The 115343-nt window shown below is 55.5% G+C and carries 98 protein-coding genes and 2 riboswitches (2 of these 100 only partly in view); of the genes, 56 read left to right on the forward strand and 42 right to left on the reverse strand.

Annotated features, from left to right (window positions below; translation table 11 throughout):
- On the forward strand, positions 1-1548 hold the 3' portion of the coding sequence (gene dnaK, locus GP473_RS00860) for a molecular chaperone DnaK (protein WP_186276972.1). 303 nt of this gene lie to the left of the window's left edge; the window shows 1548 of its 1851 coding nt (coding positions 304-1851); the start codon falls outside the window, past its left edge; the stop codon is at positions 1546-1548.
- Complete coding sequence (gene grpE / locus GP473_RS00865) at positions 1548-2243, forward strand: nucleotide exchange factor GrpE (RefSeq protein WP_185769596.1); 696 nt, start codon at positions 1548-1550, stop codon at positions 2241-2243. Before dnaK ends, grpE begins: the two co-directional genes overlap by 1 nt.
- Before the next feature lie 239 nt (positions 2244-2482).
- Here grpE and GP473_RS00870 read toward each other — a convergent pair whose 3' ends face one another.
- Complete coding sequence (locus GP473_RS00870) at positions 2483-3718, reverse strand: hypothetical protein (RefSeq protein WP_186276973.1); 1236 nt, start codon at positions 3716-3718, stop codon at positions 2483-2485.
- A 251-nt stretch (positions 3719-3969) separates the two neighbouring features.
- On the opposite strand from GP473_RS00870, the gene dnaJ reads away from it, so the two are divergent.
- Positions 3970-5202: a molecular chaperone DnaJ gene (dnaJ, locus tag GP473_RS00875; protein ID WP_185769594.1), complete on the forward strand. Its 1233-nt coding sequence runs from the start codon at positions 3970-3972 to the stop codon at positions 5200-5202.
- A gap of 15 nt (positions 5203-5217) precedes the next feature.
- Positions 5218-5661, forward strand: coding sequence for a heat shock protein transcriptional repressor HspR (locus tag GP473_RS00880; RefSeq protein ID WP_186276974.1), 444 nt, complete (start codon positions 5218-5220; stop codon positions 5659-5661).
- A 231-nt stretch (positions 5662-5892) separates the two neighbouring features.
- Here the strand turns inward: GP473_RS00880 and GP473_RS00885 are convergent, their stop codons facing one another.
- From GP473_RS00885 to GP473_RS00895, 3 genes are all read right to left on the reverse strand, one after another.
- Complete coding sequence (locus GP473_RS00885) at positions 5893-7362, reverse strand: amino acid permease (protein ID WP_390625300.1); 1470 nt, start codon at positions 7360-7362, stop codon at positions 5893-5895.
- 246 nt (positions 7363-7608) lie between these two features.
- Positions 7609-8976 carry an alpha/beta hydrolase gene (locus tag GP473_RS00890; RefSeq protein WP_186276975.1) on the reverse strand — a complete coding sequence of 456 codons (1368 nt, stop codon included), beginning with the start codon at positions 8974-8976 and terminating at the stop codon, positions 7609-7611.
- Positions 8977-9048: 72 nt separating this feature from the next.
- Positions 9049-9483 carry a hypothetical protein gene (locus GP473_RS00895; protein WP_185769591.1) on the reverse strand — a complete coding sequence of 145 codons (435 nt, stop codon included), beginning with the start codon at positions 9481-9483 and terminating at the stop codon, positions 9049-9051.
- Between the two features lie 186 nt (positions 9484-9669).
- Between GP473_RS00895 and GP473_RS00900 the strand changes: the two genes are divergently transcribed.
- Positions 9670-10578 carry a carbon-nitrogen hydrolase family protein gene (locus GP473_RS00900; protein WP_185769590.1) on the forward strand — a complete coding sequence of 303 codons (909 nt, stop codon included), beginning with the start codon at positions 9670-9672 and terminating at the stop codon, positions 10576-10578.
- A gap of 126 nt (positions 10579-10704) precedes the next feature.
- Here GP473_RS00900 and GP473_RS00905 read toward each other — a convergent pair whose 3' ends face one another.
- The 3 genes from GP473_RS00905 to GP473_RS00915 all read right to left on the reverse strand — a co-directional run bounded on the left by GP473_RS00905 (position 10705) and on the right by GP473_RS00915 (position 14716).
- Entirely contained in the window at positions 10705-12159 is a 1455-nt protein-coding gene (locus tag GP473_RS00905) for a ferredoxin reductase domain-containing protein (protein ID WP_185769589.1), read from the reverse strand.
- Between the two features lie 179 nt (positions 12160-12338).
- Positions 12339-13442: a CaiB/BaiF CoA transferase family protein gene (locus GP473_RS00910; protein WP_186276976.1), complete on the reverse strand. Its 1104-nt coding sequence runs from the start codon at positions 13440-13442 to the stop codon at positions 12339-12341.
- A 107-nt stretch (positions 13443-13549) separates the two neighbouring features.
- Positions 13550-14716 (reverse strand): acyl-CoA dehydrogenase family protein, encoded by a 1167-nt coding sequence (locus GP473_RS00915; RefSeq protein ID WP_185769587.1) that lies wholly within the window; start codon positions 14714-14716, stop codon positions 13550-13552.
- Positions 14717-14890: 174 nt separating this feature from the next.
- On the opposite strand from GP473_RS00915, the gene GP473_RS00920 reads away from it, so the two are divergent.
- Positions 14891-15673, forward strand: a complete 783-nt coding sequence (locus GP473_RS00920) for an IclR family transcriptional regulator (protein WP_185769586.1) — start codon at positions 14891-14893, stop codon at positions 15671-15673.
- A gap of 157 nt (positions 15674-15830) precedes the next feature.
- On the opposite strand, the gene GP473_RS00925 is transcribed toward GP473_RS00920, so the two are convergent.
- From GP473_RS00925 to GP473_RS00935, 3 genes are read right to left on the reverse strand one after another with little or no spacing between them, the layout of a single operon-like run.
- Positions 15831-17120 (reverse strand): TRAP transporter large permease, encoded by a 1290-nt coding sequence (locus GP473_RS00925; RefSeq protein WP_185769585.1) that lies wholly within the window; start codon positions 17118-17120, stop codon positions 15831-15833.
- A gap of 3 nt (positions 17121-17123) precedes the next feature.
- Positions 17124-17741 (reverse strand): TRAP transporter small permease, encoded by a 618-nt coding sequence (locus GP473_RS00930; RefSeq protein WP_185769584.1) that lies wholly within the window; start codon positions 17739-17741, stop codon positions 17124-17126.
- The gene (locus tag GP473_RS00935) at positions 17741-18790 is read right to left on the reverse strand and encodes a TRAP transporter substrate-binding protein (protein WP_246394815.1); all 1050 of its coding nucleotides are present in this window, start codon (positions 18788-18790) and stop codon (positions 17741-17743) included. Before GP473_RS00935 ends, GP473_RS00930 begins: the two co-directional genes overlap by 1 nt.
- A 498-nt stretch (positions 18791-19288) precedes the next feature.
- Here GP473_RS00935 and clpB point away from each other — a divergent pair, with 498 nt between their 5' ends.
- Positions 19289-21928, forward strand: coding sequence for an ATP-dependent chaperone ClpB (gene clpB, locus GP473_RS00940; protein WP_186276977.1), 2640 nt, complete (start codon positions 19289-19291; stop codon positions 21926-21928).
- On the opposite strand, the gene ybaK is transcribed toward clpB, so the two are convergent.
- Positions 21925-22413, reverse strand: coding sequence for a Cys-tRNA(Pro) deacylase (gene ybaK / locus GP473_RS00945; protein ID WP_185769582.1), 489 nt, complete (start codon positions 22411-22413; stop codon positions 21925-21927). The two genes, clpB and ybaK, sit on opposite strands and share 4 nt — an antisense overlap.
- Positions 22414-22722: 309 nt before the next feature.
- Here ybaK and exaC point away from each other — a divergent pair, with 309 nt between their 5' ends.
- From exaC to GP473_RS00970, 5 genes are all read left to right on the forward strand, one after another.
- Positions 22723-24243, forward strand: a complete 1521-nt coding sequence (gene exaC / locus GP473_RS00950) for an acetaldehyde dehydrogenase ExaC (protein ID WP_186276978.1) — start codon at positions 22723-22725, stop codon at positions 24241-24243.
- A 221-nt stretch (positions 24244-24464) separates the two neighbouring features.
- Positions 24465-25853 (forward strand): sodium/glutamate symporter, encoded by a 1389-nt coding sequence (locus GP473_RS00955; protein WP_425488586.1) that lies wholly within the window; start codon positions 24465-24467, stop codon positions 25851-25853.
- A gap of 302 nt (positions 25854-26155) precedes the next feature.
- Positions 26156-27013 carry a sulfurtransferase gene (locus GP473_RS00960; protein WP_185769579.1) on the forward strand — a complete coding sequence of 286 codons (858 nt, stop codon included), beginning with the start codon at positions 26156-26158 and terminating at the stop codon, positions 27011-27013.
- A gap of 24 nt (positions 27014-27037) precedes the next feature.
- Positions 27038-27502, forward strand: coding sequence for a PTS sugar transporter subunit IIA (locus tag GP473_RS00965; RefSeq protein ID WP_185769578.1), 465 nt, complete (start codon positions 27038-27040; stop codon positions 27500-27502).
- Entirely contained in the window at positions 27496-28035 is a 540-nt protein-coding gene (locus tag GP473_RS00970) for a hypothetical protein (protein ID WP_186276980.1), read from the forward strand. Before GP473_RS00965 ends, GP473_RS00970 begins: the two co-directional genes overlap by 7 nt.
- Before the next feature lie 104 nt (positions 28036-28139).
- Here the strand turns inward: GP473_RS00970 and GP473_RS00975 are convergent, their stop codons facing one another.
- Entirely contained in the window at positions 28140-28997 is an 858-nt protein-coding gene (locus GP473_RS00975; protein WP_185769576.1) for an SDR family oxidoreductase, read from the reverse strand.
- Between the two features lie 700 nt (positions 28998-29697).
- A riboswitch (glycine riboswitch) is annotated at positions 29698-29791 on the forward strand.
- Between the two features lie 319 nt (positions 29792-30110).
- On the opposite strand from GP473_RS00975, the gene gcvP reads away from it, so the two are divergent.
- The 14 genes from gcvP to GP473_RS01035 all read left to right on the forward strand — a co-directional run bounded on the left by gcvP (position 30111) and on the right by GP473_RS01035 (position 45857).
- A complete protein-coding gene (gene gcvP / locus GP473_RS00980; RefSeq protein ID WP_186276981.1) occupies positions 30111-33023 on the forward strand; it encodes an aminomethyl-transferring glycine dehydrogenase in 2913 nt (970 codons plus the stop codon).
- 84 nt (positions 33024-33107) lie between these two features.
- Entirely contained in the window at positions 33108-34277 is a 1170-nt protein-coding gene (gene gcvT / locus GP473_RS00985; RefSeq protein ID WP_185769574.1) for a glycine cleavage system aminomethyltransferase GcvT, read from the forward strand.
- Positions 34278-34527: 250 nt separating this feature from the next.
- Positions 34528-34911: a glycine cleavage system protein GcvH gene (gcvH, locus tag GP473_RS00990; protein ID WP_185769573.1), complete on the forward strand. Its 384-nt coding sequence runs from the start codon at positions 34528-34530 to the stop codon at positions 34909-34911.
- An 11-nt stretch (positions 34912-34922) separates the two neighbouring features.
- Positions 34923-36638, forward strand: coding sequence for a type III secretion system chaperone family protein (locus GP473_RS00995; RefSeq protein ID WP_185769683.1), 1716 nt, complete (start codon positions 34923-34925; stop codon positions 36636-36638).
- 1120 nt (positions 36639-37758) lie between these two features.
- Positions 37759-38307: an orotate phosphoribosyltransferase gene (gene pyrE / locus GP473_RS01000; RefSeq protein WP_185769572.1), complete on the forward strand. Its 549-nt coding sequence runs from the start codon at positions 37759-37761 to the stop codon at positions 38305-38307.
- A 52-nt stretch (positions 38308-38359) separates the two neighbouring features.
- Positions 38360-39259 carry a lysoplasmalogenase gene (locus GP473_RS01005; RefSeq protein WP_246394816.1) on the forward strand — a complete coding sequence of 300 codons (900 nt, stop codon included), beginning with the start codon at positions 38360-38362 and terminating at the stop codon, positions 39257-39259.
- On the forward strand, positions 39256-39921 hold the full coding sequence (locus GP473_RS01010) for a TrmH family RNA methyltransferase (RefSeq protein ID WP_185769571.1): 666 nt from the start codon (positions 39256-39258) through the stop codon (positions 39919-39921). The genes GP473_RS01005 and GP473_RS01010 overlap by 4 nt, the downstream gene beginning before the upstream one ends.
- Before the next feature lie 64 nt (positions 39922-39985).
- The gene (locus tag GP473_RS01015; protein WP_246394817.1) at positions 39986-41161 is read left to right on the forward strand and encodes a glycoside hydrolase family 76 protein; all 1176 of its coding nucleotides are present in this window, start codon (positions 39986-39988) and stop codon (positions 41159-41161) included.
- 59 nt (positions 41162-41220) lie between these two features.
- On the forward strand, positions 41221-42426 hold the full coding sequence (locus GP473_RS01020; protein WP_186276983.1) for an MFS transporter: 1206 nt from the start codon (positions 41221-41223) through the stop codon (positions 42424-42426).
- A 247-nt stretch (positions 42427-42673) separates the two neighbouring features.
- The gene (gene fbaA / locus GP473_RS01025) at positions 42674-43708 is read left to right on the forward strand and encodes a class II fructose-bisphosphate aldolase (protein ID WP_186276984.1); all 1035 of its coding nucleotides are present in this window, start codon (positions 42674-42676) and stop codon (positions 43706-43708) included.
- A gap of 91 nt (positions 43709-43799) precedes the next feature.
- Entirely contained in the window at positions 43800-44066 is a 267-nt protein-coding gene (locus GP473_RS09405) for a replication initiation protein (RefSeq protein WP_246394818.1), read from the forward strand.
- A gap of 59 nt (positions 44067-44125) precedes the next feature.
- Complete coding sequence (locus tag GP473_RS09410; RefSeq protein ID WP_246394819.1) at positions 44126-44296, forward strand: hypothetical protein; 171 nt, start codon at positions 44126-44128, stop codon at positions 44294-44296.
- On the forward strand, positions 44293-44658 hold the full coding sequence (locus GP473_RS09415; protein WP_246394820.1) for a hypothetical protein: 366 nt from the start codon (positions 44293-44295) through the stop codon (positions 44656-44658). The genes GP473_RS09410 and GP473_RS09415 overlap by 4 nt, the downstream gene beginning before the upstream one ends.
- Before the next feature lie 599 nt (positions 44659-45257).
- Complete coding sequence (locus GP473_RS01035; protein ID WP_246394821.1) at positions 45258-45857, forward strand: hypothetical protein; 600 nt, start codon at positions 45258-45260, stop codon at positions 45855-45857.
- Positions 45858-46477: 620 nt separating this feature from the next.
- Here GP473_RS01035 and GP473_RS01040 read toward each other — a convergent pair.
- The 9 genes from GP473_RS01040 to GP473_RS01080 form a co-directional block, all read right to left on the reverse strand.
- Positions 46478-46990: a hypothetical protein gene (locus GP473_RS01040; RefSeq protein ID WP_186276985.1), complete on the reverse strand. Its 513-nt coding sequence runs from the start codon at positions 46988-46990 to the stop codon at positions 46478-46480.
- Between the two features lie 191 nt (positions 46991-47181).
- The gene (locus tag GP473_RS01045; protein WP_186276986.1) at positions 47182-47424 is read right to left on the reverse strand and encodes a LuxR C-terminal-related transcriptional regulator; all 243 of its coding nucleotides are present in this window, start codon (positions 47422-47424) and stop codon (positions 47182-47184) included.
- Positions 47425-47602: 178 nt separating this feature from the next.
- Positions 47603-47932 carry a hypothetical protein gene (locus GP473_RS01050; RefSeq protein WP_186276987.1) on the reverse strand — a complete coding sequence of 110 codons (330 nt, stop codon included), beginning with the start codon at positions 47930-47932 and terminating at the stop codon, positions 47603-47605.
- A gap of 1109 nt (positions 47933-49041) precedes the next feature.
- Positions 49042-49680 carry an MFS transporter gene (locus GP473_RS01055; protein ID WP_186276988.1) on the reverse strand — a complete coding sequence of 213 codons (639 nt, stop codon included), beginning with the start codon at positions 49678-49680 and terminating at the stop codon, positions 49042-49044.
- A gap of 23 nt (positions 49681-49703) precedes the next feature.
- Positions 49704-50246 (reverse strand): hypothetical protein, encoded by a 543-nt coding sequence (locus GP473_RS01060; RefSeq protein ID WP_186276989.1) that lies wholly within the window; start codon positions 50244-50246, stop codon positions 49704-49706.
- A 91-nt stretch (positions 50247-50337) separates the two neighbouring features.
- Positions 50338-50907, reverse strand: coding sequence for a 2OG-Fe(II) oxygenase (locus GP473_RS09620; protein WP_186276990.1), 570 nt, complete (start codon positions 50905-50907; stop codon positions 50338-50340).
- 2 nt (positions 50908-50909) lie between these two features.
- A complete protein-coding gene (locus GP473_RS01070) occupies positions 50910-51887 on the reverse strand; it encodes a DUF2087 domain-containing protein (RefSeq protein ID WP_186276991.1) in 978 nt (325 codons plus the stop codon).
- Positions 51888-52103: 216 nt separating this feature from the next.
- A complete protein-coding gene (locus tag GP473_RS01075; RefSeq protein ID WP_186276992.1) occupies positions 52104-52727 on the reverse strand; it encodes a hypothetical protein in 624 nt (207 codons plus the stop codon).
- Complete coding sequence (locus tag GP473_RS01080) at positions 52720-53811, reverse strand: hypothetical protein (protein ID WP_186276993.1); 1092 nt, start codon at positions 53809-53811, stop codon at positions 52720-52722. Before GP473_RS01080 ends, GP473_RS01075 begins: the two co-directional genes overlap by 8 nt.
- Before the next feature lie 639 nt (positions 53812-54450).
- Here GP473_RS01080 and GP473_RS01085 point away from each other — a divergent pair.
- The 3 genes from GP473_RS01085 to GP473_RS01095 all read left to right on the forward strand — a co-directional run bounded on the left by GP473_RS01085 (position 54451) and on the right by GP473_RS01095 (position 57265).
- Complete coding sequence (locus GP473_RS01085) at positions 54451-54903, forward strand: DUF3151 domain-containing protein (RefSeq protein WP_186276994.1); 453 nt, start codon at positions 54451-54453, stop codon at positions 54901-54903.
- A gap of 118 nt (positions 54904-55021) precedes the next feature.
- Entirely contained in the window at positions 55022-55990 is a 969-nt protein-coding gene (locus tag GP473_RS01090; RefSeq protein WP_246394822.1) for an endonuclease/exonuclease/phosphatase family protein, read from the forward strand.
- A 21-nt stretch (positions 55991-56011) separates the two neighbouring features.
- On the forward strand, positions 56012-57265 hold the full coding sequence (locus tag GP473_RS01095) for an FUSC family protein (protein WP_186276995.1): 1254 nt from the start codon (positions 56012-56014) through the stop codon (positions 57263-57265).
- 104 nt (positions 57266-57369) lie between these two features.
- Here the strand turns inward: GP473_RS01095 and GP473_RS01100 are convergent, their stop codons facing one another.
- Positions 57370-58233, reverse strand: a complete 864-nt coding sequence (locus GP473_RS01100; protein ID WP_186276996.1) for a hypothetical protein — start codon at positions 58231-58233, stop codon at positions 57370-57372.
- A gap of 250 nt (positions 58234-58483) precedes the next feature.
- Here GP473_RS01100 and GP473_RS01105 point away from each other — a divergent pair, with 250 nt between their 5' ends.
- The 3 genes from GP473_RS01105 (at position 58484) to GP473_RS01115 (ending at position 61723) form a co-directional block, all read left to right on the forward strand.
- Positions 58484-59773 carry an adenylosuccinate synthase gene (locus GP473_RS01105; RefSeq protein WP_186276997.1) on the forward strand — a complete coding sequence of 430 codons (1290 nt, stop codon included), beginning with the start codon at positions 58484-58486 and terminating at the stop codon, positions 59771-59773.
- Positions 59774-59904: 131 nt separating this feature from the next.
- Positions 59905-60849 (forward strand): SDR family NAD(P)-dependent oxidoreductase, encoded by a 945-nt coding sequence (locus GP473_RS01110; RefSeq protein ID WP_246394823.1) that lies wholly within the window; start codon positions 59905-59907, stop codon positions 60847-60849.
- Positions 60850-60961: 112 nt separating this feature from the next.
- Positions 60962-61723: a hypothetical protein gene (locus GP473_RS01115; RefSeq protein WP_186276998.1), complete on the forward strand. Its 762-nt coding sequence runs from the start codon at positions 60962-60964 to the stop codon at positions 61721-61723.
- Between the two features lie 35 nt (positions 61724-61758).
- On the opposite strand, the gene GP473_RS01120 is transcribed toward GP473_RS01115, so the two are convergent.
- Both GP473_RS01120 and GP473_RS01125 read right to left on the reverse strand, forming a co-directional pair.
- On the reverse strand, positions 61759-62370 hold the full coding sequence (locus GP473_RS01120; RefSeq protein WP_186276999.1) for a hypothetical protein: 612 nt from the start codon (positions 62368-62370) through the stop codon (positions 61759-61761).
- Positions 62342-62833, reverse strand: coding sequence for a hypothetical protein (locus tag GP473_RS01125; RefSeq protein WP_186277000.1), 492 nt, complete (start codon positions 62831-62833; stop codon positions 62342-62344). The genes GP473_RS01120 and GP473_RS01125 overlap by 29 nt, the downstream gene beginning before the upstream one ends.
- A gap of 413 nt (positions 62834-63246) precedes the next feature.
- On the opposite strand from GP473_RS01125, the gene GP473_RS01130 reads away from it, so the two are divergent.
- On the forward strand, positions 63247-64209 hold the full coding sequence (locus GP473_RS01130) for a nucleoside hydrolase (protein WP_186277001.1): 963 nt from the start codon (positions 63247-63249) through the stop codon (positions 64207-64209).
- Positions 64210-64611: 402 nt separating this feature from the next.
- Here the strand turns inward: GP473_RS01130 and GP473_RS01135 are convergent, their stop codons facing one another.
- Both GP473_RS01135 and GP473_RS01140 read right to left on the reverse strand, forming a co-directional pair.
- Positions 64612-66813 (reverse strand): YhgE/Pip domain-containing protein, encoded by a 2202-nt coding sequence (locus GP473_RS01135; protein ID WP_186277002.1) that lies wholly within the window; start codon positions 66811-66813, stop codon positions 64612-64614.
- Between the two features lie 449 nt (positions 66814-67262).
- Positions 67263-68354 (reverse strand): YibE/F family protein, encoded by a 1092-nt coding sequence (locus tag GP473_RS01140; protein WP_186277003.1) that lies wholly within the window; start codon positions 68352-68354, stop codon positions 67263-67265.
- Between the two features lie 605 nt (positions 68355-68959).
- Between GP473_RS01140 and GP473_RS01145 the strand changes: the two genes are divergently transcribed.
- Complete coding sequence (locus GP473_RS01145) at positions 68960-69679, forward strand: alpha/beta fold hydrolase (protein ID WP_186277004.1); 720 nt, start codon at positions 68960-68962, stop codon at positions 69677-69679.
- A gap of 26 nt (positions 69680-69705) precedes the next feature.
- Entirely contained in the window at positions 69706-70440 is a 735-nt protein-coding gene (locus tag GP473_RS01150) for an alpha/beta hydrolase (RefSeq protein ID WP_186277005.1), read from the forward strand.
- 249 nt (positions 70441-70689) lie between these two features.
- Here GP473_RS01150 and metE read toward each other — a convergent pair whose 3' ends face one another.
- From metE to GP473_RS01165, 3 genes are all read right to left on the reverse strand, one after another.
- Entirely contained in the window at positions 70690-72942 is a 2253-nt protein-coding gene (gene metE / locus GP473_RS01155) for a 5-methyltetrahydropteroyltriglutamate--homocysteine S-methyltransferase (RefSeq protein ID WP_186277006.1), read from the reverse strand.
- Between the two features lie 30 nt (positions 72943-72972).
- A riboswitch (cobalamin riboswitch) is annotated at positions 72973-73175 on the reverse strand.
- 506 nt (positions 73176-73681) lie between these two features.
- Entirely contained in the window at positions 73682-74167 is a 486-nt protein-coding gene (locus GP473_RS01160) for a Rieske (2Fe-2S) protein (RefSeq protein WP_343061456.1), read from the reverse strand.
- A 93-nt stretch (positions 74168-74260) separates the two neighbouring features.
- A complete protein-coding gene (locus GP473_RS01165; RefSeq protein WP_186277007.1) occupies positions 74261-75817 on the reverse strand; it encodes an MFS transporter in 1557 nt (518 codons plus the stop codon).
- A gap of 88 nt (positions 75818-75905) precedes the next feature.
- Here GP473_RS01165 and GP473_RS01170 point away from each other — a divergent pair, with 88 nt between their 5' ends.
- Together GP473_RS01170 and purT are read left to right on the forward strand one after the other, a co-directional pair.
- A complete protein-coding gene (locus GP473_RS01170; protein ID WP_185769525.1) occupies positions 75906-76478 on the forward strand; it encodes a TetR/AcrR family transcriptional regulator in 573 nt (190 codons plus the stop codon).
- 90 nt (positions 76479-76568) lie between these two features.
- Positions 76569-77780 carry a formate-dependent phosphoribosylglycinamide formyltransferase gene (gene purT / locus GP473_RS01175; protein WP_185769524.1) on the forward strand — a complete coding sequence of 404 codons (1212 nt, stop codon included), beginning with the start codon at positions 76569-76571 and terminating at the stop codon, positions 77778-77780.
- On the opposite strand, the gene trhO is transcribed toward purT, so the two are convergent.
- Genes trhO through GP473_RS01190 form a run of 3 tightly spaced genes read right to left on the reverse strand, consistent with a single transcriptional unit; the run spans position 77767 to position 80708 of the window.
- The gene (gene trhO / locus GP473_RS01180; RefSeq protein WP_186277008.1) at positions 77767-78696 is read right to left on the reverse strand and encodes an oxygen-dependent tRNA uridine(34) hydroxylase TrhO; all 930 of its coding nucleotides are present in this window, start codon (positions 78694-78696) and stop codon (positions 77767-77769) included. The genes purT and trhO overlap by 14 nt on opposite strands.
- 43 nt (positions 78697-78739) lie before the next feature.
- The gene (locus GP473_RS01185; protein WP_186277009.1) at positions 78740-79270 is read right to left on the reverse strand and encodes a GNAT family N-acetyltransferase; all 531 of its coding nucleotides are present in this window, start codon (positions 79268-79270) and stop codon (positions 78740-78742) included.
- Positions 79271-79292: 22 nt separating this feature from the next.
- Entirely contained in the window at positions 79293-80708 is a 1416-nt protein-coding gene (locus GP473_RS01190; RefSeq protein WP_185769521.1) for an FAD-dependent oxidoreductase, read from the reverse strand.
- Positions 80709-80932: 224 nt separating this feature from the next.
- Between GP473_RS01190 and GP473_RS01195 the strand changes: the two genes are divergently transcribed.
- The 10 genes from GP473_RS01195 (at position 80933) to GP473_RS01240 (ending at position 93179) form a co-directional block, all read left to right on the forward strand.
- The gene (locus GP473_RS01195; RefSeq protein ID WP_185769520.1) at positions 80933-82609 is read left to right on the forward strand and encodes a nitrite/sulfite reductase; all 1677 of its coding nucleotides are present in this window, start codon (positions 80933-80935) and stop codon (positions 82607-82609) included.
- Between the two features lie 16 nt (positions 82610-82625).
- The gene (locus GP473_RS01200) at positions 82626-82844 is read left to right on the forward strand and encodes a hypothetical protein (protein WP_185769519.1); all 219 of its coding nucleotides are present in this window, start codon (positions 82626-82628) and stop codon (positions 82842-82844) included.
- Positions 82845-83002: 158 nt separating this feature from the next.
- Positions 83003-84481, forward strand: coding sequence for an ABC transporter transmembrane domain-containing protein (locus GP473_RS01205; protein WP_185769518.1), 1479 nt, complete (start codon positions 83003-83005; stop codon positions 84479-84481).
- The gene (locus GP473_RS01210; protein ID WP_186277010.1) at positions 84474-86219 is read left to right on the forward strand and encodes an ABC transporter ATP-binding protein; all 1746 of its coding nucleotides are present in this window, start codon (positions 84474-84476) and stop codon (positions 86217-86219) included. The genes GP473_RS01205 and GP473_RS01210 overlap by 8 nt, the downstream gene beginning before the upstream one ends.
- 119 nt (positions 86220-86338) lie before the next feature.
- Positions 86339-87133 carry a phosphoadenylyl-sulfate reductase gene (locus GP473_RS01215; protein WP_185769516.1) on the forward strand — a complete coding sequence of 265 codons (795 nt, stop codon included), beginning with the start codon at positions 86339-86341 and terminating at the stop codon, positions 87131-87133.
- Entirely contained in the window at positions 87130-88035 is a 906-nt protein-coding gene (cysD, locus tag GP473_RS01220) for a sulfate adenylyltransferase subunit CysD (RefSeq protein ID WP_246394824.1), read from the forward strand. Before GP473_RS01215 ends, cysD begins: the two co-directional genes overlap by 4 nt.
- Complete coding sequence (locus GP473_RS01225; RefSeq protein ID WP_186277011.1) at positions 88035-89306, forward strand: sulfate adenylyltransferase subunit 1; 1272 nt, start codon at positions 88035-88037, stop codon at positions 89304-89306. Before cysD ends, GP473_RS01225 begins: the two co-directional genes overlap by 1 nt.
- 73 nt (positions 89307-89379) lie before the next feature.
- Positions 89380-90084 carry a sirohydrochlorin chelatase gene (locus GP473_RS01230; RefSeq protein WP_185769513.1) on the forward strand — a complete coding sequence of 235 codons (705 nt, stop codon included), beginning with the start codon at positions 89380-89382 and terminating at the stop codon, positions 90082-90084.
- A gap of 293 nt (positions 90085-90377) precedes the next feature.
- On the forward strand, positions 90378-91796 hold the full coding sequence (gene pta / locus GP473_RS01235; RefSeq protein ID WP_246394826.1) for a phosphate acetyltransferase: 1419 nt from the start codon (positions 90378-90380) through the stop codon (positions 91794-91796).
- 168 nt (positions 91797-91964) lie between these two features.
- A complete protein-coding gene (locus GP473_RS01240; protein ID WP_185769512.1) occupies positions 91965-93179 on the forward strand; it encodes an acetate kinase in 1215 nt (404 codons plus the stop codon).
- Between the two features lie 90 nt (positions 93180-93269).
- Here GP473_RS01240 and GP473_RS01245 read toward each other — a convergent pair whose 3' ends face one another.
- From GP473_RS01245 to GP473_RS01255, 3 genes are read right to left on the reverse strand one after another with little or no spacing between them, the layout of a single operon-like run.
- The gene (locus GP473_RS01245; protein WP_186277012.1) at positions 93270-95744 is read right to left on the reverse strand and encodes a serine/threonine protein kinase; all 2475 of its coding nucleotides are present in this window, start codon (positions 95742-95744) and stop codon (positions 93270-93272) included.
- Entirely contained in the window at positions 95734-96891 is a 1158-nt protein-coding gene (locus GP473_RS01250) for a transporter substrate-binding domain-containing protein (protein ID WP_186277013.1), read from the reverse strand. Before GP473_RS01250 ends, GP473_RS01245 begins: the two co-directional genes overlap by 11 nt.
- Positions 96891-98264 (reverse strand): hypothetical protein, encoded by a 1374-nt coding sequence (locus GP473_RS01255; RefSeq protein WP_185769509.1) that lies wholly within the window; start codon positions 98262-98264, stop codon positions 96891-96893. Before GP473_RS01255 ends, GP473_RS01250 begins: the two co-directional genes overlap by 1 nt.
- A gap of 40 nt (positions 98265-98304) precedes the next feature.
- On the opposite strand from GP473_RS01255, the gene GP473_RS01260 reads away from it, so the two are divergent.
- Genes GP473_RS01260 through GP473_RS01270 form a run of 3 tightly spaced genes read left to right on the forward strand, consistent with a single transcriptional unit; the run spans position 98305 to position 101359 of the window.
- Entirely contained in the window at positions 98305-99321 is a 1017-nt protein-coding gene (locus tag GP473_RS01260) for an ABC transporter ATP-binding protein (protein ID WP_185769508.1), read from the forward strand.
- Positions 99322-100131, forward strand: coding sequence for an ABC transporter permease (locus tag GP473_RS01265; RefSeq protein ID WP_186277014.1), 810 nt, complete (start codon positions 99322-99324; stop codon positions 100129-100131).
- Complete coding sequence (locus GP473_RS01270; RefSeq protein ID WP_246394829.1) at positions 100121-101359, forward strand: multidrug effflux MFS transporter; 1239 nt, start codon at positions 100121-100123, stop codon at positions 101357-101359. The genes GP473_RS01265 and GP473_RS01270 overlap by 11 nt, the downstream gene beginning before the upstream one ends.
- 165 nt (positions 101360-101524) lie before the next feature.
- Here the strand turns inward: GP473_RS01270 and GP473_RS01275 are convergent, their stop codons facing one another.
- From GP473_RS01275 to GP473_RS01295, 5 genes are all read right to left on the reverse strand, one after another.
- Positions 101525-102055, reverse strand: coding sequence for a MarR family winged helix-turn-helix transcriptional regulator (locus tag GP473_RS01275; RefSeq protein ID WP_185769505.1), 531 nt, complete (start codon positions 102053-102055; stop codon positions 101525-101527).
- A 255-nt stretch (positions 102056-102310) separates the two neighbouring features.
- Complete coding sequence (cls, locus tag GP473_RS01280) at positions 102311-103837, reverse strand: cardiolipin synthase (RefSeq protein WP_185769504.1); 1527 nt, start codon at positions 103835-103837, stop codon at positions 102311-102313.
- A 111-nt stretch (positions 103838-103948) separates the two neighbouring features.
- Positions 103949-104728 carry an exodeoxyribonuclease III gene (locus GP473_RS01285; protein ID WP_185769558.1) on the reverse strand — a complete coding sequence of 260 codons (780 nt, stop codon included), beginning with the start codon at positions 104726-104728 and terminating at the stop codon, positions 103949-103951.
- A 164-nt stretch (positions 104729-104892) separates the two neighbouring features.
- Positions 104893-106005 carry an N-acetylglutamate synthase, CG3035 family gene (locus GP473_RS01290; RefSeq protein WP_186277015.1) on the reverse strand — a complete coding sequence of 371 codons (1113 nt, stop codon included), beginning with the start codon at positions 106003-106005 and terminating at the stop codon, positions 104893-104895.
- A gap of 28 nt (positions 106006-106033) precedes the next feature.
- Positions 106034-106684, reverse strand: a complete 651-nt coding sequence (locus tag GP473_RS01295) for a peptide deformylase (RefSeq protein ID WP_246394831.1) — start codon at positions 106682-106684, stop codon at positions 106034-106036.
- 109 nt (positions 106685-106793) lie between these two features.
- Here GP473_RS01295 and GP473_RS01300 point away from each other — a divergent pair, with 109 nt between their 5' ends.
- The 3 genes from GP473_RS01300 (at position 106794) to GP473_RS01310 (ending at position 109405) form a co-directional block, all read left to right on the forward strand.
- Positions 106794-107045: a DUF3263 domain-containing protein gene (locus GP473_RS01300; RefSeq protein ID WP_186277235.1), complete on the forward strand. Its 252-nt coding sequence runs from the start codon at positions 106794-106796 to the stop codon at positions 107043-107045.
- Positions 107046-107192: 147 nt separating this feature from the next.
- Positions 107193-108098: a LytR C-terminal domain-containing protein gene (locus tag GP473_RS01305; RefSeq protein WP_185769501.1), complete on the forward strand. Its 906-nt coding sequence runs from the start codon at positions 107193-107195 to the stop codon at positions 108096-108098.
- A 125-nt stretch (positions 108099-108223) separates the two neighbouring features.
- Positions 108224-109405, forward strand: a complete 1182-nt coding sequence (locus GP473_RS01310) for a glutamate--cysteine ligase (protein ID WP_186277016.1) — start codon at positions 108224-108226, stop codon at positions 109403-109405.
- A gap of 111 nt (positions 109406-109516) precedes the next feature.
- Here GP473_RS01310 and GP473_RS01315 read toward each other — a convergent pair whose 3' ends face one another.
- Complete coding sequence (locus GP473_RS01315; RefSeq protein WP_343061461.1) at positions 109517-110122, reverse strand: hypothetical protein; 606 nt, start codon at positions 110120-110122, stop codon at positions 109517-109519.
- 234 nt (positions 110123-110356) lie between these two features.
- Positions 110357-111778 (reverse strand): dipeptidase, encoded by a 1422-nt coding sequence (locus GP473_RS01320; protein WP_186277017.1) that lies wholly within the window; start codon positions 111776-111778, stop codon positions 110357-110359.
- Positions 111779-112042: 264 nt separating this feature from the next.
- On the opposite strand from GP473_RS01320, the gene groL reads away from it, so the two are divergent.
- The 3 genes from groL to ppk2 form a co-directional block, all read left to right on the forward strand.
- Positions 112043-113686, forward strand: a complete 1644-nt coding sequence (groL, locus tag GP473_RS01325; RefSeq protein WP_185769498.1) for a chaperonin GroEL — start codon at positions 112043-112045, stop codon at positions 113684-113686.
- Positions 113687-114104: 418 nt separating this feature from the next.
- The gene (locus GP473_RS01330; RefSeq protein WP_185769497.1) at positions 114105-114500 is read left to right on the forward strand and encodes a hypothetical protein; all 396 of its coding nucleotides are present in this window, start codon (positions 114105-114107) and stop codon (positions 114498-114500) included.
- A gap of 372 nt (positions 114501-114872) precedes the next feature.
- Positions 114873-115343: the 5' portion of a polyphosphate kinase 2 gene (gene ppk2, locus GP473_RS01335; RefSeq protein WP_185769496.1), read on the forward strand. Its footprint extends 429 nt past the window's final position; only the first 471 of its 900 coding nucleotides appear in the window; the start codon lies at positions 114873-114875; its stop codon lies beyond the right edge, outside the window.

Genomic DNA, 115343 nt, shown 5'->3' on the forward strand with positions numbered 1-115343 from the left:
GATGCTGAAGCATACCTGGGTGAGGATGTTACAGACGCAGTAATCACTGTCCCTGCATACTTCAATGACGCCGAGCGTCAGGCCACTAAGGAAGCTGGCCAGATCGCAGGTCTCAATGTCCTGCGTATCGTCAATGAGCCAACCGCAGCGGCGCTTGCATATGGTCTGGAAAAGGGCGACAAGGAACAGACAATCCTCGTATTCGACCTAGGCGGCGGTACTTTCGACGTCTCCCTGCTGGAAATCGGCGATGGCGTGGTGGAAGTTCGCGCAACCGCTGGTGATAACAAGCTGGGTGGCGATGACTGGGATCAGCGCATCGTTGATTGGTTGGTTGAAAAGTTCAAGACCGCCCACGGTGTGGACCTGACGAAGGACAAGATGGCTCTGCAGCGTCTGCGCGAGGCTGCAGAAAAGGCAAAGATTGAGCTGTCTTCCTCTCAGCAGGCATCTATCAACCTGCCGTACATCACCGTTGATGCAGAGAAGAACCCTCTGTTCTTGGATGAGACTCTGACTCGCAATGAGTTCCAGCGCATCACTGAAGATCTGCTGGATCGCACCAAGGTGCCATTCCAGAATGTTCTGAAGGACGCTGAGGTGTCTGTTTCCGACATTGACCACGTGGTTCTTGTCGGTGGCTCCACCCGTATGACCGCCGTGACCGAGATGGTGAAGGAGTTGACCGGTGGTAAGGAACCAAACAAGGGTGTGAACCCTGATGAGGTCGTTGCGGTCGGTGCGGCGTTGCAGGCCGGCGTGCTGCGTGGCGAAGTGAAGGACGTTCTGCTTCTCGACGTCACTCCACTATCCCTCGGTATTGAGACCAAGGGTGGTGTGATGACCAAGCTGATTGAGCGCAACACCACCATCCCAACTAAGCGTTCCGAGACCTTTACGACGGCCGAGGATAACCAGCCTTCCGTTCAGATTCAGGTCTTCCAGGGCGAGCGTGAGATGGCAGCTCACAACAAACTGCTTGGTTCCTTCGAGTTGGGTGGAATTGCGCCAGCACCGCGTGGCATCCCACAGATTGAGGTCACCTTTGACATCGACGCCAACGGTATCGTCTCTGTGTCCGCCAAGGACAAGGGCACGGGTAAGGAGAACACTATCCGCATCCAGGATGGCTCTGGCCTGTCCCAGGAGGAAATTGATCGCATGATCAAGGATGCAGAGCAGCACGCTGAAGAGGACAAGAAGCGCCGCGAGGAGCAGGAAGTCCGCAACTCCGCCGAGACGATGGCTTACCAGACCCGCAAGTTCGTTGAGGAGAACAAGGAAAAGATCTCCGAGGAGCAGCAGAACAAGGTCGAGGACGCAGCGAAGGCAGTCGATGAAGCTCTGAAGGGCGATGACATCGAAGCGATCAAGGACGCTGTAGAGAAATTGTCCGCAGAGTCCCAGGAAGTCGGCAAGTCCCTGTACGAGGCTGAGGCTGCTGCGGCCGGTGCCGCTGGTGCTGAAGGTGCTGAGGGTGCTGCTACGAACGATGATCCAAATGTTGTCGACGCCGAGGTCGTCGACGAGGAGGATGACAAGAAGTAATGGCTGACACGGATTGGAGCGACAATCCCGGCGATCCAGCCCGCACAGATGAGGAAACCCTGGACGCCCGGGAAGCCAACGAAGTGAACCCGGAACAAATCACTGACGATGCTGTAGATCAGCAGATCAGCGATATCCTCTCCGGCGACGCAAACGATGGAGTTGAGGCTGCCGCCCAGGCCGTCGTTGACGAGCAGGAAGTTGCGGCTCAGGAGGAGGCAGCGGAAGCTGGTTCCATCGACGCCGAGGTTGCTGCCGACGGTGAATTGGACGAGCTCGGGCAGCTCCGCAAGGAACTGGATGAGCGCACCGATGACCTCAAGCGCGTCACCGCTGAATACGCCAATTACCGGCGTCGCGTTGAGCGCGACCGCCTGGCGGTCATTGAAATGGCCAAGGCTGATGTTGCCGACAAGCTTCTTCCGATTCTGGATGACATGGATTTGGCGGAGCAGCACGGTGACCTCAACGGCCCGCTCAAAGCCGCTAACGACAAACTGCTAGCAACTTTGTCGGCGATCAAGGTGGAAAGCTTTGGTGTCGAGGGAGAATCTTTTGATCCTGATGTCCATGAGGCTGTTCAGGACACATCCTCCGGCGATGAGAAGGTTCTCGGAGCAGTGCTACGCAAGGGCTACCGCCTCGGCGACCGAGTTCTGCGTACAGCGATGGTGATTATCGCTGACCCCCAGTAGTTCACTCCGTAACTACTAGCCCCTGAACTGAGGTACTCGAATGGGTGCTTCGGCGAAGGGGCTTTATTTATTGGGGATAGGGGCAGTACGTGCGCAGAATGAGTCGGGTTTACCGCGTTCGGGTTCCAATTCGACTCAAGAGGGTCAGTACGTGCGCAGAATGACCACCACATTTGCTCGAGGTCAGAGCTGGTGTTTGCCCGAGGGAGGGCTGCACGTGCGTTGGATTAGGTGAGAGCCTACTCGAGGGAAGGACCATCGTTGCCGAAGCCCTTCATCCAATCATCCGGAGCATCTGGCCCCTGATTCATCTGCGCAATCAGGTAGGCGGTCGGCTTAATCTGTATCTCGGTTTGTAATTCGCCTTTTTTCGGCAACTTGATATCCGAGATCGTTTCGATCTGACCGTCATGCCACAGGTGTAAGCGGGGGTTCAACTTGTCGGCAGATTTGAAGTATTCATCCGCCGACGCAGTGGCTAGCAGCCCGATCGTATGGAACAGTTCCATGCCCGTGGTCACATTCCGCACAAGCATCTGTGCGCTAGACGGCATGGTGAAGAGCAAACCCGTGGACATATCCATTTCGGGGATGTAGCGCTGCACCAATTCCTCGAGAAAAATAGGCGAGCTTCCTACATAAGGTGAGCTGCCCTCAAACACCCACACCTTTTCCTGTGGGCTCGGTGACAACTCGGTCACGTGGAGGTCGGAGTCAATCAAGTCCTGCCACAGGTTGCGATAACCCATGCGATAAAGATCTTCGACGGGGCCACGGTCATCGAAATGCTCCTTACTCAGCGGAAAGGAGGCATGCCCTGCCTCGCGTTGTGAACGTAAAGAAGCTCCCCGCAAAGCCTCTCGCAGTCGCCGCGGTTGCTGGTCAAGAGGAGATTGCCCGCCGTTGCGCTGCGGGCGGGTCGCAGCCTGTGCAGAAGGCATGTCTAGCGATAGGCGGATAACGGAATCTTCGCTAAAAGGCCGTACAGGAGAGTCTGGGCTGAAGTCGTCATCCTTACCCGTCAAGCCAGCCTGCTCGATCGGTTGCAGTTTCACGCGCATGCTGCGGTAGAACTCTACGTCGCTGAGTTCTGCTGGATCGAAGATGGACTGCTGAGCAGTGTTTCCGTTTCGTGTATTGTTCGCCGCTGTTCGCGCGCGATTCTCCTCTGCGTGATGACCATGCTGGACATGATCTCCCTGGGAGGTTGCGGGAGACTTCGATGCACGCGACTGTGTGGCGTCGGCCGGAGAGGAGCTGGGGACGGAGGAGTTGGGGGTCGAGTGTGCGTCGGCAGACTCATGCGAGGACGCAGAAGGCTCATGTGAGGACGCAGAAGGCTCGGAAGGGTCAGCGGAACCAGAAGGAACGTCCGGGCGAGAACCGGAAGGGGCGTCCGGGCGGTCACCCGATGAGGAGAAAGGACCCACTTCACCCAGGAGACGTCTCAACCAGTTTTTCTTGTGGGTACTCATGAATTCCACCCTAGCGACTTGCGCCGGGCGCATGGGATGAAGCCCCTGTAGATTTGCTGGAATTTATCAAAACTCGGTGCAAAAAATGGGAATGAGTGGGTGGAGCTGCGCGTTGGGAGAATTAGAACCCTAAAGTTAAGCGCGGTAGACTCAAGAATATTGAGCGTCTTCCTATAAGGCGTGAGTGATACAACGCGTAGACCGCGTGATGCATCATAGCTGAGACCAAGCAGAAGCAAAGGAGATACCCCATGGCACATCAGGAGTGGGCCGACAAGGACTACTACCGAGACCTGGGTGTGTCCGATTCCGCTAGCGCGGACGAGATTAAAAAGGCGTATCGCAAGATCGCCCGTGAGGACCACCCGGATAAGAAACCCGGAGACACGGCTGCCGAGGAGCGCTTCAAGAAAGCATCCGAGGCGTACTCGGTGATCGGTGATAAAGACAAGCGTAAGGAATACGACGAGCTGAAGCGCCTCATCGCTTCTGGTGGTTTTGGCATGCCAGGAGGTATGAACGGCGGATTTAGCCCAGGTGGTGGAGGCTTCGGTGGTTTCGGCACCGGCCGCGGCGCTGGCAGCTCAGGTTTCAGCGCGAGCTTCGGCGACGGTGGATTTACCATGTCTGACTTGTTTGGAGATGTCTTCGGAGCTGCAGGGACGGGCTTCGGCGGCAACTTCGGTGGAGCCACAGCGGCCGGGTCGCGTCCTGGTGGTGCGAAGAGGCGAAACCGGGGCGCTGACGTGGAAACGGAGATCACCCTCGAATTCCGCGAAGCAACCAAAGGCGTGACCGTACCTATCCGCTTGACCAGCCCATCCCCGTGCTCTAGCTGCCACGGGTCAGGGGCAAAGTCAGGATCAAGCCCTCAGGACTGTGGAAAGTGCCACGGCGAGGGCATCGTCAATGAAAACCGTGGAGCGTTCGGATTTTCGCGCCCATGCAGCGATTGCGCCGGTAAGGGCAGCATCATCAACGATCCATGCAGCGACTGCAGTGGTGACGGCCGCGTGAACCGGGCGCGCACGATATCTGTGCGTGTGCCCGCCGGCGTGGTGGATGGCCAGAAGGTGCGCCTCGCAGGTCAAGGAGCCGCTGGCGAACGCGGCAAGCCAGCAGGGGACCTGTTCGTTACGGTTCACGTTAAAGAAGACAAGGTGTTCAGCCGCAGCGGAGATGACCTGAAGCTCACTGTCCCCGTAAGCTTTTCCGAACTCGTACTGGGCGGCGCAGTGACGGTGCCGACATTGGATTCCAAAGTGCGCGTGCGCATCCCGCAAGGTACAGCGGATGGCACCACTCTCCGGGTGAGAGGGCGTGGCGTCCATAAGCGTAACGGTGCCAGCGGCGACCTGTTGGTTACCGTCAAGGTGGAGGTGCCGAAGAACCTTGACGAGGGTGCGATGAGTGCTTTGCGCAAGTACTCCGAAGAGGAGAAGCGCAGCGGGTTTGATCCACGAGCCAATTGGGAAGGTAAGTAAGAGGTGAATTGACTCATGTCTGACAAGTCCCAAGGCAAGCAGGATAAGCAGGGCAAACACGAGGTTTTTGTGATTTCCGTAGCCGCTGAAATCACAGGCATGCACGCCCAGACACTCCGCACGTATGACCGCATGGGATTGGTAAGTCCGCAACGTACGCGCGGAGGTGGCCGGCGCTATTCCCGCGCTGACATAGAGGCCCTGCAGGAGATTCAGCGGCTCTCGCATGAAGAAGGCGTGAACCTGGCAGGCATCAAAACCATTATTGAGCAGCAAAACCGCATCACGGATCTGGAGCAGGAAAACGCTGCGCTGCGCCATAGGATGGCTGAGATGCAGGAACAGTTGCGTCGCGCTGAACAGGGCGGTGCGGGGCAGCGTTCCCGTGGAGAGATCGTCCACGTTCCGCGCTCCACGGCCGTGGTGATGTGGGAGCCCCGACGCAAACGCAACCGCTAGCCGCTCGTCGTGAGGTGAGGACGGGTGGTTCCTGTGACGGCGATGCTCAGCGCTCCCGCGGGGATGTCCCAGTGCTCAGACGAGGTCTCAGCACCCCAGCATTGCTGGAGCACTCCAGCATTACAGGAGGCCCCAGTACTGTAGGCGCACTCCAGCATTACAGGAGGCCCCAGTACTGTAGGAGTACTCTAGTATTACAGGAGGCCCCAGCATTGCTGGAGCACTCTAGCATTACAGACTGATGTTGCCGGTTACGATTCCCCACAGTGTGTACAACGCGGCTACGGTGACGAGCGCGGCGATAAACCACTCGAAAAGGTTGAAGATACGGCCACCGGCTTTAATGCGGGTGGCAATGTAGATGATCATGCCCGGCAGGACCAGCAACATGCCCAAGAGAACGAACTGCAGTTCAGCTGCGTAGAGCAACCACAGGGAATAGATGAAGGCCACAGCGCCGAGTACCAGATGCATGGTGTTGGTTCGAGAAGTGACGTTGGGACCCGAAAGGTCGAATTTACGGCCTGCATCGGGGTGAGAGATGCCTTCGCCGCGAGTTGTGAGGAACAACAGGTACAGCGCAGAAAAGACGTAGGGCAGCAGGTACAAGGATGTAGCCAGCTGAACCATCGTGGTGTAGGTGGACTCGTTGAGATAGAAGACAATAATGAACGCCTGGATAACGATTGCAGAAAAGAACTGGGAGACAACTGGTGCTCCCATGTCATTCGTTTTGCCCATCGCCTTGGGGAGCAACCCGTCTTGAGCCATCAGGGTGATCGGTTCAGCGCATAGCATTTGCCAAGAGACGTAGGCGCCCAGCACGGAAATGCATAATCCAACGGAAATCAGCCCGGCTCCCCATGTGCCAACGGACGCCTCAAGAACCCCTGCCATGGCGTTATCGCCCATGGCAGCTAATTCTTCCCGGGGGACAACACCGTAGGACAGGAAAGAAACGGATGTTAGCAGGAAGAAAACGACGATATATCCAATGAGGGTGGCGAGGGAAATATCTCGACGGTGGCGAGCGCGCTTCGAATAGGTAGACGCCCCTTCGATGCCGATGAATGCCCACACTGTGAACAGCATCATGCCTTTGACTTGGTCCATCAGGGTGGCGGCTTCGTCGTGGTTCTCGCCAAAAGTGGCGGCGTGGCCCCAGAAGTCAGCGGTGAAGACTTCCGGATTAAAGCCGACGAAAGCCACGAGGATGAGGAAGGCAGCGATTGGGAGCAACTTGGCGATGGTTGCAACCACGTTGAGAATCGCAGCCTGGCGTACACCCCGGGACAGGACGAGGAAAATAGCCCAAGTGAGTGCGGAAACGGCGAATGCTTGAACCAGCGGTTTGTCGCCGTTAAACAACGGGACGAAAAAGCCGAGGGAGCTGAAGAACAATGTGGCGTAGCCAACCTGCGCAATGATTGTCCCTAGCCAGTAGCCCCATGCGGCTACGAAGCCTACGAAGTCGCCCAGTCCAGCGCGGACATAGGAATACACACCGGAATCCAAGTAGGGTTTGCGTACTGCAAGTGCCTGGAAGACATAGGCGACACAGAGCATGCCTAGACCTGTGATGATCCAGCCGATCATGGCAGCGCCAGGAGAGGCAACGGAGGCTACGTTCTGGGGCAATGCGAAGATTCCCGCGCCTACACAGGAACCGACGATCAAACTGACGAGCGTGGACATGCGCACCGTGCGAGGGTCATCGATGACGAGAACCTCGGATGTGCCGGGAGTGGGATGATAGGAAGAACGCGGATCGCGTGGGTTGTCACTGTGCGGGGTTATTGGGGAATCCCCATTATTTGCGGTTTTCACGAACAGTAGATTAGTCAATTCTGTTTGCGGAGTTCTACCTTTATGCGGTTTTGTGGGGTTCCATGTGGTTTTTGGGGTGGGTTTGGTTGCTTCTCTTTGCCGTCATGAGTGCAACGGAGCTTAATGAGCGAGGTGGAGGCTGGGATCCCACGGGTATGAACTATGAGTGTTTGTATCTCCACGGCTGAGGATGTAGAAGTCTAGAAACCTCCGCCAGTGATAACTCGACCAAGATTCCGGCGAATTCCTCGCACCAAAGCGTGGTGATGAGGGATCCGGGCCGTGGACGCCGTACTGTGCCTCAGTGGTCAGTTGAATCAGATCCCCTGGCACATGATGGCTGCGTATATCCGGATCCCCAAGCGCTTTTCCTCGATTGAGCAGAGTGAGGTCTTGCGTGTGCCGAGCACCTACACCTGGGCTGCCCACGAAGTCTATGGAATTGGCCTCTAACCCAGGACCATCGGATGTAGCTGCCTCACCGACAACTACTGACCCATAGCTGAAGCCCGTGACATGTAGCGTGGCGTGGGGATTTTTCTCTCGCAATTGTCGCTGGAATACGCGCAGATTCTGAGCACCTTGGCGTGCAGGTTCTGTGCTTATTGCTGCTGCCACATTGTCTGGTGCTGAGTAGCCATGCCAGGCAATCACCGCCGTGTTTTTGCCCTGGGCTTTGGCTTCGGCGACCTGCTCGGCTGCCCAAGTACTCATAACATGCTGTGACCCACTTGTGCTGGAACCTACTCCAGACACGAACGTGGTGATGGTTTCTGCCGTATCAACATCCCCTGCGATATATACGGGGCCACCGGGTGTGTCTAACTTCTGGATGTGCACGTCGCTGAGATCTTTGCCGTGAGGCGTGCTGTTGTGAATGCCGCTTGTGAGGCCTTGAGGCTCCTCAGCCGTGGGGCGAACTGCATCAGCATGTGTCGGGCTCCTCGCCGGTAGATGCTCTCCATGGCGGTATGCCGATGATGATTCTGCAGCATCGCCCACCGTCGAGCTCATGGCGTGCAGGACAGTACTTGTGTGCGTGTCCAACGCGTCGACCATCGCTATGGCAGTTTTCAATACTGCTGATAACGCCATAGCTGCGGTTTCTGCCACCCCGGTTCCGGCTGCTATTCGTGGCTTGACGAGGCCTGTAGGTTCTATCGACATGTGCGCTGCTCGAGCTGCGTGCGTAGCAGCGGATACCGCAGCCCGCGCCACCTCGAGAATCCGGATGTACAGTCCAACGGTAAGGCCCATACCTTGAATGGATAACCCCATGGCATCCGCCTGGTTTATGGTGGCATCCACCCTGTGTGAGGCTGCATCGGCAGCGGCACCTTCCCACTGCTTGTCTTCCGTCCACCGTGCGTTTGTGCGGGCACGTTGTGCATGGGTCCTCACTTGCTTTCCGACGCCGCTCCACTCGTCAGCCGCAACTGCGGCCTGCTCGACAGGTGCGTGTTCAATATCGAATACTGATGTACTCATGGTTGTCCTCCTATTGGCGCCGAGGTGGATGTGCCCATGGTTGTCCTCCTATTGGCGTCAAGGTGGATGTACTCATGGTCGTCCTCCTGTTTGAGCTGGGGTGGAGGACGAGATAGGAGGAGATAAAGCCTGAGCATTCAGGGATTCTTGTTCGGAGCTCGCGTGCAGGAACGCATCAATGCCCGCGAGTGTCGTTTCGAAGGCTTGTGCTTGTGCTGTGCACGCCATGGATATTGAGTGGGAGGCTTGGATAAAAGCGGTGGTGACTTTTCCACCAGGAAGCGTGGGCATGTTTACCGCAAGAATGTGCTGAAGAGCTTGGAGAAGCTGCTGTGGCAGTAGGTGCAGTTGATTAGCTCGTGTTTGGACAAGGGCAGGCTCCAAACGGACGTGGCCAAGCTGCGTGAGTGTGGAGTGCCAAATTATTGACCGTGTTGGGTCAGTATTCTGTGTTGTTTTCCCAGTTTGGTTCGCATATTGCACTACTTCTACATCCTTCGGTGCCATTGCCCGTCCCTTCCTTCCCCCTCTTAATCTTCCCCTCTTAAGGTTGAGGCAGTTGTGCCGAGCTTAAGGTTGGCGTCCAGAAAAAGAAATGAAACAGACGGAGCTGTCTGTGGAAAAGTACAGTTATCCACAAGAGCTGAGATAGACAGTGGGCGAGCGAGGATAAACGTAGCTAGGCTGGAACGCATGCGTATTGCGGTGATACAGATGAGCGCCCAGCCAGACGTGGAGGAAAACCTCGCACTCATCCGCAAATATATTGCGGCGGCTGCGGCGAATAACGCTGACCTCGTAGTTTTCCCAGAGGCAGCCATGTTCCCCTTCGATAATGGCCGTCTAGACCAGGTCGCCCAGCCTCTCGACGGGCCGTTTGCTACCGCGGTGATGGATACCGCGCGAAAGCACGATATTACAGCCGTGGTGGGCATGTTCACCCCAGCAGATGTGGTGTACCGCAACCCAGCGGGAGACATTGTCGAAGAACAACCAGAGGGCGCTGGAGAGACGAACAGAATTCATCGTGTTTACAACACGCTGCTTGTCGCAGGCCCGGATGTGGTGACTCACTACAACAAGATCCATACCTACGATGCTTTTGGTTACCACGAATCTGACACCGTCAAGCCAGGTGACCGCCGCGTCACATTCGAAGTTCGAGGTGTCACGGTGGGGCTAGCGACCTGCTACGACATCCGTTTCCCGGGGCATTTTATCGACTTGGCGAATGCGGAAGCGAAGGTCATTGTCGTGCCGACCAGTTGGGCGGATGGTCCAGGGAAGCTCGAACAGTGGCGTGTGCTCACCGCGGCTCGGGCGCTGGACTCCACCTGCTATCTTGTGGCAGCTGGCCAGGCACGCCCAGGGTCTCCTGACCGTTACGGCCAGCCCGATGGTCCGACCGGCATTGGCCACTCTGTGGTTATCGGCCCCAATGGTTCAAAGCTGGCGGAAACCGGCTACATGGCGCAGGTGCTCACCGTGGACATCGATCCAAACCACGTGGACAAAGTGCGCAAAGGCCTTCCTGTTCTAGAAGGGCACAAGGTGGAGCGTGAACTATCCTCCACTGCTGTCGTGATGGCCGGTGGTCATTAAATCCCCGGCGAGTGAGTATAAAAGTCACCTGGCGTAGCCACCTCAGGTTCGGATGTGGCTACGCAATGTGGTTACATCCTGCCCAGGTGTGGCCACATGACGCGGCCAGATTAGGCTCAGACGTGGTTACATAAAGCGTAGGGGTAATTCGATGATCTGCTGTGGCGCCAGGTTATGCCGCTCCACCAATTCCCGGGAAGCCCGGCTAATCATTTCAGGAGAGCCGGCGATGATTACCGTTTTTTCCTCAATCTTGCGAGCCTGCCGCAAAGCCACGTCCACCACATCGCCCTGCACAATCTGTCGCGTTACTTCGTCCGAGGGATGTTCCTCTACGCTGCTGTCCAACGTGGCGTGCCCCGCATGTTCCGGGTCATCAGCGGAGAGGGAACCCTCAGGATTGCCGGAGCCGACCTCATACTGGGGGAGAGGCCGAGAGTCCTCTGGAGTGTGTAGTTGATTAGCGACGGGAACCACACGCAACCAGTCAAAGGCATTCTTCAGTCCCATCATGCCCTCCAGTTCATAGAGCTCGCCCGGGTTGTGTGCTCCCCAAAAAAGCTGAACATTACGCATGGTGGGTGCCGTGCCGTTGGGGCGGACATCCTCAGGTGCAGCGTCCGGGGTGGCACCTATCACTCCTCCCATGACCTGTTGCAAAATCGCTGCGCGAACAGGAGCCAACCCCACAGATTCGGCGATCATGAGGATCGGACGGTTAGTCTCGGCAGAGAACTGAGAGTCGTCTAGATGGAGGCCATAGGGGCGTCCATCCTCGTCACGTGGTTCAGGAGACAATACCCACGTGTCGCCGATTTGCGCGTGGCTAACTACAGTGCGCAAAAAATCATTGGAGAGGTGGTCACCGTGCTGTGTCTTGCCTGCACCGCAGGACACGTGGATTTCAATAAGCCCATCCGGATTAGCGGGAAGAGCAGCATACACCGGGCGCCATACCATCGGCGTGTAGGGCGTGCGAGCCAGCAAAGCCTCGCCCACCGCGTACCTTAAAGGCGGATCCATGTGCATGCGCACTACCTTCATCGTTGGGTTGCGCAGCTCCACATCAACAACCTTCGCGCGAGCCGTTGGTGGGTTAATCTCTTCCCCTCGAGCCTTCGCCCCAATTTCATTCTCCGTTGCCTCGGCCGCACCATGCGCCAGAAGGCTACAGGCTAGTTCCACCGCATCTTTTAGCGACGCCACCCCGTCCGCATCCGGTATGTGCCGATCAATGCTGGCAAGTATCGCCTCAGATAAAGAAGCATAGTGCGTCGCGCCAAGGCCGTGACGTCGAAAAGAAGACCCCAACTGAACGAGTAAAGAACCGGTGGGGTAGTCGAATTCACCGGATTCTTCTACTCCGCGTTCACATCGGTCGAGGAGATGGAGGAGCGTGGGCGCATCCTGTGGAATGGTTTCACCGAAGTGTGTGGCCAGATCTGGTCCGGATGATCCGGCGATGCGTGGTAGTGGAACATTCAGAGGGGCATTTGGGCAGCTCAAGAGGCCTGTTAGTGCGCCGAAGATGATTTCCTCGCGATGGGCACGGGCAGCATCAATGGCGTGGTGGATCGACATGCGTTCATTGTGACACACAGGGTGGATAAGGCACGCCGGACTGAGAAAAGATTCTTAAAGAATTACTTTTCATAGCCGGTGGCTATTGGGATTCCTATGAGAGCTAGTGCGATGACCACTAATGCTCTCGTGCGATGAGCGTCCAAAGCTAGTGAGATGCTCCATGCGATTATTGGAGATTATTGAAAGGACTGGTTGCTCAACTTCTGCGGCGCCGTGTGATATTCCACGGGGGTGTCAGAGAAATTGATGGGGTTACGCACGCTGCGCATTCCGTTGATCTCCACGATGGGGTCTAAACCAAGTGATTCCGCAAACTGAAACGCCTGCTGGATGTCGTTAACTGGGCCGGCGGGGATGCCGGCTCTTCGGAGATCCTCAAACCATTCGTGCGCGGTTTTCTCTTGCAGTGCGTCTTCGATAATGGCGGCGAGTTCCTCTCGGTGAGCCACCCGATCCGAGTTAGTGAGGAAACGTTCGTCAGTGACAAGCTCGGGCATACGGAGAACATCACACGTACGGCGAAACAGAGAATCATTACCTGCCGCGATAGCGAGATCTCCATGTTTAGTAGAGAAAACCTGGTAGGGGGCAATGGAAGGATGAGTATTGCCCATCGCTGTGCCTATCACACCGGCACCCACGTAAGCCGAGGACTGGTTGGCTAATGAAGAGAGCAATGTGTGGAGCAGATTAATTTCAATGAGCTGCCCTTTACCAGTAGCGTGACGAGCGTTCAGTGCTGCAAGGATTCCCATCCCCATGTGTAGCCCAGTGAGTACGTCGACGAGCGCCACGCCCACCTTGACTGGATGATCTTTTTCACCGTTGATGGACATGAGTCCACCTACAGCTTGAACCATGAGGTCATAGCCGCCGATGTCTGCACCTTCGCCGGAGCCGAAGCCCGATAGGGAAGCGTAGATCAACCCTTTGTTGTCCTTGGAGAGAGACTTATAGTCCAGTCCCATCCGCTGCATAGTCCCGGGGCGGAAGTTTTCCACCAGAATGTCTGCGGTGAGGGCGATGTGCCGTGCCTGTTCGCGGCCTTCGTCTGTGGAGAGGTCGATCTCCACCGTCTTTTTATTTCTATTGACGCCAGCAAAGTACGTGGACAGACCCTGTTCATTAAAAGGAGGCCCCCAGGAGCGAGTGTCATCACCAATCCCAGGTCGCTCGATCTTTATCACGTGTGCGCCCATATCTGCCAGCATCATGGTGGCGTAGGGGCCGGCGAGAACTCGGGAGAAGTCTGCTATGACGAGACCGTCGAGGGGACCCATGGTTACCTTTCTTTGTAGGGAATTGGTTGGAAGTGGAGTGGCCTGCGTTGGGGGCGGTTGTGTGGGGTGCGGTTCTTCCTCGAAGGGGAGGCGAGGGCTGTCTTGGCTTAGCGGAAAGCGGATGTGCCGGTAAGTGCTTGGCCGATGATGAGCTGATGCATTTCAGCTGTGCCTTCATAGGTCAAGACTGACTCGAGATTGTTGGCATGGCGCAGTGGAGAGTATTCGAGGGTGATGCCGGATGCTCCCAGGAGAGTGCGGCACTCACGAGCGATGTCGAGAGCTATGCGCGTGGAATTGAGTTTGCCTACGGATACTTGGTGAGGAGCCAGTTCTCCTTTGTCTTTCAACCGTCCCAGCTGGAGGGCAAGAAGAGTAGACTTGTTGAGCTCGACGGCCATGTTGGCCAGTTTTGCCTGCGTTAGCTGGAAGTTGGAAAGAGACTTCCCGAAAACTTCACGGGTCTGGGTGTAGTCAATGGTGGTGACCAAGCAGTCACGGGCTGCTCCCAGCGCTCCCCAGATGATGCCATAGCGAGCCTCGTTGAGGCAGGTCAGCGGACCACGTAGGGAGTTCACTTTCGGTAGTCGGTGGGAGTCCGGTACGCGACAGTTATCGAGGACGATTTCACCGGTGATGGATGCGCGCAAGGATAGTTTCTTGTGGATTTCAGGTGCAGAGAACCCTTCCATATCTGGCTCAAGGATGAATCCTGCGTAGCCGTCTTCTGTGCGTGCCCACACCACAGCGACGTCAGCAACGGGGGAGTTGGTGATCCACATTTTTGTGCCATTGAGGATCCACTCATCTCCGTCTTTCACAGCGCGTGTCTTCATGGACGCTGGGTCGGATCCAGCATCCGGTTCAGTGAGACCAAAGCAGCCTAGATATTCGCCAGCTGCCATTTTTGGCAGGTATTTTTCCTTCTGCTCGTCAGAACCCCAGTGATGGATGGCGAACATTGCCAGGGAGCCCTGTACTGAAACGAAGGAACGCAAACCGGAATCGACTGCCTCGATTTCCATGCAGGCAAGTCCGTATGCCACGGCAGACGCACCGGGGCATCCGTAACCTTCGAGGTGCATTCCTAGGGCACCGAGTTGGCCAAATTGTGGGCCGAGTTCTTTGGCCGGGAGGGTAGCGCTATCGAACCAATCTTGAATGTGAGGTTTCAGGGTTTGAGTAGCGAAGTCCGACATAGCTTCTTGGAGCATGCGTTCCTCCTCTGTGAGGAGGGAGGAGAAGTTCGTGAGATCCAGTGGGGAGCTAGGCATGTCAACTCCTTACATAAATACGTAATAAAGTACTGATTTGTGTATTCTTGAGTGTAGCTTAGATTATTTTGAATGCAAAGGGTTCTTAAGAAAAGATAAGTCGGCATTCGAATTGTTCTGTGATGTCCTATGTCGTCGAGATAGGTAGAAGAGATACAGAAAGGTGTCCCCGAGATGTCGCCACAGCATGCTTCATCAGATGAATTGGTAGTTCACCGCTTTCCCTTCCCAGAGGAAGCGAATACGGGGCGCCCGCGTCATCGAACCGTTGACCGCATAGCAGACATTCTTGAGCACGTGGCCCGTAGCCCCCAGCCGCAAGGGCTGACCGATATCGCCAAAGCGATTGGTGCGCCCGTCAGTTCCACGCAGTCTCTGGTTAATGGGTTAGTTGCGGCGGGGTATCTCGAAGAAACAAACAAGGCCTTCCGTATGGGGTTGGCTCCGTATCTACTGAGCACCCTGGCGGGAAGTCGCCCAGTGGATCAAGTAACGCATGAGATGCTGGAGGCAATCGTCGAAGAAACCGGATACATCGTTGTGCTGGCAGCGCTAGTTGGCGACAACGTCTACTACCTTGACTACGCGTGCTCCGACCCGAAATTCGAGTATCTTGCTCAAAATCGCCTACAGCGTCCGCCCTTGGAAACTTCCGCAGGTTGGGCAATTTTGTCAGGATTAGGGGACGACCAGGTCTGGGGAATCCTGGCTGCGTCGAAGAGCTCACAAGAAACAATAAATAAGTTTCAGCGGTGGTACCCGCACATGAAAGAAACGGGTGAATGTATCGCGCCGGGGGTTGCTTTGAACGGCGCCGACGGTGTGGCTGTAGCGGTAGAGAAGCAGGGAACGGTAGTGGCCTCGGTATCGGTGATTGCATCGCCGGAAGAAATTGAGAAAGACTCTGAGACAATCATCGAGGTGCTTCGCCGTCATAGAAAGAAGTGGAATCGCTGACAGAGGGAGAGAGCTGGTGGATAGAGAACTGATAAACGAACGCGCTCCGTGGCTCGGCTAGGACATGGGCAGGGTCTGTTGCTTGATAAGAATGGGAAGGCGAATGGGGTGAGATGAACTCAATTAATGGGAGCGACTGGTGAGAGAGTGATGATTCTTATTGTTTCCCCATTGCAGGAACCCAGAGAACCAATTCAGGCCATATGAGAAAAGCAAGTGCAATGACCAACATAGCCAGGACGTAAGGGAAGGAGCCCCTGAATACAACGATGGGGTTAATGCGCACTGCTTTGGAGACCACGAACACATTCAGCCCCATTGGCGGCGTAACCATTCCAGTTTCTGCAAGTAGCACGATGAATATGCCGAACCAAACAGGGTCGTAGCCCAGAGATTCGACGATCGGTAGCGTAACGGGAACGGTGAGGGCAATGATGGCTATCTGGTCCATAAAGAAACCCAGTACCACGTAGACCGCAGCAATTAGCAGCATGATGACGAACGGATTGAGTGATGATCCACCTATTGCGCTCACGAGAGTCGGTGTGACGCGGGTTTCGGTTAAAAAATGACCCAAAACATGTGCGGACATGACTATCGCAAAAATCATTCCCGTGGTCTTAACAGTATCCAAGATAGCCTGACCAATTTGCTTGGTGTTCCATTTCCCTCTGGCTATAACCAGGATGACTGCAGCTAAAACTCCTAGGGCCGCAGCTTCGGTTGGTGTCGCAATGCCGAAGAATATGGAGCCAATCACCGCAATGAAGATCAGTAGTAGAGGGGAAGACTGCGCGATATAGGTGGCTTTCTGCTTCCAAGAGTAGGACTCCCCTTTTGGTGCCGATTGCCGGTCGCGCAGAAAACCGAGGTACATCACCACAATCAGGCTGAGAGCAACCAGAAGACCTGGGAAGAAGCCAGCAATGAGAACATCGCCAACGGGCGCTTCAGCTGTGATTGCATAAAACACCAGAATGATCGATGGCGGAATCATTGCAGCCAGAGTTCCGACCACTGCTACCAAGCCAGTTGCAGTTTTCTTATGGTAACCTTCGCGGATCATCCTGGTGGAGGAAGTCTGAGCCAGCGTTGCTGCCGCAGCGGTGGACGAGCCTGACACAGCGGCGAAGGCAGTTCCCGCTCCTACTGAAGCAATTGCGGTGCCGCCGGGGATGCGCCCAATCACGGAACGAGCAGCGTCGAATAGAGAGTCCAAAAGGCCGGACATCAACATCAGCTGGGCCATCAAGACAAACAACGGTACGGCGGAAAGAGAATTAGAACGAACTGCAGCAAAAGGAGAGGTCTCCATGGTGGCTACTGCAAGTTCAGGACCTTCAAGAAATATGAGCCCCACTATTGCAGAGCCGAAAATGGCAAAGCTTACCGGAGTACGCAGGATAATTAGCCCAATAAGAAGTGAAATAATTAATAGAGCAAGCATTGCTTAGACCTCTTCCTCGCCTGGATCGTAATCGGTGAATGGGCGATGCCAAGGAGTTATAAGTTCGCGGAAAAGGTCAATGGCTGCGATGATTGCGCACATCAGTGCCGCAACGGGAACTATAGCCCGATAGGTCCAGTCAGGTGTGGGAAGGTCAGCCATCCCGGGCAACGTCGCATGCCCCATGCTGTGGGCCATGACTGTCTCGTTCCATCCCCCTAGAATCATGAATGTTAAGGAAATAAAAACAATGAGATGGATGGCAATGAGGATGATTTTCTGAACGCGTTTAGGGAAGATTCCGAACAAAGATTGCACAGCAATATGTGATCCCGTTCGATAAGCAGTGACCAAACCGAAGAAGGCGATAAGGGGCAGCATGTACTTCTCAGTGAGAGAAATGTTCCAGCCCAGCGGCGAACCAAAAAATTCGCGCATAGCTATTTCAACGAGAGTGATTGTGGTTAAGCCAATAATCGCTGCGCCTGCTATCCACGCTGCGAGCGCGGACACCATGTTTTGAATTTTGTCCAAAAACGGATGATCGGTGGTGTGATAGCCAAATCGACTGCGTTCAGCAGTGCCATGGTGATCTGGATGCACGAAAGTCTTCGCAGGCATTAGTTCTTAACCTCCTTCTTCTTGGAGTCTTGGGGGTCGTCAGACTTCTTGTCAGATTTTGCGGTGGAATGGTGCGGTGAGGTTCCTCTACCGGATATTTCGGTGGAGTGGGCAGCGCGGAATTCGTTGTGTTTCAACGCCTGTTCAAAGGCATCCACTACTTGTTGAGCAGGGTGTCCAGAATCTTCTGCGTCTTTTATCCACTGATCTCGTACAGGCTTGGCAGTAGCTGCCCATTCCTTGGCATGCTCAGTAACGTCGTAGAACGTCACCCCCGCTTCTTTCATTTCCTCGATGGAAGATTGCCGAGCGGAGTTCAGTGTGTGGCACACGGATTCCTGCGACTGATGAGCGGCATCGGTGAGAGTCTTCTTTTGCTCTTCGTTGAGGGAATTCCAAGTATTTATGTTGATGCCATAGAAGAAGGTGAAGTTCCCTTGATTTGCGCCATAGGTGCTAGCTCCAATGACATCTTCCAAACCGTAGGGAGTAATGGAAATCGGCGACGCTAAAGTTCCCTCCACAGTGCCGCGAGACATCGCTTCATACATATCGCCGATGGGCATACTGACCCCAGCGGCGCCGATCTCTTCAATGACACGATCTAAGGCACCGCCAGTTGAGCGAAGTACGGTTCCTTGGAAGTTGGTGGGACGTGAGGGATCGCGGCCATCAGTCATTGCTTCGTATCCGGGGATTGATCCGGTCCACAATGGCATGAAATTCATGGGTGCGAGCTCTTTTTCATAGAGAAGCCCTCCCGGTCTTACCAGCTCAAGTAGTGCATAAGCGGTAACGCATGCGTCCGAGCTGTATCCAGGTAAATCGCCAATTGAGCTCAAGGGGAATGTAGAGCTCACATACGAGGGAGAAATGACGGCAAGATCTACCACCCCGCTTCTTAGGATGGACGGAATATCAGCCTGTTTTCCGAGTTGCCCAGAGCTGAAGTACTCGATGTCGATGCTCTTATTTTTCTTCATCTTCTCGAGAAAAGGTTTGGTGCCGCCGGTGCCTACCGGATGGGAGAGTGCGTAACTATCGGCCATCTTTAGATGTGCTGTGCTTCCGGGTGGATATGGTTCAGCTGGGGGGTGGGTGCACGCTGCAAGACTGGTGACCAGCGCTGCGCTGATTAGGGTGGCGCTGATGGCTCGTGTTGCTCTGGTCACTACCTTGAGTAGTGGTGGTCTGAACATCGCTGGGAAAACGAGTGATGAGATGTGGTGTTTCTGGTCCATGTGGTGAACTCTTCCCCTCTTCTACGTATATGGGTAAGATATTCCAGATTTGGATAACTTATCGAAACATGACGCCATGTTTGAGGGCAATACCTTTTCTGTATAAAAAACTATGTGGGGGTATATCTGTGGGGTAGATCACACATATATACGTAAGTTGAGTGGAATAGACTCATTCTTTCGGTGGTTGAGTCAGGTGTACTCAAGTATTGTCGAGAACGTTGACTACCGTGGAGAACTCGATGCGGCTGGCAGCGCAGAAACGGCAAAGTGAAATATCCAAAGCTATCAGGAGGGAGAACACCAATGACTAGCTTCACCCCAACCACGAAGACCCAGGCCGCCCTCCAGGCGGCACTGCAAAATGCCTCCGCCAAGGGTAATCCTGATATTCGCCCAGCACACCTCCTGGTTGCCTTGCTGGAGCAAGATGACTCCATCGCGCAGCCCGTGTTGCAAGCTGCTGGTGTGGAGGTTGCTCCGATCCTCGCACAAGCTCGGGAATTGGTAGCTGGCTATCCGAAGGCTTCCGGTTCTAACATGGCCAACCCTAATTTCAACAGGGAGGCGCTCAATGCCCTCACCGCGGGTCAGGAGTTAGCTCAGGAACTTGGGGACACCTACGTATCCACCGAGGTGCTCCTCGCCGCTATGGCACAGGGCGATTCCGATGCCGCTGGCATCCTCAAAGATGCAGGGGCTGACTTCAAAGCAATTCGCGGTGCTTTTGAATCCGTCCGTGGTAACCGGAAAGTCACTACTGAAGAACCAGAAGGGCAATTCCAGGCATTGGAGAAATACTCCACGGATCTTACGGCCCGGGCGCGTGAAGGAAAGATCGACCCAGTCATTGGCCGTGATCAAGAGATCCGACGCGTAGTTCAGGTTCTGTCTCGCCGTACTAAAAACAATCCAGTTCTAATTGGCGAGCCGGGCGTCGGTAAAACCGCCATCGTGGAAGGCTTGGCTCGTCGTGTCGTAGCAGGTGACGTTCCTGAGTCCCTCCGGGGCAAGAGGCTGATTAGTTTGGACTTGGGTTCCATGCTGGCCGGCGCTAAGTTCCGAGGAGAGTTCGAGGAGCGCCTAAAGGCCGTTTTAGATGAGATTAAAGAGGCAGATGGAGAGATCATCACCTTCATCGATGAGCTTCACACCATTGTGGGCGCTGGTGCGGGTGGCGATAGCGCAATGGATGCCGGCAATATGATCAAGCCGTTGCTCGCCCGTGGTGAGCTGCGCCTCGTCGGTGCCACTACTTTGGATGAATACCGTAAGTACATCGAAAAAGATGCCGCCCTGGAGCGGCGTTTCCAACAGGTCTACGTGGGAGAACCGACCGTGGAAGACACTATCGGTATTCTGCGCGGTCTGAAGGAACGCTATGAGGTGCACCACGGTGTGCGTATCCAGGATTCGGCGCTCGTTGCTGCGTCCACCTTGTCTGACCGCTACATCACCAGCCGTTTCTTGCCCGATAAGGCCATCGATCTTGTGGATGAAGCAGCGTCTCGTCTGCGTATGGAGATTGACTCGCGGCCAGAGGAAATCGACAGCGTAGAACGCGTGGTTCGTCGTCTCGAAATCGAAGAAATGGCTCTGGCTAAGGAAAAGGATGCTGCGTCCAAGGATCGTTTGGAGCGTCTGCGTTCCGAGTTGGCTGATGAGAAGGAGAAACTAGCAGGCCTCACCGCTCGTTGGGAGAACGAAAAGGGTGGCATTGATAACCTGCGTGCTCTCAAAGAAGCGTTGGATGATCTGCGTCGCCAGTCTGAGATTGCTGAGCGCGAAGGCAACTTCGCTAAGGTCGCAGAGTTGCGGTATGGCCACATTCCTGACGTCGAAAAGAAGTTAGCCGAGGCCGAAAGGACAGTCGCTGAGCAGCAAGGTGACATGATGCTCACCGAGGAAGTCACCCCAGATACCATCGCCGATGTGGTGAGTGCCTGGACCGGCGTGCCAGCAGGCAAGATGCTCCAGGGTGAGACTGAGAAACTGTTGAACATGGAACTTGTGCTCTCCGGCCGTGTCGTGGGGCAGTCCAAGCCAATCGCGGCGGTCTCCGATGCGGTGCGCCGCGCACGCGCGGGCGTGGCCGACCCTAACCGTCCAACTGGCTCATTCCTCTTCCTCGGCCCAACCGGTGTGGGTAAGACCGAACTGGCTAAGGCGTTAGCTGATTTCATGTTCGATGATGAACGCGCCATGGTTCGCATTGATATGTCCGAGTATGGCGAGAAACATTCCGTGTCTCGCTTGGTCGGTGCCCCTCCGGGATATGTGGGACACGACGCTGGCGGTCAGCTCACTGAAGCTGTACGTCGGCGCCCATACACCGTGGTTCTCTTCGATGAGGTGGAAAAGGCGCACCCAGACGTATTCGACGTACTCCTACAGGTTCTCGACGAGGGACGTCTCACCGATGGTCAGGGGCGTACCGTGGACTTCCGCAATACGGTTCTGATCCTCACCTCCAATCTGGGCGCCGGTGGCACCGAAGAACAGGTGATGAACGCTGTGAAGGCGGCATTCAAGCCAGAGTTCATCAACCGCTTGGATGACGTGCTGATCTTTGAATCTCTCACTGCCGAGCAGCTGGAAGACATCGTTAATATTCAGGTGCGCAGCCTCGCTGAGCGCCTCGCCTCCCGCCGACTTGAATTGGTTGTTTCCGACGCCGCCAAGAAATGGTTGGCAGAACGCGGTTTCGACCCGGCATATGGTGCACGGCCATTGCGTCGGCTCATCCAGAAGGCCATTGGAGACAAGTTGGCTAAGCTGCTGCTAGCAGGGGAGGTCCGCGATGGCGACCGAGTTCAGGTGGACTATATCCCAGTCTCTGATTCCGAAGAGGCTGCACCGGTGGAAACTGGGCTGGAAGCGGCCACCGATGAGCTGGATATTTACGCCATTGGATCGGTGGATGATCCGGAAGACACGGAAATTTAAGGGCTCTTCTTGCGCCTGATCTCGGCAAAGTCTGCGGAGACGGCGTGAGCTAGAGTTTCAGGAGCCAGGACAATCTGCGTGCCGATCTCACCAGCAGATACGTAGATAGTGTCCTGGTTCTTTGCCACGTCGTCGATGACAGTAGGGAACTGACGCTTCATACCGATAGGGGAGCAGCCACCTCGGATATATCCAGTCAATGCCTTCAATTCACGCCAGGGAAACAGCTGCACGTTTTTCACGCCGAAATGCGCGGCGACTTTCTTGAGCGCAAGCTCATGATCCGCGCTCAATACGGCCACGAAGTGCTGTTTGTGTGGCCCCTCGAGGACGATGGTTTTGAAGATCTTTTTCGAAGGCACCCCGAGCGAGTTCGCGACGTGGAGGGCATCGACACCATCTTTGGCATCGTAGGAAGAAGTGGAGTAGTCCAGCTTCAGCTTGTCTAGCTTGCGCATGGCGTTTGTTTTAGGGATCTTCTTCATGGTTCCTTCCTCACATTGCGATACTCATCCTGTGGCTATGCTGCCGTTGGATGACGCAGATTTCTCCTTACCCCCGTTCTCAGGAACAGTTAGAGGGGGCTAGATGTGCTCTGGACAGGAAAAACGCGGTCTAAGGGTGTGAGAATTATATGTGGCAACACAGTTGTAAATCCATAGGTGAACAGCGCTCCCGAAAATTGTGGCGTCGATCTCATAGTAAGCGGTAATTTGAGCATTACCACCACAGGGCGCACCACCATCGTTCGCGTCCCGCACACCACTTCATTTGCATAGGGGAGGTCCACACCCATGACCGTGTACGCAGATCCAGGTACCCCAGGCGCGATCCTCAACTTCAAAGATCGCTATGACAATTACATCGGCGGGCATTGGGTTCCACCGGTCGATGGCGAGTACATGGACAACATCTCACCAATCTCTGGCGAAAAATTCTGCGAGGTGCCACGGTCGAAAGAAGCGGACGTAGAGAAGGCTATCGACGCAGCTCATAGCGCCAAGACAGGTTGGGCGGCTACGAGTGTGCAAAACCGCAGCAACATTCTGCTGAAGATCGCCGACCGCATCGAAGAAAACCTAGAGATGCTGGCCGTCGCGGAGACGTGGGACAACGGCAAAGCCATACGCGAAACCCTGGCCGCCGATATTCCCCTAGCCGTTGATCACTTCCGCTACTATGCAGGAGCATTGCGCGCTCAAGAGGATCGCACGTCTCAGATCTCCGAAGACCTCATTGCTTATCACTTCAACGAACCACTCGGAGTCGTGGGACAAATCATCCCGTGGAATTTCCCCATACTCATGGCGGCGTGGAAACTCGCCCCAGCTCTCGCTGCCGGCAACGCCATCGTCCTCAAACCCGCCGAGCAGACCCCCGCTTCTATCTTGGTGCTTCTTGAACTCATCGATGATCTCCTGCCGCCGGGCGTACTCAATGTGGTTAACGGTCTAGGAACAGAAGCGGGTGTGGCCATCACCAATTCTGATCGCATCGACAAGATCGCCTTCACCGGATCCACCGAAGTTGGCATCCTCATCAACAAAGCTGTGGCGGAGAAACTCATCCCAGTCACTTTGGAACTCGGTGGCAAGTCACCCTCCATATTCTTCTCCGACATCATGGATAAGGAGGATGCCTTCCAGGAAAAATGCGTCGAAGGTTTGACCATGTTCGCCCTAAACCAGGGCGAGGTGTGCACCTGCCCATCACGCGCATTGATCCAAGAAGATATCGCTGAAGAGTTCCTAGCCAAGGCTGTGGAGCGTGTGAAGAAAATCAAGATCGGCAATCCTCTGGATACCGATGTAATGATGGGGGCGCAGGCCAGCCAAGAGCAGATGGATAAGATCACTGGATACCTGCAGTCTGGACCGGAAGAGGGCGCGGAAGTTATTGTCGGAGGTCACGTTAACCAGATTGATGGCCGCGACAACGGATTTTACGTCACCCCAACCATCTTGAAGGGTGACAACTCCATGCGGTGTTTCCAGGAAGAGATCTTCGGCCCCGTCCTTGCCGTGACCACGTTCAAGGACTTCGACGAGGCAATTAAGATCGCCAATGACACTGAGTACGGACTCGGCGCGGGAGTATGGACACGCAATGGACGTCAGGCGTACAAAGCTGGCCGGGCGATCCAATCGGGACGCGTGTGGATCAACAACTATCACTCTTACCCGGCACACGCCGCGTTCGGCGGATACAAGAAATCAGGCCTTGGCCGCGAAACTCACCTCATGATGCTCGAGCACTACCAGCAAACTAAGAACCTTCTGTGGTCCTATGATGAGAACCCGACTGGCCTGTTCTAACTTTCGCCAGGTGGAAACCCATCAGGTCTAGGAAAACCGGCAGTTAATGGAATCGGATGGATTGCAGAGGGAGGCTTCTCATCAAGATTAAAATCTGATAACTAATTGCTGCTTTTGGGGCAGTGCGCCAGCGCATGAGGCTTAAACTCAGAAGTGATGTGCCTACATGCGCCTTTGCTCTGCTCATGCGCGTGTGAATGACGAGCACGAGTTTTCTGAGAATGAGGAGCAGCCCCGTGGAATATTCGGTCTTTGATCTGTTGGTGGACGTGGGGTTGATCTCCGTCCTGCTGGTGGTCGGTACCTTTATGCGACGCCATTTTGCATGGTTCCGTAACCTCCTCATCCCCGCGCCGATAACCGCAGGGCTTCTTGGTTTGTTATTCGGTCCAGAAGTACTGGGAATCATGCCCTTTTCCGCGGCGCTGGGAGATTATTCCACGCTGCTCATTGCCGTGGTGTTTGCCGCCATGCCGTATTCCATGAGTTTCGCTTCCCGAGATATCTCCAAGGCGAAGAACATGTGGTCCTACTCCGCATCCATGTTCTTAGGACAGTGGGGAGTTTTCGTCTTGTTAGGAGCGCTACTATTCGCCCCTCTATTCGGCACAGATAACTGGTTTGGGATGATGCTGCCAGTGGGCTTTGTCGGTGGTTTTGGTACAGCAGCTGCCGTCGGAGGTGCCTTGAATTCCATTGGAATCGAAGAGGCTGCGTCGTTGGGCTTTACATCAGCAACCATCGGAACGTTGGCGGCTATCGTGGGCGGAATCATCTTTGCCAACTGGGGCATCAAAACTGGCCGTACTTCCACACTGCCAAAGAAACTTCCTTGGGAATTGCGTTCCGGAGAGATCACCAAGAAATCCAAGCAGCCGTCTATCGGTAATGCGACCACTAACCCATCTTCCATCGAGCCCCTGGCACTGCATGCCGGATTCATTGCTGTGACGGTAACTATCGCGTACTTCATCCAGCAATTCATTCAGGGGAAATTTGAATCCGTGTCTATCCCGCTGTTTGCCTTGTCATTTGTTGTGGGTATCGGTGGTAGGATTTTCCTCAAAGTTATTAAGCGGCCTGAATATTTGGATCCAACTACAGTGAAGTCCATCTCCGGTGCGTCTACTGATTTTCTTATTGCATTTGGTGTGGCATCGATTGTTCCTGCCGCTGTCGCAAGTTATGTGGTTCCGTTGTTAATCCTGTTCGTGGCAGGCATCATCTATTGCACGCTGTTTTTCTTCTTCGCCTCGCCGGTGTTCTTCGGTGAGAAGTGGTTAGAGCGCGGAATTATCGGTTGGGGCTGGGCCACCGCTGCCGTTGCAACTGGTATTGCATTGCTGAAGATTGTGGATCCAGAGCTGAAGTCCGGTGCTCTCGACGAATATGGCATTGCGTATGTGGGATATGCGCCGATTGAAATCGCGGTAAATATTTTCGCGCCGATCGCGGTAATAGCCGGTTTTACCGTGGGCTTCGGTGCTATCACGACGGTTGCAGCTGTAGCCATTTTCCTGCTGCCCTTCTTTTTCGGTTGGCTGCCTGGAAGGAAGAACAGAAAAGACGACACGGACCGCAGCGAGGCCTCTGCTAGCGCTGCTGCCTAGTTTCACCAACCCAAACAGATGACCGTGACCAGCATAAGGGGAGTGGTTAAGGGAGCCAGAGCTGGGCTTTGGCTAGGAATACGAGCTGCCCCCAATGCCCCTGACTGCGCACATCTTCCCGCTATCACATTCTTCCTTCCATCTGCTTCGGAGTTCGGCTGTCCTCTTATCACGTTCTTCGCCTTAACCGTTTTCGGAGTTCGGCTGTCCTCTTATCACGTTCTTCGCCTTAACCGTTTTCGGAGTTCGCTCCCCGTTATCAACCGCGCGTGCCTACCACCATGCGGATAGACTGAAGAACTATGACTAACTTTTCCTCCCACCCGGGCAGCCCGTTTACCTCGGGCGAGAGAATGTTCTCTGCCTTCACCGCTGGCGAGCGCATGACCGTGATCGATTCCCACTGGGCAAAAACCGAAAACAGCGCCTGGGAGGCATACGTGGGCCAACACATCCCCGGCTCCATGTTCTGTAACCCCCTCACTCAGCTAGCGGACATCCCCTCGCGGCAAGCCGGCCGCAACCCCCTTCCCGATGTCAATGACCTTCAACGGTCCTTCAACGACTGGGGTTTCCTGAAAAACCGCCCCGTTTTCGTCTACGACGCCGGCGTGAATCTCTACGCCGCTCGCGCCTGGTGGGTGTATCGCTGGGCGGGAGTTCAAGAGGTGTACATACTTAACGGCGGTACTCCAGCCTGGGAAGAAGCCGGTGGCGATGTTGCTGGTGGTATCGGTGCTCTACGGGGTAGAGGAAATGTCGAGGTGAAGCCTGGCTGTATGCCCCAGATCTTCATCGATGAAATTGATGAGTGGAAACGCGACCACATGCTGATCGACGCACGTGACGAGAGCCGCCATCAGGGCGTGAAAGAGTCCTATGATCACCAAGCCGGGCATATCCCAGGTTCCCTGAACATCCCAGTGTCCCGCCTGGCTGATTCCCGCGGCCGAATCAAAAGCCCCGAAGAGGTGCGTGAAATTCTGCGCACATATGGAGTCACCGATGGCGAAAACGTCGCGGTGTATTCAGGATCAGGGCAACATTCCTCACTGTTCATCGCCGCAATGGAGCACGCCGGTCTACCAGGAGCTCGTCATTTCCTAGGTGGTTGGTCTCAGTGGGCTGCGGATTCTTCCCGTCCCATCGAACGCGGCTAACGGTGGCTGACTACAATTTCACCCATGACAAAACCTGAGCTCACCATCCTCTCCCCACTCGAGGGAACCGTGGCGAGCTTAGAATCCGTGCCAGACCCCATCTTCGCCACAGGCACCGTAGGTGCTGGGGTTGCGGTGGTTCCGGATCCTGGCGTCGAAGTTGTAGAAATAACCGCACCGATGGACGGCACACTGACCAGAGTACAACCGCACTTCTTCGTGCTCGACAACGGAGAAAAACAGCTCCTCGTTCAACTGGGAGTGGATACGGCGCGGCTAGAAGGACAAGGCTTCGATACCCACTGGCCAGAAAGCACCGACGTTCACCAAGGCATGCCCATAGTCACATACACACCACGTGAACTAGGCCGCATGGGGTTCGACCCGATCGTGATAATTGTGATGATGAAAACCAGCACCCACGATCTGAAGAAACTGGCGTATCCTGGCGAACCCATCAACAGAGGAGGCAAGTTGTTCTCATGCTGAGACGCATCTGTTCCGGCTTATCGGTCTTAGGCGTGCTACTCGCAGCGACGAACAATTCCGCCCGCATCCCCGCCGAGCACGCAACCCTCGTTCTGAGCGTATTCTTCGTGCTATTCCTCTGGGTACAGATCTACCCACTCGTTATGACTCTGAGCGGGCACTGGGGACACCGGCGCCACCCAGTGAACAAAATGTACACCTTTTTCGCCAGCCTAGGCCTCGTGGGCGTGCTGGGAATCATCGCGGCTGTTGTTCTCTCGAAATCAGGGACGGAACTAATTTTGATACTGGCTGGTCCAACCATGTTCCTAGGGATTGTGGGCGCTGCGGTTCTTGCATTCTTCGCTGCGCCGTGGAAAGACTGGGCATTTCACGACCCGGAAGATCGCGAGGGAAAAATCCGGAGTAGTCGCATCGGTAGGGCGCCCGTGGAGGAAGAAGGATGGATGAATAACCTGGTCAACTCCGAAAGCGCCCGGCCAAAGCTACCGACAACAGCGCCCGAAGAAAAACAGACGAAGCCTGAAGCTTAGAAAACCTGAGTTAGGTTGAGCATCCTCACCTGCAGTCGGTATGGGCTCACGCGCCAGGGATAGCTGAGGGGTGAAGGCGTAAGCCGCAAAACGCGGAGTCGACTTTACAGCCCGTGTTTCTTATTGATGATCCAGTGCATAGTTTCCTCCGGGACGATGCGCGAAAATGGGAAAGCCACAGATGCAGCGGAACCAGTGGCGTAAAGGGGCTTGGGGCGTTCGTCCAGAATCGCCTCAAGAATCACATCCGCTACGCGCTCTGGAGTGATTCCCATAGACTCATTACGATCCAACTTCCTCAGCATTGTGAAGAACTCTCTCCCATACACGCCTTTCTCATCGACGTACTTGGTGCGTCGCGAGGATAGTCCGGTGTTGATCGAGCCCGGTTCCATCGCCATCATTCCGATACCAAAAGGGCGCAGTTCGCGACGAGAGGCGAAAGCGAAACCCTTGATCGCAGCCTTGGAAGCAACATAACTAGAACGATAGGCCAGCGGGAAACTGCCCAACATGGAGCCAACCATGACGATGCGACCACGACCTGCGTTACGCATGGCGGGCAGGAGGCGCTGAGTGACGTCCACATGGCCAATCACATTGACCTGCATGAGACGCTCAAGAGCCTCACGAGGTAGCTCCTCTAGAGGCCCGGACTGAGACTCGCCTGCGTTGTTGACCAGCACGGACGGGGTTCCGCGCTCCAAAACCTGTTCGCAGAAACGCGCAATGGAATCTGGCTGTTCCAGGTCCAGCTGCAGGTACTCCACGCCCGGGATCGGATCAATGACCTTAGCTGGGTCGCGCGTGGAGCCGATGACGTGGAAGTTTGTGCCTTGATGATGAACTAAAGCGGCGGCGGTAGCTAAACCGATGCCGGAACTTGCGCCAGTGACTATAGCTACGCCGTCGGAGACAGAGGGGAGCTTGGGGCTGCGAAAAGCGTGTGAAAGTTTTGTCATACACACCATTGTGGACTACAGGGAGCGTGCTTGAGGGTGATTTTGCTGCACCACATTCCGGCGGGGGTTGTGTGGTTGGCGTTGTTGAAACGGTTTATGTTGTTTCGGGGAAGTTTGTGGTAGCTAATTAGTCCTCGTCTAGGACAGTTGACGTGCGTTGTTGCTCAGATGGCGTCGTATGGCCCCGCGGATGCACAAATACCGCGTTCTATGAGTTTCCCTTCAGTAAAAGCCCAGGTCAGAATCCCGCTATCGACGCAGAACGCGGTATTTGTGACGTTTGCCCGTGCGCTCTATGATGCCATTCACCCGTGCGCTCTATGATGCCATTCACCCGTGCGCTCTATGATGCCATTCACCCGTGCGCTCTATGATGCCATTCACCCGTGCGCTCTATGATGCCATTCACCCGTGCGCTCGATGATGCCATTCACCCGTTGGGGTTGGGGTTAGTGTTTTTGCACGTGAGTTGTGGGTTCTTCTACGAGTAGATCAGACTTCGTATTTGCGATTCAGTGTTGGGCTGCCAGGCGACACGGGATGAAACGGGAAGAAAACCCCAGCCGTGATTAGACACCTGATAACGCGATATGCAGTGACACGGTGCGTAGTTACACGATATGATGAGCAAGCATTGAAAAGAGCGCTGGCAGCAGCGCTCTTTAAACGCGAAAACCTTAGACAACTTCATACGCCGTTTGTAATTGCAGTGGGAGAGACCGAGCCCAGCGCCGGCCGCCGACGGAGCAAATTCTCCCCAGGACACTCTCAGGCACCCGTACCGCTGCAGTGAGGCACCTCTGGAAAGATCCCCGCGCATTCGTCCGTGCGGAGACGCCGAAGGAGAAAGGCACAGCGTGGTCATGCTGAAGCTCTCAGGCACCATCGACAGAGTGGGGAGGACAAAACAAGCCCAGCGTCATGCCGTGTGCTTGGCAGATAGGAACAGTGCTAACCACCAACTGGTGAAGCGCACCCAACGGTGCAAAGCAGAAGCGCACCCAACAGTGCTAACCACCAACTGGTGAAGCGCACCCAACGGTGCAGAGCAACTGCCCGTATCTACCCTGCGCATTGTCCGCGGCATGCGATAACGGAAGAAAACCACTAACAATGGCACACACCGCACCCTTTGTCCCCCGCCATATTGGACCTCAGGCTGATGAGCTCCAGGAGATGCTGAGTTACCTTGGCTATGACTCCTCCAAGGCTTTGGCTGATGATGCTTTGCCTTCTTCAATCCAGCAGCAAGGTCCAATCGGTCTGCCGGATGCCCTGAACGAGCAGGATACCCTCGCCGCACTGCGCGCTTTCGCAGATAAGAACGTGCAGAAAAAGCAGCTCATCGGCAACGGTTACTATGACACCATCACCCCAGCCGTCATTCGCCGCAACGTCACTGAGAACCCTGGCTGGTACACCGCATACACGCCCTATCAGCCGGAGATCTCCCAGGGGCGTCTCGAAGCGTTGCTGAATTTTCAGACGATGGTGCAGGATCTCACCGGTTTGCCGGTTGCTGGTGCTTCTTTGCTGGATGAGGCCACTGCCGTTGCGGAGGCTGTTCAGCTGATGGCTCGTGGTAACGCGAAGGCTGCCAAGAAGGGTGGCGTGGTGCTCCTGGATTCTGAGCTGCACCAGCAGAACATCACGGTCACTGTGGCTCGCGCTGAGGCTGCGGATATTCCGGTGGAGGTTGTGGAGATCGCTGATGATTGTGATTTCTCTGCCTACGAGAATCTGGTGGGTGTGGTGATCTCTAACCCTGGCACCACCGGCCGTGTGCGCGATATTGCTCCGTTGATTGCTGCTGCTAAGGATGCGGGTGCTTTGGTTACGGTTGCTTGCGATCCGTTGGCGCAGGTGCTGTTGGCTTCTCCTGGTTCTCAGGGCGCGGATGTTGCTGTGGGTTCTGCGCAGCGTTTTGGCGTGCCGTTGTTCTTTGGCGGTCCTCATGCTGCGTTCATGGCATGTACGAATAAGCTTGAGCGTAAGATGCCGGGGCGCATCGTTGGTGTGTCTAAGGATGCGGAGGGGACTCCGGCTTATCGTTTGGCGTTGCAGACGCGTGAGCAGCATATTCGCCGTGAGAAGGCCACGTCTAATATTTGTACTGCTCAGGCTCTGTTGGCTGTGATGGCTGGTTTTTATGCTGTGTGGCATGGGCCTGAGGGGTTGCGTCGTATTGCGGCTGAGGTGCATGGTCGCGCTGTGGCTCTGGGGGTTGCTTTGTCTGAGGCTGGTTTGGCGTTGGCTCACGATGTTTTCTTCGACACTGTGACCGTTAAGGTTGATGAGATCGACGCCGTTTTGTCCGCAGCCGTGGATGCGGGCTACAACTTGCGTCGTGTCAATGACGAGTTTGTGGGTATTTCCGTCGGTGAATCTACGACCGACGCAGACATTGCCGAGCTGGTAGAGATCCTGTCTGGCCAGTCTGCTTCGATTGACACTGCGGCACTCGATGTTGCGGATGGTCCATTGGGGGAGGCTCAGGTACTGCGGGACGATGAGATTCTCACGCATCCGATCTTCAACACCATCACGTCTGAGACTCAGATGATGCGTTACTTGCGTAAGCTGGCGGATCGCGATTTGGCGTTGGATCGCACGATGATTCCGCTGGGTTCGTGCACGATGAAGCTGAACGCGGCTGTGTCTATGGAGCCGGTAACGTGGCCGGAGTTTGCGGGGATTCATCCGCATGTTCCAGAGGATCAGGCTCAGGGGTGGCTTGAGCTGATCGCTGATCTGGAGGAGCGGTTGGAGAAGATTACGGGCTACGCCAAAGTGTCGGTGCAGCCTAATGCTGGTTCTCAGGGTGAGTTTGCGGGTCTGCTGGCTATCCACCGTTATCATTTGTCTCGCGGTGATGATCAGCGCAATTTGGTGCTGATCCCTGCGTCTGCGCATGGCACGAATGCCGCGTCTGCTGCATTGGCTGGCCTGGGTGTGGTCGCGGTGAAGAATGCTGAGGATGGGTCTATTGACCTGGCGGATCTGGATGCCAAGCTGGAGAAGCATGGGGAGAACATCGCTGGAATCATGATTACGTACCCGTCTACTCACGGCGTGTATGAGGAGCAGGTCCGGGAGGTGTGCCAGAAGATTCACGATGCGGGAGGCCAGGTATATATCGACGGTGCCAACCTCAATGCGCTTGTTGGTTTGGCGCAGCCGGGTGAGTTTGGGGGCGACGTGTCCCACTTGAATCTGCATAAGACCTTCACCATCCCTCATGGTGGCGGCGGGCCTGGTGTGGGACCTGTATGTGTGGCAGAGCATCTCATTCCTTTCTTGCCATCGGATCCATCTGCTGATCTCATCGAGGGCGAAGATGATTACTCCACCGGTCAGCCCGTGTCTGCTGCTCGCTATGGTTCGGCCGGTGTGTTGCCAATTACGTGGTCGTATATCGCCATGATGGGTGATGAGGGACTAACTGAGGCTTCTCGCATTGCTTTGGTGAATGCCAACTATGTGTCGCGCAAGTTGGAGAATTTCTTCCCGACTCTTTATAAGGGCGATACTGGCTTGGTGGCTCACGAGTGCATCCTGGATTTGCGTGAGCTGACTAAGAAGTCAGGTATCACTGCAGCGGATGTGTCCAAGCGTTTGATGGATTATGGCTTCCACGCCCCCACTCTGGCATTCCCTGTTGCTGGCACTCTCATGGTTGAGCCAACAGAATCTGAGGATAAGGGCGAGCTGGATCGCTTTATTGAGGCCATGGTCAGTATTCACGGTGAGATTCAGCAGGTTATTGACGGCAAGGTTTCTGCAGAGGAGTCTGTACTACGTCACGCGCCTTTCACCGCCTACTCCGTGACCCGCGATGATTTCGAAGAGGCGGTGTCCGGCGGTAAGTTCTCGCGTTCCCAGGCGGCGTTCCCGGTGGCTGGCTTGCGAACAACGAAGTACTTCCCACCGGTGCGCCGTATTGATGATGCTTATGGCGACCGCAATCTGATGTGCACCTGTCCGCCGATTGAAGCTTTCGAGACTGAAACCCCGGACGAGGCTTAGATTTCGCACGAGGTTGAGACCCCGGACGAGGCTTAGATTTCGCACGAGGTTGAAACCCCGGACGAGGCTTAAGGAGAAATAACGATGACCGAACTGAAGAAGACCGCGCTGCATGCAGTGCACGGTAACCTTGGAGCCCGCTTCACCAACTTCGGTGGTTGGGATATGCCGCTGAAGTACAGCTCTGAACTCGAGGAGCACCACGCTGTCCGTAAGGCTGTGGGTGTTTTCGACCTGTCCCACATGGGTGAGGTTTTTGTATCCGGCTCCCAGGCCGCTGAGTTCTTGGATTACGCGCTGATCTCCAAGATCTCCGCCGTGAAGGTGGGCAAAGCTAAGTACTCGATGATCTGTACTGAGAAGGGAACCATCATCGATGATTTGATCACCTACCGCCTGGGCGAGCAGGAGTTCTTGGTTGTCCCTAACGCGGGGAACGTTCCTGCCGTCGCTGCTGCTTTGCAGGAGCGCGCAGCGGGCTTTGACGTAACGGTCGATAATCAATCTGAGAATCGCTCCATGATTGCGGTTCAGGGGCCGCGGGCTGTTGAGGTCATGCTGGATGTGGTGGAGAACGTCACTGACGCACCGGAGGGTTCCGGAGCAGGGCCTACGGTCAAGGAGGCTGTTGAGGGCGTGGGCTACTATGCTGCCTTCCAGGGTATTGTTGCAGGTCAGCCTGTGATTATTGCTCGCACCGGTTATACGGGCGAGGATGGTTTTGAGATTATCGTGAAGAACGATGGTGCCGAGGTTGTGTGGGCTGAAGCTCTCGCTAAGGCCACCGCGCTTGAGGGTAAGCCTTGCGGCCTGGCATGCCGCGATACCCTCCGACTGGAGGCCGGTATGCCTTTGTATGGCAATGAGCTTTCTCTGGATTTAACTCCGGTCGACGCAGGACTGGGTATCCTCGCTGCCACCAAGTCCAAGGAGTCCTTCGTTGGTCGCGATGCCATCGTGAAGGCCAAGGAGGAGGGAACTAAGCAGTCCCTCATTGGACTGGTGGGCGAGGGGCGGCGTGCTGCCCGCGGTGGCTACGAGATCTTCGCTGAAGGGGAGTCCGGGGCTGCTATCGGCACGGTCACCTCAGGCGCTCTGTCCCCAACTTTGGGGCATCCAATTGCGTTGGCGTATGTCAGCGCCGATGCTGTTGCCTCCGGCATTGTGGAGGGCGCTACCGTTGAGGTTGATATTCGCGGCAAGCGCTTCCCTTATAAGGTTGTGGCACTGCCGTTTTACAAGCGTGAAAAGTAGGCTGCTTTTCGCGCCTGGTTGATCCCTCGCGAGAAGAGGTTCTTCATACCTGGAGCGAGAAGTAGGTTGCTTTTCGTTGAGTGTGCGCGGAGACGTCCTGGGCTGCACCGTGCCACGGCTGCGGTCTGGGCTGCGGCGTGCTATAGCTCAGACGCTGTCGTCGCCCTCGTGTAAAGTCTTGACCAGCGCAACACTATGCTGCGAGACGTTTTGAAGTGTTCGATTTAGGTATCCATCAAAGGAGCTGACCATGGCTGCACTGCCAACTGATTTCCTGTACTCCGAGGAGCACGAGTGGGTGAATTCCGCTTCTGTTTCCGAGGGCGACACTGTTCGTGTGGGCATTACACACATTGCCGCTGACGCGCTCGGTGAGATTGTTTTCGTCGAGTTGCCTGAGGTCGGTACCGAGGTCGAGGCTGGCGAGGCTTTCGGCGAGGTTGAGTCCACCAAGTCTGTGTCTGACATTTACGCCCCTGTTTCTGGCGAAGTGGTTGCCATCAATGAGGAGCTTGAGGATAACGCTGGCTTGATCAACGAGGATCCGTACGGCGAGGGTTGGCTGTACGAGGTGAAGGTCTCCGAAGTTGGCGACCTGATGGATGCTGCGGTCTACGCTGAGGCCAACGAGTAACGCAAGGCTGTATGTCTTCTTCTCTTATCGCCCTGATTTTGGGGCTTGCATTGCTGGGTGTGGCGATTGTTCTTATCTTGCGTGCGAACTCCACTGACTCTTTGACCGACGCGACCACTGACCAGCCGCAGTCCTCCCCGGAAGCCGCAGAGGTTCACGAGCCTGCGGGCTCATCCACCCCAGCTGTGTCGGAGGGGGCGCATGCGGCTGCCACGAAGGAGCGTGAGAAGGAACGTGAGGAGGAGCAAGGCGCTTCTTACGCTCGCGTTAGCCGTTCCGGTTTGACACTCAGCGGAGTGAAGAAAAGGCGACGTCTGTGGGCTCAGAATCACGGCTTTGAATACACCCGTGAAGACCCTGAGTTGGTGTACGACTGGCCGCTTTCTTTGCTGGGTGAATATCGTGCGGAGATTCCCGTGGCGAAAGATGTGGTCAGTGGTTTCACTGACGGGCACCGGACCCACATCGCGGATGTGGGAACAGCCACGGTGTTGGCGATGCTCCGCGATGGGTACTCGCAGGTCGATGTTCACTACACGGTTGATGAGGGTTTTCAGCCGGAAGGGATGCGTCGGGTAGAGGCGCTCGACCAGAAACCTTTCATGGCATTTACCTCGGATATCCGGGCATTGGATCATATGGTGGATGTCCGCGTAGAGGATAGTCTGACAGCACTTTCTTCTGTGGCCACGGACGTTGCATGGTCTGGCCAGTGGGTGGTGCTGCGTATTAACCGAAAACTGGACACAAGCGTGTGGGAGGAAATCTTCCCCCACGTGCGCATGTTAGCTGATGCTGCGATGGTGCTGCCTCCGGAGCACGTTAGTATTCCGCTGGAGATGGACTCTGCCGACCCCACCCGTCCCATCCCTGGCGGTGAGAACGTCATTGACCTCGACGAAATCGCTGACTTAAGCTCCGCCGCATCTCGGTCTGAAGGCACACAGTCGCAGCAGTCGGCCAGTTCCCGCGCAGGGCATCTTCGTGCCATGCCGGATGCATCCAGTGCAGCTACCTCCAGTGTGCAGGAGCAACCTGCATACAACGATCCACGTTTAGATTCTTCAGGGTCGCAGGAAGACGGCGATTCTCACGATTCGACCTTCCGCAGCGGGGAGCTTTTCGGCGGAGAGAGCTTTGATGAATATGACGAGCGCCCAGAGATCACCCGTCCCGCCGAGCCCGTGGAGTTCCCATCGCGCTCCACCGGACACGTGGGCGGGAACACCGATACTTTCCGTACTTTTCGCGTAGCGGATGCCTCTGATGGGGACGACTATACGTCTGGTGGAGTTGGCGGGCGTTCTCGTTCTGGGCACATCCCTCGGCTTGGCGAAGACCCAGCTCATCGCGCTGCCTCCAATGACCAACGAGGGCAGATTATCCGGAATGATGGTAGCGAAGCGACGATTTTCCGCGACTATGACGGCGATGCCGACTATGGCAGCGCTGCGGATTATGACGGAGGTGACGAGTATACCGATGACGGGATTATCCTCCGGGCAGAAGCTGAGCCTGTAAGCTTCGGATCTTTCTCCGATACTGCTGCGGGCGGTGAGGGGTTGTCGGAAGCGGCAAGGTTGCGCCGCCAGCGAAGGTATCAAGACCGCTACAGATCAGCTGGCCGTCACCGTGCCCCAGATGCCCGTCACGCTCGGCCGGAACCCATTGAGCCGGTCGAAGTAGACATTGAAACGGTGGACGCAGAAATCGTTGATGAAGACTAGTGAGAGTTGCGTATACATTGCGTATATAGTGCCTTGTAGAACATAGCTGGGGTGAGTTTGACTAAAAACCGCCTTCTAGGCCGGATTAAGGTGGGGCGGCAATGGAGACGGCTTGTGGGTGGAAATATTGATTATTTCTCAACATCCTGGAACGCGAACATAGCCCCATGTTAGTTAATTTGGAGAACTGTCCCCTTCATATTGATTACCTGCTTCCTGGCACTATGCTCACGTATAAGATGCATTGGAATACGGGGTGCCCTCCCGTATAGAATCAAATCTTGGAGTGGCGCTTCGCGAATAGCGAAGGGTGCACGGAAAATAATACGTTATTGAGTCTGGTGGAGAGCTTTATCGTTCTTTTAACCTCTGTCTCGTGCCCATTTTTGTAGTCTAGTGCTCTGTGCAAAAACGAGGTAAATTGAAAATGGGTACGATAAAGCGGTTAAGGAAAGTCCGTGAGACCAATATCCGATTACGCAAAGAATATAAACGCTTAGTAGGGGGAAAATGACTTTTTAAAGAATCTGTTCGGTTTGTAATTATTATATTTTCCAACAAACTTCCCTAGAGACATTAATAATATGAGAGCTGCAAGTAAACCGATTGGTACTGATAATGTCGTTTCTTTTGTGGTTATGCATGAGTAGATAGCACCTGCCGCGGGAATTGATAAAAGGATAATCCAAATAATATTGAGATATTGTTCTGTTTTGTTATTCATATCTGCCCATGCTTTGTGCATATCTTATGCACAACCATCAGTGTAGTGCTCTGGAGTGACTCCAATTGAAGGTTTTGGGAGGATTTTCCAGTGGCGCCAACCTTCAGTGCTAGGCATTTGTCTTGGGCTGCTGCAGCTGCCGCCCATCCAGTTACTTCTACGGAGTGAGTGGCCCACCAGACTCCCAGTACCTCACCAAATGGCGGAGGAGCCAAATCGAGTATGAACCAAAACCCGGAACGGAGAAACGGCCGCCGCTGTTGGGTTCGATCGTAATCAGCTAGCCCGAATATCGCTCAACTACTATCGGGAGCGATTCTAAACATGAGACAATGCCTGTAGCACCCAGCTCCTGGCACCAAGGGGCGCATGAGAAAAGAGGTAACAGAGGTAACTATGGCTCCACTGGTCAATGAAGAGAAAAAGCAGCGCCTCGCTGAACTGGTCAAGGAACTCGCGGTCGTACACGGCCGTGTGACCCTGTCGTCAGGGAAAGAAGCTGATTATTACGTAGATCTGCGCCGTGCGACTCTCCATCATGAGGCGTCTAAGCTCATCGGTTCTTTGCTTCGCGAACTGACTTCTGACTGGGACTATGCGCATGTGGGAGGCCTAACTCTCGGCGCAGATCCTGTGGCCACAAGCATCATGCACGCTGGTGAGGGGGTTGATGCTTTTGTTGTCCGGAAAGAAGCGAAGAAGCACGGTATGCAGCGACGTATCGAGGGGCCGGATATTGAAGGTAAACGGGTGCTGGTTGTGGAAGATACCACCACCACCGGAAATTCCCCGCTGACCGCTGTTGCTGCTGTTCGCGAGGCCGGCGCGACAGTCGTGGGTGTGGCCACCGTGGTGGATCGCGCTACGGGTGCCCAGGATGTGATCGAAGCGGAGGGTGTGGAGTACCGCAGCCTCCTGGGACTGGAGGATTTGGATCTTGCCTAAACTGTCACGCTTTCTGCAGCCGAAGAACCTTGTGCCACAAAAGAAATCGAAAGTGGCCACGAAGCAAGTCTCTACCGCCACTGATACGGCATGGGACAACGTGTTGGATGTGCTGAGCATTATCCGCGATTCTTACGCGGATATTTTCACCAGCGGTGAACCTTTGACCAATGGAACCTTGACCAATATCTCCTCCAAAGACTTGGTCAAGATGATGCCGGAGGATCTCGATGACCTCACCGGTCGCCCAGTATACGGCCGTCATGGCAAGATCCGTGCTGGTTACCTGGCCGCCGCGGCCGTTTCTGTACTCGCCGCGGCTATTCCTTCCGACGCCACCACCCGCCTCATCAAACCCACTCTCATGCCACTACTCGTGGCTAGTTCTGATCTGTTCGCCACCCAGCGTTCCCGGAGAATCGCCGTAAAGCATCCACTAGACACTGCTTTACTCGTTGGTGGTCTGGCGTGTGGATGTTTGGGTGACATCATCCTCATGGGCAAGGATTCTCGCAGCGAGGACAAGCGTGTGCGCGCATCGAACCTCAACAGGGGTGCTGCCGCTTTCGCGGTTAATCAGAGTGCCTATCATGCACTGCTGACCAGGCAGGGGGCGCGCGCCCAGAAGAAGGACATTCTGCTGCGTATTCCGGCCGTGCTGGCCGGGATTGGCCTGGCGTCGGTCGCTAACACCAAGGCGTTGCCTGCCGCAGCGGGTTATGGAACTGCATTGGGATACACCTCTGTCTTGGCCGAAGACCACAGCCCGGAGGCGGCGTTGGGCGGCAACCTTTTTGTTGCATCCGACGCGCTTATCCTCGGGCGTCTGACCATGTTGAAGAACAAATCCCGCCTGGATGCACTCGTCGATGGGGTGGTGATGGCAACGTATACGGCGGCCCAATTACTGCTCGTGGATGCGATTACTAAGGGGCTGGTGGGCAGCAAGTGACCGAGCAGCGCCCGGGACCAACTGAATGGTTTCCCCATCCAGTAGGCGTGGGGCCATGGGAGCAAGAATTTCCGAACACCCCACGCCCCGATGACCAACATTATGACCAGCAACTCTTGGATGAGGGCGACCGCCGCAACGTAGTGGATGCCTACCGCTACTGGACACAGGCGGCGATTATCGCTGACATTGATACTCGCCGTCATCCGCTACATATCGCGATCGAGAACTTCGAGAACGACTCCAATATCGGCACGGTGGTGCGCACTGCCAACGCATTCGCGGTAGATACGGTTCACATCGTTGGGCGCAAGCGATGGAATCGCCGTGGTGCGATGGTTACCGACCGTTATCAGCACCTTATGCACCACCGCACCGTCTCGGAGGTCCTGACCTTTGCGCGGGAAAACAACCTCACGGTGGTGGCCGTGGACAACACTCCAGGCAGTGTGCCTATCGAGACCGCAGAACTACCGGAGCGCTGCCTGCTGCTTTTCGGACAGGAAGGCCCCGGGGTGACTGAAGAGGCGCAGCGCGGGGCGACGATGACCGTGTCCATTGCCCAGTTTGGATCCACCCGCTCCATCAACGCGGGCGTGGCAGCGGGCATTGCCATGCATGCGTGGGTGCGCACCCACGCGGATTTGGGCAGGGCGTGGTAGCGAGCTAGCAGCTAGTAACTGTTAGTAGCTAAAGGCGCTTCACTGAGGCAATATGGTCACTGTGTTGACTAATGCTCGTGAACAATGGGATCACCGCGCAGACCTCGCTGAACAAGCAGTGACGGAGCGCCACGCTAAGCGCTTGTGGTCGTGCCCACGGACCAATCTTGCAGTTATTGCATGGCCGCCCACTACGCGCGACAAATTCTTTGTTCGTTGGCACTATTGGTGGCAAGCGCACTACTTGGATAACCAGGTTGATGCAGCGCTGCGTCGCCCGACCAAAACCCGCATCACCAGGATCCGTCAGACCATGCGCACCATCCGGATGCGTAATCTGCAGAAGCTCAGCAAGAACAACTACTACGATGACAAAGCGTGGTTGGCTCTAGCGATGAACCGCGCGTCGGAACTGAACAAGATCCAGCACGTGCGCGGACTCCGCCAACTTATTCACAACATTTTCGATGGCGTGGACACCCTAACAGGTGTGCTGCCGTGGCGTACGAACGAGAATTTCTACAACGTGCCGACTAACGGTCCGGCAGCGATCTTGGCCGCCCGCACCGGCGAGCTGCAACTCGCGGAAAACCTCATTGATTGGACTTTTGAGCACCTCATCAATGAAAACGGCCTGGTCATGGATGGTTTACATATGCGCATGCACGGACCCGAGGCCGCCCGCCAGGTGTATTCCTATTGCCAAGGTGTGATGGTGGGAGCCTGCACTGAGCTGGCTGTGGCGCAGCGCGCTCTTGCTGGGGTGGCTCCGGATGAGGTGTCCCAGGTAGGTATCGCGCAGATCACCCGCGTACAAAAACTGGTGAGCGCCATTGAGGAACACATGACCGATAGCAACCTCGTGTTGTCGAACGAAAGCGGCGGCGGTGATGGTGGGCTGTTTAATGGTGTGTTGATGCGCTACCTCGCCCTGGTTGCCTTGGAGCTGCCAGGAGTGTCCGACGCCACGAAACGCACCCGAAAGGTTGCTCGGGACATCGTGATGGCTACGGCGGAGGCTGCGTGGAAGACCCGCTTGGAGATTGATGGTTTGCCGGTGTTCAGCGCAGACTGGAGCCGGGACGCGACTCTTCCTCAGTCTGGTGGCCTCGTTGGCGCCACTATTGCCGGGGCGGTGTCTAGCTCCGATATCGCGGAACGGGATCTGTCCGTGCAGCTGTCTGGGTGGATGCTTATGGAAGCCGCTGCCAGGTTGTCTGCCGCAGAAGGAAAATTTTAAAAAGGAAAGTTTTCCTAAAAGCAATACGAGTAGTGACTCATACGGATTATTCTTCCTACATGAGTTGTCCCTCAACAATCAGCAAGCGCGCTAGGCCAAGCATCTCTGCGGCATTTTTCATCCAGGGCATGCTGCTGGCGGCTATCCTCACCGAACTTCCCGCCATCCGCGCAGACATGGGAGCGGGTGACGGACTACTTGCCCTGCTGATCGGCGTGATTAGCTTGTTGGCCGCCGGTGGTTCGATCGTGGCGGAGAAGTTTGCAGAAAAGAAGGACTCAGCCACGGTGCTTATGCTGGGCATAGCAACGGAGGCCGTAGGCGCGCTCCTCATCACCCTCAACCAGGGCATGGTTACTTTCGTACTCGCGACGATCATTTACGGCCTCGGCCTGGGTGGTGTGGATGCTGCCGGAAATATGCAGGCTGCAGCGCTGCAAAACCGTGTGGGAAAGGTCATCCTCTCCAGCTTCTTCGCGGCGTGGTCTGCGGGAGCAATCGTCGGCGCAGTGGCGGTGTCTCTAGGGGAGGGACTATCCATGGGGTACCGCGTGAACATTGCTGTGGTGGCCGTGGCGGTGGCCATTATTGGGTTGGTTGCCTCCCCTAACTTCCTGCGCTATGGGCATGAAAAAGCCATCGACCACAACCCAGTCCATGCTCTCATACCGTGGCGCCCGGTCGTAGCGCTCGGGATCGCTATGGCGCTGTTCTATGTCGTAGATTTTGGTCTGTCCAATTGGTCTACTCTCTTTCTTCACGACATCTTGTTAGCCGATGTGTCCACCGCGGCGCTGGGCGTGGCGGCCTACCAGATAGCCGGGTTGGTGTCTCGGCTCACCGCTGACTTCTGGACCCGCCGGTTCGGCGCTGTGCGGGTGATGCGGGTAGCAGCTGTTGTCGCAATGGCTGGCATGCTCGCCACCATTACAGCGCAGAACGTGCCGGGGGCGCTGGTTGGCCTGGCTATCGTCGGTCTCGGCGCTTCGGTCACTGCGCCTTTGTGTTTCTCCTCCGCCGCAGCGCTTTCGCAAAAGAATCTCGACGCCGTGATTGCCCGCCTGAACCTCTTCAACTATGCAGGCACGGTGGTCGGCGGTGTGGTGATAGGCACGCTTCTAGCTGCGACCAATGCCCGCGTAGCATTGATCATTCCATTGATTTCCTGCGTGCTGTTGATTTTCAGTGCGCCCTGGTTTAGCAAACGGGTGGCGTCGACACATGAGATGAGACATGAGATGAGGACGTCCACAGACAAGGGGTAGCGGCGAGTCAACAAACAAAGGGAGTGGGGGAGTCAACAAATAAAGGGGGTAGAAGCAGGTAGACAAACTAGGGGTAGCGGCAGGAAAAGTAGATGCAGAGGAAATGAGCATGGAAAGAATGACACTGGCTATCTAGGGTGCCCCCTAAATTGGGCCTATCGGATCCTACTCGAACCCACAACTCGTCCAATCCAAGGCATAATTCGTAGATAGAAAGTCCGCACAAGAGCACAATCAGGAGGCATCTATGCCAATTGCAACTCCAGCCCAGTACCAGGACATGCTCGATAAGGCCAAGGAAGGTGGCTACGCTTTCCCAGCCATCAACTGCACCTCGTCGGAAACCATCAACGCAGCCCTCAAGGGTTTCGCGGACGCTGAATCCGATGGCATTATCCAGTTCTCCATCGGTGGAGCGGAGTTCGGCTCCGGTCTGAACGTTAAGAACATGGTTGCAGGCGCCACCGCCCTCGCAGCGTTTGCACACGAAGCAGCAAAGCACTATGGGGTTAACGTTGCGCTGCACACCGACCACTGCCAGAAGGAGAAGCTGGACGGCTACGTCCGCCCATTGCTGGAGATCTCCCGTAAGCGAGTGGAAGCTGGCGAAAACCCACTGTTCCAGTCTCATATGTGGGACGGTTCCGCTGTGCCAATCGATGAGAACCTGGAGATCGCTCAGGACCTGCTGGCTAAGTCCAAGGCGGCTAACATCATTCTCGAGGTAGAGATTGGCGTGGTCGGCGGTGAAGAAGATGGCGTTGAAGCCAAGGCTGGTGCCAACCTCTACACCTCTGAAGAGGACTTCGCGAAGACTGTCGATGCTTTAGGCACGGGCGAGAACGGTCGTTACCTGCTGGCCGCCACGTTCGGCAACGTGCACGGCGTATACAAGCCAGGCAACGTGAAGCTGCGCCCAGAGGTTCTGGATATGGGACAGAAAGTTGCTGCAAAGAAGCTGGGGCTGGATGAGTCCGCTCAGCCATTCGACTTCGTTTTCCACGGCGGCTCAGGCTCCGAGAAGGAAAAGATCGAAGAATCTCTGCGTTACGGTGTGATCAAGATGAATGTGGACACTGATACTCAGTACGCGTTCACCCGGCCAATCGCATCTCACATGTTCTCCAACTACGACGGCGTGCTGAAGATCGATGGCGAAGTAGGCAACAAGAAGGTGTACGACCCGCGCTCCTACCTGAAGAAGGCTGAGGAGGCCATGGCTCTGCGCGTGGTTGAGGCCTGTGAGGATCTGCACTCCGCTGGCAAGTCCACCGTGAAGTAAACGCGCATGACCTTCTGTCTTAACTGCTGGTGGTGCGGGCTCTACGTGGATTGATGTCAATCCGGTTAGCGGTAAGTGTCAGCTGCTGTGGATGATCGATCCGGTGTATGCCGACGGTAGGGGAGACGCCTCCAATGTCCGTCTGCTGGGTGTGGTGATGAACATTCTGGCGGCACTTCTCGGTGGAGTCCCGGCCTTTTCGCACCGTTTGTCGCGTTCGCCTTTCTACACTGGAGATGACCCTACGGCCTACCGGTGGCATGTCCAACATCACCGTGTTGACCGTCTAGCCCATCTGCGTGACGAAGTGAGGACCATGATCGGCCAACCCGCTCCTGAAAAAGAAAAGTCTCAGTAGGTTTTCCAGCGGCCGCGAGTTGATTGAAGCGGTGCCGTGCACGCCGCCAAGAAGCGTAGATGCTCAAAGCCCTTGATGGTGGTCTCTCTAACGCTGACGCCTTGGACGGCGACCGTATCGATGGTGTGAAGGTGCTTGGGATCTCTGAAGGCGCGTCGCCCGCGATGAGACGGTCTTCCGCCATGCACTGGCAACCGTGCACCGTCTCCGCGAGGCGGGAGAACGCATGACGGATGCGGCGATCATTGACGCCTACGAGCGCGCCTACAACATCGTCCAGGCTGTCGGAGCAGATCACCGAGAACCCGACATGCCGCCGATGCGGGATCGTCAGACGATGGCCAGGCGCGTGCGTGGGTATGTGCTGTCCAACAACCGTGGGGCTGGTTCGTCATCGTTCTCCGGTAACACCGGAGGCGTCGGTATGCGTGAACGCAAGGCTTTGGCAACCATGGGACGCAAGGGCAGGCAGAAGGTCGCGCATTTCGTGACGTCGTACTGGATGGAGACCGACTCCCTCCCTAGTTGGGCAGAGATACAACACGAGACTGGGCTCTCCAGAGCGACGGTCGCCGCTATATGTCAGCTCTGAAGAGCCAAGGAGAACTTCCTGATAAATAGGGTCGCACACCGTAAGCAATACACGGTTCCCCTGTTCCCTTTAGGGGCAGTCAGCTTTTAGAGAAACCATCCACTTACAAAGCAGCTGCACCTGGGGGTCACTAACTGTTGGTTTTCAAGATCGAGCGAGCTCTTGTTTGGCAGTGGTGGGTTGACTCTTTCTTAGGAGCGGATGGTTTCTAGAGAGGGGTGGAGGTGGTTTAGCTATGTAGGCGTGTGTGCGTGCGGCTAGGGGTGGGGACGCACTTTGTTTTCCGTGGTTGTGTACAAGCTCGTGGAGGCGGAGATGCGTGAGAGGAGCTACTGATTAGCTCCAGTGTGGTGTCCTGGGGAATAAGAAATGTTGGCTTTTTCCGATGGCAGGGCTGAGTGTTCGCTGCTATCGGTTAGGTGGTGTGATTAGTGCTTGGGCTGTTGTACATGATTGCTGTGGCAGTATCCAGGTTATGAAATCAGCCACGAGGGACACGGTAGTTGGCGCTCTAGGGTCAGCTCGGATGGCTCCGTATCTATTCTGCTGTAGACGGCAACAAGAAAAGGGCTCTTGCGTTGTATCGGTGGAGTGTCAGGTTGGGGGCACCGGTTCAAGAAACACTCGGCATTACCGAGGTGCTTGTTCGCAATGCGATGAATGGTCAGTTGCAGGAGTGGAACCGTCGGGAAAATGGAAGTCCTAGTTGGCTTCTCGGCGCTCCAGCTTCCCCGCTGCGAAACCTGACTCAGGGCAAGCGACGAGAGGCGTTGAGGCGAGCGCAGAAGTCTGCGAGCAATCGTTCAATACATCATCCTCGCTATGGAGCTCAGATTACGCATGACGATGCTTTGGCAAACACCATGTTTGGGATGTGGAAAGACATTCTCCCTAACCATGATCCTGATGCTAATCCGGAGAAGAGAGAGAATAAGAATCGTGTCCGGATGTGGGAAGAAGCGCTAGAAGCAGCGTTTCCGCATGAAGTAGATCCTGACGGGCACACGACGTACTGGAGAGTAGCCCACCTTCATCTGCTGCGTAATCGAGTATCACATATGGATAGTTTGCTCAACGTTGACGTTCCCGATGTGATTGGTGATGCATTTTCACTGGTCGGGAGCATAGATCCAGTTCTTGAACAGTGGCTCACGGGCACGAGTACCGTCAAGGAAATTTACTCGATCCGCCCCCAGTAGAGAAAGAGGAAGGCCTACAGGTGCAAATTGTCCTGTAGACCTTCCTCACTCATAGCGAGGAACCTTGTCCTCACTTTCCTTACCTTCATTCCACCCTTGGAAAGATTCAATGCAAGTTACTCTAAGGCCAAACATCACTCTGGCAGACGGTGTTCGCAGACTAAAAGGCTGTATTGAAAGAATCGCGCAGGTTTAGGCAACGGGCGGCTTTAGGTAGCGTGTGCTGTCTGATTGACCATCCAGGACGCCGTTTCGACCAATGTTCTAGGCCTGTGTAGCTACTATGCGCCCGCTTTCGTGTGCCGACTTGCCCATTGCAAAATGCTTTTAAAGATCGATGGTGTGATCCAGCGAACGTTTACTCTACGCAAGAGAGAGAAAAGATTGTGGACGATGCTCTATCGTGTTTCATAAAGTGTCTTTATGATGCCTAGTGTCACAGCCATAACTAGGGTCACGGAGAGAGCTACGATCACTGCTGCCAGAATCCGATATGGATGACTTAATATCTCTCCAATAGGCCAATTTAAGACAATAGTGATCACCACTCCCAACAGGAGCGACATAGGTAATTTGGTGACTATGTTTTTAAACACGACCGTCCTTAGCTAGTAATTCTGTCACTGCCATCCGTTGGCGACGCAAAAGCTATCGAACTTCTCGTCCTTACCCTTAAGGTTCTTGCAAGCTCCCGAAATTCCCCACTTTGTTACGGCACCTACGATGGCTGAGGCTGCTCCTGAACCAACAACCTTGAGTGCTGGGATTAGGATAGCTGGGATAGCTCGAGTGCTCGCGTCGGTAGGAGGTTCCGAAGTATTCGGAGTAAAACCGATTACTTCGTTTAGGAACTCAATGTCTTCAACAGACATGTTGTCCAAATTTTGTGTGAACTGCTGAATGCTTTCTGGGCTAGCGCCGTAGGCAAGGGCAGTCTTCTCATCAAGTTCGTACTTTCCGGTGACTGTGTTGTAGCGCAATGCTTCGACAAAAGCTTCTTCAAAAAAGTTTTCCTCGAAGACTTCTGTTTGTGCTGTATGGTCGGAGCCAGGGGCTGAATTAGCGACACCAATTCCAGCAAATGGAACGGTTATTGCCAAGCCAACGGCGATCAGCTTTCTGGTTAGATTCAAACTTATGTGTTCTCCTCGTGTTCGGTGGCGGCGTCATCAAGGATAGCACGATGTGATGTTAATTAGTGCCGTGGTTTAAAATCATATACGAAGGTATATGCTGCTGATTTAGGTATGACGCGAGGGTAGACGATCTTGTAATATCGTGCAGTTGGCCGCTCATTCAGCGCGTCCGTTGAAATTATATTCCCTTAATAAATGTGATATTTTTTCTTTACGGTGATCTCTGCATAGTTCATTTCAGCCGCAATCTGTCGGTTTGTCATGCCTTTTTGTATGCAGACAACGATTTTCTCTTGCTCAGCGGATAGAGACAAAGTGCCGTTGAGCTGTGGGTGGGTGAGTACGGTGCGGGCATCCAGAGTGATCGGCAGACTGGCCTTTGGTTCGGTGTTGGGTGGGTGTTGAGTGTGGTGAGCAATTGCCGTGTGCAATCAGGGGCGTTGCGGGCTGTACGTGCGACGCTTTTTAGTTCGTCGTGGCGCTGTGGGGTGGTTTTGGCAAGTTTTCTGCCTGAGCGATCACGGACGTAAGGTCTGCGGCGTTAGTGTCGTGCAGCAAGCTGGTGAGTTGTTGACGGCGGGTTTGTTGAGCGCGTTGGGTTTTGAGGTGTTACTGGTAGTTGCGGTGGATCCCTAGGCCAAGTAGGTAAGAAAGCACGGCGATTGTGCCAAAGACAATCAGCGCGGTGAGCTCGAAAGTGAAACGTGCTTTGTCTGGTGAGTAGAAACCACCGAGGGTGATAATGACTGCAACTAGTACGGCCAGCAGGTGGTTACCGGAGGCAGTGATGGCGGTGATGAGGAAGATGCCGAGGAAGAGTTCCACACCTGTCGAATGGCCGGTTAGGAGTGCGCCAAGGAATGCGGTGATATAGATGCCTGTGCTGATGCACGGGTGACGGGGTACGACAATGAGGCTCAGTGCCTGGGTGATGATCAAGTCAGTAATCAGCGGCGTGCGGGGGGTCGTCGAGGATGCTCACGCCGCTGAAGATCAGTACGAGGGTGGCCAGGATCATAGTGGTGGGTAGACGCTGGGCAAGCATGACCTTAAGGCTACCGGCCGTGGTGACGGGCTTTATTGAACTGTCTCAGGTTTTACTCTGTCTGGGTAGATGGGAAAATCCGGACCATATCCAAGAAAAATGATCAGGATGTCAAGGAAGGCATCGTCTTCTTAGTCGAGGGTGCGGGCGTCAGTTTGTTCGTATGCGAGGGGTTAGTTTGCAAGTAATGGTCACGCCCTCGATGCGTCTGCTTTCCCGAGTCAAGCTCGACCAAAGCTGTTGAGCGCGGGACTCCTCGGTGTGCTTCTTTACTGTCTGCCGCCACTCGTCAATGCGTGGGTCACCAGTGGGCGACAAAAGAGTTCAGTTGGGTGCGGGTGGAACTGCGATCAATGGCGGTGGCGGAGCTAGCAGGGGTCAAGTCGCTAGCCTATGAAACGATAGAGACAGACTCGTTCTGATGCGAACAAACGTGTTCGCGCCCTGGACGGGGAGACCGACGCCAAGCCATGTCTCGCGGCCGATGGGTTTACTCTCTGGTGCGTAGCGCTTGATTTGAACAGCCACGCGAGAAGACAGCACAGGACTCAACGGGGCGGTGCCAATGGCATTGACGCCCTCGTTGCCTTAGCCGCCTGTGTGTTGGAGCTGGAGCCCCTGGCGTCGTAGTAGGTAGATGATGAAGACGGCAGATTAGTTGAGTCTTCCAGTCGCTTCCCTTCGCCTCTTCGATGGAGTCAGAAAGGATATCTTCGTCTGGAATATCCTCTCGAGCTTCGGGAGTCTCATTGCTTGTTTCCAGCTCTTTTTGCTTTCGTCGAGCGCGGTAAGCCTCACGGTCGAGCCCCTGGATTTTTGCGAGGCATCATCGTCTGAGAGCTTGAGGATATTCTCGCCAGCTTCAGTCAGCAGATACATCCCCTGAGCCGGCTGTTCGAGTGCGCCGATGCGCTTGGCTGCGGAGCGACCCCAACCGATACGACTGATTTGTGCAGAGTAATGAGATCATCTGTTTTTCTTCAGTCTCGAAAGTAAAGGTGTCTTAGGGAGAGGTGGGTTTCCTCGTAAGGGAAAACATTCCTAACAGAATGGTTATTCCACCACCGCATATCATGAGGGGTATTACATTCGACTGGGTTATAAATAAGCCCGCAAGATAAGAGGCAAAGACGAAAAAATATACACAAAATACGAATGAGGGAATTAGTTTAGTCCGTTTAGTCTTTGGGATAGTTTTCATTAATAGTGAAGTTGTGAAGACATTCTGCCCACCGTTTCCAACACCAAGGAAAAAACCTGCGGCCATTGTGAATGCAATACACCAAGGCTGAAAAAGTGAAATGATTGCCAGTCCGGAAATTATTCCAGATAGACCTATTCCTAGTTGGGTCTTCTGTTGTGTAATTCCTTGCATCAGTATCGAACCCAATACAAGGCCTACACTAATAGAGGCTGCCACTAGGCCATAATCAGATGTTGGCTGCTCTTGTAGACCAAGTATATATATAACAATACCCACGTTGACTATAGACCCAAAGAAAGCTACCCCCATCGGAGGCATCAGTCTTGCAGCCAGGCCAGGTAAACTTAGTAGTTCGATTATTGAAAGGGAGAATCTCTTCTTTGAATTAGATGTTGTTTCTGTTTTTTCACTTGGCGGGCAGATTACAGATGGAAGCACCTTCAGTATCAAAAGAGCACTAACTAAGCAGAGGCCGATGCTTCCCAAATATATATAGAAAGACCCCTAGGGTATAGAAGACCACCCAGTGCTGGCCCTACAACAAACCCCGCATTTCTGACTGTAGTGACCCATTTATTAACCTGGTCAAATTGATGGTTTTCAAAAGATTCGGCAACAATTAGAAGAACGACCATCCAGAGGGCTCCGCCGAGAAGACCAAGAGAACCTCCGATGGCGACCGCTAAAATGGGCTCAGGCCTTTTATGTAGATAGACACAGGGAAGTATAAATATTGCCTCGCAGATTATAATTGCAGACAATATCTTTGTTAAACTTTTTCCTTCAATAAGAATACGGCTCGATAATGGGCCTGCGAGGAGGCTGCCTGCCGTTGTGACTGCAAAAAGAAAAGATGGCCATAGTCCATCTTTGTTGTCTATTTCAAGCAAAAGAACTGTCGCAATTAGCTCATCGACTACACTTGCGAAAAATAGCAGGGAAAGGCATAGCGTCCATTGAGTATTTACTGGTTTTTTACTGTGAGAAGATTGTGAAGTAGTCATATGTGCGGAAAGGGTAGTGCTTCATAAAAGAGACAAGTGGAGGATACTGGAGCTTCTCAGAACTAGCGTATCCTCCAGTTGGGCGAAGGTCTTAGAAAGCAAACCCTGTCCATGTAGACCTGTAATGATCACCGGCGCGTTTAGAAACTGGAGTAACACGATGTGCGCAGCCTGGGTAGATCAGAGCAAGTCGGTTAGGTCGAGGGTAAATTAGCTGAAGCTCGGATCCAGCTGAGGATAATGCACCCTCACTTAGACCTTGTCGAGTTGAGACTGGCTTGTTTAGATAAAGTAGCTCCCCTCCCCAGTCGATGTCCCAAGTGTCGATGCAGTAATAATTAAAAGCATATGAACGTCCGTCACCCTGGTCTAGGTGCCAGGAGATACCTGAACCAGAGGCGTAGATAGTAGACCGCCAATAAAATTGCTTTACATCGATGCCAGAATTGGTAGTGAGAACCTGGAATAACTCCTTCCGCCACTTTGATTCTGGATCAAATCCCTCCCTCGCTGGGCCTCTGGATGCGAATCCATCGAAAATTGGATTGATAGAGCCAAGCGTGGCCGACAACTTTTCCGTTTGGATATCTTTCAGTGCTTGCGCGAAGAGATCCTCAGGTAGAGCATCATCAATCACTTTGATCAACTGGTTATTCGTCACTATTATTCCCTCCGATATGTCTGCGAGTTATTTTCTCGGGTCAGTAGTCCTAAGTCCACAAGACGCCTCCTTAGTTCGGCATAATCTGACTGTACGTGGGAGAGTATCCAGTTAACTGTTTTTTCTGTATATAGTCTATCTTGCAGGAATAGATAGTTAGAAATGCGCGTATAATCTGCATGTGTGAGCTTTAAGATTGAGCTACTATCGGGCAGTTCAGAAATTCTTCTATTAAGTACCGAATCCAGGGGGGAAGTGTCCTCTAAATTGATTCCTAGGTCCTCTAAGTTGGAAATATGTTTTTGAACCTTTTTTACGCTAATTCCTAATTGTTTTGCAATTTGAGGAGCGGATATTTCACCAAGGGTAGATAGTGCCATAATCTGAAGAAAGGACTTATCTCGAATGACGTCGAGTAGACGCCTTTCGGAAGATGAAGAAATTTCCCTAAAGTGCTCCAGATTTCCGGTGGGTACGTCTTGACAGGTTTGGAGCTCTTTCAGTAAATGCTTCGGATCGCGAGTTTGCTCAAACTTGGTTTTCTTACGTAAAATTCCTACGCCGGCTTGTGCCGTTTTATGGAATTCAGGAAGAGTGAGCGTTTCGAAGGCCTCCTGCGGAAAAACCTTTAATAGATTCCAAGCAATTGAGTAGCCTCGCTGCACAACCCTCCTGCCACTGATATTGAAAGGCTGAACCTCCAAAGGTTCATGCAGGACAAGCGTTCCTCCAGGGTTGATTATGGGGATCAGCGAATTCAAGAGCACTAGGTTGTCACTGGGTCTACCGATATCTACGATGACTAGGTCATAGGTGCTGCCTAGAAATCGAAGAACTTCTTTATAGTCGGCGTTGATAACCTCGGCGAAGCTGTAGGAATCGATTCTATCCTTTAGCTTCGGGTAAAGGCTTCCTTCTCCATTTCCTGCATCAATTCCAAGGTACTTAAGCGGTGACTCAGCGTGCCAAAGCGGATCCACAAGGTCTCCGCCTAAGCGCGCAGGGAGGGGATGTTTGCTATCTGAGTAATGAGATATTAGTTCTTCAGTGGTTGCTAGGAAATCTAGGAGGGATTCTGTTGTTTTCCCATACCTATCTCTAGGATGCTTCTTGGTCGGCTGGCAGAAACGAGCAGGCGCAAAGTATCTATAATTATTGCCGAGCCCATAGCGTTCTCTTCAGTTGGAAAAGGCATTCTATGAAAATAGTTTCTCTACTTGGGATTCATTGGTATATTTATCGTCTTGAAATGCGTTTTCAAGGCATTTGGAAATTCTGAATAGCTTTTCATCGAAGCGTCGCTGAATCAGTACAGTGTTGTTTTGTTCGCTAACTTTATCGAAGGTGGCTCGCTTTACATTGATGGAGGTAATATCTCCCCAGAAGAGCAATTCGTCGCAAAAGTGGGAGATGTTAGTCTCTTTGGAGTTCACGGTTAATGTTTCTTGTCTTCTCTTATGGCTTTTAAGTGCGGTGAATAGAGTCTCTAGGGAATTGGCGGTTACCTCGAAGTGGCCCGCGTGAGTTAATGAATATATTCCAGCCACCGGTTCTCTGTAGTAGAGTCCTTGAGGCTTGATGTCGGTTATAATAATACCTTGAGTCACCTGCGTTCCTCCGATATTTCCAGGAAGAAAAGAGGACTTCCAAGGTCGACGGTCTGCTAATTGAAATCTTTCCTCAAGCTGTGAGTCAATGAGAGGCGTTCCATGAAGGTATAACGATAAGTCGTAGCTAGAGAGATCTGTTCCGTATCCCCAGAGTCTTTTGGGTAAAGAGGGTGATAGACCAATGCTTGCAGTCGAACGATTTTCAGTCATTTATCTGAATCACGATTGATTGATCTAGGTAGGAAGAAAGTGCTTTATTGCTGAGTATCCAAGCTTTAAGATCGCTACTTTCAGGAAGGGTCGTTGCATTTAACTTTAATGCATGGCCATTTGCAAACATGCGTAGCTCTTCGCCTACTTGTGCAAGGATTATTCTTGATAGAGGCGCGTCGGGTGTGCTTGGCAGAGCAGGGGAAGGGGAGCTGGCCTCCATGCCGAAAGCCGATACTTGCCTTAAGGCTCTGACAACAAGCTTCTCATCAAGCTTCTCTGTAATGAAAGCTGGAGTCTTCGTTGCCAAATAAGGATGTTTTATAAGTGACTGTGTATAAGAACTCACAAAAGCGTTATAAAGACCTCCTGTGTGGTCGGGATTGGTTCCTTCATTAATGTATGAACTTTCCCAGATAGCGATATTCACATTGAATGAGGCGGAGTCTGGAGTTGTGGCGCAGTGGAAGTAATCATGCGGGAAGTAGCATAAATTGTCGGTCTTGTAAGTGAGGGGATGGGCTGCTTGGTAGTACTCTGCGTCGCTCCATATGTGAGGAATGAAGGAGTGGGGAGGCATAACGTGCATAGTCTTTCCGTTGGACAGTGTGAATGCGAAGTTATGCGCGAAGTCTGTATGTATTCCGGCAAAAGTTGCGGAGTATCTTCCCACGAACGCGTCAATATCAGTGCGTCCAGTGGGTGGATTGGAGGAGTTCTTATCTACCTGATTTCTAATTTGCGCTCCGAGCTGCCACATGGCATGGCTGTGCCTGTGTAGGCCGTATGCCATAAGGTTCCATTCGCTGCTTTGGTATTTTTCTTCAAACGCCTTAGTTAGAGACGCTGCTTCCTGGTATTTAGATAGTGAAGGTAGGTCATGGTTTGCGCTGATCCCGTTCACTGTAAGGTAGACGCCTGCTCCAACATTCTTGGCCGAAGATGCTCCCTCGTTTCCCTGAAGTTCTCCGAGAGCGTGGCAAACTTGCTTATCTGAAACGAAAGAATGGAGCCGCATTCCGTCGATTGTTGACGGCGCGCAGCCCCATCCTTCACTCCAGAAATTATCTGGAATATCTTTCAAGCCTAGGCCTCCGCCTCAACGAGAGCCCACTTGGTAGGGACGTAGGCAGCTTCAGCTTCTTCAATGGTGAAATCCTGAATGGTGTCGGACATTTTTCCTCCTGTCCGAGTTGTTGTGGTGTATGTCACTTTATGGAAGATTGCTGGATGAGTCAACACTTGTGGAAAAGTTTTGGAAAGATTGTAGCCTAAGAGCTGACGTACGTGCGGTGGCCTTAGCCACAGCCTGCTGGACGATTCTTCTTGAAACTCCGAACTCTGCGGCAGCCTCGTCCACTGTTGGATACTGATCTACCTTGAAGAGCTTATCGTCAAAATAAGCAGCTCTCCTGTGTGAGACAGATAGTCCTTGTACAGCACGCTTCTTACTAGCTCTAGTTAACTTCTGGGTTTCTGACTGTGCATATTCGTTATTTCGGTCGTTCCATCGCTCCGCAGCCTTGAGGGATTTTCTATAATCTCGTCACTACGACAGATAAAAACCAGTGGCACCTGGCACGAAGAAACGACAACCGATACAACGTCTGACAGCAATCGATACAACGCCTGACAACAACCGATACAACGCCTGACAACAACTGACGCAACGCCTGACAACACCCGATAGAAAACCAACGACAACTAGCAAGGGAGGAACCCCGTGAATGAACACATCCGTAATGGCCGCGACCTATTTGGAGCAACTCACCCAGAAGTTCGCCTACCTGAGGAACTGCGCACTGCCGTGACCGCTGATGTCGCCGGTGCCGATATCGAAACTCTAGAAGCTCTGGCAGAGGCTAACCCCAAAGACTCCGGAGCTTGGGCGGCGCTGGCTAACCGCCACCTGGCGGCCGGTAACGCCATCACCGGATACGCTTGCGCGCGCACTGGTTATCACCGTGGTCTTGATGCTTTGCGCGCCCACGGTTGGAGGGGCACTGGTCCTGTCCCGTGGGATCATCTGCCCAACCGTGGAGTGTTGCGAGCTATTGGCGCCTTAGTCTCCGCGGCACGTGTCATCGGGGAAGATGAAGAGGTCACGCGTTGCCTCAACCTGCTCCATGACTGTGATCCTGCAGCTGCACCGGCGATGCGCCTGCTCGATAATTAAGCTGCAGAAATCTACCCCGGAGCCCTCCGAGCGGAAGGTTTTCCGCCTACGAGCAGCTGGGCTACGGATTTTGCCCCAGTGTCATCCGATCACAAGGTAAAGAGAACAGAGAACATTGGTGAGTCAGCCACAGAAGAAAAACGAACGCGAACGCCGGTTCTTCCGCGCCATGGTTCGCCACGTCTCTGCACCGATGCTCGTCATCTCGATCCTGTGGCTATCCACCGTGATATGGCCACCCAACGTCACTGCGCATTGGCCGTTCGTCTCCGCTCTACAAGCCAGCGCCTTCTGTGCGGCGATCACTGCCGTATTCGCAGTGGGTTTGTTCCGCTCTGCGCTCCGTGCCTTTCTCTTTGCCCTTATTGCTGTGGTCTTGGTCGCTGCCGTGCCGCGAATACCCGCCCTCTTTGTGTCCGACGCCACCGCGGACTCCGTCCGCGTCCTCGCCCTCAACACATACTTGGGTCAGGCAGATGACCACGCTATCGCAGAGCGCGTGAAGGAACTCAAGCCAGACGTGCTCATCCTTTCGGAGACCAATCCGGACGAGGTGGAACAGGTGGCGTCGGAAACCACAATGGTTCCCACCAACACAGCAGAGCCGGGGAAAGGAGGGGCGGACGCGGTGGCTATCCTGCTGCGCCAGGGCTCAGACTTCGGTGCTCATCAAGACCTAGGCCTCACACGTTTCCAGAATCCAATGGTGACCCGACCAGTGCTGACACCAGGCGGCAAACCCTTGCATGTGGTGGGTGCACATCTTGTCGCGCCGATCGGCAACGACCGGCCAGAATGGGACCAGGAGCTGAAAAACATTGCCGAGTGGACAGACGGGAAGAAAGCGACGGGCACGTCAGGGGTGATCGTGGCTGGTGATTTCAACGCCACGCGTTCACACCCGCGTTTCCGAGACATCAATCTCAAAGACTGCACCGGACACATGGCTCACACGCCCACATGGCCGACGGTCATGCCAGTGCTCCGATTGGATCACATCATGACCACGGGAACATGCCACGGTGCGGGAACAGTACGAGTGGCAGGCACTGATCATCGAGGGGTATGGGCGGACATCACTGCATAAACTGCGTACGCTGAGGGCACTATGGTTCAACACACTGAAGGGGAGAAATGGTCAGAACCCCTTGACCCTTCGCGCCCCGCTTTAGGTAGGCTGCGGCACTTAGTACGCCGCAGCCCTGGCGTACGCGCAGCGGCCACAAGCCTGCGCCGTGTTGCCCCCATCAAAGCCATAATGCGCGTCCGCGACACAATGATCTTCGCCATCCAGTGTGCCATTGCCGCAGGACTAGCACTGTGGATTGCACAGGATGTGGTTGGCCACAGGCAGGCCTTCTTTGCCCCCATCGCAGCTGTCATTTCTCTTGGCGTGACAGGTGGCCGTAGAACTCGCCGCTCATTTGAACTGGTGCTGGGTGCGGCGGTCGGGGTGGGAGTCGGTGATGTGGTCATTCACTTCATCGGATCCGGCCATTGGCAAGTGTCCGTAGTGGTGCTGGCCGCCATCCTTGCTGGCACATTCGTGGATAAAGCCGGTTCGGTGGCGATCCAATCAGCTAACACCGCGGTTCTCATTGCCACCATCATTCCACCGGGTAGTTCCGGGGCGCTCGATCGCATGGTCGACGCGCTAGTCGGCGGCCTACTCGGCATCCTAGTGTTGGCGATTGTTCCAAACTCACCCCTGAAAGCCGCCAGGCGGGAAGTATCCACCCTGATTTCCAAGGCCTCACTGGTACTCGATGATGTGGCAGCGGGTGTGGAGGCTGGGGACGCGGAAGCGATCCACGAAGCTCTTACAGCCGCGCGAGGAACACAAACATCCGTGAACGCGATGCTCTCTGAAGCAGACGGCGGATCAGAAGTAGTGGCATTGTCCCCGATCTATTGGACGGCCAAACGCTACAGCAAATCCATGACACGCATTCTTGTCCCCGTGGATAACGTCATGCGCAATACGCGCGTGCTCGCTCGCCGAGCCGAAGTGCTTGTTGGTGATAACCTCACCGCGCGTCCAGAACTGTTGGCACTGATACGCGGCATCTCCAATGAGCTTGGTCACTTAGGCGCACTCTATGCGCAGGGAGGGACCCGAGGCACGCGTCAGCAGACTCGAGAGATCCCAGACATTGTGCGTAACCTCCAATGGTTGGGGGCGCAGGCGAAGATTGAACTTGCCGAAGGTACCGGTTTATCTGGCACCGTGGTTCTGGCGCAATGCCGCAGCATTATCGTGGATGCCCTGCAAGTGTGTGGCTACTCGCGTGACTCAGCGATGGCCTGCCTCGCGCCGACGGTGGATGCCCCGCTCCTGCCACCTGAATTGCACGAGGAATAGCCACCTAGATAGGTAGCTAGGTGCGTACACACTGCCCATTCCTTAGCCAGCTCCGGCCAATGCTCTGAGCTGCTCAGTAGAGCCTACACATCAGCAGGGTTTAGTTAGGTACGTACGAACTGCCCATCACGCAGGTGCCGGTAGAACGTGACGGACTTCAAAGGTCGCGTATGCGGTAGCCCATCGCGGGAGACCACCATGTCCACTCCACCCGCCTGCAGCGCACGGCCACGTAACACCGGAGGGTCGACAGGACGGTGTGTCCGGAGAAAACCCCATAGACTCTTCTTTCGTTGAGGAGAGGGAAGAGGTACAGCGGCTAAACCAGGCGCCCCGATTGTTGGAACTAAACGCACTCCGCGCGTGAATTCGCTGTGGAGACCCTGCTCGGGGTCGTAGCTATATAACACTTCAGAGTCCACGATAGCCTCACCCACCAGCTCACCATCCGATCCCGTAATCTCTGCCGCGCCTAGCACCACCACGCCGTGATCGTCGCGCATTAACGCCGTGGGGCGGGAGGCCTCTTCCAGGGCAAATTTCATGTATTGCTTCGGTGTGGCGTCGGGAAGAAGACCCCAATTCTGCGCAACGGTGGAGGTCGCAGGGAAGGAAGGAACATAACCAACCTGAACCCACAGCGCATCGATGCGCATGAGCTTAGAGACCACAGCGGCAAGCGATGCATCCGTACCTTCGACAATCACCCGGACACGTTCAGATACCCTGTGCGGGTCAGGCTGCGGATGCCCCAAATGCTCAACATCGGGCTGCGCTGCGATTTCATGGAGCGATGGTGTAGACCCCACCACATAACGAGATGCGAGCGCGTCCAAGAACTTCAGATCGCGACGGCCGGGAACCTCCGGCAGCTCGATAACCGTTAGCTCTTCCCCTCGGAACTGTGCTGGTAAATCAGCAGGAGGCAACGGAGAATCTGGAACAGAGCAGCGCAGAACGAAAATCATGGGACAGCCTTACCCTAAAAACGTGGGAGAATTCTAACCTTAGAGCACGATGGCGAGATGGTCGGCAACAAAATGCCACGATGGCGAACCACGCGGTGACGGCGGTGACTTGCCGCAACAGGCGAGATACTCAGCCACTTATTTTGCTGGGGGTAGCAGTGGACATAGTAGGATAGGAAAACGTCTCACGGGGTGCGTATTTCTGCGCGCCGCAAAACATCAGCAATCGCTAAAGGACGTGTCTGCGCTCATGGCAGCAATCATTGTCGTCGGTGCCCAATGGGGCGACGAAGGTAAAGGCAAGGCCACCGACATCCTCGGCGGCCACGTCGACTACGTTGTGAAACCAAACGGAGGCAACAACGCAGGTCACACCGTGGTCGTCGGCGGCGAAAAATACGAGCTGAAATTGCTCCCGGCGGGTGTGCTCTCCGAAAACGCGCTTCCGATCATCGGCAATGGGTGCGTGGTGAACCTCGAAGCGCTATTTGAGGAGATCGACGGTCTCGAAGCCCGTGGTGCTAAAGCATCCCGATTGAAAGTGTCCGCCAATGCGCAGCTGGTCGCTCCCTACCATGTCGCCATCGACCGGGTAGCAGAGCGCTTCCTAGGCAAGCGAGCCATTGGCACCACCGGCCGTGGCATCGGCCCCACCTACGCAGACAAGGTTTCCCGCGTTGGCGTGCGGGCACAGGATGTGCTTGATGAGTCTATTCTGCGGCAAAAGATCGAGTCTGCGCTTGAGCAAAAGAATCAGATCCTCGTGAAGATCTATAACCGCAAGGCCGTCGACGTGGACGAGGTTGTGGAGTACTTTATGTCCTACGCCGAGCGCTTAAAGCCAATGTTGATCGACGCCACCTATGAGCTCAACAAGGGGCTTGACGAGGGCAAACACGTCCTTATGGAGGGGGGACAAGCAACGATGCTCGACGTCGACCACGGCACCTATCCATTCGTGACGTCCTCGAACCCGACGACCGGCGGGGCATGCGTGGGTTCAGGTATTGGTCCGACTCGCATCACCTCTTCTCTGGGCATTATCAAGGCCTACACCACCCGTGTGGGTGCAGGTCCGTTTCCCACCGAGCTATTCGACAAGTGGGGTGAGTTCTTGCAAACCACCGGCGGGGAAGTGGGTGTGAATACAGGCCGGAAGCGCCGCACTGGCTGGTACGATTCCGTCATTGCCCGCTATGCCTCCCGCGTTAATGGCTTCACCGATTTATTCCTGACGAAGCTGGATGTGCTTACCGGTATCGGCGAGATCCCCATCTGTGTGGCCTATGATGTGGACGGTGTACGCCACGATGAAATGCCGATGACGCAGACTGAGTTCCACCATGCGACGCCGATTTACGAAACCATGCCCGCGTGGGACGAGGACATTACGGGCTGCACCAGCTTCGAAGAGCTTCCAGAGAAGGCTCAGGATTATGTCCGGCGTCTGGAGGAACTGTCCGGCTGCCGTATCTCCTACATTGGTGTGGGGCCCGGCCGTGATCAGACTATTGTCATCAATAACGTGCTGGAAGACTAGGGAATTGGTGGCCTCGGATGCCGGGAAGGGTACGGTGATCCTGGGTAGAATGCCGGCTCATAGTGGTGAGGGGCTCGTCGAAGCCTGACGGTTTAGCGTTCCGGCGAGTTGATTAACGCTACCCTGTTTTCATGAGTGACTCTTCTGCTTTTAGGCGTCGGCGTACTGATTCTCGGCGGGGTCTGGGTACCAGTTCTCCCGCTGATTCTCGTGGGGATTCGGGCACTGGTTCTTTTGGGGATTCATACGACAATTCTCAACGGGGTGAGGACATGCCACCCAGGCAGCGCATGTCTAGTAATTCACAGCGACAGGTGCTTATCACCGGAGCTGCATCAGGTCTTGGCCTTGCGATGGCCAAAATCTACTTAGAACAAGGCTGCAAGGTATGGATTACAGATCTGAACGTCACTACACCACCGGACATTTCCGCGCTGTCAGGGGACTGGGAATACCTTCAGCTCGACGTAACCAATGATGAACACTGGAATGCTGCGGTCAAGACGGTAGGAAACTTAGATGTGCTGGTGTCGAATGCCGGCATCGCTGTAGGCGGGCAGATTGAGAAGATCTCCATGGATACATGGCAACGTGCCTTGGATATTAACGTACTAGGAGCAGTGCGTGCTGTTCGTGCTTTTTCACCATTGATGAACGACGGAGCTCGCATCGCAATCACCTCCTCCCTTGCCGGCTTAGTACACGCCCCGTTAATGAGCACCTACAACACCACGAAAGCTGCGTGTGTCGCTCTGGCAGAAACCCTCGATGCTGAGTTTCACCACCGCAACATTTCAGTCAGCGCGATATGCCCGCAGTTTTTCAGATCCGGATTAGCGGGATCCCTGACGGGTGATGACGAGAAAGCCGACGATTTTGCGCGAAAGCTGCTGGGTGGAACCTATTTGACGTCGGAAACGGTTGCACGCCGTTCCGTGCAACTTTTAGAAAAAAGGCGGAGAGTAATCGTTCCGGATGCCTTTTCCATCGCCAATTGGTACATCAAACGCTTCATCAGACCGCTGCACCTGACCGGGGTACGTTTTATCGGAAATATCATTGCGCGTCGCCGTTGAGGCAAACGCGGTGTCCAGGGAAAATACGGTGCCAGTTAAGCATCCCCGCTAGCCAAGCATCCCGCTAGTCAAATACCACACCAAATGATTCCAACGACGGTACCGTAGAAACATGTTTGGACTGTTCGGGAAGAAAAATGATCACGATACCGCAAGCACCGGTCACACCCCCGCAGGAGAAGACAATCCAACGACCGTCATCCGCAACGGTGTCGGTGAAGCAATGTTTGCCGCACTGGTCGGCCAACAAGCAGACATGTCCGAGTACACCTATGCAAAAGAATTCCTACCAGGCATGTGGTGCTACCTAGCAGCTCAGCGCAACGGCGAATACCACCTGATGAAAGACAAAGAAATACCTGGACCGTTGGATTCTGACCCATTTATGGGACAATTTGAGCAAGCCCCAAACATCTTCCACGTCGCCCGAGAATCAACACGGATCGAGTGTGAAAAGAAATTCACCGTCATGGGAGTAGAAGGGACAGAGATCCAAATGCTCACCACTGGCAGCCCATTCGGCGCAGTCCTCGCCACCGATATGAACAGTCTGCTGAGCATGATGGAAATCCCAGATCACGGCCACGGACATGTGATCGCTATGCCATGGACCAACTCCGTCATGGTCTACCCCGTTCAACAAGACTGCAATGCCCAAGACCTAGTGACCATGTCTCAGGTAGCAATGCAAGCTACCCAAAATGGTGAACAGCCCCTGAGCCCCTTCATGTTCTGGTACAAAGACGGGAAATTTCTACCACTTAGCGCTGTGCAAGGCGACCAACTAGGGCTAAACATCCCCCTCGAACTCCCGATCAAGAGGGATGAAAACAACCAACCCGTCATGGAATCCTCCGAAAATTCTGAAGACTAAGGGATACGTAGCTGACCTGAATCAGCCTCGATTGCCTAACAACTTAACCATCCCACATCTCCCTTCTCCCGCCATGCCTTTCCCTTGGCCAACCAATGAGCATCCGTGATCTTCCCAGGATGTGCCCGCATCCATTCCACTCTGTGCGCAATATCCTCCAACCAGCCATCATCTCGGCGACCCGGCCGATAACTATTCCGGTCGATCCGTATGATTTCATACCCCAACGATGCAATCGCTTTATGCCTTGACAACTCTTTAGCCATTTCCACATCCGCGCGATACGTGTCACGTCCGAAAGCTCCGTGGCGATACTTCTCCCTGCCGTCGTACTCAACAACCACACCACACGCAAACAGAAAATCTACACGCCCCACAAAACGACCCGAAGGGCGATGGATCATCACCTGCTGGTACGGAGCGGGCAGCCCAGCCTCCCACATACGAACCTTGAGCTCGCTTTCCATCGGACTTTCCGACCACGGTGTAATGAGATTCAACATCTGCCGAGCTGACCGCGCCCCATGCTTACGGCTCACCAGGTGCGCACCGAAAGTGGTTGCGTAAGTATCAGCCGGCATATGGCGTAAAGCACTTTCAGCTCCGACGCATCCCTCTTCAACCGAATACCATTGCGCCAATTGCATACATGTGTCCTCCACACTCGTGACACGCAATTCCCCAAAAAACAGTGGGGAGGAGTTCCGTACGGCTCAGGACATCTCTAGAAAGACGCCGCCGGTGAATAGGCAGATCAGCGGTATGCCGAGTGAAAGCTTGACTGTCATAGTGGAAGCCGATGTCGATGCTCCCAGGGTGAGAAAATTTATAAGAGGAGGAGGGGCGCGCCAAACCACGCAGACAAGCTGCGGAGCGGCCAGCGAGTACCCCTTTGGGTTGGGAAGCGGCAGCCGCATGAACAATCAGCTGGTAATGCAGCTCTGAGTCATTGGCAAAGTGTGCAGTGTAGCTGCCTAATGCTTCGCGATTGACGAAGACTCCCGGAAAGAGTTTTTCCAACTTCCCTGCGTGATGTTCGCGGTACAGCACCCTACGTTGTGCGGGGGTGAGCCCCATCGTTGAAACCAGTGGTCCCCCAACCCTGTTCATTCCAATCCCCCGATTTTTCTGGTGTTTTCCCAGCCCCTGTTTACAGTTGATTAGTCTTGCACGTTTCTACTGAATTGGGAAGGGTTTGGGCAATGGGCGCGCATTTGCGGGTGATGTTTTGAGAGTCTGTGGATCGGAAGGGACTGTCGCATAGTCAAAGGCAGCGGAAAATGCGCAAATACCGCGTTTTTCTTGCTGCAGAATTTTTCGACCTGGGGCTTTGTCTGGTTCTTCTGGATTAAGCGCGGTATTTGTGCGGGGGAGGGGGGAGGTTGGAGCGGATTGTGCGGGGGAGGGGGAGGTTGCAGCGGAGTGCGGGAGAGGCGAGCGTGACAGGCTGCCCCTCGCAGAAGTGTGCTTCCCCTCCGCCGTGGCTTCCCACGTGCTCCTTTCACCCCGGCTAATCTGGCAGCATGACTCTCCCCCGTGTTATTGCAGACGTTGACACCGGTATTGACGATGCCCTTGCCCTTGCTTGGCTTGGGTGTTTACATGCGAAGGGGAAGATTGAACTTACGGTTACTACTTCTGCAGGCAACACCACGGTGACTAATGCTGCTCGCAATTCCAATGCTGTTTTGCGTATGACTGGCTCTCGTGCTCGTGCTATTCCCGGTCTTCCTCGTCCGCGGGTTTGTCCTCTTACGACTACGCCGGAGACTCATGGCCCAGGTGGTCTGGGGTATTGGGCCGATCATATTCCTGAGGATGAGCCGGATGCGGGGCGTAGTTTTTTGGAGGCTTGGCGAGCCGCTGAACCTACGCATGTGTTGGTCGCGGGGCCGGCTACGAATCTTGCTTATGTTTTGGATCATGCGCCGCGCCTTCTGGAGAATACGCATGTCACACTGATGACTGGTGCGTTTACTTATCCAGGTAATACGACTCCGACAGCGGAGTGGAATGCGTGGGTTGATCCGCATGCGCTTAAGCATGTTTTGGCGAATTGGCCTGTGTCTTCGCCTTTGTTGACTATTTGTCCGCTTAATTCTACGGAGAGGGTGTTGCTTACTCCGCAGCGTTTGCAGCAGGTCTTGCGTGGTTTGTCTCTTGCTCAGGCTGAGCTTGCCGATCTTCTTCTCGACGCCACCCGCTTCTATTTCGAGTTCCATGAAAGCGTGGGGGTGGGTTATCAGGCACAGATTCACGATCTTGCCGCTGCACAGGTGTTGTTGAGGGATGAGTTGTGGATTTTGCGTGGGGATGTTGACAAGAAGAAAGCCACGGTGGATGTGGAGGCAGATTCGGAGTTGCTTCGTGGTACGACGGTGGCAGATTGGGATTGCCGTTATTGGGGTAGGAAGCCGAATGCGGAGATTGTGACGCGCATTGAAGCGGAGTCTGTGTTTACTACGTTTGAGAAGGCTTTGGGCTAGTTGGTCTGTGGTGATTCGCTGCGCATATGTGACTCCTCATGGGGTATGAACGGATGAGACGAGCAGTGCAGCATTGAGGATGCACCTAAGAACGTGCGAGGTGGTTAGCCTGAAATCGGCACGGGGGGGGAAGGAGCCCGTGTTTGCCAAATCGGCGCAGGGGAAGGAGCCCGTGTTTGCCAAATCGGCGCGGGGGAAGGAGCCCGTGTTTGCCAAAACGGGGCGGGAAAAGGAGCCCGTGTTTGCCAAATCGGCGCGGTAAAAGGAGCCCGTGTTTACCAAAAACGGGGGGGAGAAGAGGCCAGGGGAGCTATTTCCGGGTTGCTCGCCCTGGGAGGAAAGTCCTTAGGGGGCGCTCTCTTTTTCTGGGAATCTCTCCCCGGGGAGTTTTCGCTGTAAATCCTAGATGATGGGGGTTTCAGCTGCTCCACGGTGGGCTTTGAAGCGGTGTACAACCACGCTAGCGAGGACACCAATGACGATGAATGCAATCAGCCCCGAAATCCCGCGCATGAACAGGCCATCATAGATGCCTGAGGTGGCGCGAGTGAATGCGTCGCGGGCGTAACCCATCGGGTTCAAGAGATGGAGGATTTTGAGTGGGCGGGGAGTGGCGTCGGCGGGCCAAACAGCACCCGACGCGAAGAGGCCAAGTACGAAAGTTGCAATGATCAGTGCGCCGCCGGTGATGTGACCGAACGCAGTGCGTAGGAATTGATACACGGCAGTGCCGGCACCAACGATGAGCGCGAGCACAATCAGCGCAGGGCCCCAGCTGGCCGGCTTCCAGCCAAGGGAAGTGGAAACGACCGTGAGCAGAGCCATTACTGCGAGGCTAGCGCCGAATAGCAGGGCATAGCCGCCGAAGACGCCTGCAGCGGTTCCGTGGTCTGTATGAAGGTGTGCAGCGCCGTGGGCACCTTGGTCACCGCCGTCCGCACGAAGACCCTGGTCACCGTGGCCTGCGTGGACGCCCGGGTCACCGTCCTCTGCATGGGCGGTAGCGTTTACACTGCGCGAATTCCTCCGCCGGAGGACGGCTGGCAGCATCAGTGCAAGGATGGCCATACCGAGGAAAGCGAAAAGAATTACGAGCAGGATGGATGTGCCGCTGGTCAGTTTGGTTAGGGTTGGGTCTTCGGTGCTGATAGCGGTCTGTACTGGGTTGATGTTGTCAGTGGTGAAGTCGATGGGCGTGGCCATGTTAGCCGAGGAAACTTCTGGCTGCTTGATGTTCGGTGCTTGTTTAACACCATCAGCAAGCCCTGTGGCCAACTGCTGAGTACCGTCTTTGAGCTGATCCATACCGTCTTTGAGTTGGCCGGCGCCGGTGTTGAGTTCGGTAAGGCCGTCGTCCAGCTGTACGGTTCCGTCGGCGAGTTGGCCGGAACCGTTGGATAACTGGTTGGCACCGTCAGAGAGTTCTTTGGAGCCATCGCGCAGTTGGTGGGCACCGTCCTGTAGCTGGATGACACCGCCGAGGTATTCGGAGTGGGGATCGGCAAGGTTGCGGTGTAGCTCTGCGGTTCCGTCACGCAGTTGGCCGAGCTGTGTGACGAGATTCTGTGGATTCTGTGGGTTGAGGTCGTTGAGCAGGCTTTCCAGTTCAGTGGCTTCTTTATTCATTCCCATGCCGCGCAGCACACCGACGACTGGACGAAGGTTCTGGGAGGGGCCTTGGGCGGTAGAAAGAAGTGGGATGAGCATGTCGGTGAGTTCTTTCACACCGTCTTTGATCTGGCCGGCGCCATCGGCTAGTTGGCCTGTGCCTGCTCGAAGTTCGTCCATTCCGTTGGAGAGTTGTAGTGCTCCGTCTTTGAGTTGGCCTGCACCGTTGGCTAACTGGCCGGCGCCTGTGTGTAGTTCGCCTGCGCCGGCACGCAGTTCGGTGGAACCGCCCTTTAGCTGACCAATGCCATCTACAGCTTCAGCGCCCCTGTCGCGCAGTTGTCCGGCACCATCGTTGAGTTGATTTGCGCCGTTGGAGGCGTCGCCGAGACCTTTCGAGAGGTCGTTGAGGCCGTGGACAACTTCGGAGGCATATTCGGCTGTGACGGCTTGTGACACGCTGGCCTGCAGTTCGGGAATGAGTGAGCCGGTGATGAAGCCGCTTTGTGTGCCGTAGAAATCGTTGAGGTCGAAGTTGATTTTCGGTTTGACTGGTTGGTCGTCGATGATGGTAGCTGCTTTGGTGGAGAAGTCCTTGGGGATGGTGACTACCATCATGTATTCGCCGCGTTCGAGTTTGTCGTGTGCCTCCTCGGCGGTGGCTTTGTTGAAGTTGAGGTAGTCGAGGTCTAGCATGCCGTCGGCGATTTGTTCGCCGTAGTTGGTGAAGTCTTTTCCTTCTCCGACGCCAACATCTTCGTTGACCACAGCGAGTGGAATATCTTTGAGGTAAGTTTTGGGATCCCACATTGCCCACATGTAGGCTGCAGCGCCGACGACTGGGAGAACGAGGAGAAGAGTCACGAGCACTCGTTTCAGGGCGGATGGCCCATTTTTATGGGCCGTCTTCTTGTGCTGTGGGGTGTGTGCGGTTTCCGCTGGGATCGACTCAGTATTTGTCGAGTCCTTATGTGCCGACTCGTGATAGCTAGCCATGCTAGGAACCTCTCGGAAGTTAATACTGGGGACAGGTCATTCTGTAGACGGTCAGTGAGATGGTTAGTGCTGCAGAATTAAACGCTGTCGACAGTTAATGCTGTAGATAAAAGGTGTTGTTGGGCAATGCTCCCGAGTCGCAAAGCGTTGGGAGGGAATGCTCGTTATATGTGAGTAGCGATGCTAGCAATCTTTTTTCGTTTAAAAAGCAAAATGGAAAAGGTTGCCGACCTCGTGAAACTTTTATGAGTGAGTACTCAATCTATGTATTGAGACTGAAGTTGTTGTGCAGGGGATATTCAACCCGTGTACGAGGGGGTGCTTAATCTGCACGCGGAGGCTGAAGTTGTTGTGCAGGGGATATTCAACCCGTGTACGAGGGGGTGCTTAATCTGTGCGCGGAGGCTGGGGGGGATTCCTTGGAGAGGTATCTGCCCCCACAATCTGACTCAAGCTGTGTGCGAGGAATCAGAGCTGGATGTCGCGGTCCAAGATGCTATGACCGTGGTAATCGGGACGGTTAGAACCAGAGCCATTGCGCCCACGAGGGAACGGAGCATCTCAGTAGCCATCACATCGGAGGTGATGATCTGCTCAAGGGGGCGGCCAGACTGGCTCAGCAGCAAAAGAGTCGGTAGAGCCACGCCCGTGTAGCTCAGCACGAGAGTGTAAACCATCGACGCAATATGGTCCCGTCCGACCTTCATGGCACTGGTGAAAAGGTGCCACTTGGTGGCGTCGGGCTCAATTTCATGAAGCTCTTTGGCAGTCGACGCCTGGGCGATGGCCACGTCGTTGAGGACACCAAGGGCGCCGACGATCATGCCTGCAAGCATCAAACCACTGATGTTAATGCCAGGCATGTAGACGAGGATATGAAGGTTTGACTCATCCCCTAATCCTCGAATGCCCGTGGTGCGAACAGAAAGATAAGAGAATACGGCGGCGAAACACAAAGCGATGAGCGTTCCCCCCATCGCGCTCGCAGTCTTCCAGCTGAATCCATGAACCAGGAAGAGGACAAGGAACAAGACGGCAGCACCGCACGTCAGTGCCAATAAGACCGGTGAACCTCCCTGAGCCAAACCTGGTAGGAGAAATACGAGAATTGCAGCCATGGTGATAGCCAAACCGAAGAGGGCACGGATACCTCTCCATGCTCCAATAACAGCGATGAGGACCAGGGTTGCTCCCAACCACAGCCACACTGAAGTGGAACGATCAAAATCCTGGAACGCGAGCTGTGTGGTGCCGTTGACACCATTGTTGGACAACAGGATGTGATCGCCAACCTCAAGATGAGGCTCGCCAGGGATGTTGGGGCGCAGCTCGAGAAGCGTGCGCTGGCCGGCGAACTCGCCGCTGTTGATATTGATGATCGCGTGAGTGCAATCTGTTGGGGCGAAGGGTTCAGTGATCGGGGCGCTCTGGAAAGGTTGCCCCAGCGACGGAGAATTGCACATACCGGGCTGGATGATGGCAACATCAGCCCGGATGAGCTCTGAACTGAGGCCAGATTGTGTGCGAAACGCCTCGGACATGTGTGGTTTCTCGCCCGTTGGCCACAGCAAACCCAGACCAATAGCGGTGGCAACCGCTGCGAGAACAAGCCAGGTGATGAGGAGTTTATGAGGCCAGTGCAGCGTGGAGCTTGCAGGTGTCTTCGCAGATGTGGCGGTGGATGTGCCGGCCGATGGGCTCGCAGATGTGGCGGCGGATGTGCTGGCCGACGTGCTCGCAGATGTGCCGGCCTGAGGGGAAAACCGGGAAGAGCGATGTTTGGTAGAGGAGTGGCGTCTGATAGAAGAGCGGCGTTTGCTAGTGGTATGTCGACCCATGACTGATGAATGTAACCGGCGGCGGGGATCAATAGCTAATAATAACTGTTTTCACTACTGTCGTAGCGGTAGCACGACCTTCGTCATTGCGCGAGATGAAGACTCGAAGAAGTGCGTTCAGCGCAGGACGATGTGTGGTGCAACATTTCTTGTGAAGAGGTAAAAGGGGCTATCCTGTTGAAGTCCTGTGCACATCATGGAACAATGATGTGCAGTGCATGCCATCAAGGTGGCATACGAATCCTCTGACACGCTAGTCGAGTCTCACAGATTGAGGCTTACTAGTTGAGCCACAAGAAGAAGAGCCGATGACTATGAGCGTAAAGAAGTCTGTTCTGGGCAAGACCGTGATAGGCACTGTAGGAGCAGCGGCGTTGACTCTGTCCGTTGTGACCGTGCCTGCGGCCGCGGCAGACACCAAGCTGCAGTGGGGACCCTGCCCTGTGGGGGCCATGACAGCACCTGATGCTCAATGCGCGACATTTACAGCGCCAAAGGATTACAAGAATCCTTCTGCCGGCACCATCACACTCACCATGAGCAAGATCCCTGCGAAGAGTGGTAAACCGCGGGGTGCCATCGCCGGCAATCCCGGTGGGCCTGGTGGTGAGGCACTGCCCATGTTCGAGGGTAACCAAAAGGACGATAAGGGCGTGAACCGCGTCAAGATGACGCAGGAGATTAAGGATAATTACGACCTCATTGCCGTCGAACCACGCGGCTTGGCCTACGGTGATCCTCTGACCTGTTCTGTTGCTGACATCCCTGTGGGGAATCTTGCGATGACCGTCGGCGCTGGACTCGCACACGATGTGTGCAATTGGTCGCAGCCTGGGTATGTAGACCAAATCAATACGGAAAATACAGCTCGTGACCTCGACGTGGCACGTCAGGCACTGGGACTGGACAAGCTCAGTCTTTACGGAGTGTCCTATGGCGGCCTACTCATGGCAACCTATGCCACGCTTTTCCCAGAGCACACCGACCATTCGTTGCTAGATTCTACGGTCTGGGCGATACTCCGCTGAAGGTGTACATCAATTGGTCACGCGTAGTGCAACAAGAAACGGGTGTACCAGCTCAGTTAGCCCCACCACCAGCTCAAATTGGTGATCTTCCTCCGGGAATTGCGGAGTACCATGACGTGGTACTCCCGGCTGTGAACCAGGCAATGCCGCCGTCGTGGCGTTTGTTCTCTGCGATGTATACCGTGGCTACGCTCTCCCCAGGGGCTACGATTCGCTCGCCGTTGTTCCAGTACACCTATTACACCGGGTTGTATGACGATTCGAAGTGGGATTCTGTAGCTCGTTATATTCGCGATGGGAAAGCTCCAGCGGATGCTCAGGGGCCGAAGATCGATCAGAATAATGAAGAGCTAATGAAGGAGATCATGCTCCAGGCTGCGACCTATTCCATGGTCGAACGCTCAATAGTGTGTAATGAGAACCGCGTACCAGTTCAGCCAGAACGACTGATCCCGGAGAAACTGGAAGCTCTGACTGGTGGCGATACGATCAACACCATCGAAAATAGCTTCATCACCGGCGAGGCATGCATGGGCTGGCCTGTGCCAACGCCCGGCCCTGCTGTCAATGGAGACAAGCTGGCGATTAAGCCTTTGCACATGGGGTTCTCCCACGATAATGCTGTGGGATCGGATGCCATCTACGACATGCAGAAGCGTATGGGCGGAGAGATGATTATCCTTGACGGGCATAACCACGGCGTGATGGTCCACCACACGGATGAGGTGGCCGGCCGAGTGAACTCATATTTTGGCCTCTAAGAAATAAAAATTTGGGCACCTTCCCTAGGGAGGAACGCAACCGAGCGCCTCCCTAGGGACAAACACAATCGAACGCCGCCCTAGGGAGGAACGCAATTGGGAGCGCCCCTAGGCAGTGGCTAGACTGCCCGTTAGAAAAGCATCCCCGTGATTCCCCACGGAGAGATGCCCTGAACCATAGGGAAATGCCCTGGGCGCGAGCCAGAGCCATTCTGGTACCGCAACAGAACTCCCCAGCGGGGAGCTGTGTTAGGCGCGAGCCTTGCGTGCCGCTTCCACCAACACCTTAAGGCTAGCGGTTGTTTCCTCCCAGCCGCGGGTCTTCAAACCGCAATCTGGGTTAACCCACAAGAGACGCGGGTCCACAGAATCCAGTGCGCTTTGGAGAAGCTGATCCACCTCTTCTTGTTGAGGTACGCGAGGAGAGTGGATGTCCCACACACCTGGCCCCACGCCTAGCTCGTAACCGGCATCTTTGAGTGCAGCGAGTACTTGCATGCCGTTGCGTGCAGCCTCAATGCTGGTGACGTCTGCGTCCAGGTTGGATACAGTGTCGATCAGCTCGTTGAATTCGGAATAGCACATGTGGGTGTGGATCTGAACTTCGTTTGGCGCACCCGACGTGGCAAGCCGGAAGCTGCCCACTGCCCAGTCGAGGTAGGTAGGCTGGTTGGCTTCGATGAGTGGCAGAAGTTCACGGATAGCCGGCTCATCGACTTGGATGATCTGCGCACCGGCGTCGATAAGATCGCTAATCTCGTCGCGCAGAGCGAGCGCTACCTGGTCGGCAGTTTCACCCAGTGGCTGGTCGTCGCGCACGAAACTCCAGGCCAGCATGGTGACTGGTCCGGTGAGCATGCCTTTGACTGGCTTATCAGTGAAGCTCTGGGCGATGGTGTACCACTCCACGGTCATCGGAGCTGGGCGGTGCACGTCACCGTAGATAATCGGCGGGCGTACGCAGCGTGAACCGTAGCTTTGTACCCATCCATGGTCAGTGGAGAGATAACCTTCCAGCTGCTCGGAGAAGTATTGCACCATGTCGTTTCGCTCAGGTTCACCGTGGACCAACACGTCCAGCCCTAGCGCTTCCTGCCGGGCGATGACGTCGGCCACTTCGTCAATCATGGCTTGCTTGTAAGTGGCGTCGTCGATTTCTCCGCGACGCCACTTCGCCCGAGCCCCACGGATTTCTTGAGTCTGTGGGAAAGACCCGATGGTGGTGGTCGGCAGTGGAGGCAGTTTGATGGCTTCTTGCTGCGCCGCCTGCCGGGTGGAGATGGAGTCGCGGTGACGGTCGTCGTCGGTGATGGCGGCCGTGCGCTCGCGCACTTGGGCGTTGTGGCTGAGAGGTGATTGGGCGCGGTGCTGGATTGCTTCGCGGGACTCATGGAAGAAATCAGCAACGTCTTCGCCACGCAGAGCCTTCGACAGTGCCGCGACTTCGGCAATCTTTTCTTTGCCGAAAGCGAGCCAGGCCTGTACCTCGCCGAGGTTCTCCCTCTCCAGGGTGTAGGGCACATGCAAGAGGGAACAGCTGGTGGAGACGGCAACGGGGCCACGCTTTTCTAGAGCCCGCAAAGTGGTTAGCGCCTTGTCCAAATCCGTGCGCCACACGTTGCGGCCATCGACGACACCTGCGACGAGGAGTTCTTCACCCGTCCAGCTGGGCAGTTCGGTTCCTCCGTAGACGAGGTCTACACCGAAAGCCTTCACACCGGTGCCGCTGAGGGTTTTGATGGCGCGGTCGCCATCCTCGAAATAAGTCTGAACTAAAATATTGAGTTCGGACGCACCAACGAGTTTTTGATAGCCGGAACGCACTCGTTTGAGGATGCTAGCTGGAACTTCAGTGACGAGGGATGGCTCATCGAATTGGATCCATTCCGCTCCACGGTCGGCGATCCGTGGCAGGAGACGAGCGTAGGCCTCGAAGAGAGCTTCCAGGTGGTCGATGGCGTTGGAGCTATCGACGGTGCGGGCTAAGGAAAGGTATGTCAGCGGGCCGATGAGCACGGGGCGAACGGCGGTGCCGGCGCGCTTGATTTGGTCGCGGAGGTCCTCCAGAAGTGCCTGATCTTCCAGGGTGAAGGTGGTGTCTGCAGAGAGCTCGGGAACGATGTAGTGGTAGTTCGTGTCAAACCACTTTGTCATCGCGGATGCTGGCAGTTCCGCTGTGCCACGAGCGGCGGCGAAATAACGGTCGATGTATGCCGGTAGGCCGTCGTTATCGTGGTCAGCAATAGAGTTCACTCGCTCCGGCAATACGCCGAGAAGTGCGGTGGTGTCCAAAATTGCGTCGTAAAAGGACCGGCCAGCAAACGGGGCGGAGTCTAGACCAGCGGAGAGTAACTCGTCAGTGTAGGAGTTGGTGAGGCTGGTGATGGTGGAAGTGAGCTGGCGGCCGGTGGAAGAGTCACGCCAGTAGTTTTCCAGAGCCTTCTTGAGCTCACGGTCAGGGCCGATACGGGGCACCCCGGCGACAGTTGCATGAAAAGTCATGTTCTTCTGATCCTCGTCAGTTGAAAGCATTACGTGTAATCGCAGCCGGCAGGCATTCGGACTTACACATGGCGTGTTGCAGGATCGAAGCTTGAGCAGGAAGAAAGCCTATGGGCAGACTTTGACCCCGGCAATGCCATGCGCATACCGTTGCGGGACAGCTCAGGATTCTCACCTGATTCCCCTGCTACATCGCGTCGGTGGCCTCTCACCTTGTCCGGGGCTCCAGAAGGTGGACCAGTTGTTGACGCGAATCGGTTGCGGTAACAAACAGCAAACACTAGACAGCTCGGTCTGTCAAATAGGTGTCGTGAGCAGTCTAAGGAAACTGTGACGACCAGCCAGAAAACGTAACGAAAAGCCCAAAGGAAAACCACTGAGGCCCTCCCGATTGTTGAGTGGGTAGCGGGAGGGCCGTGTATGTGTCGTACGCCGCTGCTCGGGGCGTGTTCAGCCCGTCGGTGAATGGGCTGAGGAGTGTTCCAGCGGAGATGCCGGTGTAGCGAAAAGCGTCTGAGTGGAGCGCTTTCACATTGACACAACGCTGCTTATAGGCGCGGCGTTACATGCGCGGACATTTTTTGGCGAGGTTCTTGTTCCTCGGACTACTTTTAGCCCTGATTGGGGAGATTCTAAGGGGTGGTGACTGTGAGGTTTTTCCGATGAAGTTGCGTTGTGACCTGGTGATTTAGCGTTGAGTCGCATTTTTCCTCTGTGGCTTCAGCTCACGCTGCAGGTCTTAGCTTTTCACCTCGACTTTATCTCCGCTTTCTGTGACCGACGATGCGCTCTTCATTGGGTCGCGCGAGGGACCGGAAAGGACGTCGCCCGTGGCTAGATCGAAATGAGAATTGTGCTTAGGGCAAATGGCAACCGCTTGCCCGTTGACTTCTTCGATCTTGTCGATGGTTCCACCCGCATGAGGGCATGACGTGGAGTATGCGGTGAACTCGCCTTTCTTTGGTTGGGCGATGATCCACTTATCGATGATGATTGCGCCGCCAACAGGAATGTCTGCCTTGGAAGCTTCAGCAACGACGGATTCACCAGCGCAAGCTGCAAGGAGAGCGCCGGAGGCGGTAGCTGCGGTAGCTATCGCTACGCCTTTGAGAAAGCCGCGGCGGGAACAAAGAGGTGAGAGGTTATGAGATCCGGTGCCTGTCATGGCCTCATTATTGCTGGTTGCAACGCGTGTATCCAGCAAGGTGGCGCTTAGTTTCTGCATGGTAAAAGTTTTCCGTTCTCTGCAGCCCCATGTTGGAGGGGATTGGTTGTGGTTGGTTGCATGCCGGGGATCGGGTTGCGAGTTGCGAAAGGATTAGCTGCGAGGCGTCGAAGGGTCGGCTTCGGTGCATTCTGCAGTGGCGTCGGCTGTGTGTACTGCGGTACGGGAGAGGAATATGGACGCCACCAACCCCACCACGAGAATGCCGGCAGACACATAGAAGACCATGGCAGAGGCCTCCGAGAATCCCTGCTCAAGTACTGCGCCCAACTGAGAACCGAATTTTTCCGTTAACTGGGGAATGGCTGCCCCGGCGCTGTCGCTGGTGACGGAGGTGACGAGCGTGACCTGTTGGGGAGCCAACCCAATTTCTTCAAGTGCGGTAGGTAGTCGATGACTCAGCGTTGTGGCCAGCACGGTTCCGGCCATAGCGATTCCCAGTGCGCTCCCGATTTGTCGAGACGTGGATTGCGTTGCGGAACCCATGCCTGAACTGGAGACGGGAACGTCTGCGAGAACCACAGATGCCAGTTGAGCTGAGGCGAGACCTACTCCCGCTCCATAGAGAGCCAAGATGAGTGTGATGAGGAGAGGGGAGGAATTGGGGCTGAGAATTATGGCCGTGATGCCAATTCCGATGACTTCCAAGAAGAGACCAATGACGACAGTGCGCCCCGGACCGCACATGGCTGCAACGTGTCGCGCTGCTCCGCCCGAAATAATCGAGCCAGCGGCTAGCGTTGCCAATACCCAACCCGCGTGGATAGTGCCAAGTTCCAGTACAGAAACGAGGTAGAGCGGTAGGGCAAATAGTGCTGCAAATTCACCCATGGATACCGCGAGAGCTGTGAAATTTCCCAGGCTGAAGGAGGGGAGCCGGAAGAGCGAGACGTCGAGTAGGGCTGGGCGGTGAGAGCGCAGACGGCGAAGTTCGTAGCCAATGAATGCACACAGGATGATGAGCCCAGCGAAAGAAAACCACCAATGATGCTCGATGAGACCATAGACGATGAGTCCGAGCGCTACGGCTGACAGGGTAGTTCCGATCGGATCGAAGCCTTCGATGTGCCCTCGGCTGGGAGGCAAAATCTTGACACCCAGGGCAATGAGGATGATCGCGATGGGAACGTTAATGAGAAATATCCAGTGCCAGCTGAAAGTTTCTGTGAGCCAGCCGCCGAGCAGCGGCCCTACGGCAGCCATTGATGCCATGGTGGCTCCCCAGATGCCGAAGGCTGCCGTTCGATCGTCGTCGCGGAATGTGGCGTTAATTGTGGCGAGTGTCGAAGGCAGGATCATTGCGCCGCCAATTCCTTGAATGCCGCGGGCGAGGATAAGTGTTGCTGCGCCCGTGGAGACGGCGGCGAGGAGCGAAGCCCCGGCGAACACTGCGAGCCCGAGCATGAAGATGGTGGTGCGACCCCACTTGTCCCCGAGTGTTCCCATGAAGAGCAGGAGTGCGGCGAAAACCACGGAGTAAAGGGAGGAGATCCACTGTGCTTCGGTGAGATTGAGGTCGAGGCTAGCGATGATTGTAGGTAGCGAGACCGAGACGATGGTGGAGTCTAGGACGATGAGGGATACGCCAATCATGAGGATGGCAAGTGTGCTCCATTTGTTGGAGAACTGTTGTGCGACAGGGTGTCTCATAGTTGTTATTTAACACCCTGAGACATGGTGTCGCAAATAGAGGCGTTCCGTGAGCGAGTCGGGGTTCGCAAGGTGCTTTAATGGGTGCATGAGCCGTCGCGAGAAAACAATGACCGCTATCGTCGACGCCGCCGAGCAACTCCTACAAGAAGGCGGGGCGAAAGCACTCACCGCAGGTGCAGTGGCGGAGTCGGTGGGGCTTGCACGCAACTCTCTCTACCGATACGTCGATTCCATCGATGACTTGCGTGGGTTAGTCGTAAGCCGCCATCTTCCTAGGATGTTTGCTGATATGCAGGACACCCTCGAATCAGCTGAGAATCCCGAGAAGGCGCTTGTCGATTATGTCCGCGCAAATCTTCGCATCGCTGCCGAATCCAACCACGCGTGGCTCATAAGGATTACAGAGAACATCAGCGGAAGCACTGCCGAAGACATTGGGAGGATGCACCGCGACCTCGAAAATGCATTGCTCGAGGTCTGTACACACATTGATCCAGATGGGTCGCGTATGACTGCAGATCTCATCAACGGTGTGATCTCTGTGGGCTTCAACTGTCTTGAAAAGAATATGAACCCTGGCGATGTGGAGCAGCGTTGCGTTGAAGCTGTGTCGGCGATTCTCACTGCCCGGCGCCGCAATGTTGAGCGTGGCAACTAGCGCCGTAATGTTGGGTGTGGGGACTACGCAGGGGGGATTGGCGCGCATCAACTGCGGAAATCCCGCGCCCAACGGCTAAAATGGTCATCCATGTACACACCTGAAGCGCTAGGTACACCGTTTTCTCACAATGCGACGAAGGTTCTACTTCTTGGCTCGGGGGAGTTGGGTCGTGAGGTAACCATCGCTTTTCAACGTCTCGGTGTGGAGGTGCATGCTGCTGATCGCTATGCCGATGCGCCTGCACATCACGTGGCCTCTGAATCCCACGTCATCGACATGACCGACGCCACCGCCGTGCGAGCTTTGGTGGAGAAGGTACGTCCGGATTTCATCGTCCCGGAGATCGAGGCTCTGGCCACTGATGAGCTGCAGCGTATCGAGGATGAGGAATTGGCAACGGTCATCCCCACTGCTCGCGCTGCGCGACTCACGATGAACCGCGAGGGCATCCGCAATCTGGCTCACGAGGAGTTGGGGTTGCCGAATTCCGCGCATCGCTATGCGTCGACTTTCGAAGAGTTGCAGCACGGGGCGGAGGAAATTGGTTTTCCCTGCGTGATCAAACCAGTGATGTCTAGTTCCGGGAAGGGGCAAAGCTACGTGGGTGGCCCGGAGGAGTTAGAGGCTGCCTGGGATTACGCGCTAACTGGCGCGCGTGTGAGTAATGCGCGCGTGATCATCGAGCAGTTCATCCCATTCGACTATGAGATCACTTTGCTTACGGTTCGTTCCATCGACCCTGAGACTGGTCGCGATGCGACATGGTTCTGCGAGCCTATTGGCCATCGCCAGGATCGGGGAGATTACGTGGAGTCCTGGCAGCCGGCGGAAATGAGTGAAACAGCTCTGGATAATGCTCGCAGTGTGGCCGCTCGCATTACGGGCGCACTGGGAGGTCGCGGTGTATTCGGGGTGGAGCTGTTTGTGAAGGGGGATGACGTGTATTTCTCTGAGGTCAGCCCACGCCCACACGATACGGGTATGGTGACGATGGGCTCGCAGCGTTTGAGCGAGTTTGACTTGCATGCGCGCGCGATCTTGGGTTTGCCGATCGATACCACGTTGGTGAGTCCCGGAGCCTCTGCAGTGGTCTATGGAGTGGATAGCGAAGGGCCAGTGAGCTTTTCTGGCGTGCGCGAGGCCATGAGCGTGCCGGAGACTGACGTGCGCTTGTTCGGCAAGCCGGAAAGTTATGATCGCCGTCGTATGGGCGTGGTTGTATCCACTGCTGAGACAGTGGACGAAGCTCGTGCCCGCGCGGCAGAAGCCGCAAACCGGGTTGTGGTCAATGGCAGCTAGCTGCGGCGATCTCGATGCACTCCGGGTTGCCGCAGTGCGCGGTAGCGGGGTTGTGCGCGCACTCATCGCAGAGGAGAGTCTGTTTGCGGCAGGCTTCGTTGATGCAATTGTGGAATAGATTGGTGGCCGCCCCGCAGTTGTGACAGTGACCGAGCTGCTTGGAATGGTCACTGAACTCCATGTGCATGCGCTTGTCAAAGACGTAGAGGGAGCCTTCCCACAGTCCGTCATCGCCAAATTGTTCGCCGTAGCGGACTATGCCTCCGTCGATTTGGTACACCTCCTCAAAACCGCGGTTTTTCATGAGGGAGGAGAGGATTTCGCAACGGATTCCACCAGTGCAATAAGAAACGACGGGTTTGTCCTTCATCCAGTCGTACTTGCCGGACTCCAATTCGCGGATGAAGTCGTGGGTGGTGTTGACATCGGGCACGACCGCGTTTTTGAATTTGCCGATTTCGGCTTCCATGGCGTTGCGACCGTCGAAGAAGACGACCTCATCACCTCTTTCGGCAACGAGGTCATTCACCTGCTGTGGTTTGAGATGGATACCTCCGCCGATGACGCCATTTTCGTCGACTTTGAGTTCTCCCGGCGCGCCAAAAGCAACAATCTCATCCCGAACTTTGACGGACAGGCGCGGGAAATCTTCGGCGCCTCCGTGGGACCACTTGAATTCCATCTTCTTAAAGCCCGGATATTGGCGAGTGGCCTTGGTGTAAGCCTTGCAGTTGGCTAAGGTTCCCCCGACGGTGCCATTGATGCCGTGCTCACTGATGAGGATGCGGCCGGTAAGCTCTAGTTTTTCACACAGGGCCCGCTGCCACAGCATCACTGCTGTTGGGTCTGCGATTGGGGTAAAGCAGTAGTACAGCAGGATGCGAGATTCGTGGAGGTCAGTGTAGGAATTTCCCATACATGGGATCTTAGTGCGAGGGGGAATGCACGAGAAAATGAAGCTACTGCAGTGGCAGGTGCATTTCGACGTGAGGTACGCCTTCGACTTCGAATTCCTCTCCGACGATCGTGAATCCGTAGGAGGCATAGAAGTTCGTGAGGTAGGTCTGTGCCTCTAGCTTCACGATTGCGGATTGAGTTGTTGGATCCAAGGCAGCGGCACGGGCCTTGCACACTTCCAGAGCTTCGTCCATCAGTTGACGAGCTACGCCGTACCCACGCATATCCGGGGCAACGCACACTCGGCCGATGTGTTGCGCTTCCGGGGGACCGAATACGCGAGCGGTGCCCACGAGGCGCATGAGACTACCCGGATCAGGGGTGCCGAATGGATAGTCGGGACCGGAACCTGGATGAACATACGCCAGGATGTGATGCGTGTTCGGGTGGGCGTCGGTGTCGTCGATCTCTGCAAACGGGGCGCGCTGCTCGTTGACGAAAATGTCAACGCGCAGTTTGTACAGCGCATGAACCTGCTGCGGAACCATGTTCAGCAGAGCTCGACCGGTCAGGTGAACGTCAGGTGACTTCATAGGCCAAGAGTTTACCCGTGAGCTACTGCTCGCGGGAATACTTGACCATATCTTCCCAGTCGCGAACCTTCTTGCGCTCGCGGCCTTCGGCCTCTCCAAGCTCACGCTCTACCTTGTCCAGGGCGTACCAGCCAGCCCACGTAGTGTAGTTAAGTCCCTTGTCCTCCAAGAAAGCATCGACGGCTTCGAGTTCTGGCTGCTCAGGGGCAAAGCCCAGCCCAGCTTCGTGGTCTGCTAGGAGATTCGCAACGGCTTCGTTTGCGTCGCCCTTGGTGTTACCGATCAGGCCGACGGGACCGCGACGAATCCAGCCAGTGGCGTAGACGCCCTCGAGGCGCTCACGCTTCTCAGCTTCTGGATCAGCTGAGCCTGGAACACCTGCGATTCCGTCAGCAGTAGGCCCTTCGGTGAGCACGCGACCGCCAACGTTAGGGAGCACGTTTTCCTTAGTGTCCCACGGCAGATCGGCTTGTTCATCGGATTTGTAGCCCACGGCGCGGTAGACGGCACCCACCGGCCACTCGGTGAGTTTTCCGGTGCCTCTGACGGATCCATCGCCGGTGAGTTCAGTTCGCTCGGTGACTAGGGCGATGACCTTGCCGTTCTCGTCAGTTTTCACCTCGTGAGGGGACTCGAAGAAGTGTAGGTAGAGCTTGTGGGGGGCTCCCTTGGGGTCGGCAATAGCGTACTGCTCGAGCAGGGTGCAGACCATGTCTTGAATCTTGGAGGAACGGCGGGCGTTTTCGGAGCCCTCGTCGTAATCGATGTCCTCAGGGTTGACCACAATCTCGATCGTGTCGGAGTAGTTGAGTTCCTTGAGCTCCAGCGGAGTGAATTTCGCCTGAGCTGGGCCGCGGCGACCGAAGACGTGAACCTCTTTGGCCTTGTTCTGCTTGAGAGAGTCGTAAACGTTGTCGGGGATTTCCGTGACGCGTAGTTCGTCGCCCGTCTTGGCTAGTATGCGGGCGACGTCCAGGCCCACGTTGCCCACACCGATGACGGCGACGGATTCGGCTTCGAGGTTCCATGATGCGTCGAAGTCGGGGTTGGCATCGTAGAAGCCGACGAACTCGCCGGCGCCGATGGTGTGTTCACCGCCGGGAATGGTGAGGTCTCGGTCATCGGTGGCGCCGGTGGCGTAGATAACTGCGTCGTAGTACTTCTTGAGCTCTTCGAGGGTGATGTCCTTGCCTACGTTGATGTTGCCGAACAGGCGAATCTGTGGCTTGTCCAGCACTTTGTGGAGGGATTTGATGATGCCCTTAATACGTGGGTGATCGGGAGCCACGCCATAGCGGATGAGACCGAATGGTGCTGGCATGCGCTCGTAGATGTCGATTGCTACGTCGATCTCGGACTTGGTGAGTGCATCGGATGCGTAGATACCGGCGGGGCCGGAGCCAATGACGGCAACTCGGAGCGGACGGTTTTCAGCCATGAATTCTTCTGATTCCTTGCATGAATTGTGTTTTTGTTCCTCTGCCACACTAGCCGTTTACGTGCGAGTAGTGGTCACTAGACCCGCACTATAGACAGAGTTGTCTATAGATTGCAAGAAATTGCTTGAAATTCTGAACAGATCGGTCTAGTGTTTCGGGCAGACATATAGACAGGTTTGTCTAGGGCATGACTCCCAGAGAACGATTCCGAGGAAAACAAGAGATGACTACTTCCACCCCACGCAAGCGCACCCGCAAGGCAAACAAGCCGCAGGGGCAGTGGTTGGTCGACGGCAAGGAGCCACTCAACGACGATGAGCGCATCAAGCAAGAAGACGTCGGTCTGAGTGTGATGCAACGTGTCCGAGACATCTACTCCAAGGAAGGGTTTGCCTCCATTCCTCCCGAGGACTTGGCGCCCCGTTTCAAGTGGATTGGCATGTACACTCAGCGCAAACCATTTCTCGACGGCACCAAAACATCCACCCTGACCAATGCGGAACTGCAAGACGAATACTTTATGATGCGCATCCGCATTGATGGAGGCCTGCTGGATAACAAACAGTTGCGCGTCCTAGGTGAGGTCTCCCGTGACTACGCTCGCAACACCGCGGACTTCACAGACCGTCAAAATCTCCAGCTCCACTACGTCAAGATTGAGGATGTTCCGACGATCTGGGACAAGCTTGGCAGCGTAGGCCTAGACACCAACTTTGGGTGTGGCGATGTGCCGCGCGTTGTCCTCGGCTCCCCGGTGGCTGGGATCGCCAAAGATGAAATCATCGACGCCAGCCCTGCCATAGAAACAGTCGTCAAGGACATCCTGCCGCGTGAAGAGCTGCACAACCTACCGCGGAAATTCAAATCTGCTATTTCCGGAAACAAGCGGCAGGACATCACCCACGAGATCCAGGACCTCGCCTTCATAGGCTCCGAGCATCCTGAACATGGGCCGGGTTTCGATGTGTGGGTTGGGGGAGGCCTGTCTACAAACCCGATGCTTTCTCAACGCCTCGGTGTGTGGTGCTCCCTTGAGCAGGTACCAGATGTGTGGCTTAACGTGGTGCGCATCTTCCGTGATTATGGGTACCGGCGCATGCGTAATCGCGCGCGTCTCAAATTCCTCGTCGCTGAGTGGGGTGTAGAGAAATTCCGTCACGTGTTGGAAGAGGACTACCTGGGATATGTGTTGCCCGACGGTCCCGAGCCGGAAACTGTCACAGGATACCGAGACCACGTTGGGATCTATGAACAGCGGGATGGCAAATTCTACCTGGGGGTGAAACCTACAGTCGGGCATACCGATGGTGAACAGCTCATAGAACTAGCCGATCTCGCGGATAAGTACGGCGTCACTCGCCTACGCACAACCGCAGACAAAGAATTGCTGTTTCTCGATCTGGAGCGCGCGCAGGCCGACAAGTTGGCGTCAGAATTGGAAAAAATCGGCCTTTCCGCTAACCCCAGCGCGTTTCGTCGGGACATCATTTCATGCACCGGTTTGGAATTCTGCAAGTTGGCGCACGTGGTCACCAAACAACGCGCCATTCAACTGGTCGACGAGCTGGAAGAACGCCTCGGTGACCTTGACGTGCCCTTGAAGATCTCCCTCAATGGCTGCCCCAATTCGTGTGCTCGTGCACAAGTGGCAGACATCGGTCTCTCCGGCAAGATCCTCACCAACGACGAGGGCGAACGAGTCGAAGGCTTTCAAGTGCACCTCGGAGGCGCCGTTGGTTGTGGGCCGCAATTCGGTAAGAAAGTACGCGGCAATAACGTCTACTCCACAGAGCTCGGTGACTATGTGGTGCGCATTGTACAGAATTTCAAGAAAGATCGCTCTGATGGAGAACAATTCCGTGACTGGGTGAGCCGGGCCGATGAAAACTTACTGGTATAAGGCAGGTTGAGCACCAATGTCCGTTCCAGATCACGATGTCTTGCCACCGGTGAACGAGGCGATCGGCGGAAAGACGGCGCATGTCAATGGGCGACGAGCTACAGTCAACAACTGCCCCTACTGCACTTCTGCTAACTTGTGGCCGGATGTAGAAACGGATAATGCCTGGCAGTGCCACGAATGCCTGCGGGTATTCTCCGTGAAATTCCACGGCCAACTACATCGGGGTTTCTAGGCTCTCCAGTCTTGCTGCGGTTTCCTCCTGTTGGCAGTGTTTTGTGTGGTTGCCTCTGCTTCCCCGGCTTTTCGGATTTCCGGACGTTTTTTAACGCACGCTTCGGAACATTTCTAGAGGTTTTTTGGGGAATAGAGCGGGCTTAATAGACTGAGTGCATGGTTGACGACCCGTCGAAAATCCCCAGTTCAGACGACCCTAAGTGGTTGCTGAAAACCACCCTCTCGCAACGTCCGTGGACACACATAGCAGCCCTTGGGGTGCTGCTGAATTTCCTGTGTAACGCGACCGTGCCCATCATAGTCGGTAAGGCGATTGACGATGCAGTGGCAACTTCTCACTACGCCCGTCTCATCCACTGGCTGCTTCTTCTCGCCATCGTTTTTGCGGTGTCCACAGCGAGCATGTACTTCGGGCGTTACATCATGACGCGCTCGATGCTACTGGTCAACCACCAATTACGCACGATGGTCACAGACCGTATCCAAGATCCAAAAGGATTTCGTGGCAAAGACCGTACAGCCGGAGGTCTTCTTTCTGTTGCCAGCAATGACACCACGAAGGTCGCCGATGTCATGTTCCTTGCTGTATTCCCCGTGGCTGAGATCGGGTCACTAATATACATGTCCGTTGTAGTGCTGACGATCCACGTCCCCTTGGGAATCGGTGTACTGGTCGCAGGACCCATCGTGGTGATGATCGCGCTACGAGCAGCCCAGCCATTGCGGGCTCAGTCAGGAGAACGTCAACGAGCCGTGGCGAAGACAGCGTCGATGGCTACCGACCTCGTCCAAGGGTTGAGGATTCTCAAGGGATTGGGGGCGATTGCGTCGGTGAACAAAAGATATACAGCGCAATCCACGCAGGCTTACGAGGCAACGGTAGGGGCTAACAAGGCCCAGGCGGCGCTCAACGGTGTCACGGAATCCACGGGTGCTCTCTACGTGGCGGTGGTAGGAGTTTTCGCCGGATGGTTGGGGTTGAAGGGGCAGATCACGATTGGTGAGTTGATCACGGTAGTGGGGATGACCCAGTTCATTATCACCCCAATGACCATGCTAGGGAAGAACATTGCTGAAAAGGTAGCCACCGGACAAGCGAGCGCACAGCGCATTCTCGATGTTCTGAACGCACCGGCTGAGCAGCGAGCGCCCATTGACGACGAGGAGATGAATCGCCTGTTGACCCAGATCGACGAAGGCTTGACGGTGGTATCCGGGGATGAGGCCCTCTCCTTGGTGGACACGCTGGATCGCATGTCCACAACCCGCGTTATTGTCGCCCCCCATGCGGCGGACCTATTCGACGCCAGTGTGGCTGACAACGTCCACCCAGATCGAGATACGGCGTTATGGGCTCTGGAGGTAGCGGCAGTGACTGATATTCCCGGAGGCCCCGATAAGCGCGTGGGAGAAGGTGGCAACCAACTATCGGGCGGACAGCGACAACGTGTAGCGCTGGCGCGGGCTATCGCAGCAAACCCGGACGTTCTTGTGCTACAGGATCCGACGACTGCGGTGGATTCCATTACTGAGCAGCGTATTGCCGAACGAGTGACGGCGGCGAGAGCAGGAAGGCGCACGATCGTGGTGACCCAAGCACCAGCGTGGCGGGCGGAGGCGAATCACTGTGTCTGAACGTTTTCCCCTGGCTACATGGCAACAAGTCCGGGGTGAGGTTAGCTCCCAGATTAAGACTGTGTCCGGTGCTGGTAGACGTGCCCTTGTCGCCGTCTTAGCACTCGCCATGGGTGCATGGCTGACCGTACAGGTTCCACAGATGCTTGGGCGCATCGTGGACTGTGTGCGCGGCGATGGTGAAAGCCTGGGGCTCTTAGGCGTCCTGCTTGTTTTAGCTGCAATCGGCGGCGCTGTATTCAATGCGCTGGGCTTCTTCACGCTTTCTACGCTCAGTGAGCGAGTGATCGCCAATGTGCGGGAAACGATGGTCGCCACCGCCCTCGGCTTACCGTTGCACCGTGTGGAGGAGGCGGGCACAGGGGATCTCGTGAGCCGCTCGACAGACGACGTGGCTGAGGTCTCTAGTGCCGTGACGGACACGTTGCCAATTCTCGCGACCAGTGTGTTTACCATTGCCGCCACGGCTGTGGCGCTTGTGACGGTGGATCCCCGCATGTTGGTTATTATGCTGGTCTCTGCTCCGGTTTATTGGCTGGGAGCGCGTAGATACCTTGCTGTTGCACCGGACAGGTACGCAGAGGAACGTGCGGCGATGGCTGAGCGAGCGCGCCGGTTTTTAGAAGCTATCCGCGGCCGTGCAACTGTTCGTGCGTTTTCTATGGAGGACAGGATGCACCGTAGCATTTACGATTCCTCGTTCTCCGTCGTAATCAAGGGGATGAAAGCTCGCCAGTCCATGTTTAACCTGCAACTATGGATTTCTCTGGGAGAGTTCATCAATGTCGGTGGTACTGTCCTTGTGGGGTTTTATATGGTGCAGGCTGGGGTGGTTTCTGTGGGTGCCGTCACTGGTGCAGCGCTGATGATGATCCGTATTCGTGGTCCGATCATGCAGCTGATGCGTGTGATGGATACCGTTCAGTCGGCGTATGCATCTCTTGCTCGCATCGTGGGGGTGACATTGAAACCGCCACTGCCAGTGCCAGATTCCGGGGCGGGGCCGGTGCGCGGCGAGGTAGTGCTGCAGGATGTGTGTTTCAGCTACGGGGAAGGGCACGCTGCGGTTCAGAACGTCAGTTTTTCCATCAAACCCGGTGAGACCGTGGCGTTGGTGGGTGCGTCGGGAGCCGGGAAGTCTACGGTGGCTGCTGTGCTGATGGGGTTGCGCATACCAGAATCCGGCACGGTCACTCTGGATGGGATGCCTGTACACAAGCTATCCGATAGGGAACGTGCGCGGCGTTTAGCGATGGTATCGCAGGAGGTGCATACATTTTCGGGTTCTTTGCGCGATGATCTCACGCTGGCCAACGAGGATGCCAGCGATGAAGAATTGATCGAGGTGTTGAAGCGGGTCGGAGCAGACTGGTTTGTTCATTTACCGCGTGGATTGGATACTGAAGTGGGGGCAATGGGTATCAGGCTAGATCCGGTGGAATCACAGCAACTAGCGTTGGCGCGTGTACTGCTGATGGATCCGGCCGTGGTGGTGATGGATGAGGCTACTGCGGAGGCCGGCAGTGTGCATGCTGATGTTTTGGAAAGGGCTGCGGATGAGGTATCTGCAGGTAGAAGCGTTCTCATGGTGGCTCATCGGTTGGATCAAGCGGCCAAGGCAGACCGGGTGATGGTCATGGAAAACGGGCGCATTGTCGAGAGTGGGGCGCACCAAGATCTCGTGGATCGAGGCGGAATTTATACGCATTTGTGGGAGGCGTGGATACGAGGGCGTTGAGGGGCTCGCTGCTGATTTCTCTGTGAGGGTTGCCGAAAATGAACCGATTGGTCTAGTCTTTGGGGGAGCGATTATAGACCGATCGGTCTAAATTACTGTGCAACGAGGAGATGAACCCCATGGAACTGGGACAATCTGCCGGTTTTCTTGGCGGAGGCTCGGGTGACTACCGAGACCCAGCAATCAGCCCAGACGGCGCTCCTACCACCACCGCCCAGCTGAGCGACGAACAGCGTGCCCAGCACAGGGCACTGGTGGCGGAATGGAATGACAAGTTGGAAGGAACGTCAGCCGAAGGGATCATGGACTGGGCGGCAACCCACGTCAGTGGAAAAATCGCCGTCACAATGTCCATGCAGGACACCATCCTCGCCGAATTGGCAGAGGGGCGGCTCCTTAACGCAGAACTCGTATTCTTGGATACCGGTTACCACTTTGACGAGACCATAGAAACGCGTGACAAGGTCGCCGAGCGCTACCACCTTCCGCTGACCAACGTGCGCCCAGTGCTGAGCCGTGAGGAACAGGACGAGACCTACGGGCCGCGCCTGTATTCCCGTAACCCGTCCGCGTGCTGCCGAATGCGCAAGGTCGAGCCGTTGGCTCGCATGCTCAATCCCTACGAGGCGTGGGTGACGGGAATACGCCGCGTCGATAACCCTCTCCGAGCCACGACACCAATCCTCGACGTGGATCGCACCGGGCGCCTCAAGATCAACCCGATCGCGGCATGGAGTGACGAGGACGTAGAGAACTACATCACGGATCACAAACTCATCATTAACCCCCTCACCGCCCAGGGCTACCCATCCATCGGCTGCGCCACGTGCACATTGCCCGTCGCAGAAGGTGATGACCCTCGCTCCGGCCGCTGGGCCGGAACCAACAAGACAGAATGCGGACTTCATACATGAGCAATACACCCCTATCCCCGCACCTTGCTGCACTGGAAGCAGAATCCATCGAGATCCTGCGCGAAGTAGCAGGTCAATTCGACCGTCCTGCGCTGTTATTCTCAGGCGGGAAAGATTCCGTCGTGGTGCTGGAACTCGCCAAGCGAGCTTTCGCACCGGCTGCTGTGCCCTTCGAACTGCTCCATGTGGATACCGGCCACAATTTTCCGGAAGTGATCCAGTTTCGAGACGAAGTAGCAGCTGACCCACGAGTCACGTTGCACGTGGCACATGTTCAGGATTGGATCGATTCCGGCGCAGTGCAAGAACGCCCCGATGGTACCCGCAATCCCCTACAGACCGTGCCCTTGGTCGAAACTATCCGCAACCGTGGCTACGATGCCGTCCTCGGGGGAGCACGTCGTGACGAAGAAAAAGCCCGGGCCAAAGAACGTGTGTTTTCCGTGCGTGATTCTTTTGGCGGATGGAACCCGCGACGCCAACGGCCAGAGTTGTGGGGACTGTACAACGGACGCCATCAAGCGGGGGAGAACATTCGCGTGTTCCCGATTTCAAACTGGACAGAGGCTGATGTCTGGGATTACATCCGCGACCGTGATGTGACAGTGCCAGAGATCTACTACGCCCACGAGCGGGAAGTTTTTGAACGCAGTGGTATGTGGCTGACCGCCGGTGAATGGGGAGGCCCGAGGGAGGGAGAACAGACCGTCACACAGACCGTGCGCTATCGCACCGTAGGGGATATGTCCTGTACCGGCGCGGTGCTTTCTCAGGCACGCAGCATCGACGAGGTCATTGAGGAAATACGCCAATCCACGACTACCGAGCGGGGCGCCACCCGCGCTGATGACAAACTGTCCGAATCCTCCATGGAAGACCGCAAGAAAGAAGGTTACTTCTGATGTCTACTGCAGCCCCAACATTACCTACGCTGCGTCTATGCACCGCGGGCTCCGTGGATGATGGAAAGTCCACCTTCGTGGGTCGCTTGCTCTATGACACGAAGTCCATACTCGTAGATCAGTATGAGTCCGTGGAGCGTGTGTCCAGTGCGAAAGGGCTAGAAAACCCGGACCTGTCCCTCTTGGTTGACGGATTGCGCGCCGAGCGCGAACAGGGAATCACCATCGACGTGGCGTATAGATACTTCGCCACGGACAAACGCAGCTTCATTCTCGCGGATTGTCCGGGGCACGTGCAGTACACCCGCAATACGGTCACTGGCCTGTCCACCTCCGAATTAGTGATCGTTTTGGTCGATGCGCGTAACGGGGTCATCGAACAGACGCGACGCCACCTTACCGTCGCCGCCATGATGAAGATCAGTCATGTCATCGTGGCGGTCAATAAGATCGACGCAGTGGACTTCTCTGAGGAAGTTTTCAATAAGGTCACTCGGGACATTAACCTCCTCGCTTCTGAACTGGGGCTGAATCACGTGGATATTGTCCCCACCTCCGCTTTGCTCGGAGATAACGTGGTGGAGAGCTCTCGGAATACCCCGTGGTATCACGGCCCCTCTGTACTGGACATCCTGGAAAGTGCTACTCCTGGTATGGAGAATGCCAGTGTGAGCCGTGGTTTGCGTTTGCCTATCCAGTATGTGATCCGCGAGCATGCGTCGGACTATCGCGGTTATGCCGGGCGTCTCACCGCTGGACAAGTTGCGGTGGGGGATACCGTCAAGGCTGGCGGTTATGAGGCGGTCGTCGCCGGCATTGATTCCCCGGACGGTGAGGTGGAGCAGGCGCGCCGTGGGGAGTCCGTGGTGCTGCGCCTAGACCGCGATATCGATATGGCGCGTGGAGATCTCATCGCAGATGTGGACGTCCCTGCGCAATCTCAGCAGGTATCCGCCACCGTGTTCCATCTGGCCGAGACTCCAGTGAAGCGTGGTTCTGCTGTGCTGTTGCGCTACGGAACCTCCTTGGTGCGTGCGCGCGTTGATGAGATTGTTCGTCGCGTGGATATCTCTGGCAAGGAGCGAGAGCAGGAAGATATTGCCCACGGCAGTGCGGATGAGCTGGCGCTCAACGATATTGCTGAGGTGCGCGTGACGGTTGCGGAGCCGCTGAATTTCGAACCATACCGACGCGGTGGGCGCGTGGGGAGTTTCCTTTTGATCCATCCCGGATCGGGCGACACGCTGACAGCAGGTCTTGTATCTGAGTGACAAAGGAGGGAATGCTGTGGTGAGTCAGGAGTGCCTTCAGACTGAGAGAACCGTGGCTCCAACGAGGAAAAGCATGCCGATTATCGTGCTCGCTCACGGATCCCGGCATCCGCAGGCAGATCGTGCGGTCGCTTCGATTGCCACTGAAACAGCGAGGTTGACCGGCCGTGCTGTGTATGCGGCCTACCTTGACTTTTCACCCTTGACGCTGCAGAACGTGGCCAGCTTGATCGCTGTGCAGGGATATAGGTGTGCCGTGGTGGTGCCGTTGCTTTTCACCCGTGCCTTCCACATGCGCTATGACGTGCCGGAGGCGTTGGCGGCCGCCGAGCGAAACACCGGACTGAAATTACACCTGACCGAGGGGTTGGGCACGGGCGAGGACATGGCGGATGTCGTGGCAGAGATGAATCGCGCTGCGTTCAGAGACAGTGGGGCGGACACGTTTGTTCTTTACTCGGTGGGTTCGACTGTCCCGGGTGCTAATGGGGCCATCGAGGAGTTGGCTCGTGGCGTCGCCAAAAGATTGGGGTTGAAGGAGGCGGTGGCGGCGCATGCGACTGGTAAGGGCGGGGGTGCAAAGGCTGCGCTGGATCTAGCGGGATCGCGCGGTTTTGTGGCGCCGTTGTTTGTCTGTCCTGGAACCTTGTGGGATGCACTGGTCGATACTGCCGAAACGGAAGCGGGGGAGGTAGGGCTGGGCGCTCCTTTAGTCGACGCAGTGGCTCCTCTGGTGGCGGATCAGGCCGGTGCTCTAGAGGTGCTACACGGAGGTTAAGAGGTTCTACAGCGGAGGGTGGGGACCTCTTAAAATGACGCCGAGGGATGCCAGGGGGTTCTAAATAGATAAGGAAGTAGAAGCAACTTTTGCTTACCTTTCCTTCGTTTCAGTGAGTGTGAGGGGGCTCCATATCCCTCCTTTTCTGTGATCTCAAACACGTCACCTGCAGTTTTTCCAGTTCATGGAGAATAACTGGGGGGAGTGGCGTGCATAACAACCTGGTCTGGATTGTGTTTCGGAGGGCACAATGAAGGTGAAGAATTGCTTCAAAAACCGATGGAGGTTCCTCAGTGTCCCATACCGCGTCCGTGAAGGCCGTTATCAGCCCGAAGGCCGGCGCTGTTGCTCACCGCAGCGAGATTATCAGCGCTCTACAGGCCGACGACATTTTCGACCACATCCGCCCATCCGCACCTGATTTTGCGGATGCACTGAACGCGGCGTACGACACGCAGGCAGCTGTGATCGTTGGTACTGGCGAAGCCACTTTCGACTCCCGCCTCGCCGCCGCTACCGGTGCGGCCCACTACCTTGTCGCCGGCGTGGATGATGACGCAGTCAATGTTCAACTCGCAGCTGGGCAACTGGTGCGCGATGGGCGCGTGCCGGCGGGTATCTGCATCTTGAAGCACAGCGGAGCCCCCACCAGTGCGCTCACAGCCGAGGGGGAAGCAATCCCATATGTTTCCCTGGACGAGATCTCTAAGGCTGAGCGCCGTGAACCAGTGATTGGTCCAGAGTTATTCGAGCGTAACCTTATTCATCAGGCTCGGGCTAAGAAGGCTCACATCGTGTTGCCAGAGGGCGATGATGATCGCATCCTTATCGCGGCCGATCAACTCCTCCGCGAAAAGGTGTGCCGCCTCACCATCCTGGGCGACCCTTCCGCAATGGCGGCGCGCGCTAAGGAACTCAAGCTGGATCTATCTGGTGCTAACCTCACTGATCCCACATCCGGAACTCAGCTCGAGGAGTTCGCAGAGGACTTCGCGGAGCTGCGTAAGCATAAGGGCGTGACGCTAGAAGAAGCACGCGAAACTATGAAGGACATCAGCTATTACGCCACGATGATGATCCACAAGGGTCTGGCAGATGGCATGGTTTCCGGTGCAGCGCACACCACCGCGCACACAATCAAGCCATCCTTCCAGATCATTAAAACCGCGCCGGGATCCTCGGTTGTGAGCTCCATATTCTTGATGGTGATGGACGGCGTTCTGTGGGCTTTCGGCGACTGTGCCGTGAACCCTAACCCAACGTCAGAGCAGTTGGCGGAGATCGCCGCTGTTTCCGCTCAGACCGCCGCACAGTTTGGCATCGAGCCGAAAGTAGCCATGCTGTCCTACTCCACGGGAACATCCGGAGCTGGTGAGGACGTAGAAGTTGTGGCCGCCGCCGTAGAGAAGGCTAAGGCCGATAACCCCGAGCTGCAGCTCGACGGGCCGCTTCAGTTCGACGCCGCCGTTGTCGAATCCGTCGGTCAGAAGAAGATGCCAGGATCCGATGTGGCAGGCAAGGCGACGGTGTTCGTCTTCCCGGACCTCAACAGTGGAAACATCACCTACAAGGCAGTGCAGCGTACCGCCGATGCATTGGCAGTGGGACCGATTTTGCAGGGGCTGAACAAGCCAGTCAATGACTTGTCCCGCGGCGCTACTGTTCCGGACATCGTCAACACAGTGGCCATCACCGCCATTCAAGCGGGTTAGGCTCTGGCGGGATCGCTCACCTATTGCGATCCGCCTTCTCAGCGCATACATGCGCCGTGAAAAACGACAGCACACGTATACGCCTAGAAAACATCGGCACACGTATACGCCAGGAAATATCTGCATCCAAGAACACGTCACGTAGTCACTCACCAAAAGGAATCCCCAATGTCTAACAAGTACGCACTGGTTCTCAATTCAGGATCCAGTTCCATTAAATTCCAGGTTCTAGACCCCAATGCAGACTCCACCCAGGAGCCTTTCGTCTCCGGTCTGGTCGAGCGCATCGGTGAAAAATCCGGTCACATTAAAATCCAAACAGAGACCACGAAGATGGAGGATACCCGCCCTATCTTGTCCCACTCCGTGGGTCTGGAACGCGCATTCGGCATGATGACCCTGCTGGGTGTGGGACCGCAGGATCTGGATCTGTGCGCTGTGGGGCACCGCGTGGTTCACGGTGGTGATGAATTCCATGCACCCGAGTTGATTGAGGGTGACGTCCTCGATCGCCTACGTGCATTAATCCCGCTGGCTCCGCTGCACAACCCGGCTAACATCGACGGAATCGAAAACGCCCAAGCATTGCTGCCAGATGTGCCGCATGTCGCTGTTTTTGATACATCTTTCTTCTCCACCATGCCAGAGCGCGCATCGAACTACGCTCTGAACTTCGAGGTGGCACGCAAGTACCACATCAAGCGCTATGGATTCCACGGCACTAGTCACGAATACGTCTCTCGCCAAGTCCCTGATCTGCTGGGTAAACCAGCCGAGGAAGTCAATCAGATCACCCTTCACCTGGGCAACGGTGCTTCTGCTGCGGCTATTCGCGGAGGTAAAGCTGAGGACACCACAATGGGTCTCACTCCGCTGGCCGGCCTCGTCATGGGTACCCGTACTGGTGACATTGACCCGGGCATTATCTTCCACCTGGAACGCTCTGCCAACATGAAGGTGGATGAGATTGACAATCTTCTTAACCGACAGTCGGGTCTGAAGGGTATGGCGGGGGTCAATGACTTCCGCGAGCTCCAGGAGCTTATCGATGAGGGCAATGAGGATGCCAAATTGGCATACGACGTGTACATTCACGCCCTGCGCCGCTTCATCGGCGCTTATATCTTCAACCTCGGCGGTGTAGACGCGATTACTTTTACCGCCGGTGTGGGCGAAAATGCGGTGGGTGTGCGTCGAGATGCCCTGGCTGACCTCGAGGCCTTCGGTATCGAAATCGACGACCAGCGCAATCAGAATGAAGAAGGTATCGAGGGGCCGCGCCTCATCTCCAGTGATAGCTCGAAGGTGAAGGTCTTTGTGGTACCGACCAATGAGGAGCTAGCGATCGCTCGCTACGCCTACGAACTCGCGGGGCATAAGTAGTGTGAAGCGGACGAGTGTGCCTCGCTCTGTGGTGCTATTTCCTTCGTGAGCCTGTGTTCTTCCGCCCCTAGAACCTGTAGTTTTCCGCCCTTAGAGCCACGTCTCGGGGCGGATTTTATTTGCCATATCCACGAGGCTATAGCGGTGGCGGGCGAAGGGGGATTGGCGGGCAAGCATACGCAACCCGTTTTCCAGGCCAGTGCGCAAACCGGGCTCGGTAAATTCCACATCAAAAAGATTAGAGCTGCTCACAGGCTGATATCCGTTTTTAACGCGCTCGCGTAGCCACTGCAGCGCGGCGGACATGACCGCCAGACGAACCTGCTGAAGACGAGGCTCATTGGTGGGGAGAAGTTCTAGACGCCGCGCAGCGCGGCGGATACGGGACTCCGTGAGTGTCGAGTGATCATTCACGAGTAAAAGGATGGTGGTCAGCCGAGCGAGTCGCTGATGCCTGGAATTCTGCGGTACACGGTCGAGCGCTGAGACGGCGGGATCCGTCATTGCTTCTGCTTGAAGCTGACGTGCTAACCCGAAAGCGCTGGAGACGATAGTTGGGTTCGTCGCCCAGACCAGGCCATAGAGGCGCATGGCGTGGAAACGTAAGGCCACGGGATCCTGAGTTAGGTGTTCCCAATCTGGAACTCCCGAGTAGTCGTCGACTGGTACGCGTTGCGCAAATGCCAAGGCAGATGCGGCGCGGGAAACTTCCTGGTTCAGTAGCCGAGTGTTGTGCATCCCCTGTTGCTGGAGAAGAAGCTCGTCAGTAGCAGCGAGAGCAAGCTTCGGCGCTGGTTCACCGGGAAGGATATATAGCACGCGGTTGAAGTAGCGCTGGGCGCTGATGTAATCACCAGATAGCAAGGAGGCGATGCCCGAGTGCCAGTGGTAGCGCCAGTCGTTCTTCATATACGTAGACATGTTTTCGAGCTGCTCACGTGCATCTGATGTCATGCCAAGATCCAGTTTGGCACGTACCATCGTCAGCGGAATCTCTGCGGAATTCGACATTTCCGGCTGTTGTAATGCCCGTTCCAGCGTATCCAGGAGTTCATTGGCCTCGGTATAGGAGGCCGCAGATAGGAGGCTTGCACCTGGGTCTTCGGGGTCAGTCAGCGGGGTCGGTAGCGCAGCTACTATTTCCGGGGCAGTGATCTCCACGGACCGGCGTATACCGTCCAGGAGCTGGTCGGTGCGGAACACGATGTGCTTAGTGCCGAAGGTGGAACGCTGGTCGGTGAAGCGCGTATGCATGTGGGGGAAGTGGCGCCCATCGCGGATGGCGAGGATCTCTCTGAGCACCCCCATCAGCTGATTGGACATCGCCGTAGCGGAGCTAAAACGCACATCGGGGTCTGGGTCGGTGGCACGCAGCAGCAGGCGGTACAGGGACAGGTATTCGCGGAACAATGGCTCCTCGTCGGGGGTTGGAAGCCCCTCCACATAGACACCATCCTTCACCGGGAGTTCCACAACCAAGCTCGCCAGAGTGCGGCCCACCGTATAAATATCGCTGGCCACTGTGGGACCAGTCTTAGCAACCTCCGGAGCTTGGAAACCCTTGGTGCCGAAGATATGCCCGAACGCTCCGATACCCGTTACGGCACCGAGGTCGATCAGCTTCACCTGATCCTCAGTGATGATGATGTTGTCTGGTTTCAGATCGTTGTAGACCACCCCTCGGGCATGCAAGTAGTCCAGTGCGGGCAAGATCTCTAGGATGTAGCCGATGGCCGTATCAACCTTGAGAGTTCCTCCCTGCTGTCGACGTTGAGAACGCAGGGACGGGCCGCCCACATATTCCATGACAATGAAACCGCCGTCGGCACGAGGATCATCGATGAAGTTAAAAATCTTGACGATTCCGGGGTGCGTGATGTCCGCCAGGAATGCCCGTTCGGATTCGGCAACGGCCCTTTCGTGCTCATTTTCGGTGGCCATCATGCCTTTGAGAACAACGTAGCGATCCGCCACGTAGTGATCCACCGCAATGTAGATCCATCCCATGCCACCGTGAGCGATAGGGCCCAATACCTCGTACTGACCGGCGATGATGTCGCCTTCGTGGAGTGTGGGGGCTTTCACACCTTTACTGATGGCTTCTCGCGGGTCGATAACCGCCTGGTGTGGATCCGTGGGTCTGACAAATGGCAGGTGAACCATGCCACCGGCCACCAACGCGCCCTTGCGGTTGATACTACGGCGTTCGCGAAAAGTAGACAGTGCCTCGCGCCGGGAGCGTTCTCCGGAGTCGATCTGCAGAGGGTTCGTGGTGTGAGTAGGGGAGGTGTCTTCATCGTCATCGGCAAACGGATCGAAGGCAGTGGCAGCAGTAGATTCCGAATCCTCGGTTGCCGCGTCGTGGGTGCGTTCCTCCTCGGTTGCCGCGTCGTGGGTGCGCTCCTCCTCGGTTGTTGCGTCGTAGGTGGGTTCGTCTTCGGATCCGGCGGCGTGGCCGTGGCCGTTGCCTTGGCTGTGATCGCCCGCACGGTTGTGTTCAGGGGCGTGGCTAGTGCCGAGCCCTTGCGGATGAGCGTCTGCCGGGCAGTTATCCTTATCTGTCATCGAAAGCCTCCCTCGGAACTTCTCCGGCACGTTTGGCTGCTGAAGTTAAGTGTTGAGTCTTGGCGTACTCTTTGCGTTCCTTATCGATCTCTGCTTGTTCAGCATCAGTGCGGTACTCTGCGGGAAGATTTTCGGGAGCGCCTAGGTATTCCTGCATCCACTCGTTATAGAGGCGGTTCCACGTACCGTCTGAACGAATACGGCGGATCGTGTCATTGACCTGCATGACTAATCCCTCGGCTTCGTTATTTTTCGTCGGTGTGGTCATTCCTACGGCGTAGTAGCTCAGTTCACCGCTGCCACCGACCAACTCCGTGTGTGGATCTTGTGCCTGTAAGCCGGAGAGGATTGCGTCGTCGGAAAAAATCGCATCGACCTGACTACGCTGCATGGCCATGAGGCAGTCCGTCCAGGTGCGGGTGAGCATGAGGGAGCCGATGTGGTACTGCGTGATGGACTGGGCAGGGGCTGAGTCGCGGGTTGCACACACCGTGGAATTACTTAAGTCCTGAAAACCTGTGATTTCGGAACCGCGCATAACCAGCAGCTGAGGAGTGATTGCCAGATACGGTAGGGAAAACTCAGTCTGATACTGGCGGTCGCGGCGAACTGTCCAGGTGCGGATCACCATATCTACGTCACCGTTGCGCAGAGCAGCCTCTCGGCGGCGGTTTTCTACATAACGGAACTCCACTTTTTTCGGATCCCCAAAAATGTCCCGGGCTATCTCGCGGGCCAAATCTACCTCGAATCCGCTGAGCTCCCCACTCAAGGGGTCGCGGAAACCCAGCCGGTTCAAATACTGCCCCACGCCCACGATGAGCCGTCCGCGTTTCCTGATCTTCGGTATGCGTTGATCAGCCGTGCGGTTATCGGGACGGATTGTGGGCCACGGTTGTTGCGCAGTGCTGGGTGTGGCGGGATTCGCGTCTACAACAGATTTCGGATTGACTATTTCTGCACCGACAGGCAGGTCTGATTCGAGCTCCGATGGGCTCATTGTTGGCCAATCTGCCTGCGAGTTCGTTGAGGTATCCGTTGCGCAGCCCGACGTCAGCCCTATCACCAACAGACATGCCCCGATAGTTTTCGCGCGGTGACGGGCGAGGATGCGGCGCGGGGACCCGAAGGTGGACTCTAGGAACATCACAGGTACTCCCTCAGACGAGGACGTGTGCCGGCGAGTACACAGATGGCAGCGATGACAGTGAGAATAGTCACCACCAGGGTAACGCGTGTGGCGACTTTCTGGCTGCTCATGAGGGTGTCGCGGAGATTTTCGCGGAGTTCCGAGATGAGTTCCTGCAGTTGCGAATCGAGCGTGCTGTAGCTCGGCTCGGAGTACTCCGGGTTATCGCCGCTAGCCGGTGTGCTGTCAGTGGAACTGCCAGATTCTCCATTTTGCATGTGATACAGCAACGTGGCATGGGACTTGTCCCAGAGACGGAGAGCCTCACGCGCTTTATCTGAGCGACCGGGAGAGTCCACCTCATCTCGAGTCTTCTCCAGGATCTGGTTGATCTCGGTCATGCGGTTGGAGAAGTTTTGCTGACGGCTCACGCTGTAGTCACGCTGAACCAGTCCCAGTGCCTCATCCGTGCGTGCTTGTTGTGCACTGATACGGGCCTGAGTTAGTTGGCCGAGGGGTTGCGCGCCGCCGTCTACCTCCTGGTTGCCTGTTGTCCAGGTGTATCCCGCGGAGCCCGACGCCCACAGCAGCGCAATGAGCATGAGTCCGGTGGCAGCCACGTATCCCACATTGATGCGGCGGTGTGAGCGTGCTGCTAGCCAGAATTGCATGATGAGCAGAATAATCACTGCGGCGACGAGGCCAGACAGGGGGAACCACATCGGTGTACGCAGTTCGCGCTGTCCGGTGGACACTTGCCCGCTGGTCAGGCTGTAGAGTTCTTGAGCCTTGGGCAGCAAACTGTTTTGCATCAGGCTGGAGGCTTCTGTCAGATAACTGGCTCCAACGGGATTGCGTACGCGGTCATTGGTCTGTGCTTGTGCAACGAGGGTGATGTATTTGGGCAGTTGCTCCTGGATGATGAGGACGATTTCCATTTCGCGGCTGCTGACATCCTCAATGCCGTGACTGGCGCGCAGGATGGCATTGGTCGCGTCTTGTACCGCCTTGGTGTACTCCGCTTCTGATTCGCTGACTGAAGAGCCTTGTTTCAAAAAGCCGGTAGTTGCTAGAGAGTCCGCTGTAGACAGCGAGCTGAAAAGTTCTTGAGAGGAGTTAGCCAGTGGTTCGGTTTGGTTGATGAGGGTGTTGATCTCGTTTTGACGAATGCTGGAGGAATAGACCATCGCTCCACCGGCGGCCAAGATTGCCGTCACGACGAGGCCAGCGATGAGCGTCATTAGTCCCGGGGCGGTGAAAATAAAGCGGTAGAGGCGCTTTGGTACCCGCCCTGCGGCCACGGCGACACCGAGCAACGACTTCGGTTGGGTGGACCGCGTAGTCTCACGATCCATCCACCGATCAGCATCGAGCGCCGGGTGATGAGGCATGTCAAGAATTATATAGGAGTTCTGTGGCACACTTGTCTCCATGATCGAAGTCAGTGCACTGACCAAGCAATATGATGGAAACGTCGTCGTGGATTCCCTGGACTTCACCGTGAAGCCGGGAATCGTCACCGGTTTTTTGGGCCCCAACGGTGCAGGAAAATCCACTACCATGCGGATGATTGTGGGGCTCGATAATCCAACATCTGGCTCCGCGACAATTGATGGCAAACGCTATGCAGAATACGAGAAACCTCTGCACAAGGTGGGCACATTGCTCGATGCGCAGTGGCTTCACCCTCACCGCAGCGCTGCTAATCACCTGAGGATGATTGCCACGGCTAACGGCATGAGCAGGAAGCGGGTGGATGAGGTCCTCGGAATCGTCGGGCTGTCAGAGGTAGCTGGCCGCAAAGCGGGCACATTCTCTCTGGGCATGGGACAGCGTTTAGGGTTGGCAGCTGCGCTGTTGGGTGACCCTGAGGTCCTTATCCTGGATGAGCCTGTCAACGGCTTGGATCCAGAAGGCATTCGTTGGGTGCGTGGTTTTGTGCGCCATCTCGCCTCGGAAGGGCGCACTGTTCTCATAAGTTCCCACTTGCTGTCCGAAATGGCTCAAACAGCAGACCACTTGGTGGTCATCGGTAAAGGGAAGCTTATTGCAGATAGGTCGACGCAGGATTTCATCGCCTCTGCGTCGGAAACTCAGACGGTGGTGCGAACAGCAAACCCGAGCGAGTTAGCGGAGGCTTTCACCCAAGAAAGCGTCAGCTTCCGGACAGAGGCGGATACGCGGGGGCGCCGCACCTTCCTCGTGGACAATGTCAGTTCCGAACAGGTAGGCGCTATCGCACATTCCCATGGTGTATTACTCCATGAACTCACTGAACGCCATGCCAGCCTGGAAGAAGCTTTTATGAATATCACCGGGCAATCCGTGGAGTACACGGGAAATACCGCAGCGAGCGGCGGCACCCCAATCGCAGCTCATGAATCAGCCGGAACCGCAGAGCTTAACACGGATGCTACGGCAGTGACAGTTACGACGGGAGACAAGTAAATGAACCTTGTGAAATCTGAATGGATCAAACTTTCTTCCACCAAGGGACTGTGGATAACCAGCATTCTCACGCTGATTGTCAGCATCGGCATGGCCATCCTCATGGGTTTTACTGCGGGCCTGAGCCTGGCGGACAGTGACATCCAGAAGGATCCGGAAGCAATGGTCGCCATACAGGGGCTGGCAAATCCGGAAAACGCCTTTGCCGGGTTCATCACTTTCGGACTCATGGTTATCGTTATCCAGGCTGTGATGATGGTGACCAACGAATATAGCAACGGCGTGGCGAAAACCACGCTGCTGGGCACGCCCAAGCGGTGGCCGGTTCCTTTAGCGAAGTTGACAGTCTACGGTGTGGTGGCAGCACTACTTTCTTTCGTGTCGGCGGTGGTCAGCGTTCCCGCAATGCGGTGGGCAATGAGCTGGAATTCAGACGATCGCGCACTATTAGAGAACATTTCCCTCGGAGCTGACGGGATATGGAAAACTGTGGGGCTCCTGACTCTCTACGGTGTGCTATGCGTGATGATCTCCATTGGTGTGGGCTACCTGATCCGAAATACGGCGGGAGCCATTGCAGCACTGCTGTTGTGGAAATTGGTGGTGGAAGGTCTCGTTGTCACCCAAATCCCGAAGGTTAAGGAGTGGCTGCCTTCGTATATGCCTTTTCTCAACATGGATAGGGCGGTCACCGGCACGGAAGTTGCTGACGCCCCATGGGGTCCTACCGGTTCCGTTCTTTATTTTGGGCTGTGGTGCGTTGTGATTTTCGTGGTGGGTGTGATTATTCTAAGGAAACGTGACGCATAAACTACCTCATACTCCGCAGATAAAGCCCTCTCAGGGAATCGCCACCATCATGCTGGTTGGTCTGGCTCTTCTATCGATGGGAGGGCCGCTGGGTACGGACATGTACCTGCCGTCGCTGCCTATCATCACAGAGGATCTGCACACCGTCGATTCCTCGACGCAGCTGACTCTCTCCACCTACATGATTGGTATGGGGCTGGGGCAGCTGATCTTCGGTCCGATCTCTGACATGTTGGGGCGCAAGAAGCTGCTCGTTGTGGGTATGGCGCTGGGGATACTCTCCTCAGCTATTTGCGCTATGACTCCGACAATCAATGTGCTCATAGTGGCCCGCCTTGCCCAAGGCACTGCTGGTGGCATGGGTGTGGTGCTTGCTCGCGCCATCATTGCTGATCGGGTGAAAGGCGCAGCAGCCGCAAAAGCTTTTTCGGTGATGATGCTCATCATGGGAGTGGCGCCCGTGGTGGCACCGCTCATCGGTGGTGTCATCGAAGAGGTAGCGAATTGGCGCACGGTGTTTTGGGTACTCGTGGTCATCGCAGTGGTACAAACCATCGTGGCGGTGTCCATGCCGGAGTCCTTGCCTAAGGAACATCGCCAGAGCGAGGGTCCCATGCGCACCTACCGCAATATGGTGTCCCTGTTAAAGATGCCGAGCTTTTTAGGATACACACTGGCTTATGCCCTGGGATTCGGCACAATGTTCGCATTTATCTCTGGTTCCTCGGTGATGATGCAGGAGCAGCTGGGGCTCAGCCCGCTGCACTATTCCTGGGCCTTCGCCCTCAATGCGGCGTTTGTCATTGTGGCCAATACACTCAACGTCCGTGTGGTGAGTCGTTTCGGGTCTCATCGTTTGCAGGGCATTGGGATGGGAATGATCCTCGGCGGATCTGTGGCTCTGTTGCTGGTGGGCTTGTTCGTTTCGAAGGAATGGGGCGGCATTCTGCCTCTCGTGTTGTTATGCACTATCACTTCTACGGCTGGTTGTGGTTTGAACTTGGCAAACAGCACGGCTTTGGCTCAACGTTTGGCCGAGGGACAGGCTGGTGCGGGTTCAGCGGCGCTGGGCGCGATGCAATTTGTTGTAGCGGGGATAGTCAGTCCACTGGCGGCATTCGGAGACAACCACGTATTGACCCTCGGCATACTCATGTCCACCTGCGCGGTAATTGCCACAGGCGGCACTCTTATGGCCCATAAGGCCGAAAGGTCTGAAACACGCTAGACCGAGAGTTCCAATAAAAATTCACAGGGGGGTGAGAGCTTACAAAGGAGGTAAGCGGTCGCTGAAGACAATCGGCGGTTCCCAAGGGCAACCGGCAAGGAAAACCGGCCGGATCCCTCCGTTTTTTAAGAGGGGCAGGCCGACGAGGGGAGAGGTGAGGGGTAGTTACAGGGTTTCCTGCTGGCGCTGCATGTCCTCAATGAGCGTTTCCGCGGCGATGGACATATTGCGCAGCGCGGGAACACCACGGCGTAGCTTTGCGATGTCGCGGGCATCCATACGCCGAGTGGCTCCGGCGATAAGTAGTGCCCACTCGTCGGTGATTGAGTTCATCATTTCGATGCCCTCGTCCGATAGATATAGATCCTGGGCGCGCTTGTCATGGTCATTAGCCTGACGAACGACGAGTCCGGAGTTGATGAGACGGCGCACTGTCGCAGACACATTAGACGCGCGCAAGAAGCGCAAACGTGCGATGTCAGAAACACCACAGCCCGGGTGCTGAGAAACGAATTGCAGGACTTCAATCTCAGATTGAGAGATATCTAGCTTTTGGTTGGGACGCTCCATTAACCGGCGCGTTGCAGAGAGAAAGTCGTAAACGCTTGAGGCGATCTCCGTGACATCAATATCTGGGAGAACGTCAGGGGCGCGGTGACCGCGGATGGAATGCGCTGAAGTGTTGCGTTCCGTCATCTCGTCGTCGACCTTCCTAGTCTATTGTGCTGCTGTTGTGCGCTTTTATTGGTTCGGTGTAGAACCTGGCCAAGTTGAGATAGAAGCAACAACTTAGCTTTATAAAAGTGTTTTCCGTATATCTTACGCCAGGCGAGGTTTAATTCCGCGCTCAGACTCTGCAATTGTGTTCCTATTCTAAACAAAGGCATAGGGTGCACGTGTCGGAACGGGTTGAACTCTCGTCAGAAGTATCGGTTTGAGATAGCAGATGTGTTACTGCAATGCGCTCGTGAGCCGTGCAACATTATCGACGTACTTGCGGGTCCACGGCCGACGTTCCCATTCTTCCTCCGTGAGAAGCTTGCTTTTATCTTTGTATTCTGCGGCCAACTCAACGAGAGCGTCCATGAGCTCGCCCTCGCCCGTCATCATGGTGATCTCATAGTTAAGCCCGAAAGAGCGCATATCCATGTTGGAGCTGCCCATTACCGCTACTTCGCGGTCAGCTATTGCGAATTTTGAATGCAATACGGCCGGTGCCTCGTATTGATAAATTTCTACGCCCGCGCCGAGCAACTCGCTGTAGTAGCTGGATTGAGCGTGGCCTACCAAGAACTGGTCGGATTTCTCTGAAACGTAAAGCTCTACCTTCACGCCTCTGTAGGCAGCAGTGGTGATGGCCTCCATGAGGGATTCATCTGGAATGAAATAAGGGCTGACGATTTTCAGACGATCCTTGGCGTGGTGAGCGATGGAGGAGAATAGCCGAAGATTTGGCTCAGTGGTGAAGCCGGGACCGGAGGGAACGAGTTGCATGAGTTCTTGGCCTTTGTCCCAGTCGTGTTCCTCGATGTAGCGGTTAAATTTATCCACCGGCATGAGCCCTAGCTTTTCTCCGGACTCGGTATACCAATCCACAGCAAACACGGAGTTGATGGAGTTCACGATCGGGCCGGTTAATTCCGCCATAAAGTCCACCCAATGACGCCCCTCCTTGATGTTCTTCTTCATTAGGTAGGAGGAATCAATCATGTTTTGAGAACCCATGAAGGCGCGGGCCCCGTCGATAACCATGAGCTTGCGGTGATTACGCAGATCGGGGCGTCGGAAGCGCCACTGCAGGGGTTTGAGTGGAAGCATCAGATGCCACTGGAACCCTGCCTCGGTAAAACGCTTGCCCAGTTTGTGGCTCTTGGGATACTTCATACTTCCCACGTGATCGTAGAGCAGGCGAACCGTCACTCCGCGTTGTACTGCCCGCTGCAGTGCCTGGAAAAAGGGATCAGTGGTCTCATCCCAGGCCATGATGTAGATCTCGCAATTGACGTAGTGCTGTGCTTCATCGACAGCACGAGCCATGGCCATAATGGATTCTTCGTAGTTGCCGTGCATCTTCACCAAGGTGCCATGTAAGGCAGGAAGTCCAGTGAGCTCGCGGTTTAAATGCGTCAAACTGGTGAGCTCATCTGATAGCTCTGTTCCCTGTGGGATGTCGGGTTCCTCCCTACCTAACAACCGAAGTTGTTCATTTGCTTCCTTTTGGATGCGGTGGCGTCGACGATTCACATACGGCGAGCCCATCATCAGAAATAGGATGATTCCCACGTAAGGAATGAGGAAAATGGCGAGCAGCCAGGCCATTGCAGACGAGGGGCGACGGTCAGCAGGAACCCACCCCAAAGCAATGATGCGGAGACAGAAGTCGATGATAACGAGGGTGAGCTGCCACCACTCCAGGTTGTCTATGCCTGTGGTGATCACGCCGCCTAAGCCCTGAAAAGGAACTGCGAGCCAATCCATGCGTTACTCCGTGTTGTCCTTGATCTTGCTGTCCTCTAGAACACTGTTACCTTGAGACTGCTGTTGTGTTCTCATAGTTGTGTGTCTTCACACAAGATAGGGGTATGTCTTTTAAAACAAGGTAGGGGTATCTAGGGTGTAATCCACGATGACCGGTGCGTGGTCAGACGCTCCCTTACCTTTGCGTTCATCTCGGTCAACGCGTGCAGATGTCGGCGTGATGCCACGAGCATAGTGCAGATCGATTCGCATACCTTCGTTCTTCTGGAAGCGTAGAGCTTGATAGTCCCAATAGGTGTACTCATCCTGAATGAGTTCAGTAGCTTGGGAGAGTCCGGATGCTTCGAGGGCAGAAAGAGCTGCTCGTTCATGTGGGGTGACGTGTGTTTTCCCATCAAAATAGCTGCGATCCCACACATCTTCATCGCGCGGTGCAATATTAAAATCTCCAACAAGGCAGAGCTTTGTGGGGCCCGTTGTGGCATATTCCGCTAGCTTGCTGAGCCATGCGAGTTTGTATGTGTAGTGGGGGTCTGAGATTTCGCGCCCGTTGGGCACGTAGAGACTCCAAACGGTTACACCGCCGCACTCTGCGCCAATGGCGCGGGCTTCTAGGGTTTGTTCGGCGGAAAGGTCTTTATTAAAACCTGGTTGGCCGAAGTCTGTGGATACATTGTCGAGTCCCACTCGTGAGAGTATCGCCACGCCATTAAAGGAATGTAGACCGAAGTGTGCTTGTTCGTACCCGGTATCTGTAAAGTCCGGGAATTGTTTATCTGTGCACTTGGTTTCCTGCAGACACAGCACGTCTACGTCTGAGCGATCGAGAAAATCGCGAACTCGTTGTTCGCGGGTGCGGACTGAATTGATGTTCCACGTGGCGATGCGCATGCTCTTCACCATAGCCGGTTGGAGTGGGAGAGTTTTTAGGAAGGACTATGTAAAATCTTCGCGCCGGGTTGTGTGATCCCCACTGCTTTTACTCTGCATTGGGAATCTACTCTTTCGCAGGGCGCGACCCTGGGCTTTTGCTACAACCCTGTGTGCTATCCGGGCTATCCTTCCGCGGGACCAGTGACCTTTAAGCTGCGGTGGCGGTGATGTTCGCTAAAACCGAGACGGTGATACAGTGCCCGTCCCGCGGCATTGCTTTCGATTACCTCCAAATAGGCATGGTCGGCTCCTTGCCGTACGCCCCATTCGAGCATGCGGGCGCCTAGGTAGGTGCCAAGTCCTTGGCGTCGGTATTCGCTGGCGACCTCCACGGCGGAGTAGCCGAGCCATCGGCGGCGCCCTCCGTCGGTAACGGTGCCCCGCGTTATCGCGGCGAGTTCCCCATTGACCATCAGCCGAGCGAAGCCCAAGTGGCCGTCGATTCGTGTACACAGAAGCTCCAACGCATGGCGTGGCAGTGGTTTCCCCCGGAAGTGGTACATGCTCAACCACTCGTCGTCCGGTTCTTCATCTACGTGGAACTCGAGACGACCATCAATCTGGGGTTCTGTTGGTTGCGGTAGTTTTTGAGCCGACGCCGGTAGCTCCCGAGTCATAACGATGATTTCCGGCCCGCGTATGCCGTCGAGGGATTCGGCGGCGCGGCCGATACGATCTGGAATGAGTAGTTGGGTGGGGAGATTGTGCTCGGTGTAGAAGGCGCGGATTTCTTCGAGGGGTACTGGTTGGATACTAGCATTCGGGCCGAGGGGAACGGCAGAGTTGGAACGTTCAGTGATTCCATCGCCTGCGCGAGCAAGCCATCCCCGGATGGCGCGGTGCTCGAGCCCGGGAAAAGCGTGAGCGATAGCTTCTTCTACCGCGCGAATATCAGAGTTGCGGACGGGCTTGGCGGAGAGGGTTTTTAGTACAACTACGCGATCTGCCGGGATGGTGATTGAGGTGCTGGTAGCAGGATTGCCGTTGTGGGGTGTGGCTGCGGTGTGACGAGCTTGTGGTCGGACGCGGAGGGGGGAGATGGATTCCAGAATGCCGATGACGTCGGTGACGCGTGGGCCAAAACAACCGGGTTCGGTGAGGGCGTAGCGCACGATGACGCGGGTGCCGAGCACCACGCTGACCGGATCGGTATGGCGGGATAGAGGAAAGTTGAATCCTTCCACGCGCCGGGCGCCGGCAGCTGCTGCGGTGAAGTCGGTTTTTTGGTGTGTCATGGGCAGTCTTCTGCGGTGGGTGGCATGGCTAGTCATCATGTCCGAATGGGTCTTTGTCTACTCCCGGAATCCAGGTATTACCCGGTTGATTCCAACCTTCTGCCTTTAGCGCTTTCTTAGCAGCACGTTTGTAGCGGCCAATGAGCATATCGGTGTAGAGAAACCCGTCGAGATGCCCGACTTCATGCTGAAGACAGCGGGCGAAGAACCCGTAGCCTTCGATGGACACGGGTTCGCCGTTTTCATCGACGCCGGTGACTCGCGCCCAATCCGCGCGACCTGTGGGGTAGCTATAGCCGGGAACGGAGAGGCAGCCCTCATCGTCGGCGTCTTCGCGCGGCATAGTCTCCGGTATCTCAGAGGTTTCTAATACGGGGTTGATCACGCATCCACGGCGTATGAGCCCACCATTGGCTGCGATCTGATCTTCGCTGAGGTGTTGCCCGCTGGGGCCTTCGATATCGGGGCAGTTGTAGACGAAGAGCCGCTTGTTCACTCCCACTTGGTTTGCTGCGAGGCCTACGCCGTGGGCGCGATCCATGGTGACATACATGTTGGCGATGAGTTCGCGTAGTTCATCACTGACTTGTCCGGCGGAAAGCTCTACGGGTTCTGTTGGATTGTGAAGAACGGGATCGCCGGCGATGACGATTGGCATGATGGTGGGCTGCTCGGTCATATGTCCAGTCTAGGCTGCGCAGGGTGCAGGGTTATGGATGGTAGGGGCAAAGTGACTGGAAGGATGGCGCGGTGATGGTTGGGGATAGGAGGTTTTAGAATGTGTGACCATGATATCTTCCAGTTCTGCTTCTTCCGCACCGGGTGCCTCTTTGAGTGAGAGGGAACGTGCGATGCTTGATTTTGAGCGTCGGTGGTGGCGGAATCCCAGCCGTAAGCAGGAGGAGATCCGTAGAACTTTTGACGTGCCTCCGGTGCGCTATTTCCAGCAATTGAACAATCTTATTAACAAGCCAGAGGCATTGGACTACGACCCAGTGACGGTGAGAATGCTACTGCGGCGTCGAGGAGACGAGGCGTGAGAGCATCCAGAGTTCCATCCAGAGCTGTGAAGTCATCCGTTGACGTTCTCTGTCGTCTGTTGACGCTCTCTGTATGGCGTGAGCGAAATTTTCCCAGAGTGCGTGTCATGTCACTGTGACTGATGTGGCTGTAGTTAGTGTTGTGGCGTGACTGAATCTAAGCGCCCACGCCATTCCCTTGAGGACGACGGCTACGACGAGGCCTTCGCTCTTGACGACGAGCAGGAGTACACGGAAGATTTCCGCGATTCCGAATACGAGCCTGAGCTAGGGGTAGAAGACGGAAGCTACGCTGCCTCACGAGGCAATGAGCGCCGCGACTACGGTAGTTACCACAGGCCGTCTCATGACGATGACTACCAGGCTCGTCACGCCGCACCTGCCGCGAACTCAGGAGGAGGATCAGGATTACCGCTGCGCGGACTGGCCATGATTCTGCTTGCCGTGGCTATCGTTCTCATAGCCTGGGGTGGCTTCAGCCTCTTCAGCGGCGATGAGGACAATGGTTCCCACTCCGCCCAAGAGCAGTCTTCTGGCAATGAAAGTTCCGCTCAAGGGGGACAGTCTGCCGGGCAGGCAACTCCATCATCCTCGGCGCCTACTCAGGCTAGTGAGGAGGGCAAGCCTGGCGTTAACGGTGAACAGGGGGGCCAACACGGTTCCTCCGCGGCGCAGCCGAATAGCGGTAACTCGGGTGGGGCTCAAGGTCAAAGCACGGTGAATAAGGACGACACTCAGGTGACGATCCTTAATAACAGCCCAGTCCAGGGGCTCGCTAACCAGACTGCCGACAAACTTAAGGCGCAGCAATGGCGTAAGACTAACTACGGCAACCTGCCTGATACTAGTGGAGCCTTTTCCGAATCCGTTGTGCTTTACCCAGCGAATGACAAGAATTCCAAGGCTGCAGCTGAGGAAATCGCCAAGGAACTGGGCATTAAGGCCAAAGAGCGCGACGTAGAAACCGATAAATTGCTCGCCGATGCTCACGTATCGGACGGCTCTCAGCCAGGCAAGGTTATCGTCGTAACGACGAACAGCATGCCGCGTTAAAAAACAATCCCACCGCTTATCGGCTGCGGCGCTGACAGTTAGTTCGCGCCGAAAGTCGGCCCACTCCATCAGACGGATATACTTCTATGAGCAGTTATCCGTCTTTTGTTTTAGGACACACCGCCATGGATTTTCCTGGATCGGCACCCACGGTCGGCATCGAGTGGGAAGTGGCTCTCATCGATCCTGAGACTCGCGACTTGACCCCGCGCGCTGCAGAGCTGTTGGAATTGATGGACCGCAAGTTCCCAGGCCATCGTGTTACGCGCGAGTTCCTGGCAAACACCGTAGAGATGGTGACTGGTGTCCACGAAACTATTCCGCAGGCGACCGCAGAGTTGCGGGAACAAATTACGCAGCTGATGGAATGTGCGGATGAACTAGGTCTGCAGATATTTTCCGCTGGATCACATCCCTTTGCGGACTGGGGTGACCAGCTTCTCAGCGAGAAAGACAGCTACAAGGAGATCATCCAGCGCACACAGTACTGGGGGCGCCAGATGATCATCTGGGGGATCCATGTCCACGTGGGGGTGGGATCCAAGGAGAAGGTCTGGCCCATCATCAACGCGGTCATGACACACTATCCACATGTGCTGGCGATGTCCGCCAGCTCGCCAGCGTGGGAGGGGCTGGATACGGGTTACGCCTCCAACCGCACCTTGCTCTACCAGCAATTGCCAACCGCTGGCACTCCTTATCAGTTCAAAAACTGGGAGGAATGGGAAGCTTTTAGTGAAGACACGGACAAGTCCGGTGTGATTAATCACACCGGTTCATGGCACTTCGATGTGCGCCCGTCGAAGTACGGGACGGTGGAACTTCGTTTCGCTGACGCCATGATGACTCTCTGGGAACTCGCCGCAATTAGCGCATACATGCACTGCCTGGTTGTGCATTTTGAGCGGATGTACGACCGGGGGGAGGAACTGCCCATTCTGCAGCAATGGCATGTGGCGGAAAACAAGTGGCGGGCGGCTCGGTATGGGCTCGATGCTCTGATTATTACTGACCGCGACACCACAGAGCGCTGGGTTAAGGACGAGTTGCGCGATTGGGTGGAGATGCTGCTGCCTGTGGCCGAAGAGCTCAACTGCGTACAGGAACTCCGCGATGTGGAGCGCATTATGGAACGTGGTGGTGACTACGAACTGCAACGCGCCGCCGCGAGGGAAGCCGGAGCTGCTCTTGAGCCCGGTGTGCGCACCCGTGGCGACGCAGGTGCCGAAGAGGGCTTTACTCAGCCGAAGGCATGGATTGCGGCGGTGGACCTCACGGTAAAGACCCTGCGCGAGAGTATCGAGTAGCTCTCAAGCACAGGGTCTCACGGGGCGGGCCCACTCCAACGGGGAGTGAGCAATGTGTGAAGTTTTCTTACAGCGGGATCTGGGTGGGTGCCGCGAAGCTCAGAGATTCTTTTAGATCAGGTACAAGCGAGAAGCCGCGGAGCACAAAGCGTTGGCAATAGACATGTCACGGTCAGCACCGAAACCAACAGCCCACACAGACTTAGAATTGTGAGTGGCGTAGATAAAGGTGACCGTCGCCTCGAAAATCTTGTACTGATGGAACTCCCTGATCTCTACATTGAAGCCGTGATCGGCTAAAACCTCCGTCATGGCCGAGGAAGCGCCCATGGCGGTGATAGAAACGCGGGTGCCTTGACCATGCGCTGCCAGACCATTCATGGCGATCTCAAAGTGATGGCGACCGGCGCGTAGACGTTGGGACTTCAGCTGCTCGACGCGGATGTTAGTGGGGGCATAGGTGGAGATGAAGCTCTTCCAGTCCATGCCGCGAGCCTCTTGGCGCATACCGGTAGGGAGCCGCTGGCCGAAGCGAGCGCGGAAGGGATCTTCGGCAAAAGTGCGCGTGCGCTTGCGGCGCTTCTCGATGCGTGTGGTGTGGGTGGGGGTAAAAGTTTTCGCGGTGGAGCGGCGACCGTGGCTAGGCTGCACGGTGTAGGTAGGGCGCTCCCAGTCCGTCTCTGGGCGAGCGAAACGGATCAGTGTGCTGGCGTTCATAGTGCCTTCGCTGTCTTCGAACATCATGGTTACTCGGTCCTTGAAGGAATGGTTGGTGTTGTCCTCTGTATCAAGTGGACCGACGCTTATGCGGTGTAACGCTAACCCCGGAAGTGGAGGGGTCAGTCCTCGCCTCCACCCGGGTTGGGTACTCGCATAAGAATGTTGCTCATGTCATAACAATGTAATGCGCATCACGCGCTATGACAAGTGCGTCGAAAACAGGGGGTGTGCCTAGGTGTGCTCTTGCGCTGTACGAACCAGGAACAGCAATTCGGCGGCGCCGATATGTGACAGTTCCTCCGGATGTACGGACTCATCCGCACTATGAATCCGGCACAGTGGCTCTTCGATTCCGTAGAGCGCTAACTCGGCATCGGGATAAGCGCTCAGAAGTTCGTTGGTCAAAGGAATAGAACCTCCCGACGCCACTTCGACAGTCTCCCTGCCGTAAACGTCGCTGAGCGCGCTCGCGAGACGCTGTAGCGCAGGTCCGGAAGTATCCGCGCTAAACGGCTTTGCCAGTGCCTCACGGTGGATCTCCATCTGCGCGTTGGGCTTGTTCTTTTCCATGTGCGCGATCAGTAGATCTTGGCATTCCTGTGGATCCATTCCGGGTGGAACGCGTAGGCTGACCACCGCGGAAGCGGTACCGGGTACAGCATTGATCGCGTCCGCGACGCTGAGAGAATCCAGACCAGTGATTGTGATCGAGGGCCGCATGACGGTGAGGTCGTTGGGTGCTATGTCATCGTTAGCGCCAATGACCTTGACCCCTTCGAGGACCCCTGCATTCTTGGCAAAAGTCCCAGTAGAGGGGCCAATTCCGTCCCATGTGGCAGCGGTATTGAGACCCTCAACTGCTACGTAGCCCTGTTCATCATGCAGGGTGCTAAGCAGCTTGATCAGTTCCAACAGAGCGTCAGGAGCTGCGCCGCCGTACTGGCCGGAGTGCATCGGCTGCGCAATGGTCTTGAGGGTGACGGTGATAGGGGCTGATCCGCGCAGGGCTGTGCAAATAGAAGGCACGCCGATTTCGTCATTACCGGAGTCTGCGATGAGGAACGTATCCGCTTGGAATAGCTCTGGTCGTTCATGGAGGAGATCCTCTAAGCCGTAACCTCCGCGCTCTTCTGAGCCTTCAACCACGATACGAATACCGAGGTTATCGAGCTCGGAGCAGCCGGCGTCGATAAGCTGACGCAGTGCCCGTAGAACGGCAAGGTGCATGACGACGTGGCCTTTGCAGTCGGCGGCGCCACGGCCATACCAACGGCCATCGCGTTCCGTGAGAGTCCACGGATCCGACGTCCACTCATCCACATCGCCGGCGGGTTGGACGTCGAAATGCGAGTAGAGCAGGAGAGTGGGGTAGCCCTCAGCTGGTTTTTTCAGACCAATGATCGCCTCAGAGCCATCGGAGGTGGTGATGGATTCAACGGGAATGCCGGCGTGAGTGAATTGCTCGACACACCAAGCGGCAGCTCCAGAATTGTGCTCTTCCAAGCCAGGAGTGGAGTGGACAGACTGGAAAGCAACGAGTTCCTTGAGAGCTTCCCATAAGAAATCGAGCTGGGAGTTGAGGAGGGCGTTGGCTACATGTCCATTGATCTCATGAGTAGTGGACGGCAGTTGCGGTGGTTCTTTTTCGTTCATGGCACCTAAATTACCCAGACTCGACCGTTGCGCAACGCCCCGGCAACGCTATGAGCGAACATTGCTCCTTCTTACTCTCCAAAATCTTGCACTCGTCCTAGGAGAGTGCTAAACAAGGGCTAGCACTCGATGTAGATGAGTGCCAATAAAAGCACCATCAGATGCAGTGAGAATGGACGTCGCGACATTCGTCCATTCATGCCGTCGCGGGCGCTGGGTCTGAACCGAACGTGTCGCAAAACTCAAACGGAGGATCACAGCCTAATGGCTAAGATGATTGCATTCGACGAAGAAGCACGTCGCGGACTAGAAAAGGGTCTCAACACCCTGGCAGACGCCGTGAAGGTAACTCTCGGACCAAAGGGACGCAACGTTGTCCTCGAACGTAAGTGGGGCGCGCCAACCATCACCAACGACGGTGTGACCATTGCTCGTGAGGTGGAGCTCGAGGATCCATACGAGAAGATCGGCGCAGAGCTCGTTAAGGAAGTAGCAAAAAAGACCGACGATGTAGCTGGCGACGGCACCACCACCGCAACAGTTCTTGCTCAGGCTTTGGTACGCGAGGGATTGCGCAACGTTGCAGCAGGCTCCAACCCAATGGGTATCAAGCGCGGTATCCAGGCTGGTGTGGAGAAGGTCACCCAGCAGCTTCTGTCTTCCGCTAAGGAGATCGAGACTCAGGAGCAGATCGCTTCTACTGCCGGTATCTCCGCTGCTGATCCAAAGATCGGTGAACTCATCGCCGAGGCTATGTACAAGGTTGGCGATGGCAAGCTGAACAAGGACGGTGTGATCACCGTCGAGGAGTCCAACGCATTCGGTGTGACCCTGGATGTCACCGAAGGTATGCGTTTTGATAAGGGCTACATCTCCGGATACTTCGCTACCGACATCGAGCGCGGCGAAGCTGTTTTGGAGGATCCTTACATTCTGCTGGTTTCCTCCAAGATCTCCAACGTAAAAGATCTTCTTCCACTGCTGGAGAAGGTTATGCAGTCCGGCAAGCCACTGCTGATCGTTGCTGAGGACATCGAGGGTGAGGCGCTGTCCACCCTGGTTGTTAACAAGATCCGCGGTACCTTCAAGTCCGTTGCTGTGAAGGCTCCGGGCTTCGGTGACCGCCGCAAGGCTCAGCTACAGGACATCGCTATCCTCACCGGCGGCCAGGTTATTGCTGAAGAGGTTGGCCTGTCTCTGGAGACCGCAGATCTGCCACTTCTGGGCACTGCTCGTAAGGTTGTTGTCACCAAGGATGACACCACCATCGTTGATGGTGCTGGTTCTTCCGAGCAGCTGGCCGGCCGCATTAAGCAGATCCGTCAGGAGATCGAGAACGCCGATTCTGACTACGACCGTGAGAAGCTCCAGGAGCGTCTGGCGAAGCTGTCTGGAGGCGTGGCTGTTCTGCAGGTCGGTGCCGCTACTGAGGTTGAGCTGAAGGAGCGTAAGCACCGCATCGAGGACGCCGTGCGCAACGCTAAGGCTGCTGCCGATGAGGGCATTGTTGCCGGCGGTGGAGCTGCATTGCTGCAGGCTTCCCACGTGCTGGATGACAATCTCGGTCTCGAGGGTGATGAAGCTACCGGTGTTCAGATCGTCAAGGCAGCCCTGTCCGCTCCTCTCAAGCAGATTGCGCTGAATGCGGGTCTGGAGCCAGGAGTTGTTGTGGATAAGGTGGCTAACCTGAGCGACGGCGAGGGACTCAACGCTGCAACCGGAGAGTACGTTGATCTGCTGGAGGCTGGCATTTCTGACCCAGTGAAGGTGACTCGTTCTGCTCTGCAAAACGCTGCGTCTATTGCGGCATTGTTCCTGACCACTGAGGCTGTTGTGGCTGACAAGCCAGAGCCAGAGGCACCTGCAATGCCAGGGGGCGACGAGATGGGAACCATGGGCGGCTTCTAAGCCGTTGATCTCGTCTTCGTATCTTTCATTAGTCCCCGTGTCGGAGGTATGTGCTTCCGACACGGGGACTTTTGGGCTATGGGCGACTGACTCGTGTGGGGTGGGAGTTGGTGTGCGACGCCACGGATCGGGGTGGGAGTTGGTATGCGACGCCACGGATCGGGTGCCGAATGGGCCTTAATGGGGGTAATTTTCTTCGTTATTTTCCTGCCTGCACCCTATAGAAAATGCGAATTTTCCGGGTGAAAAGCTCGCGTTCCCACCTGCAGATATGGATAATTTTGCATATTCTTACACAAAGCGTGTGGGGTGGTCCTAGCGGGGAATGATCCCGTACAAACTTCCGCTTCAGGTCTTGTGCCCATGTGAAAACTCAATACAGTGAACTCCGATGCTTCCCATTGTGAGCATCGCACTAATGACACAGTCTGTTGGCACCGCGCAACGTCATGATGTGCCAACGGTATTTCAAGGGAGAATAAACGTGGAAATCAGCGCATTCAATGACCTGATCGAGAACTTGGGTACCCTGTTCGAGGGTGTAGGCGACTTCTTCGCAGCATTCAAGGATGTCTTCGCGGGCATCGGCAAGGCTTTTGATGCTGCGTTCAACATCGATGAGGCTGTTGGCGGCTCCTCTGATCTGCTGGTTCCGGACGCTGAGACTCCAGATACCGACGCCGCAGCTGGTGCTACTGACGGCGCTGCTGGTGCCGCTGAGGGTGCTGCAGATGCTGCTGAAGGGGCGACTCAGGGCGGTTCCGAGGGTGCTGCAGATGCTACCGAAGCTGCTGCCGAACAGGTGAAGAAGTAATTCTACGGTAGTCTTCGCCTCCCTATAACTCTGACGTCTCGGCGCTGATGAGGTGAGGAGTAATCCTGTATTCAGGGTTTTGTCCGCACCGGTGCTGAGGCTCGATGAGGAGCTGGGGGAGACGTTGAGCACCAAGAGATCCCGTCTGGGTGGGCAATGATGCTGTGCCAGGCGGGGTCTTTGCCATATACGCTCTGTGCTGTATTCCTACCGAGCATCGCCTCACGAATGACGCAAACGGGGGCGAAACCGGAAATGTAACGGTGTGGCGAGTCCGCTGGAAAGGATAGAATCAAAGCGTGCAAAGGTCATGATTTTGATGGCCACGATGCGCACTTTATAAAGTCGCATAGCTAAAAGGAGTACGGCGTTATGGCCGAAGACAATCAGGACGAATTCCACGTTGTTGACCTGGCAGCCACCGAGGGCTACCTCGTCGATGATTCTGACGAAGACGATCCAGTACTGATCACTCCGGATGGGCACCGCGTGGATACCTGGCGCGACCAGTACCCATACGACGAGCGCATGAGCCGCGAAGAATATGAGACCACGAAGCGCGCTCTGCAGATCGAGCTGCTGAAGTGGCAGAACTGGACGAAGGAAACCGGCCAGAAGCACATCATCATCTTCGAGGGGCGTGATGCCGCTGGTAAGGGTGGCACCATCAAACGCTTCAATGAGCACCTGAATCCTCGTGGCGCTCGTACTGTGGCTTTGGAAAAGCCGTCACCGCGTGAGTCCACTTCCTGGTACTTCCAGCGTTACATTCAACACTTCCCTTGTGGCGGTGAAATCGTCTTCTTTGACCGTTCTTGGTACAACCGTTCCGGCGTGGAGCGA

It is taken from the genome of Corynebacterium anserum, from assembly GCF_014262665.1.
Lineage (GTDB): Bacteria > Actinomycetota > Actinomycetes > Mycobacteriales > Mycobacteriaceae > Corynebacterium > Corynebacterium anserum.

Bases quoted from the DNA above. Each gene is read 5' to 3' on its own strand.
- GP473_RS00970 (WP_186276980.1), top strand. From the start codon at position 27,496: ATGCTGAGACGCATCTGTTCCGGCTTATCGGTCTTAGGCGTGCTACTC.
- GP473_RS01285 (WP_185769558.1), bottom strand. From the start codon at position 104,728: ATGCGCATCGCCACGTGGAACATCAATTCAGTCCGCACCCGCGAACAA.
- GP473_RS00965 (WP_185769578.1), top strand. From the start codon at position 27,038: ATGACAAAACCTGAGCTCACCATCCTCTCCCCACTCGAGGGAACCGTG.
- GP473_RS01300 (WP_186277235.1), top strand. From the start codon at position 106,794: ATGATATCTTCCAGTTCTGCTTCTTCCGCACCGGGTGCCTCTTTGAGT.
- GP473_RS01075 (WP_186276992.1), bottom strand. From the start codon at position 52,727: ATGACTGAAAATCGTTCGACTGCAAGCATTGGTCTATCACCCTCTTTA.
- GP473_RS01230 (WP_185769513.1), top strand. From the start codon at position 89,380: ATGCCGATTATCGTGCTCGCTCACGGATCCCGGCATCCGCAGGCAGAT.
- cls (WP_185769504.1), bottom strand. From the start codon at position 103,837: ATGGATTGGCTCGCAGTTCCTTTTCAGGGCTTAGGCGGCGTGATCACC.
- clpB (WP_186276977.1), top strand. From the start codon at position 19,289: ATGACTAGCTTCACCCCAACCACGAAGACCCAGGCCGCCCTCCAGGCG.
- dnaJ (WP_185769594.1), top strand. From the start codon at position 3,970: ATGGCACATCAGGAGTGGGCCGACAAGGACTACTACCGAGACCTGGGT.
- trhO (WP_186277008.1), bottom strand. From the start codon at position 78,696: ATGGGAAATTCCTACACTGACCTCCACGAATCTCGCATCCTGCTGTAC.
- GP473_RS01290 (WP_186277015.1), bottom strand. From the start codon at position 106,005: ATGACACACCAAAAAACCGACTTCACCGCAGCAGCTGCCGGCGCCCGG.
- GP473_RS01165 (WP_186277007.1), bottom strand. From the start codon at position 75,817: ATGAGACACCCTGTCGCACAACAGTTCTCCAACAAATGGAGCACACTT.
- GP473_RS00925 (WP_185769585.1), bottom strand. From the start codon at position 17,120: ATGCTTGCTCTATTAATTATTTCACTTCTTATTGGGCTAATTATCCTG.
- GP473_RS01265 (WP_186277014.1), top strand. From the start codon at position 99,322: ATGAACCTTGTGAAATCTGAATGGATCAAACTTTCTTCCACCAAGGGA.
- GP473_RS01215 (WP_185769516.1), top strand. From the start codon at position 86,339: ATGGAACTGGGACAATCTGCCGGTTTTCTTGGCGGAGGCTCGGGTGAC.
- gcvT (WP_185769574.1), top strand. From the start codon at position 33,108: ATGACCGAACTGAAGAAGACCGCGCTGCATGCAGTGCACGGTAACCTT.
- GP473_RS01275 (WP_185769505.1), bottom strand. From the start codon at position 102,055: ATGACGGAACGCAACACTTCAGCGCATTCCATCCGCGGTCACCGCGCC.
- GP473_RS01140 (WP_186277003.1), bottom strand. From the start codon at position 68,354: ATGTCCGAGGCGTTTCGCACACAATCTGGCCTCAGTTCAGAGCTCATC.
- GP473_RS00960 (WP_185769579.1), top strand. From the start codon at position 26,156: ATGACTAACTTTTCCTCCCACCCGGGCAGCCCGTTTACCTCGGGCGAG.
- GP473_RS01160 (WP_343061456.1), bottom strand. From the start codon at position 74,167: ATGCAGAAACTAAGCGCCACCTTGCTGGATACACGCGTTGCAACCAGC.
- GP473_RS01255 (WP_185769509.1), bottom strand. From the start codon at position 98,264: ATGCCTCATCACCCGGCGCTCGATGCTGATCGGTGGATGGATCGTGAG.
- purT (WP_185769524.1), top strand. From the start codon at position 76,569: ATGTACACACCTGAAGCGCTAGGTACACCGTTTTCTCACAATGCGACG.
- GP473_RS00870 (WP_186276973.1), bottom strand. From the start codon at position 3,718: ATGAGTACCCACAAGAAAAACTGGTTGAGACGTCTCCTGGGTGAAGTG.
- GP473_RS01240 (WP_185769512.1), top strand. From the start codon at position 91,965: ATGTCTAACAAGTACGCACTGGTTCTCAATTCAGGATCCAGTTCCATT.
- GP473_RS09415 (WP_246394820.1), top strand. From the start codon at position 44,293: ATGACGGATGCGGCGATCATTGACGCCTACGAGCGCGCCTACAACATC.
- GP473_RS01135 (WP_186277002.1), bottom strand. From the start codon at position 66,813: ATGGCTAGCTATCACGAGTCGGCACATAAGGACTCGACAAATACTGAG.
- GP473_RS01260 (WP_185769508.1), top strand. From the start codon at position 98,305: ATGATCGAAGTCAGTGCACTGACCAAGCAATATGATGGAAACGTCGTC.
- GP473_RS01225 (WP_186277011.1), top strand. From the start codon at position 88,035: ATGTCTACTGCAGCCCCAACATTACCTACGCTGCGTCTATGCACCGCG.
- GP473_RS00910 (WP_186276976.1), bottom strand. From the start codon at position 13,442: ATGGGTCCCCTCGACGGTCTCGTCATAGCAGACTTCTCCCGAGTTCTC.
- cysD (WP_246394824.1), top strand. From the start codon at position 87,130: ATGAGCAATACACCCCTATCCCCGCACCTTGCTGCACTGGAAGCAGAA.
- GP473_RS01100 (WP_186276996.1), bottom strand. From the start codon at position 58,233: ATGATTTTCGTTCTGCGCTGCTCTGTTCCAGATTCTCCGTTGCCTCCT.
- gcvP (WP_186276981.1), top strand. From the start codon at position 30,111: ATGGCACACACCGCACCCTTTGTCCCCCGCCATATTGGACCTCAGGCT.
- GP473_RS01095 (WP_186276995.1), top strand. From the start codon at position 56,012: ATGGTTCAACACACTGAAGGGGAGAAATGGTCAGAACCCCTTGACCCT.
- fbaA (WP_186276984.1), top strand. From the start codon at position 42,674: ATGCCAATTGCAACTCCAGCCCAGTACCAGGACATGCTCGATAAGGCC.
- GP473_RS01250 (WP_186277013.1), bottom strand. From the start codon at position 96,891: ATGTTCCTAGAGTCCACCTTCGGGTCCCCGCGCCGCATCCTCGCCCGT.
- GP473_RS00975 (WP_185769576.1), bottom strand. From the start codon at position 28,997: ATGACAAAACTTTCACACGCTTTTCGCAGCCCCAAGCTCCCCTCTGTC.
- GP473_RS01190 (WP_185769521.1), bottom strand. From the start codon at position 80,708: ATGGCTGAAAACCGTCCGCTCCGAGTTGCCGTCATTGGCTCCGGCCCC.
- GP473_RS00880 (WP_186276974.1), top strand. From the start codon at position 5,218: ATGTCTGACAAGTCCCAAGGCAAGCAGGATAAGCAGGGCAAACACGAG.
- metE (WP_186277006.1), bottom strand. From the start codon at position 72,942: ATGACTTTTCATGCAACTGTCGCCGGGGTGCCCCGTATCGGCCCTGAC.
- GP473_RS01310 (WP_186277016.1), top strand. From the start codon at position 108,224: ATGGATTTTCCTGGATCGGCACCCACGGTCGGCATCGAGTGGGAAGTG.
- GP473_RS00905 (WP_185769589.1), bottom strand. From the start codon at position 12,159: ATGTCGATCCACCACGCCATTGATGCTGCCCGTGCCCATCGCGAGGAA.
- groL (WP_185769498.1), top strand. From the start codon at position 112,043: ATGGCTAAGATGATTGCATTCGACGAAGAAGCACGTCGCGGACTAGAA.
- GP473_RS01060 (WP_186276989.1), bottom strand. From the start codon at position 50,246: ATGACTACTTCACAATCTTCTCACAGTAAAAAACCAGTAAATACTCAA.
- GP473_RS01295 (WP_246394831.1), bottom strand. From the start codon at position 106,684: ATGACCGAGCAGCCCACCATCATGCCAATCGTCATCGCCGGCGATCCC.
- pyrE (WP_185769572.1), top strand. From the start codon at position 37,759: ATGGCTCCACTGGTCAATGAAGAGAAAAAGCAGCGCCTCGCTGAACTG.
- GP473_RS00930 (WP_185769584.1), bottom strand. From the start codon at position 17,741: ATGCCTGCGAAGACTTTCGTGCATCCAGATCACCATGGCACTGCTGAA.
- GP473_RS01185 (WP_186277009.1), bottom strand. From the start codon at position 79,270: ATGAAGTCACCTGACGTTCACCTGACCGGTCGAGCTCTGCTGAACATG.
- ybaK (WP_185769582.1), bottom strand. From the start codon at position 22,413: ATGAAGAAGATCCCTAAAACAAACGCCATGCGCAAGCTAGACAAGCTG.
- GP473_RS01105 (WP_186276997.1), top strand. From the start codon at position 58,484: ATGGCAGCAATCATTGTCGTCGGTGCCCAATGGGGCGACGAAGGTAAA.
- GP473_RS01170 (WP_185769525.1), top strand. From the start codon at position 75,906: ATGAGCCGTCGCGAGAAAACAATGACCGCTATCGTCGACGCCGCCGAG.
- GP473_RS00920 (WP_185769586.1), top strand. From the start codon at position 14,891: ATGTCGCCACAGCATGCTTCATCAGATGAATTGGTAGTTCACCGCTTT.
- GP473_RS00955 (WP_425488586.1), top strand. From the start codon at position 24,465: ATGAGGAGCAGCCCCGTGGAATATTCGGTCTTTGATCTGTTGGTGGAC.
- GP473_RS00935 (WP_246394815.1), bottom strand. From the start codon at position 18,790: ATGGCCGATAGTTACGCACTCTCCCATCCGGTAGGCACCGGCGGCACC.
- GP473_RS00890 (WP_186276975.1), bottom strand. From the start codon at position 8,976: ATGAGTACATCAGTATTCGATATTGAACACGCACCTGTCGAGCAGGCC.
- GP473_RS00895 (WP_185769591.1), bottom strand. From the start codon at position 9,483: ATGGCACCGAAGGATGTAGAAGTAGTGCAATATGCGAACCAAACTGGG.
- GP473_RS01020 (WP_186276983.1), top strand. From the start codon at position 41,221: ATGAGTTGTCCCTCAACAATCAGCAAGCGCGCTAGGCCAAGCATCTCT.
- GP473_RS01245 (WP_186277012.1), bottom strand. From the start codon at position 95,744: ATGACAGATAAGGATAACTGCCCGGCAGACGCTCATCCGCAAGGGCTC.
- GP473_RS01120 (WP_186276999.1), bottom strand. From the start codon at position 62,370: ATGCAATTGGCGCAATGGTATTCGGTTGAAGAGGGATGCGTCGGAGCT.
- GP473_RS01320 (WP_186277017.1), bottom strand. From the start codon at position 111,778: ATGAACGAAAAAGAACCACCGCAACTGCCGTCCACTACTCATGAGATC.
- GP473_RS01195 (WP_185769520.1), top strand. From the start codon at position 80,933: ATGACTACTTCCACCCCACGCAAGCGCACCCGCAAGGCAAACAAGCCG.
- gcvH (WP_185769573.1), top strand. From the start codon at position 34,528: ATGGCTGCACTGCCAACTGATTTCCTGTACTCCGAGGAGCACGAGTGG.
- GP473_RS00995 (WP_185769683.1), top strand. From the start codon at position 34,923: ATGTCTTCTTCTCTTATCGCCCTGATTTTGGGGCTTGCATTGCTGGGT.
- GP473_RS00900 (WP_185769590.1), top strand. From the start codon at position 9,670: ATGCGTATTGCGGTGATACAGATGAGCGCCCAGCCAGACGTGGAGGAA.
- exaC (WP_186276978.1), top strand. From the start codon at position 22,723: ATGACCGTGTACGCAGATCCAGGTACCCCAGGCGCGATCCTCAACTTC.
- GP473_RS01130 (WP_186277001.1), top strand. From the start codon at position 63,247: ATGACTCTCCCCCGTGTTATTGCAGACGTTGACACCGGTATTGACGAT.
- GP473_RS01145 (WP_186277004.1), top strand. From the start codon at position 68,960: ATGACTATGAGCGTAAAGAAGTCTGTTCTGGGCAAGACCGTGATAGGC.
- GP473_RS01115 (WP_186276998.1), top strand. From the start codon at position 60,962: ATGTTTGGACTGTTCGGGAAGAAAAATGATCACGATACCGCAAGCACC.
- GP473_RS09405 (WP_246394818.1), top strand. From the start codon at position 43,800: ATGATCGATCCGGTGTATGCCGACGGTAGGGGAGACGCCTCCAATGTC.
- GP473_RS00915 (WP_185769587.1), bottom strand. From the start codon at position 14,716: ATGCCTAGCTCCCCACTGGATCTCACGAACTTCTCCTCCCTCCTCACA.
- GP473_RS01205 (WP_185769518.1), top strand. From the start codon at position 83,003: ATGGTTGACGACCCGTCGAAAATCCCCAGTTCAGACGACCCTAAGTGG.
- GP473_RS01125 (WP_186277000.1), bottom strand. From the start codon at position 62,833: ATGAACAGGGTTGGGGGACCACTGGTTTCAACGATGGGGCTCACCCCC.
- GP473_RS01200 (WP_185769519.1), top strand. From the start codon at position 82,626: ATGTCCGTTCCAGATCACGATGTCTTGCCACCGGTGAACGAGGCGATC.
- GP473_RS09410 (WP_246394819.1), top strand. From the start codon at position 44,126: ATGCTCAAAGCCCTTGATGGTGGTCTCTCTAACGCTGACGCCTTGGAC.
- GP473_RS01110 (WP_246394823.1), top strand. From the start codon at position 59,905: ATGAGTGACTCTTCTGCTTTTAGGCGTCGGCGTACTGATTCTCGGCGG.
- GP473_RS01315 (WP_343061461.1), bottom strand. From the start codon at position 110,122: ATGAACGCCAGCACACTGATCCGTTTCGCTCGCCCAGAGACGGACTGG.
- GP473_RS01330 (WP_185769497.1), top strand. From the start codon at position 114,105: ATGACACAGTCTGTTGGCACCGCGCAACGTCATGATGTGCCAACGGTA.
- grpE (WP_185769596.1), top strand. From the start codon at position 1,548: ATGGCTGACACGGATTGGAGCGACAATCCCGGCGATCCAGCCCGCACA.